Raw genomic sequence first — 105,916 nt, 5'->3', positions numbered from 1 at the left:
CCGGAGCGGCTCGATCGAGGAGCAGATGCCGTCGCGCGGGACCTCGGCGACCCGCTTCGGCGGGGTGCCGCGAACCTGAGCCCACAGGTCCGCGATGACGTACGGGTCGACGATCGGCTGCCAGGGCAGGATCAGGACGGTGGTGTAGATGCCGGTCCTGTCCAGCGGAACCCAGGCAGCGCGAGGCCCCGGCCCGACGCCCGTTCGGCCGAGCGCAGCCGTGAACTCCACAGGCGGCTGCCCGTGTTCGCCGACGATGCGAACGTACTCCTCGCGACGGACGTCGTCCGCGGCTTGCAGGCCGGCGACCTCCATGCGGAGCTGGAGGTTCTGCGCCTCCAGCTGGCTGACCTTCCGCTCCCAGTGGGCGGAGATGCTGCTGAGGGCGGATGGTGCAGGTGATGCAGGTGTGAAGTCCACTGTCCGTCCTCTACGTCTTCGTCGAGTTGGGCCAGTGACTCCTCGTGGCTCCCTATATCCACTCACATCACGCAGGAATCGAACAGGAATTCGCAGTCCGCGTTACACAAACGCAACGAAGCGGATCACGCTCTGCGGCGGTCGCTTTGCGAGTATCCGGCGCTCGATCCAGGCGGGTTCCGGAACAGGCGTACGCCGTGGATCGCCATCTGCCGCTCCGCCTCGGGTACCCCGTCGAACCGCCAGATCCACTCGAAGAACGGGTCGCCCTTCACGCCTTCCGGGAAGTCGATGGGGGCGGCCGCGGGCGGCGGCTCCTCAGCGATGCGGAGCGCGAGGATTCGCCTTAGCGTCTCTGCCGCTTCGAGGCGGTCGACGGCGATCAGGTCCTCGGGTGAGACCCCGACGACCGCTGCCATGTGGGCCAACGTCTTGTCGGGCGCGCGTTCCTTGCCCTCTTCAAGCTGGCGCCAGCGCCGCTCAGCAAGCTTCGTTCCGGCTCTTCGCGCGGCTTCTGCTTGCGTCAGGTTCACGGCGTCCCGGCTCCGGCGGATCAGGAGTGCTTCCGGAAACGGATCTTCACGTGACTCGTCTGGCGGCGGTTGGTCCGTCGTCATGGTCGTGGGTTCCCGTCTACGTGGCTCTGCCAAATCCTGCCAGATTCTGCCGCCACTGTACGGAAGTTCCCCGCCGGTAACCAGAACTTCGTTCACCTAGCCGTGAGACTGCCAAATACTGCCGGATCCTGCTTGCAAGAACCGGCAGTTTGCTGTTGTCTACTCCTGTGACGACTTCCACAGACGAGATCGCTCCCGGGCTCTTCGACCCGATGCGCATCGTCGTTGCGCGTACCGCGGCGGGGATGAGCCAGACCGAACTCGGCCTCAAGGCGGGCGTCAACCCGGCCAGCGTCACCAAGCTCGAAAAGGGCCAGGCAGGTCTCGACGTCCTGCACAAGGTCGTCTCGGCTCTCGGCCTGACGCTGAACGACGTGCTGCCGGAGGCCTACCGACAAGAGCCGGCGCGCCTCTACACGCCCGAGGAAACCGCGGAGCGGCTGGGCAACGCCTGGTCACCCACGACTCTGCGCCGCAAGGCCGGAGCTCAGGAGATCTCGCACACGAAGCTCGGCAAGGAGATCCGGTTCTCGGACCGGGACATTGCCGAGATCATCCAGGCCTTTCGGCGGCCTGCGCTTACGCACGCTCAGCGTGCCCACCGACGCCGTAGCAGGAAGACCACGGCCAAGGCCCCTTAAACGGCGAAGGCCCAGCGTGCTGTAACACGCCGGGCCTGATGCGGAGCGACGAGCGCCGCACGCCGCAAACCCTAGCAACCCCAGGAGCGACGATGAACCCCCGTACCAACCGTCCCCAGGACGCCGTCCCCCGGCTCGGCCCGTACCTCGCGCTGAAGGCCCGCCGCGACCTCGCGGTCTGGCTCGCCGACGAGGAAGGCGTCTCCGACGACGCCGTCCGCAAGGTCCTCGGCCGCATCGCCGACCATCTCCCCATCGACCAGGCCGTCGAGGCCTTCGCGAACTGGCGCGAGATTCGCGTCAAGGCCGACGCCCTGAACAGCGGCGACATGGACTGGTCCGAGGCCGCCCCCGACACCATCGGCACCGACCGCGACCTCCAGGTCGCCGAGTCCTCCACCCGCGACGCCGACGGCCTGCTCGCCAAGCTCCTCGGGGAGGCGGCGTGATCTTCGCCTACGCCCTCGCCCTCGCCGCGGCCGCGCTGATCGTCTTCGCCGACACCGCCGCCAGCCTCCACCACTTCCTCGGCCGGACCGCCGCCGCGTGCTGGATCGCGGCCGCCGCCCTCGTCCTCGCCGACGACGCCTTGCTCGCCGCGCTCGCCGCCCTGTTCGCCGCCGCCGTCACCTGGGCGTGGTGGGAGCAGCCCGACGGAGGCGCCCGCATCCGCGAGGTCCTCGCCGACCTGCTCACCGAACTCCAGCTCCTGCGCGGGGGTGCGGCCCGATGATCCGGAACCGGCTCGTTGCCGCCGTCGACCCGACCACGTCAGTCCTGGGCGAGGCTCCGGCCCTGCTGCTCGACCACGAATGCCGCGGCGTCCTGGCCCTCGTGATCAAGGGCAGCTCGATCGTGGACGCCGTCCGCGAGGCATACCGGCTGCGGCGCGCCCACTTCGTCGACGTCGCCGTACTGCCCACCCACCCGTTCCGGACCGAGGCATGGGCGTCCCTCTGCGACCTGTACTGCGGCCACCTCGGCACCGACTCCCCGCGCGCCCTCGAGCAGCTCGACGTGCTGTCCATGCACGTAGCGCACGGCGATGAGCACGAGGTCACCGCGGTGCTCGACTTTCTGACGGGGGTGCCCCAGTGAGCGCACTCCAGACCATCGGCAACGTCCCCGCCGAGCACCTGCGCTTCGGTGACCTCATCTCCGCGCACCCGAAGACCGGTGAGCCCGTCACCTGGCGTCTCGTCTCCGACCCCACCTGGATCGACAACAGCACCCGCTACGCGTTCGGCGTCGCGACGGACGGTGCCTACGGCGACCAGCTGGAGCCCAGGTTCGAGCGCGGCGACCTCGTCTCCGCCCAGGTGACCCCGGCCCGCGCCGCCGCCCTGACCCCCTACGTCGTGCGGAAGGCAGCCCCCACCGGGGCCGGAGTCACCGCACCGAGCCACCTCACGGAGGTGCCTTTGTCCGACGACCTCCCGGCCAACGCCCCCTGCCCCACCTGTGGAAAGCCCGACGTCCCGGTCAACAAGGACGGCGGGCTCCGCAAGCACGGCAGCCCCGTCCGCTGCACCGGCTCCGGCACGAAGATCGGCGCAGCCCGGATTCCCCGCCGCGCCCGCAACGGCTACTACACCTGCCCGATCACCGACGACCAGCTCCGCTCGGTCACCACGATCATCGGCCACGGCATGCCCAAGCCTGCGCTGACCTTCTGGGCCGGAAACCTCGTCGCCGAGACCGCGCTCGACAACCTGCCCAAGCTGAACCGCGCCAGCTTCGACCCCGACGCCCGCAAGGAGGCGTACGACTGGCTGCGCAAGGCCCACGTCCGGAAGAAGGACGAGCGCGGGCACATCGGCGACGCCGCCCACAAGATCATCGAGACGAAGATCCTCAAGCAGCCCATCCCCGAGGCCATCCGCAACGACCCGGAGATGCGGCCCTACCTGGAGCACTTCGAGCAGTTCGTGCAGGACTGGCAGGTCACCTTCACCGCCTCGGAGATGGTCGTCGCCGACTACGACGAACGGTTCGCCGGAACCCTGGACTACCTCCTCAAGAGCCCGCTCCTCGCCGCCGCCCTCGGCTGCCATCCCGACGAGGACATCCTCGGAGACACCAAGACCGGCGGCGAACTCGACGAGCGCACCTCCAGCGGCGACGTCTACGGCGTCTACCCCGAGGCCGGCGTCCAGATGTCCGCCTACCGCAAGGCCAAGTACGGGTGGCTCCGCGACGGCACCCGCGTCGTCATGCCCGCGCGGCACAGCGTCGGTGTCGTCCTGCACCTGCGTCCCGAGGGCTACCGCCTCTACCCCGTGAACTGCGGCGACGAGGTGTTCGAGGCCTTCAAGTTCATCCGCGGTGTCGCCGACTGGGCCACCGGCCCCTCCAAGGGCGTCGTCGGCAACGCCCTCCAGCTCCCCACCGTGCGAAAGGCGGCCTGACCATGTCCATCATCGGTCTGCAGATGCGGATGCGGCAGCTCGGCGAGATCCGGATCGGCCACACCGTCGACACCGGCCGGACCTCCGCGAAGACAGGCAAGGCGATCCTCCGGCCCGAGAAGCTCCAGCAGTTTCGCCTCACCGCCGCGTCCCGCGCCACCCTCGAGCCCATCGCCGCCCTGTATGGCGGGACGGTCCAGCCCTGGACGCCGCCGAACGGCGGACCTCAGGAGTGGGAGGTCTACACCGACACCGACCGCATCCCCGTCATCATCCCGCCGCGCAACGCCGTCACCCAGTACTTCGAGCTGTACCGGGGCAGCCGCTGCGAGCGCCGCTGTGACGGCCAGATCGAGCAGAAGTCCGACAAGCCGTGTATGTGCGACCCGGAGAACCGGGCGTGCCAGATCACCACCCGCCTCAACGTGATGCTCCGCGACGTGCCGGGCCTCGGCGTGTGGCTGCTCACCACCCACGGCTACTACGCCGCGGTCGAGCTGCCGATGGTCGCGGATTTCCTCGCCCAGACCAGCGGCTATGTCGACGCCTGGCTGACGATGGAGCTCAAGCGCGTCACCCGCGCCGACGGCAAGGTCGCCGAGTTCATGGTCCCGAAGATCGACGTGGCCGTCTCTCCCGCCCAGCTCCTCGCGGGCGAGGGCGCGATCTCCACGAAGGCGATCGAGGCCGACCGTGCGCGCGCCGTCGCCACCGGGGAGAAGCCCGCGATCGAGTCCCCGACCTCGTCGGACTTCCCGGCGATGATCGCCCGCGCCGAATCCCGCGCGGAGATCAAGGTGCTGTGGGAGCGGGCGAAGGCCGCTGGCGTCCCCAGCGCCCCGGTCGAGCAGGCGGCCCGCGAGCGGTCCCAGGAGCTGGTCAAGCCGCACCTCATGGCCGCGATGTCGGCCAAGACGCTGGAGGAGTTGTCGGTGGCGCTCACCGCGGCGCGTGCCGCCGGGTTCGCCGAGAACTTGGAGGACGGGTCCGACGTCTCCGGGGCGTTCACCGGCCGCCGCACCTTCCTGTCCGCGCCCTCGACGCCGGTCTCGTCCGAGCCCATGCAGCCCGCCCGGCCGCCCGTTACCGCGAGCCCGCAGGAGCTGTGGCAGCAGATCGTCCCGGCGTGGCCGGGCGACCGCACCAGCGACTGCGAGAAGGCCTTCACCGGCAGGTACGGAGTTCCGCCGCACCAGGCCACTGCGCTCGACCTCGCCGAGTTCCTCGACGCCATTCGCTCCGGTGAGTACTCCGCCCCGGCCGTCGACGAGGTGCCGCTGCCGCCCGCCCCGGCGCACGACGAGCCGCCCTTCTAGGCCGTTGACGTTCCCCCGCACGCTCCCCGCCGGGCTCACCACGAGCCCGGCCCGGGGAGCCACCCCCGACCACGAGCAGGCCCCCACCCTGCAGGAGGACCGATGAGCTGGATCGCCGAGACGATGTTCGGCTTCGACACCGAAACCACGTCTGTCGACGTCGAGACCGCGCGGATCGTGCAGATCGCCCAGGTCATGGCCGACGCCCGCAACCGCACCACCACCCAGGACGTCCAGCTCATCAACGCCGGAGTCGACATCCCCGAGGGTGCCTCCGCCATCCACGGCATCACCACCGAGCGGATGCGTGCCGAAGGCCTCGACCCGAAGAAGGTCCTGGAGCACTACGCCGACGAGCTGTCCTCGGCCATGGCCGGCGGCACCCCCATCGTCGGCATGAACCTCGCCTACGACTTCACCCTGTTCGACCGCGAGCTGCGCCGCCACGGGCTCCGCACACTCGACGCCCGTCTCGGCCGCGCGATCGGCCCCGTCGTCGACGTCTACGTCCTCGACAAGCTGTGCGATCCGTGGCGGCCGACTAAGAACAGCGGAGGCAGGAAGCTCGGCGCGATGGCCAAGCACTACGGTGTCCGGCTCGACAACGCGCACGACGCCGGTGCCGATGCCCTCGCGTCCTGCCGGATCGCCTGGCAGATGGTCACGTGGGGAAGCAAGCCCGTCGAGTTCTTCCTCCAGTTCCCGCACGTCCAGAACAGCAAGAAGCAAACCTCGGACCAAGCGGCGCGGGACCTGCACCGCAACTACCAGCGGCTCACCGAGATCGACTTGGTCCAGCTGCACCAGGCCCAGATCAAGGCCAAGCGCAAGCAGGACGCCGAACTCCGCGACCACTTCGCGAAGCAGGGCAAGCCCTGCGACGCCGACGGCCTGTGGCCGATGCGCCCCTACAAGCCCGCCGCGGTGAAGGCATGAGCGCCACCGAGCTCGGGCCCTGGGCTGTCGTCGTCCCCGGAGGGGAGACCGGCTACGCCTACGGGCGCTTCGTCGAACGGGAGATCGCCGACCGGTTCGCCGCGTTCGTCGCCGCCAAGTTCGACACCACGGCGGTCGTCGTCCCCGACACCGAGGTGTCCGCCGACGCGGTCCGGCTCGACGCGGCCCGCGAACTTCTCAACTGGTGGGACACGCAGCCCGCCGCGACGGTTGCCCCCGCCGTGAACGGCTGCGGCTGGTGCGGCTACGCGCAGACCGGGCACGGCATCCGCTACTCGGCGATCCCCGGGCTGCACGCCTGGACGGCCCCGACCGACCGGCAGCGCCTCAACCGGATGAGCGCCCGCCGCGCCGCCCGCACCACCCCCACAACGCCAAAAGGCCCGGCGATTGCGCCCGCCAGGCCCCGGCTCCCCTGAAGAAGGGATCACGAACATGACCATGGTAGACCCCGCCGTCAGCGTCACCGCTGAGCAGATCGCCTACTTCCGCAGCGAGCACGCCGCGATCGCGACGACCCAGGACTCCGTCCAGCGCGCGACCCGTGACGTCCCCCTGCTGAAAGCGCAGATCGACCAGTTGCAGAAGCAGCTCGCCGACGCCGAGAACTGCCTCGCGCTCAACGCCGTCGCCCTGCCGCTCCGAATCCGCGCCCTCCAGCTCCTCGCCTCGGAGATGAACTTCGAGCTTCCGCCGCTCACCTGCGGAGACGTCCCCGCCACGGTCTCGCTTCCTCCTGCACCGACTGCCACGCTCGGAGGAGAAAGCGTCTCGGGCAATCCCGCCTGCTCCGTGTGCGGGCACCTGATCGAGCAGATCGGCAGCGCCTTGTTCCACGCCGGGACCGGCCTGGTCGAGTGCGCCGAGGAGCACATCGCCGAGTTCCGCAAAGCCCAGACCGGGAACAAGGCCCCGGGCCTCGACTGCGGCACCACGACCGAAACGCTGCCCCGCCCCATCAAGGCCAGCGACATCCGCACCAACGACGTCGTGACGGACGAGAACAACACCGAGTGGCGGTGCACCGCGCCGAACACCCTGATCAACCCTGACGGCGAGAACTGGCCGACCGGCGACGCCGAGGAAATCCACGGCCAGTTCACCCTCATCGCGCGGAACGGAGCTGGCAAGTGACCGCAGCCACGAACGCTGCGGTCTGCCGCTGCGCCGAGCCCGACATGACCGACGACGACATGTACCAGTGCGAGGCCGACGACTGCGTCGCCCACGACTACCTCGCCGGCGGCGGAGCCAGCGGTGCCGCGGCCTGGCCCCGCGTCGCCACGAGCGGACCCGCGCCGTTCCACACCAGCCGCTTCCCCGCCCCGGGGAGCTTCGCGATCGAGCGGGCTGAGCGTTACGTCCGTGGCGAACTGCCCGGTGCGGAGGACGAGGGCCAGGACCTCGACTTCGAGCAGCCGACCCTGCGCATGCGGAAGATCGTCAACGCCGCACTGACGGCCCCGGCCGGACAGGTGTCCGTCGAACACCAGCAGATCCTCAACGGCTACTACGACGTGACCTGCGGCGACTGCGAGACCGGCCGCTGCCACGGATCCGGCCCGTGCGGCTGCGACCGCCACGACGTCAGCGTCCGGTGGCGAGTCCGGGGCGGTGACCGATGAAGCACGCCTTCCGGATCGACCAGCTCGTCGACGTCTACGCCGTCAAGGCTCGCATCAGCTACGTCGGCGACCCCGCCGACAACGAGGTATCCCTCACCATCACCCGCGGCGACCGCACCTACACCCACATCCTGCCCCTCGACGCCGACACCGTCAGCATCATCGACCACGACGACGCCCAGCAGCAGACCGACCCCGCGAAGGCCGGGCACTACCGCGTCCTCGCCCGCCGTGCCAGCAACCGAGTCCGCAACCTACGACGGAAGCTTCGGGACCTCCAGAACAAGACCGACCGGTTGCAGCGAGACCTCAACGCCGAACGCCAGAAGACGGCCGCCTTCCGGGCCGAAAACGACCGGCTCACCCGCGAGCTCAACGCCGCCCGTCTCACGAAGGTCGCCACCGCGCACGGAGGCAGCCGATGACCCCCTCTGACCTCCGCGCCGTCGCCGCCCTCCTCCGGGAGGGCGGCGGCCCCTCCGTCACCCTCTTCACGACCACCTTCGACGACGGCACCCAGTCCAACCACATCATCGCTGTCTGCACCGGAGACCACTCCGGCCAGTACATCGACCGGTGGGGCTGCTGCCAGAACTGCCGGTTCATCGGCGGCTACGACCAGGCCCTCACCGCCAACGTCGCCGGCCTCCTGCGCGCCCAGCCCGCCCTCGCCGACTGGCTCGACGAGGCCGCCGACCAGATCGAGCAGATCCACTCGAAGGCCCGCAGCGAGATCGAGGCACGCTCGCGACACGCCGTCGCCGTGGCCACCCCGCTCCGCACCTACCAGCAGCTCACCGCATCGAGCGAAGACCCGCAGATCACCGCGCTCCGCGCCGAGAACCAGCGGCTCCGCGACGAGCTGGAGAAGCGCGCGCAGCAGCTCGTCGACGCCGAGCGCCGCGCCAGCTCGAACGGAGGCAACCGGTGATCAAGCCCATCTCCGAGAAGCAGCTCACCGACACCCGCGACTGGATCCAGGACTGCCGCATCCGCGGCGACCTGACCGTCGGCGACATCTACGCCCGCGACCTCCTCGACGAGGTCGACCGGCTCCGCCAGATCCTCGCCGCACTCGCAGCACCATCCGACGAACTCGTCACCACCGCCGCCCAGGCCTGGCGCGCCCAGCGCGCCAACGCCGGGCTCCTGTCGGAGAACGCGCCGCTCCGCCCCACCAGCAGCATGATCACCCTCACCCGCGACGTGCTGACCTCCACGCTGCCCGCCCTCCTGGCCGCTCTCGGCGAGACCGAGACGCGCTCCACGGAGAAGGTCGTGGCGGACCGCCTGTCGGCGTTCTTCCGCGAAGTCGTCGCAGCGGCCAAGAGCTACACCGACGACGAGAGCTGCGTCATCGCCGAACTGCCCTTCATGGCGGAACTCGACCAGATCGCCGACGTGAAGTACGGCATCGCCTTGGACGGAGGCGGCCGATGAGCACCACCTCTATCCACCGCATCCACTGCAACGCTCCGTCCTGCACGTCCTCCGAAGTGACCGGCAAGCCAGGCGACTCCCCCTCCGGCTGGATCGAACTCCGCTCCACCTCTCACCTCGTTGCGCCTCCGCCTGTGTTCCGAGGCCGAGACCTGTACAGCCAGGCGTTCTCGGAACGAACCAGCGGCAGCTTCAGTCTTGACCTGTGCCCTGGCCACACCACCGTGTTCGACGGGCACCTCCCCCGCACCGAAGGGCAGGTCAGGATCCGCACCAGCGGCCCCCACCGCATCACAGTGTCCTGCGAGTGCGGTGCATCCCTCGGCTGGACATGGATCGAGAACACCACCCCGAACCAGCCGGGACCGAAGAACACCCGTGAGCGCCTGTGGTGGGAGCACCTCCCCGCCGATCTCCGCGCCTATCACCGGGAGATCGGAACGCCTTCAGTCGACGGGCAGGTCGCCGAGATCTGTGAGCGGTGGCGACACGTGAAGACCAACGAGCGGCCGACCATCTCACTTACGAACTCGTCCTCCCCCGGCCTCCTCCTGAACGCCCTGTCGCACGCCCTCACGGATGTGCCCGCCCTGCTGTCCGAGGTCGAACGGCTCGAAGGCCTGGTCAACGTCGCACGGAACGCCCTCACCTGCGTCCCGACCTGCTGCGAGCACTACGCCGACCACGGCCCGGATGAGGCCCCCCACTGCAAGAAGTGCCGGAACGGCGCCGCAGTTCAGGAAGCCCTCGACCTCCTCTCTGGAGGTGAGCCGCAGTGACCGGGAGGATCAAGATTCGACGTGCGGTTGCCCTGGAGCTTCTGGAGGTTGCCGGGTCCGAACCCGTAGACGGGTTCGTCTTCGAGGCCGTCCAGAAGGGCGAGGGCCGCCGCTGGAACCGAACGGACCTGCTCGTCATCCGCCGCGAAGTCGACGGACTGCTGTTCGCCTCCTCCTTCAGCGTTGGCCTGACCGAGAACCAGCCGGACGACTACTGGGGCTCCGCCAGCTGGGACTACGAAGGCGGCCAGGAACACGCCGAGTTCCACCCCGTACGCAAGGTCGAAGTCATCACCTACGCCTACCGGGCGGTGAGGTGATGTGCGTGTTCTGCGGAGCGTTCGAGGTCCTCTACAACGCGCCCGTCGAGGTGATCGGCAAAGGACGCGACAAGGAATACAGCGCCGTCGTCACCGGAAGCGGCGGGCGCTGGAAGCCGAAAAGCGACAAGCCCCCGCTCGTGCTCACCGCGGCACCAGTGCCCGATGACGTCCCCCTCAGCCAGGAGGACATCGCGATCCTCGCCCTCCTGGCCACCGGCAAGACCATCGACACCCTCTCCCGCCAACTCAAGATCAGGCGCCCCAGCGCGCACGCACGAGTCCGCGCGATCTGCGCCCAGATCAACGTCCGCAACCCGATCGCAGCCGTCGCCTGGGCCGCCCGGCGAAACCTCATCTAGGACCACCGATGACCGACAAGCAGAGCAAGGCCCGCGAGTACGTCCTCGCCGACCTCGTCGACGCCACCAACGAGGTCGACGACGCCATGAACCTCCTCACCGAAGCCCGGTACCCGGTACCCGCAGCGCTCACCGCTCACCTGCAGGCCGCCCGCGAACAGCTCGCCGCCGCCCTCACCATCGCCAAGCAGGGCGACGCCTACCGGCCCCGCTGCGCACACCAGTGCCCCAACCACGCCCACACCTGCGACCGCACCCCGACCCACCTCAGTGACCACCGCGACCAGCAGCAGAAGGGCACCCACACCTGCTCCTGGCCCAACGAGCCCGACCACATCACCATCCGGATCTCCGGCGGCAGCGACGACCTCGTCGAAGTCGAAGGCTGCGAAGGCGCCGACGAGTTCAACTGCTGGGGCATCGGCCTCACCGGCTGGCGCGGCGACCTCATCGGCGGCACCGACACCGAGACCCTCCGTATCTATGCCATCTACAACGGCATCTGGACCTTCGCCGCCACCGCCAGCGACGAATCCCTGCCGATGCCGGACTGGCCCATCCGCATCACCGACCACCCCGACGTCGGCCACAGCGCCCTGGTGGAGATCGACGCGCCTGCCGGCACCCGACTCACCAACGTCACCGCCCTCGGCGGTGACCGGTGAACATCCCCGCCATCCTCGACCGCGCCGCCACCGTCATCGAGAAGAACGGCCACCACAAGGGCGACTACTTCGACGAGAAGCAGGCCGGTGACCTGGTCATCTACACCAGCGAGTGCCGCGTCTGCGCCCTCGGCGCCATCATCGTCGGCGCCGGAGGCAACCCACTCAACGGGCTGCTCGGCACGGACTCCGAGCCCGCCGCGCGAGATGCCGCCCGCGCCTTCGCCCTCCACCTCCACAACGTCGAAGCCACCGCCAGCGACAGCATCAAGCTCGTCGGCGACTGGAACGACGCCCCCGAACGCACCGCCGAAGACGTCACCACCCGCCTCCGCGCCTGCGCCGCATCCCTCCGGGCGGCGGCATGAACACCGCGCCCTCGATCAGCGACGCCGTCACCCTCATCAGCCACCTCAGCGAGCGCATCGGTCACCGGCCCATCACCACCGACAGCCCCCCAGGACCCCACGACCGGTCCACCGGCGCCGGCTGGCGCATCAACGGCCAGGACGTCGGCCTCAGCATCGGCCTCGACCCCCACCTCACCGAATGGGAACTCCACGCCTGGCAGGCCGACCCCGCCTGGGACGCCGAACTCCACGTCTCCACCCAGCTCGCCCTCACCGACGCCATCACCCCCATCCTCCCGCCCCTCCTCCGCACCACCAGGACCACCACCGTGACCGCCTCCCACCTCCTCACCGCCGCCATCACCGCCTTCTGCACCAGCGGCCCCATCGGCATCGGCATCCTCCACCTCGCCACTCGCCTCAAGCGAGCCCGCCGATGACGCACCTCGACATCGCACTCGCGCTCTTCTTCAGCATCGGGGCGCCCCTCGCCATCGTCCACAGCCACCGCGGCGGCCGCCGATGACCAACCACGCCACCACCTTCCGCCAGGCCGCAGCAATCCTTCGCACCGCCAACAACCACCTGCCGACCGGCCCGTGGAACCTGGCCACCACCGCGTCCAGCATCACCATCACCTCACCCGACCGCCACCGCCGCGGCCGCCCCGACAACATCGTCGTCGCACAACGCCCGAACAGGCCCGGGTCCGCCGCAGTCCTGGCCTACCTCGCCATCTTCGACACGATCTTCACCAGCCACCTCGCCGACGCCTTCGACGACCAGGCCGCCGACGACGAAGCCGGACCCTGCGACGCCGAGCCCGAACCCTGCAGCCACTGCACCACCCCGAACACGCTGTACCTGCCGCTCCTGGCCATGGCCGAAGCCATCGTCGCCCGCGCCGAGGAGCAGCCAGCATGACCAACGCGCTCTTCGACCTCGACGACCCGACCAGCAACAACCTCACCGAGCCGAAGCTGTCCGCCCAACGCCGCATGACCCTGCGCAAGCAGGCAGCCCTCGAGCGCGGCCAGCACCCCCTGTCCGTCCTCTTCGGCCACCTCCCCCTCCACAAGGACGCCGCTCCCGCCAACGACCGAACCGCGGCCGGCCTCCGCTGCGGCAGCTGCGCCCACCGCGGACCCGGCTTCTACGGCTACCCCAAATGCCTCATCGCCAATGGCGCCCGCATCAGCAACAGCGCCAACAGCGAATGCCGCGCCTGGTGGCCCGCCTGCCACGACTACACGCCGCGGAGGGACGCATGAACGCCCCCTCCACCGACAAATGCCCCCGCTGCAAGAACGAGCCCATCGCTGTCCGCGGCCTCGGCCAGTCCTGCTACGACCGATGGAAGCGCCTCGACCGCCGCGGCGACCCCCGCGCCGAAGCACTCACCCCGCCGCTCACACGCAAAGCGTCGACCCCAGAGAAAGCCGCGAAGATGCGCGCCGCCAGGTCCGCCAAGGCAGCCGAACGCCGCGCGGCCTACTGCGAACTCCGCCGTGTCGGGCACTCCAAGTGGGTCGCCTCCCACGTCCTCGGCGTCACCAAGGCCTCGATGTACAAGAACTACGAACCCGCCTACCAGGCAACCCTGAAGGCGAGGGCCGCATGAGCACGAGCCTGCCCCGCGTCGTTGGCATCGACCTATCCCTCACCGGCACCGGCCTCGCCCTCCCCGACGGCACCCTCCACACCATCACCACCGGACCCGGCGACCACATCTGGGACCAGCACTCGCGACTCGCCTACATCGTCGAGCAGGTCATCGAACTGGCTGAGGCCGGCACCTACCCCGGCCTCGTCCTCGCCGTCGTCGAAGGCCCCTCCTACAGCTCCAAGGGCGCCGGAACCTGGGACCGCGCCGGGCTCTGGTGGCTCGCCATCGACCGGCTCATCGAGAACGCCGTCCCCCTCGCGATCGTCCCGCCCTCCAACCTCAAGCTGTACGGCCACGGCAAGGGCACCGCCAACAAGGCCGACATGCGCATGGCCCTCTACCAGCGCACCGGCGCCGACGTACGCGACGACAACCGCGTCGACGCCGCCTGGCTCCGCCTCATGGGCCTCGACAAACTCGGCCACCCCCAAGTCGACATGCCCAAGAACCACCGCCAAGCCCTCGACAAAGTCACCTGGCCCACCCGCCTGGAGGCATCGTGACCACCCCGACGCCCCGCGGCCAGAGCCGCACCATCACCTGCAAGCACTGCCGCAAGCCCGCCGAGAACGCCGGCCACGGCTACTGCAGCGCCGACTACCAGCGCTGGACCGACGCCGGACAACCCCCCGAAGGACCCGCCCCCGCCCGCCACGGCCGAGACGCACGCCGCAACGCCTACCTCGCCGCCCGACTCCGCGGCCTCAACGTCCACGACGCCGCCGCCGCCGTGAACATCTCCACCCGCACCGGCTACCGCTACGAACACGCCCTCGCCACCCAACTCAAGGCCACAGCATGACCCGCCCCCACGGCCACGCCCGTTTCCGGAAGGGCCCCAACCAAGACGGCGTCGAAGGCAAGGGCTGCCGCTGCGCCATCTGCCGGGCCCATCGAGGACGGGTGGAGAAGCGGTACAAACTCCGTGCCCTGCGTGGCACCCTCATGCTCACCGACGCTGCTCCAGTCCGCGCCCACGTGCAGAGGCTCATCGCCAGCGGGCTCACCACCCGACAGATAGTCGAAGCCGCCAACATCTCCAGAGGTGCGCTCCGACGTCTCCTATGGGGCAGCGACGGATTCGCGCCGAGCAGCCGCATCAGCACCGATAACGCGCACGCCATCCTCGCGATCCCAGTCGAGACGATGCCCACCAGCGGACTCGTCTCCGCCCTCGGCAGCCGCCGCAGGCTCCAAGCCCTCTCCGCACTCGGGTGGGCACGCACCTCCCTCGCGCAACGCACCGGCCTTTCCCACACCACCATCACCTTGATCCGCACTCCCAACGGCACCAAGAAGGTCGCCCCGAGAACCGCCCACGCCATCAAGGCGGTTTACGAACGACTCGCGGACACGCTCCCAACCACAGACGACCAGCCACTCGCCTCCACCACCCGCACGCGCAACTACGCCCGCCGTGCCGGCTGGCTCCCGCCCGGCGAATGGGACGACGACCAGATCGACCACCCCGAAACCACACCCCCAGCGGCAAACCCGGAACCCCGCTACCTCGCCCTCGCCTTCGACGCCCACGAACTCATCAACGAACAGCGCCACAGCCTCACCCAAGCGGCCGAACGACTGAGCGTCAGCCCCAAATACCTCCAGAAATGCATCGAACGCGCCCGCAACCACAACACCGACAGGAAAACCGCATGACCGATCCGCGCCCCTTCGCCTCCGTCCTCGCCGACATCAACTACGGCGAATTCGCCGACCAGCTCGCCGAGGAGACAGCCGAACTCGTCAGGGCCGTCACCACCAACAACCGCAAGGGCAGCATCACCGTCACCCTCGAAATCGCCCCCCGCAAGGGAGGCCGCGGCCTCAACGTCACCGGCCGACACAACCTCAAGCTCCCGCAGGCCGAGCCCGTCGAATCCGTCTTCTTCCCCGACGCCGACGGCAACCTCCACCGCGACGACCCCCGCCAGACCTCCATCGGCGAACTCGTCGACCTCAACAGCGGCACCACCCGCGACCCCATCAAGCTCCGCGAAGCCTGACAACCCCATCCATCAGGAGAAACACACCGATGAGCTACCCCGACTACGACCGGCGTCCCGACGCCAACGGCACCAAGGTCATCGTCGACACCGCCACCCGCGCCGCCGGCATCGTCGCCCTCGAAACCGGCAAGTACCACGCCTGGGCCTCCACCGACGGCACCATCAAGACCCTCGACCTCACCGGCGACCAGTTCCGCGAGTTCCCCGCCGCCAAGACCGGCAGCACCACCGTCCTCGACCTGCCGTCCTTCGTCCATTACTGGCAGCGGCACCACGACGACGACTCCGAGCTGTTCCTCAACACCGACAAGCTCACGATCACTGCCGTCCTCGACGCCCACATGGGCTACGAGCCCGTCAACGAGGGCGCCCGCTGGGGCAGGCACCGGCTCACCCTGAAGGCCATGCACACGCCCGAGTTCCTCGGGTGGATCGGGCTGAACCGGCAGGGCATGGGGCAGCGGACGTTCGCCGAGCACATCGAGGACCACCTCAAGACGATCCTCGAGCCCGACGCCGCGACGATGCTCGAGATCGCCGAGACGTTCCAGGCCTCGACGAAGGTGAAGTTCTCCTCCCGGACCCGCCTGTCCAACGGCGACCGGCGCCTGGAGTGGGAGGAGACCACCGACGCCCGCGCCGGCGAAGGCGGGAAGCTGACCGTCCCGTCGACCTTCACCCTCGGCCTGAAGCCGTTCGAGTGGTCGGAGCCGTACAAGGTCACCGCGCGGCTGCGCTACCTGATCACCGGCGGCGAGCTGCGGATCACCTACCTGCTCGACGACCCGGCGCGGATCGTCGAGGCCGCGATGCGGAAGCTCGCCGCCGACCTGCAGGAGGCCATCAACCCCGGCTGGACGCAGCCCAGCGAGGAGCACCCGGACGGCTCGGGCGACCTGAAGTTCCGGGTCATGCACGGCGCCTTCTCCTCCTGACGTTCTGCGGCGGTGCGGGCACCACGCCCCACCCGCACCGCCCCTCCTCCGCTCCCTCGAAGGACGTTGATGCCCGACCTCGACGACCGCGCACACCACTGCGCCAGGCCGAACTGTCCGCGCACCACCTGGATCGCCGACCTCGTCCACACCATCCGGGAAACCACCCCGGACCTCACGGACGAACGCCGCGCCCAGATCGTGCACGACCTCGCCATGACGTACGTGCCGACCGACGAGACCACCGCGCAACTCCTGCTCCGCGCTGCCGCCGACCTCGCGAACTCCCGCGAGGAGCCCGGCAGTGACTGATAAGGCCCGAGCCCTGTCCTGCAAGTACTGCTCCCGCGGAGCCGTCGTCATCCTGTCGGCCCACAACCCCCAAGGCCCCATCGTCCGCTCCGCATGCGGCGCCTGCCCCACCCACGAAACCCAAGCCCGCCGATGGGTCGCACAGACATGGCCCGCCCGCGCCGGGCCGATCGCCGAAGAGCGCCTCACCACCGCCGAGGACGACGACGACCTCACGCTCTTCTAACCAGCACGTAGGGACCAGGGTGACCAACCGCGCAGATCTCGACGCCGCACGCGAGTGGCTCGCCACCGTGTACGGCGACACACCTGGTCTGATCAACATCGTCTGCACCGGCAACTGGGCCGGAGCTTTCTACCCCACCGACGAGGCCGGGCTGTCCGGCGCCGTCGACTACATCCGCCGCCTGGACGACGCCGGGAAAGCCGGCATCTACGCCCGCGTCACGACCGTGAAGGAGCAGCCGCCGGAGGGCCGCCGCGGCTCAGCGGACCTTTCGCTGAGCTTTCCCGGGTTCTGGGCGGACATCGACATCGCTGGGCCCGGTCATAAGACGGACAAGCCGCTGCCGCCCGACACGGCAGCGGCCTTCAAGATCGTGGAGACGTCCGGTCTGCCGGAGCCCACCTTGTGGGTGCATTCCGGCGGAGGCGTCTACCCGTGGTGGATGCTCCGTCAGCCGCTGATCATCGACGACACCAACCGGGACTCCCTCGCCGCTCTGTCGGCGCGCTGGCAGAAGATCCTCGGCGCTGCCTCGGAGCGGCTCGGCTACCACTACGGCACCGGCGTCGGCGACCTCACGCGCGTCCTTCGGATCCCGGGCACGGTGAACCGGAAGGAAGGCCTCGCCCGGCCCTGCCAGATCCATTCGACCAGCGGCGAGACGTACGAGTTGCGGACGCTCGCCGACCTGGTCACGGGGATCGAGCTGCCCGCCGCCCCGACACTGCCCTCGGTTGCGGTTGCTCCTCCGCCCCGCCGCCCGATCAGGTCAGGGTTCGGCAGCGTTGGCCCGTTCGACGCCCTCGCCGAAGCCGCCTCCTGGCGCGACTTCTTCGAGCCCCTCGGCTGGGCATTCGCCGGAACCGAACGCGACGGCGCAGAGCTATGGCGCCGCCCGGGCGGCACCTCCGCCTACTCCGTCCGCTGCGGATACAACGGCGTCCCCGTCGCCGTCGTCCACTCCGAAGAGACCGGGCTCCCCTCGGGCGCCGGCCACAAGCTGACCATGGGCCGCCTCCTCGCCCACCTCCACTACGCAGGAGATGAGCACGCCGCGGCGGCGGACCTGCGTGCCGCGGCCGCCGGGTCTCCGACGGCGGGTGCGGCGCGGCGGCTGCGCGCGACGGTCCTGGACCATGTGCGGCGCCGGTGCGACATCCCGGCCTGGACGCAGGCGCGCGGGCTGCCCGTCCCGGACGAGCCTCTGCCGCCCCCGCCGCCCGGCCCGGACGGGTGGGAGCCGCCCCCCGTTGACGAGCCGCCCTCGTTCGTTGACGAGGACACCCCGGAGCCGGGAGGTGATGACCCCTTCGCTATCGGCGAAGGGGCTACCGGTCCGGACGTCCGGCAGCTCCTGGCCGGTACTGACGAAGCCGTGCTCCTCGCGGGCCGGTTTCCCGACCGAGAAACACTCGCCGGACTCCGCTGGACCGCGCCCGGATCCGAAGCCCGTGACCGGCCGCTGCCCGTCTTCCCCGTCGACGCGCTGCCCGGCAGGGTCGGCGAGTTCGCCACGGCCGTCGCGACCTACACGCAGGTCCCCGTCGACCTCGTGGCGTTCGCGATCCTCGGCGCGCTCGCCCTGGTCGTCGGAGGCCACGCCACCATCAACGGCCAGTGGCGCGAGAACGCCCTCAACCTCTACCTCGTCAGCATCCTCGACTCCGGTGAAGGCAAGTCCCCGGCGTTCGACGCCGTCACCCCGCCCGTCCGCGACCTCGAGCGGCGCCTGCGCGCGGAGTGGAAGGCCGCCTATGAGGACAAGGCCGAGGCCTACGACATCGCGCTGAAGACCCGGGACCAGCTCGTCACGAAGCTGTCCCAGGCCGCTGACAAGCGCAAGCGCCAGGACCTGCGCGCCGACCTCGACGCGCTGAACAACGAGATCAAGGAGCTGAAGCCTCCGCCCAAGCCGCAGCTGTTCGTCGGCGACATCTTGCCCGAGGCGCTCGCCCGGTTGATGCACCGCGTCGGTGGCCACGCCGGCGTCATGTCCGCCGAGGGCAACTTCCTCGGCAACATCAGCGGCCGGTACAACAACGGCCGGCCGAACCTCGAGCTGGTCCTCGTCTCCTACGACACGTCGGAGCCGTACCGGGTGGAGAGGATCGGACGGGACCCGTTCGAGATCGACCGGCCCTCCCTGAGCATCAGCCTCGCGGTCCAGCCCGTCGTCATCGCAGACCTCACCAGCAGCCCGGCGGTCACCGACCGCGGCTTCCTCAACCGGTTCCTCCTCACCCAGCCCCAGAGCCTCGCCGGACGACGCGACCCCAAGCCCCCGCGCATCCCCGCCGAGCTCATCGCCGAGTGGCACCGCGTCCTGACGCGCGCTTATTACGCCGTCCTGCCGGGCGGTGAGAAGTTCGACCCTGAGACCGGCGAACCACGGCCGCCCGCCGCCATGCAGGTCACCCCGACCGCCGAGGACGAGCACCTCGCATGGCGGTCCGCCCTCGAGTGGCGCCTCGACCCCGACGATGGCGACCTCGCCCCCATCAAGGGGTGGGCGCGCAAGCTCACCGGCACTGCCTACCGACTGTCCGGAATCCTTCACCTCGCGGCCGGGCTGCCGACCGGCCAGCCGGTCGACTCGGGCACGATGCGGGACGCGCTGACGATCGCGGACTACTGCATCCCGCACGCCCAGGTCGTGCTCACCGACCCGGCGGTCGCGGGTGGGGTGCAGCTGAACGAGCCCGCGCAGCATGTCCTCGGCTGGATCCGCCGCAAGCGCCCGGAGACGGTGACGGTGGAGGCCGTTCGGGTGGGGCTGCGCGGCCGGCGGTGGGTGAAGGAGCTCGGGGCCGATGGGGTCCGGGCGACGCTCGTGTACCTGGCGAAGCGGGGGTGGCTGGCGTCGGTGGTCCGTTCGGATGCGGCGGGCCGGCGGCTGGGTGACGGGGCGTTCGTGCCGCATCCGGATCTGTTGCAGGGGGCGCTGTGATCGAGCTGCTTGCGGGGGACATCCGGTACATCCGGTATGTGCCCGGTATCGATGTACCGGATGTCTTTGGGCCTGTGACCTGCGGGAACACCGACGTTCGGTACATCCGGTACATCCGGTATGCGGTACACCCCCAGATCTGGGTGGGGCAGGGTCAGCGGACCCCTCGTTGTGCACGCTGTGTGATGTACCGGATGAGGGCCAGGGGATACCGGATGTCTCTCAGAAATACCGGATGTCTCGGTGGTCATGTTTCGTCCGGTATGCCCCTATATATAGTAGTAAACAAGATCATTATTACTACTACTATAGATATAACTACTCTAAGTAGAAGTTTTGAGGCCCCTGGGGCCCCATCCCCAGATCTGAGCCCTACCCGGTACCGGATGTACCGGATGTACCGGACGACCCCCGAAACTCACACAGCGTCACGAACGCGCGGGCGTCGACCCCACCACACCCACACCACCCGGAAGGGCCGCTCCGCCATGCCCACAAACGACCCATGGGCACCCCTCCCGGCCGCCGCCCGCCCCGCCCACACCGAGATCCACATCTGCCACACCGACCCCCCAGAAGCCCTCTCAGCCCCTCCCGTGACCCTCCCTGAGGAACAGCCCCTCCCCGCCTGGAAAGAAGCCCCCGCCCCCTTCTGCAGCCCCCGCAGCCTCCACTGCACCAACCCCGAATGCCCCTGCCCCTCCCTCTGCCTCCACACCGCCGAACGCCACACCACCAACGTCTGCATCACCACCCTCCGCACCACCGCCCACCTACGCACCAGCCCCACCGGAACGACCCTCTACGTCGTCCGCTGCCCCCACTGCCGCGCCCACCACACCCACACCACCCACCCGAACGCACACCCCTACCGCCGCGCCATCTGCGGCGGCACCTACGTCCTGGACCCCGCATGAGCCTCACCCGCACCCTCCGCCGACTCCTCCGCCTGACCCGAGGCCACGCACCCGCACCCGACGCCGTCACCGACCCGACGCCCGTCCCCCAGCCCGAACCGATCGAGCAGGCACCACCGCCTCCCCCGGCCCCGGCCCCGGCCCCGGCCCCGGCCATCGAGTGCACCACCAAGCCGCGCATCCGCCCCGCCATCGCCGCCCGCCTCGCCGACCCGAACTTCCGCCGCCCCCGCGCCGACGAGATCGGCCCGCCCAGCAACGAAGAGGACAGCATCACCCCCTGGGAGTACGGCTGGCTCAACCTCCGCGCTGATGAGCGGAACTGGAGCAGCCGGTGAAAGACACCTGCGACCGCTGCGACCAGCCCCACCCGCGCTGCAACGCCCACGCCGAAGGGGGCACCCGCCCCTGCATGCGCTGGCCCCGCAAGGGCTCCGCCGTCTGCCCCCGCCACGGAGGCAAAGCCCCCCAGACCGTCGCCGCCGCCACCAAGCGCCGCGAAGCCGCCGAGCTCGAGGAAGCCGTCACCACTTACGGCCTGCCCCGCAAGGTCGGCGCGGCCGAGGCACTCCTCGAGGAGCTGTACCGCACGGCCGGCGTCGTCTCGTACCTGGAGGCCGAGATCCGGGAGCTCGGCGGCGAGGGACTCATCTGGGGAAAGGTCGAGGAGACCGACGCTCCTCTGACCGAGTACGGCGGCGGCACCCAGACCAAGTACGCCGCGGTCCCGCATGTCCTCGTGCAGCTCTACCAGCGCGAGCGCGCCCACTACGCGAAGGTCGCCAAGGACTGCCTCACCGCAGGCGTCGACAAGTCCATCATCGACGTCTACGAGCAGGTCGGCGCCTCCTACGTCGCCATGTTCGCCCGCGTCCTGGACCAGCTCGGCCTCACACCCGAGCAGCGGTCCAAGGTCCGGCCGGTCCTCCTCGCAGAACTGCAGGCCATCCGCGCAGGGGCGGAGGCCCAGTGACCGACCAGCTCCGCCTCGGCAAGACCGTCCTGCAGCTCCTCGACGGGCAGCCGTTCCCCTACACCCCGGGCCGGTTCGGATTCGGGTTCACGATCCTGCGCCCGGAGCCCGCGCTCCGCTGGATCATCGTCCGCCCCTCCCGCGCCTGCGACGGCACCGGCTCCGTCCTCGCCTCGATGCGCGCCCAGGTCCTCGACGAGATCGAGCAGCGGCTCGCAGCCGCCGGCTACGCGTGCGCGCCCTGGCCGCCGCGGGCGCCGATCCTCCTGGCCGTCGCCGAAGACAGCGACGACGCGGCCGACGCCCTCACCTACCTCAACGAACGGAACCGAACCCATGGGTAGCAGCCCGATCGCGATCCTCGCCTACGGATACGACCTCGGCCTGTCCGCGCGGCAGATCAAGGAAGCCGACAGGTGGGGCAACCTCACGGTGCCCTGGGTGGAGACCGCCCCGGCGCTGGACGAAGACGACGAGTGTCTGAGCTTCGTCGATCAGTGCAAGCGTCGCCTGCTTCATCCGCCGGCCGGGCTCACTCTGGTCGAGGCTGCGCAGTGGTCGGAGACGTTCACCGAGAACATCGGCTGGTTCGGTGTCGACGAGGCCTCTGTCACCGCCTCCGGCGTTGAGTTCGTGGCGTGGGGAGACGACACCGAGCCGTCCTTCGCGCTGGTCGCCCACTGCGAGCGGAACGACTGGGAGACGTCGAAGGCGCTCGATCTCGCTGCCCTGGAGCGGCGCCGCGCGGATCCGAAGCTCGGCTGGGACGCCCTCCTTGACCAGGCGCTCAAGCGACTCCAGATAACGCCTCTCCAAACCTCGCCGTCGTGGCTCCTGCTCGCCCAGTACTCCTGACCCCCCTCCTTTCTTGGACCAGGTGAATCCGATGACCAAGCTGTCTCCGAACCCTCCCAGCCCCTACGCCACCGCCAACCCCGAGTTCCGGCACCTCATCCCGTCCTTCCTCGGTGTCTCGGCCGTGCCCGGGATGCTGGCGTTCACGACGTGTGACCGGATGGCCGTCGTCCCCGACAGCGAGCCCGGCGACGCGACGGACATCCTCATCGCGGGCCAGCTCGCCGACCTTCCCGAAGGGCTCTGCCCGGACTGCATCGCCGTCGCCACCGGCCAGGCCGTCACCGGCACGACCCGCATGACGGGTGAGTGCAGCGAGTGCCGCGGCGGCCCGCAGGGTGTCCTGTGCTCGCTGTGCCGCCAGAGCCTGCACTCCGAATGGCAGCGGCAGACCCGCATCCACGCCCAGATCCGCGCCGAGCGGGACCTGCAGGACGCCAAGTTCGGGGAGCAGAACCACCGCGACGGCACGGGCCTGCCGATCTACCGGCACGCCGCCAACCGGTACCGCGACCAGGCCAAGCGGAACGCCGAAGACGGGGCGCTGGCCTGGCGGGATGTGCTGCTGGAGGAGGTTTACGAGGCGCTCGCGGAGAAGGAACCCGAAGCCCTCCGCGCCGAACTCGTCCAGGTCGCCGCGGTCGCCACCGCGTGGGTCGAGGCGATTGACCGGCGGAGTGAGCTGTGAGCCCCGAGGGCAAGCCGCCGCCGTTTGCCCGGCATGCCGCGCGGCGGCGCCGCTCCAGGGTCGGGCTGATCGGCTCCGCCATGTTCTGGGGCAGTGGCTTCTCCGCGATGGTCGCGACCGGCCGCGAGGTGTGGGCTGCCGGGCAGAGCGGCGAGGCGCTGCTGTGGTGGACGTACGCGGCGGCCTCGCTGCTCATGGCCCTGTCCCGGCTGGTCTTCCTCTACGAGGAGATGAGAGCCCGGTGACCCTCGCCCCCGATGCCCGCGAAGACCTCTGGGAGAGCGGCAACACCATCACCATCCCCGCCGCGGGTCGGTACGAGATCCGCGCGACGTGGCGGCCGAGCCCCGCTTCGGGCGAGACGTTCGTGGGGTTCATGCGGCGCACCCGCCCACGAGCCATGCAGCGCGCAGCCCGTCGACGGCGCCTCGCCATCCTCCGCGCGGCCTCCCCTCCCCCTGCGCCGCACACCTCCGATTACCACCGCAAGACCCGACGAAGGAACCGCCGATGAGCACTGACACCCCGTCTCCCGCCCGGCCCACGCTGGACGACAGCAAGGTCTCCGATATCGCCGACCAGCTCGCCGCGGTGTTCCTCGCGAACAGGTGGATCTGGATGAGCGACATCACCGGCAGCAGCCAGCCGCTCCTGTACGTGCCGGACGTCGTCGACATTGGCCGCTCGATCCGTGAGTCGGTCGCAGCGCTGACCGAGCCCGGATGCAACGTCTCCTCCGGCCGTATCTCCGTCACCTGGGAGTACGACGAGGCCCGTCCGGAGGACCAGCAGTTCCGGGTCTCCCTCGACCTCGGCTCGATCACCCTCTCGGAGCTGAATTGAGCCACGAGACCCCCGCGGTTAAGCCTGGCCAGGTGTGGGCCGACAACGACCCCCGCAGCGTTGGCCGGACCTTGCGGATCGAGCGGGTCGAAGGCGAGCGGGCCGTGTGCTCGATCCTCACCAACGCCGATGGCTCCCCAAGCGACCGGCGCGGCACCACCACCCGCATCGGGCTGCGCCGGTTCGTGCCGACATCGACGGGCTACCGCTTCCTCCACGAGCCGCCGCCCATCCATGAGAAGGCCTGCCCTGACGCCGAAGACCACTCCGAGCACGAGTGGGACGACGCCTTCGGCGACACCTTCTACTGCCCGGGAGAGTGGCTGTGAGCGAGGTCCTCGCCTCCATCGGCGCCGCCATCCGCACCCACCGCAAGAACCGGAAGCTCACGCAGGACGGGCTGGCGGCCGCTGCCGGCCTGTCCCGCCAGTCCGTGTCGAACATCGAGGTCGGCCGCCAGGACCTCTCCCTCACCACGTTCCTCGCGATCGCCGACGCCCTCGACCTCGCGCCGTCACTTCTCCTCCCGCACCGCATCACCGCGGTCGTCTCCTCCGCCGAGCTGGACGAACGAGTCCACCGCGCCATCGACGTCCTGACCGGAGCCCCGTGAACGCCATCTACGACAAGCACACCAGCGGCTGGCTCGCCTACGAAGCCCAGGGCCGCATCCTCCGCCTCGCCACCGGGCTGATCGTCGTCCCCTTCAAGTGGCACGGCGGCTCCTGGGACTGCGTCGTGGCCGAAGGCAACCAGACCTACCCGCGCGGCGGCTACAACATCGTCGTCCCCGACCAGCAGCTCCTGGCCGCCGAGGAACTCCTGCCCACCTCCGCTGAGCCCGAGCAGCAGCCCGCTGCCTGGCCGGACCTCGAGCGCCTGAACGACCGGATCGTCCAGGTACTCGCGCAGGGCTTCAAGCCCGGCAAGGACGACGTCGACCCGGCCGACGCCCACATGTACGTCTACCGGGCGGACCACTTCCCCGGCGCTGGGATGCACTGCCCGCCTACCCCGCGCGAGGCCGGCGCCGTCGTCATGGCCGAGCTCGGGCCGGTCTGGGAGGGTCTCACGAACCGCGCGGAGGCCGCCGAGCAGCGGGCCGCCAGCTACGAAGACGCCCTCAACTGGGGCACTTCCTGCCTCGGTTGCGCGAAGGGCGCCAACAAGCACTACGCCGAGTACGTCCGTGCGGATAAGGCCGAGGCCGCCCTGAAGCAGGTGCGCCCGGGGATAGAACGGCTCCTCGCGGCGAAGGCCGAGCTCATCGACAACTACGCGGGCATCCCTCTGGCCAAGCGAGCAGAGCTGTGGGAGGCCGTGCACGCCAGCGCGGAAAGCCTCCTCGCCGTCCTCGACTCTCCTGCCGAGCCCGAGGATCGGGCGCAGGAACGCCAGTGTGCTGTGGACGCCGAATCCGAAGTCGCGCGGCTGCGCGCCGGTATTGCGAAGCACCGCCGTTTCCTCGACGAGGACTACCGCCAGTGGTGCAGCCCAGACGGCGTCGCCGCGCACTACGCGCAGCGGCTGATCGAGCACCTCGACGAGGTCATCAGCGCCGCAGCCGTGTGCGGGGTGACGGACTCTGGCATGTTCGGCAAGGTCCTCGGTCCCTGCGTCGCCACGGGGGACCACGAGTTCCACGACGACGGACGCGGCTGCACCTGGACCAACCTCGTCATCGACCACCAGGCTGAGGCCGACCCGGACGACGTCGACCAGTTCATCGCCGAGCAGATGGCCCGGCCCGCCTTCGCCGCCGCCTACCGCCGCGCCGAAGTTCACGCCGCCGTTCGCAAGCACCTCCCGACCAGCCTGCACGGCGAATGCGCCGACGCGATCACGGACGACGTGACGGCGTTGCAGGGCCCCGCAACGCACCCTGACCTCGACTCCCTGCGCGCTCGCATCGCCGAGAACGAGCCCGCGGAGTGCCCGGAGGACGACCCGGTCCTCATCGACCTGTGCCGCAAGATCACCGAGCGGCTCTGCTGGACCGTCACCTACGCCTCCCGCGTCGGCGACATCACCCACTCCGTGCTGCCCTGGCTGACCAACGAGCGTGCCATCTCCCGCGGCCTCGAGCGGGAGCGTGACGACCTGCAGGCCCGCTACGACCGGCTCCGCACCGCGTGGGCCTCCGCCCGCATCGGCCGCGCCGCCACGCGGAAGCGGCTCCGGTACGCCGAGAGCGTGAGCCGGACCCTCGGCGATGAGAAGCGGGCCTACCGGGCGCGTGCCACCGCGCTGACCGAGCAGGTCGAGGCCGAGCGGATCGAACGGGAACGGCTCCGTGTCTCCCATCAGAAGGCATGGGACCTCGCGAAGCGGTGGATCGAGAGGAAGCCGGGCGAGCTGCCGGAACCCATCGCGACTGCTCTGGCCGAGGCTGGCGCCGAACTCCTCGCTGCGCTCACCCTCCCGGACGGCCGCCCTGGCTGTTCCGACCCGATCGAGTGCGGCCACGAGGCAGCGCTTGGCCAAGCTGAGGAGGAGCTGGAGCGGCTGCGGGCGGACGTCCGCAACGCCCGCGCTGCAGCCAGTACGTCCGATGCCGCCTGCAACGCCGCGAAGGCCGAGAGGGCGGCGCTCGCCACAAACCTGCTCGCTGTCAAGGCCACAGCCACCAAATGGATGGTGACGCCTGGCCGCGAGGCCATCGCTGGTGAGCTGCTCGGCATCGCCGAGATCGTCGACGGCGTCCTGGCCAGAAGCACGGACCCCGCCGGGGCACCGCTCATCCGGGCGGAGACAGAGAACGCGGCTCTGCACGTAGCGATCGCACGGCTCCGGCACATAGTGAAACGCCCCCGCAGCAGCGTCGGCCGCAGCGTCCTCGACTACGTCCGCGCCGACGACCTGCGCGGAATCCTCGCCGACCTCGACCAGGCGGAGGCGAAGTCATGAGCAGCCGCCAACACCTCGCCACCGAGTGGTACAGCGCTGCGGAACACCGCAGCTACCTGCGCTGCAAGTGCGGCATGTGGCGGTCCGACATCACCCAGACCATGCAGGAGCAGCGGATCGCGCACCGGGCTCACCGGGTCGCCATGGGCGAGACCGTCAAGCCCCTCACACCGAAGCCAAGCGAACGCCTGGCCGCCGCCGAAGCTGCCGTCGAACGCGTGCGCGCCCTTGTCGAGTCCTACCCTCCCGGTTCTGAATTCGCCCGGTCCGGCCTGCAGGACCTCTTCCGCATCACCCTCGACCCGCCGTCCGCTTCGACCACGCAGGACACCGCATGATCACCGCCGTCATCGTCGTCGGCACCCTCATCGCCACCGGCCTGCTCTTCATCGGCAAAGCAATCGCCCGCCTTCGTGACCCGTGCGTCTGCGGTCACCAGGACAAAGCCAAGGCCGAGGCCGAACGGCGCCGCGCCCTCAACCTCATCTTCAAACGCCACCTCGACACCCACACGTGCACACCGAAAGCAAGCCGCCAGTGAACCGACTGATCCGGCTTCGCTGGCAGGCCTCCACCCGCTACGAGCAGTTCATCGACGCGTTCTACCGGCGCACCGACCCGCTCGGCCCGTTCCACGTCCTGCTCGCACTCATCGCCGTCGCTCTCGTGGCGGTCATCGACATCACCTTCAACCTCCGCTGGGACCGATGAAAGGACCCCTGTTGTTCGAGTTCCTCTTCCGCATCCTCCTGAGCGCGCTCGGCATGGCTGTCTCCGCCTGGACCCTGATGCTCGCAGTCGGCGCCGTGCACGCCTGGTGGCCGATGGTCCCGACGATGTCGTTCGAGACCGCCATCCCCATCGCCTTCATCGTGTCCACGGGACTCGGCATCGTCTACGGGATCAGCGCCGTCACCAAGGAACTCCGGTGAAGGTCCGCCGCGCCTTCGCCCGCCTCCGCGCCATCGCCCAGGACCTCATCCTCCTTCGGCGGGCGGCGAACGAGCTCAAGGCCCTCTGCCGCGACGGCCGCGGCCCGGTACTGCGCGTCTCCCTGCGCATCGTCCGCGACAACGAGGGCTGGGACCTGGCGCCCGGCCTGACCGGCATCTCCTACGACACCCGCCTCGACCACACCACAGGCCGCCGCCTCCGCAAGAACGCGGGCGCGCTCATGGCCACCTGCGTCCAGCACCTCGCCATGCAGAACCGCACCCCCTGAAAGGAACCCCCACCATGCCGCTGCCCACCCTGTCCGGCACCGCCCGGCTCACCCGCGACATCGACCTCCGCTTCACCACGAGCGGCGTCCCCGTCGCCACCATCGGCCTCGCGTTCAACAACCGTCGGCTGAACGAGCAGACGAAGCAGTGGGAGGACACCGACGTGTTCTTCGTCGACGCCACGATCTGGAAGGCCAAGGCCGAGGCCTGCGCCGAGCAGCTCCGCACGGGCGTCGAGGTCGTCGTCTCCGGCCGGATGAAGTCCCGCCAGTGGGAGACCAGGGAGGGCGAGAAGCGGTGGGCGCAGGAGCTGATCCTCGACTCCATCGGCCTCGCCGTCCGTCCGCCGCGCAACGAGGGCGGCGGCGCCCAGGGCGGCTACGCCCAGCGGTCGGACAACGGCCCGCGCCCGCAGAGCGGCCCCCAGGACGACCCGTGGGCGACCCCCGCCGCGGCCGGTGGCCACTCGGGTGGCTACTCGGATGAGCCTCCCTTCTAACCCGCCTGAGGTCGGGTGCCGCTGGTACGTCAACGGCCAGCCGTGCGGCCGCGCCAGCGGCACCCGCCTCTACCTCCCCGGACCCCGCTGCCCAGACCACACTCCTTCCCGGCTGCAAGGCCGGCCCGAACCAGGAGAGCCCCCTGACAACCCAGGCCCTCGACCCGACACCGGCCCCGGCCGGTGAAGGCCCCGACGGCGACGACGACCCGTTCGACCACTCCGTCTGCTGCGACTGGAACACCGCCCTGTGCGGCGCCGACGTCACCAGCGTGACCGAGGTCGTCACCACCTTCTCCGAGGTCGACAACCCCTGCCCCATGTGCCTGATGCTCATCGAAACCCAGACCCGATGCGGAGACGACTGCCCCCGATGACGAAACCGCGTAGAGACCCGAGCGGCCGCGTCGCGGTCACCCTCACCTTCGCCACCGACGACCCCGCCAGCATGCTCCAGCAGGACCTCCTGCACCGGCTGGACGGCTTCCTGCCCGGCCTGGTCGGAGTGTCCTCGTTCGCCTTCGACGAGACCATGGAGCCGGAGCCCGACGCGGCGGTGTACGAGGTCGTCGCCCCCATCCACGGCACCGACCGAGCCATGATGATGGGCCGGTTCTTCGACCCGCAGCACGCCGAGGACCACGCGCGCAAGGTCGGCGGGATCGTCATCCCGCTCCACGCGGTCGCCGACTACCGGCCCCAGCCCGGCGGCGAGGTGAGCGTGTGAGCACCCCGGAGTTCATCGACTGGCGCGGCAACCGCGTCGAGGTCGGCGACACCGTCCTTTACCCGAGCAGCGCGGGCCGGTCCTGCCAGATCACCGAAGGCACCGTGCTGGACATCTGGCAGGCCTACCGCTCGGAATACGAGTGGAAGCGGTACGTCGAGGGCGCCGTGCTGCCTACAGAGTCCGTGTCCGAAGTCGTGGTGGACGCAGACGGAAGCGTCCTGCTGAACGAGCGGGGCTACGCGATCCGGGAGGAGGTGGAGCGGTCTGTCCCGCTGGAGTGGCGGATCCGGATTCAGCCGACTCGTGATTCCCGCGCGTTCCATCGCAAGGAGCAGGGCCCTCCGTCGAAGGCTGTCACGATCCTGATCTGTGAGAACGTGACGTTCCTGCACCGCCCCGAGCCCGTCGCCGTGGTGCTGCGATCCCCGGAGGAGCAGGAAGCCTACGTCCGCCAGGCCGTGGCGGAGGGGCGGGTCTCGGCTAGTGTCGCCGAGCTCGTGCGCGCGGCCTCCCCTGCGGGCGAGCCGCTGCTCGATCCGGACTGCCGCGACGGCAAGTGCAGCTCGTGCGTCGGCGGGCCCTGCGAGCACGAATGCCATCGCGAGCCGGACACATCGGCGCGGTTCTCTCCTCAGCACCCCACGGCCGTCCACGCCGAGCGTCACGCATTCGACACCACCAGCCTGGTGATCCTGGTCGCCGCGCTGGCTGAGCGTCGGAAGGGGCGGGACTGGTCGGACATGGCGCTGTTCCTCGCCGAGGTCGACGACCTGTACGCCCCGGCCACGCCCGCCGAACGCGAGCAGCTCGACAAGAGCGTCCCGGTGGTCGTCCCCATCGCCTATGCCGGCGGCCCCCCGCCCTGCCGCAAGGTGCCGACCATCGCCCTCGACGGCCTCGCAGCAATGGCCGACCTCCTGACGCTGCCGGACCTGATCCGCCACCTCGGCTCCCACGCGTGGAACGTCGGAACCTCCAGGTGGGAGCGCGTCCGACCCACGCCTCAGGGCGATGCGTGATGGGCACGAACCCCAGCTTCCTACGCGGCCCGAACGACGACACCGCTTTCGAGGCCGACGGCCTCGACTTCTACGACGCCCCCTTCACCTGAGGAGCACCATGCCCAACCAGCCCGCCCCCGGCATCCTGTCCTGGGCCAGCGACATCGAACCCGGCACCATCGAGCAGGCCGCCCGCGCCGCCCGCCTCCCCTTCGTCCCGTCCCATGTCGCGCTCATGCCCGACGCGCACGTCGGCATCGGCGCCACCGTCGGCTCCGTCATCCCGACCCAGGGCGCGATCATCCCCGCCGCAGTCGGCGTCGATATCGGCTGCGGAATGATCGCCACCGAGACGACCCTCACCGCCTCCGACCTCCCCGACACCCTCGCCCACCTCATGCCCCTCGTGGAGGAGCGGATCCCCGCCGGCGTCGGCAAGGGCCACGCCGCGGAGGACCAGGCCCTCGCCGGGATGGCCGACCTCGGCCTGCCGCACACCGACCTGACCATGAAGCAGCTCCGCACGACCACCACGCAGTTCGGCACGCTCGGCTCCGGCAACCACTTCGTCGAGGTCTGCCTCGACGAGCACAGCACGGTCTGGACCGTCCTGCACTCCGGCTCCCGCGGCATCGGCAACCAGCTCGCCAAGCGCCACATCGGCGAGGCGAAGGGGCTGATGAAGCGGTACTTCATCGAGCTGGAGGACCCTGACCTCGCCTACCTCGTCCAAGGCGACGAGGTGTTCAACGCCTACATCGCCGACATGCTGTGGGCCCAGCAGTACGCCATGGCCTCCCGTGAGGCGATGGCGATCCAGCTGAACGCCGCCCTGTTCGAGGTCGTCGGCGGGGGCCGCGTTGTCCAGGTGATCAACTGCCACCACAACTTCACCCAGCAGGAGAACCACCACGGCCGGAACCTGTGGATCACCCGCAAAGGCGCCATCAAGGCCGCCCAGGGCGATCTCGGGGTGATCCCCGGCTCGATGGGTACCCGCTCCTACATCGTCCGCGGCCGCGGCAACCCCGCCTCCTACAACTCCTGCTCGCACGGGGCCGGCCGCCGCATGTCCCGCACCCACGCCCGGATCAGCCTCGGCGCGTCCTCGCTCCGCCACGTCATGGGCGCCCGGGTGTGGAACGACGACCGGGCCGAGCAGCTCGTCGACGAGCACCCCGCCGCGTACAAGGACATTGACCAGGTCATGGCCGACCAGCGCGACCTCGTCGAGGTGCTGCACACCCTCCACCAAATCTTCAACTACAAGGGCTGACCATGACCGCGAACACCTGCGCGCACTGCGGCCGCCAGTGCGGAGACCCTGCCGGAGGGTGGGGAAGGCTCGGCCAGGGACAGCCCGTCTGCCACCCCAACTCACCCGACCGTCCCGACTGCTTCGTCCTCGTCACCCGGGGAGAGGAGACTCTCGGTTCCCGGCTCACTGAGGTGCGCAGCGACAGTGTCCTGCTGTCCGGGATTGTCGGCTCCACCGCCTACGGCCTCGCCCTCCCCGGCAGCGACGTCGACCAGCTCGGCGTCTACGCCACCCCCACCATCGCCTTCCACGGGCTGAACCCTCCCGTCGGGAAGAACGCCTCCCGCGTCACCACCGGCGCGACCGAGGACATCACGCTGCACGAGGCCGGCAAGTACGCCGCCCTCGTCCTCCAGATGAACCCGACCGTCACCGAACTCCTCTGGCTCGATGACTACGAGACCCGCACGCCGCTCGGCGACCAACTCCTGGAGCTGCGCGGCGCGTTCCTGTCCGCGAAGGCCGTCCGTAGCGCCTACCTCGGCTACGCCGCCAGCCAGTTCCACCGCCTCGAAGCGCGTGGCGACGGCAGCTTCAGCGCCGATACCCGAAAGCGGACCGCCAAGCACGCCCGCCACCTGGCGCGCCTCATCCACCAAGGCCTGGAGCTGTACCGAACCGGCAGCCTGACGATCAGGCTTGCGGACCCGGACTGGTACCACGCCTTCGGGGAGCAGGTCGCCAACGGTGATCTCGGCGCCACTCAGACCCTCCTCGTCCGGGCCGAAGCAGACTTCGACGCCACCCGCACCCCGCTGCCCGATCATCCCGACCGGGCCGCAGTCGAGGCCTGGCTGCACGACGTCCGCGCCGCCCACTACACCCCGCCCCGCCCCACCGTAGAGACGAGGACGTCATGATGTCGGCGCCGAAGCCCCGCCCGCCCATGCACTCCAACGATCTGATCGACGCGGTCGCCGCGGAGATCCGCCAGCACTTCCGTGTCCGACCCGGGCCGAACGCGGTTGCATCGCTCCTCGCCTCCGACGAGATCATGTTGTCCGGCGGCGAGGCCGACGTGATCGCCCGCCTGGCGCTCCGCGCGCTCGGCCCGGCCGGATACCGCCTCACCGCCGCCAACACGCCGGGACTGCCCGACTGGGCCCGGGAGCTGAACACCCGGGTGACGGACCTACGCGCCGCCGCTGGCATCCGCCCCGAGGCGCTGACCGGGTACCTCACCCAGCTCGGATGGCGGAAGTCCGCGGACCACCCGCGGCACCGCGCGGAGTTCTGGGCGCCACACGCCGACCGGCACATGACCCGGGAGGTGTGCGTTCTTCTAGATGCCACCTACGAGGACTATCCGGAGCGGACGCTCGACATCACCCGGACGATCGCCAAGATCGAGAGCCTGCCGCACCTCGTCGTCCTGGACGAGCTCCACCGGATCGAGGTGCCGCGTGACGTCTGAACCGACAAGGATCGTGGTGGCCGGCGACTGGCACGGCAACACCGCCTGGGCCCTCAACCTGATTCGCCGCCTGCCGGAACTCCTGCCCGGCGAGGAGACCCCTCTCGTGCTCCAGCTCGGCGACTTCGGCGTCTGGCCCGGACCCCGCGGCGACAAGTACCTGCGGAAGCTCGACCGCATCTTGGGCGACGTCGGCGGTGTGCTCGGGTTCGTCGACGGCAACCACGAATGGTTCCCCGCGCTCGAGCAGATCCCGACGGTGGCCGGGAAGGGCTGGCTGCGGGACCGGATCTGGCACCTGCGCCGCGGCCACCGCTGGACGTGGCACGACCGGACCTGGTGCGCGCTCGGCGGCGCCGTCTCCCTCGACAAGGCCATGCGGACCGAGGGCCTGGACTGGTGGCCTCAGGAGGAGATCACCCCCGCGCAGGTGCACCATGTCGCGCACGACGGGCCGGTGGACGTGCTCGTCACCCACGAGTGCCCGGCCGCCGTCCTGCACGAATTCCCGGCTCCGCCGAGTTGGTGGGCGGCTGAGGACCTCGTGCGGAACACCCAGCACCGCGTCCGGCTTCAGACCGTCGTTGACGAGGTCCGGCCGGGGTGGCTGTTCCACGGCCATCTGCACCGCGGCTACCACCGGCACCTGCCCACGCCGCGCGAAGGCGGCCTGCACGTTCACGGGCTGGACGCCGACCGGGCCGCGGCCGGGGCCTGGCTCGTCCTCAACGTCCAAACGATGGAGGTCGAACAGATCCACGGCGCAGGCAGCGTCCGTGAGTAACCGCAAGGACATCGACGCCCTCATCCGGCAGGCCCGCAAGGCAGGTTTCTCGGCCGAGCAGTGCGGCAAGGGCGGAGCCCTATGGAAGATCACCAGCCCCGCCGGCGAACACGTCACCATCGGCCGGAACACCAACGGCGACCTCTCCAACGAACGGCGCATCCTCCGCTCGATCGGCTACGACCCCAACACCCCGCCCCGACGACCTCGCAGCCCAGCCACGGCCAGCGCAGAGGAGCCGCCCATGCCATCCGTCCCCGCGAAGACCGCCCCGCCCGCCCCGCCGGACGACCTCGACCCCGCCGCTGACCCGGACACCGCGGCATGGTGGCTCTGGTCCGTCATCATCGAGACCGGACCGTTGAGCAGCCGTGAGCGAGACGGCCGGCCCGGATGGCTGTGGCTCGGAGCGCTGCCGACCAAGACGAGCGGGGTGTTCCCCGGGATCTCCCAGCAGGTCCGTAGGGACGTCATCCGCACGTTGCTCGGCTCCGGGAATGCGGTCTGCCTGACGCCGGACAGCAGCCCTCCCTCGTGGTGGCTGTCCTGTGAATGGGAGGACACCGCGCCGCGTGCCGCTGAGCCGCCGTCTCCGGAGCTGCCGGACCATGCCGCGGAGTCTCCGCCCGAACCCGACCTACGCGCGGAGATCCGCGCCGCCTTGGAGGCCGCAGCGGACGCCGTTGTACGTCGTGCCGACCGCGACCGCGCCACCCTGGAGGCCGAGAACAAACGCCTGTCCGCGCAGCTGGCCAAGGCCGACGCTGAGAACGCCCGGCTCCGCGAGCAGCTCGGTGCGCTGGAGCAGGTGAAAGCGGCGATGAGGGTCCTGACCGGGTAGCCGCGGGGAACAGAAGCCCCACTCGTCACGTTTGCCGCATCAGCAAAGAAAACGGGGCGGCGAGTCCTGCACGACCCACCGCCCCGGGGTGAAGCCCTCAAAGCGTCCGAAACGCACTCTACCTCCGCACCTGTGGAAACGGGAGGACGAACCCCTTTGCCCAGCAGTACCGTCTGTCCCGGCGCCTGCAACAAGATCGCCCGCGACCTCCACGACACTTACGTCCAGGCCGTCGCCGACTACAACGAGGCCGGTGTCCGCGCCGCCTCCGCGCTGAACCGCGCGATCGAGGACGGCAACGACGAGGCCGCCGCGGCGGCCCAGCTCGAACTCGACGACCTCACCCACCCCGACACCCCTGAGGTCGTCTGGACGGCCGGAGACCCGATCTGGTGCGGCCGCTGCAAGACCCGCATCCGCGCCGCATGGGCCGACGTCGACCAGCTCGCCAGCCTGCTCGGCTCCTGGGCCGACGGCCACCGGGTCCGCGTCGCCGGCACCGGCGAACGCGTCGTTCGCAGTGCCTCCCCCGCATCGCCGTCGCCGATCACCGACCTGCTCGACGAGCTGTACGGCACCGTCACCCGCGTCGAAGACGAGTGGCGCGACAGCCTCGGCCACCTGCCCGTCCGGCGCGGGACCCGCCGCGGCGCCCACAACCGGTCCACCGCGATCGCGTTCATCGTCGAGCACCTCGACACGATCCTCGGCGTCCCCGAGTACGCCGACCTCGGCCACACCGCGCTGCGCTGGCAGCGTCTCCTGCAGGCCCAGACCCGCACCGACCCCGTCGTGCGCCCTCGGCCGGGCCGGTGCCCGTCCTGCGGCATGATCGCCACGCTGCAGACCGAGGCCGACGGCATCACCAAGTGCAAGAACTGCAACCGGTGGCTTCACGAGGACGAGTACGCCGACCTCGTCCTCGCGGCCGCAGACACGGCGGTCATCTCCGAGAGCCGCGCGGCACGGGGAGGCCGGCGGTGAAGCCGACGTTCATCCTCATCGACGACCCGGTGCCCGAGCCGGAGAGGACCGCGGCGCCCGAGGCGCGGGAGCGGATGACGACATGGTGGTCCGAGGTAGGGAGCGAGCTTGTCCAGGACGTGAACCGGAGGAACCTGCGGTGATCCCGAACATCGACGACCTCGTCCGCACCGTCGACGACAAGATCGGCGAGGTGCCCGCCGCAGATCTCGTCGTATCGGGTGGCCTCACTGGCGGCGGCTCGATCTCCTCCCGGCCGCGGCGGCTGGAACGGGTCGAGACCATTGCGTACTACGACGATGGCACGCGGGAGGAAGTCACCTTCGTTCACCCGAGGTGCGTCGAGCTCGAGTACGGCATGGAGGAGGACTTCTACGACATGAGCAGCATCGGCTCCGTTTACGGGGAGCCGATCCGGATGCGCCAGTCCATGGCCGTTCTCCGAGTCGAAGGCTACGTCGGCGGCTACACGTCCCACCGCTCCGGGCGGTGGCGGTGACCGGAAGAAGTAGGTACGCGGTGGTGGGGCCGGGAGAGCTCCCTTGGCCTTAGCCTCGATCCCGGCCCGAACCACCGCTCTGGCGGTGCGGGTCGGGCCATCCCGCTGCCAGTGCCGGATGGTGCGCCTGGGGGCTAGGGGCGCATTGGAGGCCATCCGGTGTCGGGGACGGACTCACCCGACATTTGGTTCATCGGCTGCTGGATCGGGTTTGTTTCACCCATGTTAAGACGAATCTTTCTTACTTGTTCACGGTCCAAGATGCAGAACGGTTACTAGGAGCACTCGGCACCGATGATCTCCAAGCACGAAGCATCAGATGACGGTCCTGCGGTGCGAGAACCGCGCGACGCGCATCTGACGATCGAGGCATTCCTCGCCGCCCGCCTCAACGAGGCGGAGCGCCTTGCCTTGGCCGCCGCGCAGGAATGCGGAGGGGCCTGGGACGGAGACACGGACTCCGTTCGGGAAGCCGACGCAGCCGGCTCCGGCTACATCGCCGTCGGCCCATGGGGCAGCGGCGTCGGCGCGTTCGGCCCGCACGCTGCCCTGCATGACCCCGCCCACGTGCTGCGTGAGGTGGAGGCATGGCGGGCGATCCTGGAGATGTACACGCCCGAGCCCCTCAAGCCCGTGCCCGACGCTGAACTACACGCCCGCGGCCGTCATCCCGAGTGGGAGTACCGGAGCACGGCAGGACAGCGGAAGGCGTTCCACGACTACAACGTCCCGCCCGAGGGTGAGGGCTGGGTACGGAACGTCGAGCAGGGCCGGGACGGCTGGGAACGCTTCGACTACACCGAGGAGTCCTACTGGCGACGGAGACGCCCCGCCGACCAGGTGCGCCAGCCCGAACCACCACAGATCCTCAAGGTTCTCGCCGCGGTGCACGCCGGTCACCCCGGTTACCGGAGAGAGTGGGCCCCATGACGCACGAGATCGAGATCCTGGCCTATCTCAAAGACCGGTACGCCGAAGAGGAGCGACTCGCGCACGCGGCTGGCGAGGACGAGGGCATCGACGTGTACATCCTGGACGACGACTACCAGCACAACACCATCGCCATCCCATCGGGGCGACTCCTCGCCGACGTGCAAGCACGCCGGCGGGTGGTTGATGAGGTCTGGACGGGGCTGGAGGACTTCGCGGTCAACATCGAGGGCTCCCGCGGTGACGACTGCGGCGCACGTGAGCTCCGCGGCGAGCTGCTGCGGATCCTCGCGTCGCCGTATGCGGGCCGGCTGGACTTCCGTCGCGAGTGGCTCACTGAAACATGAACTGCTTTCACTTTGCCATTTTCCACGTGAGTTTGTGAGTCGCATCATCTCCACCGAAATGGGAATGCGATACCCCCACCACCCCCATATAGTCGGAGACAGAGCGGTTCCGGCAAGCCGGTCCACGGGGTGCCGGAATTGCTCGACAACTTCATGTGCCTGCTGCGCAGGCCGCGGTTACTTCTCACTGTTAATGAGGGAGTTGCGGGTTCGAATCCCGCCTGGCCAATATTTTGCGGCCAGTAGCTCAATTGGCAGAGCGCCTACGTACACCGCAGCCGACCTTGAACTCAGGCACATGAGCAGGACCCCCTGCCGACTCGGCGTCAAATCCTGTCGGGCAGGGGGCCCTGCTAAACCACAAATTCATAACTCCTCCCGCTGCGCCGACGACGGATACTTCACAATCCGAGCTCACACCTCGGACCACAAAGCCCCGCCGTCACCCTTGAACTCGGGAGGAAGCACACGCGAGAAGGGGCGCCCGCTGCGCTAGGCGACGGGTACTTCTCTTGGGGAGACGAGGTCCCGGGTTCAAATCCCGGCTCCGGCCAACGGTCGGAGTAGCTCAGCGGTTAGAGCGCGTACAGTCCCCCGCCGCCGACTCCTGAACTCGGGCGCCCCTCCGTGACATCCCGTGCCTTCCTCCCCCACTCCCGAGGAAGGCACTTTTACGTTGGGCAAGTACAACACCGCCGGCCTCCGCCCGGCCGCCAGCTCCCCCATCACCACCACCGGCCCCGCCCTCACCCACGAAGGCGGCCCCGGCTTCGAACGCGACGCCAAGGGCGAACTGTTCCTCCTCGCCGCCGCCTCCCTCACCGACGAGAAGTCCTTCTACGAGCCGAAGGGCGACCGCGCCGACCGGTTCCGCAAGCTCGTCCACATGGTCGCCCTCGACGACGGCGCATGGATGCTCGACTTCGTGACCTGGCTCCGCGGCGACGGCAACATCCGCTCCGCCGCCCTCGTCGCCGCCCTCGAAGCGATCCGAGCCCGAGTCACCGCGGGCATCCGTGAGGGCAACCGGCAGCTCATCGACGCCGCGATCCAGCGTGGCGACGAGCCCGGCGAGGCCATCGCCTACTGGCAGTCCCGCTACGGCCGCAGCATGCCCATCCCGGTCAAGCGCGGCATCAGCGACGCCATCCGCCGCGTCTACACCGAACGGTCCCTCATCAAGTGGGACTCCCGCGACAACAAGGTCCGGTTCGCCGACGTCCTGGAGCTCGTGCACGCCCGCCCGACCCCGCGCCCGGACCTGCTCGATCGGCTGCCCGCCGAGCAGCTCGCCGCGATGAGCGAAGACGACGTCCTCGCCTACATCGCCGAGGAGACCGCGCACCGGGCCGCCCTGTTCTCCCACGCGATCGACCGCCGCCAGAACCCGCACGAGCCGATCTCCGAGCGGCTCGGGATGCTGCGTGCCCGCGCCGAGTTCCTCGCCGTGCCGCACAAGAAGCGGCGCAAGCTCCTCCTGAAGGCCGACGGATCTCAGCGACTGGCGGCCGCGGGCATCACCTGGGAGGCGCTCGCCGGGTGGCTTGAGGGGCCGATGGACGCCGCCGCGTGGGAGGCCGTCATCCCGTCCATGGGCGTCATGGCGCTCGCGAGGAACCTGCGGAACTTCGACCAGGTCGGCGTGTCCGACGAGGTCGCCGAGCAGGTGTGCGCGAAGTTCGCCGACCCGGACGTCATCGCCAGCTCGCGGATGTTCCCGTTCCGCTGGTGGCAGGCATACCAGGCTGCCCCGTCGCTGCGGTGGGGGCATGCGCTCGACAAGGCGCTCAGCTTCTCCACCCAACACATCCCGAGCCTGCCCGGCCGGACCCTGGTCCTGGTCGACACGTCATCGTCGATGGAATACCGGGTGTCGGAGCGCTCGGAGATGAACTACGTCCAGGCGGCCGCGCTGTTCGGCGTGGCGCTGACGATGCGGGGCGCTTCGGTGGACCTGCACGGGTTCGCTGACGGCGTCTTCAGGCACGAGGTCCGCCGCGGCGGCTCGGTTCTGTCGGAGGTCGACCGGTTCGTCCGCAGGGTCGGCGAGGTCGGGCACGGCACCCAGATCGCCAGCGCGGTCCGGAGCACCTACCGAGGTCACGACCGGATCGTGATCTTCTCGGACATGCAGACCTTCAACGGCGGCTTCGCCGGGAACGCCAGCGACGCCGCCCCGGCGCACGTCCCGATGTACGGCTTCAACCTGGTCGGCTACCGGTACGGGGCGATCCCGTCCGGCACCGGTACCCGGCACGAGCTCGGCGGCCTGACGGACGCGACGTTCCGGGCGCTGCCGCTTCTGGAGGCAGGTAGGAACGCCTCCTGGCCGTGGGAGACCCTGGCCACCGCGTGAACCCCCTGCGGGCCCGTCCGCTCGATTGGGCGGGCCCGCACCCTGACAATGCAGATCATCAAATCCCAGAGGAGAAACCCATGGCCCGCGTCCCCGTGACCGTCCTGCTGAACTTCGGCGACCAGTCCGAGCTCGTCATCCCCGACTTCAAGATCACCGACCAGAACCCGATCCGTGTCCCGGCCGCCGAGGTCGCCGCGGCTATCGGGCTGGCGACCGGCGAGCTGCCCGGCAAGCACCTCACCGCCGAGGTCACCGAGACGCCGGAGACCGGCGTGGTCGTCACCGGCTACGAACTCGCCTGACCCCTGGTCACCGGAAGGGCCGTCCTGCGCTGCAGGGCGGTCCTTCGGCGTTCTCAGGCGTCCGCGCGCTTCGGCCTGCCCGGCTTGCCCGGCGTCCAGCTATTCACGAACCGCTCGACGGCCACCCGGTGGTAGAGCTTCGCGCGGCCCTCGGAGCGCAGCGCCTTGGGGAACCGCGAGTTCTGCCCACCGCTGGCCATCTTCTCCGCCCGCTGCCGGGACACGCCGAGCATCTCGGCGACCTCGCTGATCCCGATGAGGTCGGGCTCCTGCGGGTGCATGAGCTCTTCCCAGTAGTCGGCGGTGGTGTCGATCCGTGCGCCGACCAGGTCCGCCGTGCCGAGCGTGCTCTTGAGGACGGCGCGGGCCAGGGCGTAGGCGTCGCTGGTCGCCTCGACGAGGTTGTCGGCGTCGGCGATCTCGAAGCTGAGGATGGTGCGGTCGGTGTCGCCGAGCTGCTGCGCGGTCGCCCCGGGTGGGAGGCCCGCGGCGATGGTCTCGGTCTGGTCGGTGGTGAGCGTGCCGGTGACGGCGATGATGCGGGCGGTCCAGGCGGTCATGGTGGTTCCTCTTCTGTCGCTCAATCGGGTGACGTATGCTGTGAGCGTCTTCCTCCAGGGCGCCGGCCAGGCTCCTCGGGAGTGTCGATTTGCGGTTGAGCCCGGCGGCTTCTGACGTTTTACCTCCCGCCGGGCTCTTTCCTTTTCCCGGCGGTGGTGCGTGGGGCCCTGCCCCGGGCTGGCTGCCCGGGGCGAGGGGTTCAGACTGCTCCTTGTGGGGGCTCGGTGCAGGGGAAGGTTCCTGCGATCAGTTCGATGTAGCCCTCGACGGTGTCGATGAGCGCGTCGACGCTGTCGACTCGCCATGAGGTCGCGCCGTGCTGGCCGATGCCGTCCGTGATTTCCGCGCCGGAGAGCCAGCTGAGGAGCATGTCGTTGAACATGTCCCGGTGGCGTTCGGTGAGCGGCTCCTCTTTGAGGAGGTGCCGGGCCCGTTCGACGTGGCGGATGGCGGTGGTGAGGTTCGATGCGGGCCGGGCCTTGAAGGCTCCGGGCTCGTACCCCGGGATCCCGATCGCGATCGGGAGGTGCCAGCGCAGCATGTGCGCGATCTCGGCGAGTACCGAGAGGAGTTCGGTGGCGAACTCCAGGTAGAGGTTCTTGTCCTCGTCCATGTGTCCCTCTGTGGAGTTTTCAATCTGCGGGTGCCGGTTTGGGCTTCTGACTTCCCTTGCCGACACCCCAAGCATACCGCAGAATCGGGGACTAGCGCAACCTTTGTGGAAGTGGGCCAAGGGGCCCGCCCCGACCGGATGCCGGGGCGGACCATCGCGCTACGCGTCGGACTCGTGCCCTGCGCAGGGGTCTTCGTCCAGGTAGGCGCTCAAGAGGGTGAAGACGATCTGCAGGAGATCGTCAACGAGCATGACCCGCCAGGGGGCGGGCCCCGCTTCCCCCATGAGCGACGTGACGTCGGCCGCCTGCTGCCAGGCCACGATCGCCTGCTCCAGCAGCTCCCGGTAGAGGGCGGAGAGGCCGACCATGGTCGGCAGCAGCTCCTCCCGCGTGCGGGTGAGGGCGTTGAGCGCCTCGCGCAGGGACCACACCGGCTCCGGCCCGGAGGGGGTCGGAACCTCGATCGCGATCGGCAGGTGCCGCCGCAGGATGTGGGCCAGCGTCTCGTAGGCGTCCAGGCACTCGATCATGGCCTCGCGGAACGCGTCCTTGGACTCGTCTTCCACTTGGGTTCCTCTCTTGAGTTGTCAATCTGCGGTTTGTCGGCCGGGCTTCTGACTTCCCTTCCGACACCTCAAACTCTACGGCATATCGGGGACTAGTGCAACCCATTTAGCCGAGATCTTGGGGTGGATTTTCGTTGCACTAATCCCCGAAAACGTGGTACTGTTGTCCTGTTGGCGAGGGGAAGTCAGAAGCCCCGGACCGGCACCGCACATTGACAAATCCACAGAGGAGAGAAGATGGACGACCAGTCCATTGAGAAGCTGGTGGGCTACCTCGTGCTGCTGTTCGACAGCATCCGGCACGCGCTCACGAAGCACCTGCCCCTCCCGATCGAGATCGACGACGTCCAGCAGGGCGACACGGTCCAGGTGATGGCCTCGCTCAACCGGGCGCGGACCCTCATGGTCGAGATGGGCACGCCGGACCTGCCCGGCAAGGTGCTCGGCGGGTGCATCGTCCGCTGGATCGCCGCCATGGAGGCGGTCGCCCTCGCGGACATGGCGGGCGATGACGGGTTCCGGCTCGACATCGCCGAAGCCCTGATCAACGAGGTGGCCTCGGGCCTCGCGGTGTTCATGCAGATGATGCCCTGCGAGAACGAGGACGACGAGGACGGCAGCTAGCTCTCACGGCCCCGCCCGGCATCCGGTCGGGCGGGACCCCCTCTCCAATCTGTTGCACTAGTCCCCGGTTTGCGGTATAGTTAGAGACGTCGGCAAGGGGAAGTCAGAAGCCCCCGCCGACACCGCACATTGACAAGTCCACAGAGGAGAATCGGGTGGAAGACAACCCGAAGCGACAGCGCGACATGGCGCGGTTGCTCGTCGGCACCCTGGCCCTGATCGCCAAGATCCTGGAAGCGCTGCCCCTGCGCATCGGCTTCCCGGAGATCGGCCCCAGCCTCACCGCCACCGAGACGATGAAGCGCCTGGAAAGGGTCCGCCTGGACCTGATCGACTCACAGCCGATCAGCAACCACGCGAAGGAACTGCTCAAGGTGATGATCCTGGAGTGGTACGGCCTCGCAGACATCTGCGGACAAGCCGTACACGCCGGAGCCTCCCAACGGAGGCTGGACACGGCCGAACACCAGGCAGAACTCATCGGCTCAGCCTCCGACCACCTGGCGGAGGAACTGGGCTTCCCGCCATTCCTAGAGTGACCACCCACCGCCCCCGGCAACCAGCCCGGGGCGGCCCCCCTCTCCTCACGGACCATGTGCACGCAACACCAAAGGGCCGGCCCCAGCGCACTCGCGCGAGGCCGGCCCTTCGCGTTACCGGTGTCAGGCCGCCGCGGGCTCCAGCCCACTGCCTGCGAGCGCGGCCTTCGCCGCCTTCTCAACAGCCTCCCGCGCCGAGACGGCGTCCTTCTGCTCCCCGAACCAGGGGTGCCCCGACAGCTCCACCGCCAGGACGAGCCGGGCCTTGCGCGCCTCGCCGAGCGCCCGATTCCTCTCATCGAGGTCCTCGCGGCTGATCTCGTATCCCTCCCGGAGCTGCGCGTTGGTCGGCATGGCGGCGGAGAGCTCCTCGCAACGCGCTTGGGCGGCGAGGAAGTCGAGGCGGAGCCGCAGCAGCTCAGGAGGGATTTCCACGGGATCCGATTCTACGGCCGGACCCGCGCCGCCCCGCCCGGGCAACATCAGAACGAACTGATCTGCAACTACCAGCCGGTTTTGTCACCAGTGCAGAGCAGAATCGACCACATGATCGTGCTGTTCGACGCCAGCCCCCTGATCGCAACCGAACTCACGCGCACCTCGTGGCGCATCCTCGGCCTCATGGGCAGGCAGTGGGGCGTCCATATCAAGATCCCTCGCGTCGTCGCTGCCGAGGCGGTCGGCAAGCTGGGGAGAGACCTCGCGGAGGAAGAGCTAAGCCCGCTACGGAAAGTTGCGAGAAAGTACAAGGACAGCGCTGCTTTCGCCGCGGCCCTCCGAGAGGTGGAGGACAAGATCAGCCGAGAGAAAGAGCAGTTCATGGAGGACGCTCGATCTCTCGGCGCTGAGCTCATCGAGCCGGCTGCTGTGCCCGTGCTCGAAATGGTCCGGCGGCAGGTCGAACGGCGAAGGCCGTGTGACAGCAAGGGCGACGGATACCGGGACACTCTGAACTGGCTGACCGTCCTCGACGTGGCCGAGCGGAACCCTGACGAGGAGATCGTCTGGGTGACGAGCGACACCGACTTCGGGAACCCGCAAGCCCGCAAGCTCCACGAGGAGCTTCTCGCAGAAGCCGCTGAGCGGGGCGTCGCGGACCGTCTTCGAGTGGCCAGCTCGATCAGGATGGTCGTCGATGACCTGATCAAGCTGTACAAGTTGCCCGAGCGCGAGCACGATGCGCGACTCGAGCTCTCGGAGAAGGCGATCCGCACCTTCATCCTGGAGAGCCTCCTCCCCGGGCTGAAAGACGGCTATGAGGAGACGAAGAGCGCCACCGCGATCAATATGCCCGGGGCAGATGAGATCGAGCTGGGCGAGATGGCCGGCCTCGAAGCTGGGGGAGTCGTGTGCTCGTTCTCGACCGCTGTCGAGGTCGAGTACGGCGACTTCACCCCGGTCATGAGTTACACCCTCCTCGTGAGCGGGGTGGTCACGACCGACAAGTTCGACCAGCCGCGTGAAGGTGACATCAACGAGGTCGAGCCAGAGGACGGCGTGCTGTCCGCTGAGGACCTGCTTCGAGGTCTTCACCTGCCAGCGGTCTCTGGCCTCTCCGAATACCTGCGCCACAGCAACAGCGACGTCCTCGCCGGACTTCATGGGATCTCCGAAGTCCCCAGCATGATGGACGGCCTCAGGGAGCACATCGCGGCGTACGAGAGCACCTTGAGCGAGCACGCCAAGGCGGCGGCGCGGCTTGGGATCGAGCCGAGCCTCCTGTCAGCCATCAACAAGATCGATCCGCTGCAGGAGGTGAGGGAGTCTGTGAATCAGATACAGAAAGCCATGCTCGGGCCGCAGCTCCTGACCGCGCACATGCAGGAAGCCATATTCGGGTCGCAGAGCCTGGCGGCGCAGATCGGGTCGATGATGGGCTCGAACCCCGTGCTCGCCGGGCTGGCCCTTCCGAAGGCGGTTCCCGCGGCGGTTCCGAAGCCGCGCGGCAAGCGGAGGAGGAAGAGGAAGCCGAAGAGCCCTCCGGGCGGGGGCTCGGAGGGCTCGAAGGGTAGCGGCAGGGCCTAGTCCTGCTCGCCGACCGCGAGCAGGACACGGCGTCGCCATTCGGCGTAGCCCGGCATGCCGGAGTCCGGTGCGGGGGTGCCGGTCGCGGCTGCTCGGTCGCGGGCGTCCTCGACGATGGCCTGCTTGCGCTGCAGCTCGGCGACGGTGGGGGGCTCTTCGACCACGCGGATGCTGTCGCTGTAGACGGTGATGGGGCCGTGGTCGGTGATGAGCGTGGTGGAGCGCGGGTTCACCGGCCAGCAGCGCTTCACCCGGCGCCTGATCGTTCGCGGCTTCGTGCTGGCGATGGTGGCCTCGATGAGCGCGCCGGGCTTGATCTTCGTGCTGACGAGCATGCTGGCGAGCGTGGTCTCGATGGCGGCTTCGGCGAGGTTGCCGAGCGTGGCGATCGTCTTGCCGTTGCGCTGGATCTCGATGGCCCAGGCGTCGGCGAAAGCGTAGTCGGGCATGATCTCGACGCGCAGGTGGCCGATGGTGCGGGTTTCGTGGTTCGGGCGGGTCATGGGGTTCCGTTCGTTGGGGCCGGGGTCGGGGTCGGGCGGACGGTCCGGGGCTGGCGTGGAGTCCAGCCCCGGACGGCTCGTCAGACCTGGAGGTCGGCGAGGCGGGTGCGGAGGGCGGCGGCTTGGTCGGCGGTGAGGTTCACCGTGTCGCCGCTTCGGCTGAATCCGGCGAGGACCACGGGGCCGTAGTAGTCCTGGTGGACGAATCCGAAGGACTTGGCCAGCGCGGTCGCCGTGCGGTTCGGCTCGGAGGTGAAGACGCCCTCGTCGTCGATCCACATGTCGATCTGGGTGGTGAGCTGGACGACGTCGACGAGGCGGCCGCCGGTCGCCTTGACGAGGACGTCGAGGTTGTCGTTCTTGGGGAGGTCGAGTTCGGAGACGGTGCCGTCGAGGGCGATGAGCAGCGCGTGCATGAGGGGTCCTTTCGGTGGGGGTGGGTGTGGGGCCTGGGGCCGGAAGCGAGTCGGTGCGCCGTGGCGCGGGTCGCGTGTCCGGCCCCAGGGGTCTGGAGCGGCCGCCGAAGCGGTCAGTAGAAGACGTCGACGGGGCAGTCCTGCATGGGCTGCTGAACGCTGACGGGGTCCCAGTCGTCCGGGGCCGGGGGGCACATGTTCGGCGCGTGGAAGTCGGCGCAGATCCGGCAGGGAACGGGCTCGTAGTCGGCCATGGGGGCTCCTTGAGGTGAGGGGTTGGGGTGGGGTCAGGCAGCGAGGAGGACGGCAGCGACGCGGTGGTAGCAGGTGTGCTTGGCCTTGAGCCCGGCCGGGCAGTTGCAGGCATGGGGGGCGGTGAGGTAGCGGTCGACGCCGTTGGAGGCGATGACGGCGAAGACGCGGCGGCCGCGGAGGGGAACGATGGCGCGCTGCTCGATGAGCTCGCGGGCCTTCTCGACCTGGGCGGGCTTGAAGGCGAGGGTGGCGGCTTCCTGGCGGCGGATGCGGGCGCAGTGGCGTCCGATGCCGAGGGCGGCGCGCTTGGGGTCGGTGAGGGGGCGGTGGCAGCGCTCGCACTTGACCGTGGTGGTCGTGGTGGTGGTCATGCCCGCCCCTCTCGTTGTTGTGTAGCTACAGATTAACAAGAAACGTGTAGCTACACAACTCTTTTCGAGGGGGAAGTTCGAAGACACCACCCCACAGCGCGCTACTCCACCTCCACCAAGCGCGTGACCTGCCGATACGTCCCATCCCGGTACGAGCCCTCGCCGTACGTCCGCTCCGCGACCTTCACCGCGACACGCTCGCCATCGGCAACCACCCACACGGTCCGCCGCCCCTCCGCCGCCGACCACACCTGCCCGGACACCGACACCAGCGATCCGTCATCGGCGTGCCGAGACCAGATGACAGCCGCGCCGACCTCCAGCCCTGACGGGTCGAACGGCTTGCGCGAGCGGCCCGGCGCACGCCACAGCGTCGAACTGGCGGACGGCGTGCTCATCGCGCGCTCCCACCCATCCCGGCCCGCTGGCCTCACGCCGGTACCGTCCGAGGTCGCCTCCAGTCCGACCGGGTAGTCCTCCAGCGGCAGCGTCGCCAGGCGGTAGGTGATCGAGCCGCAGGAGATGCCGAGCCCTCGCGCCCCCTCGCTCAGCAGAACGGGATCACTCGGCAGGTTGCGGGAGATCCTGGCCAGCATGAGGCCGTTCACCAGCACCCGGCCCGGCGCTTCGACGTCCGCGTCCAGGGCGATGCGCGCGGTCTCCTGCCCGTGGGTGGCCATGACCTCGACGCCGTCGGCGGTCGCGGTGAGCAGCATGCCGCGCATCGCGTAGATGCCGCGGGCGTCGGGGTCGGGCAGGAAGCGGGCGGCGCGACCGATCGCGGCGGCGAACTCGGCGGACGGCACGGTGAGTGCGAGGGCGAGGGCGGTGGGCACGGGGCGAAACCTCTTTCGGGTGGTGCTGTGGATCCGCCCCGGGTGATGGCCCGGGGAGGGGCGCCGTCCCTGGGGTCAGCCCCAGTAGATGACGTCCTCCCCGTGCCGGGTGGCCCAGGTGGCGACCTCCTCCAGTTCGGCGAGCCGGTCGGCGAGGTAGCCGGGCCGCTGGCCTCCGAAGAAGAACCGGCCGTCGGTGACGTCCGGTCGCCCGTGCTCGTCGTCGGTGGCGACGTCGAGCAGCGCCTGAGCGATGAGGATCCGTCCGAGGAAGTCCTCGGCGGTGGCCTCACCTCCCATCTCCCACTCCCCGCAGGGGAGGCCCAGGAGGTGGAGGACCCGGGCGGCATTGCCGTTGGCCAGGTTGACCTCCTCCGGGGCGTCCTCACCGGGGGTGAAGAAAGAGATGGACATGGGGACCTCCTTTGGTAGGGAGCGAGGACCCGGCTGCGAGCCGGTCCGGGGAGGTCCCGATGTCCACCCGGGGGCGGATCCACTGTGGAGTTGTTGTGTAGCTACATATTAACAGAAGATGTGTAGCTACACAACACCACGGGGAAGGTTGTAGCTACACAAAATCCATGCGACCATGCCCCACAACCGAACCCATCCCGAACGGACCACCATGACCGACCCCACAACCCCACCCGGCAGCACCACCAAACCCCGCCAGTTCCGCGTCAGCGACCCCATCTGGACCGCCTACGAACGTGTCTGCCAGCGCCTCGGAGCCACCCGCGCCGAAGACCTCAACGCCCACATCGCCGCCATGATCCGCGAACACGGCGACCCCCAAGACATCGCCGACCTCGAAGCCGGCCTCTCCGAAACCGCCCACCGCCGGAGCCGCATGCACCCGGGCCGGCCGCCGAAGGCAAAGCCGGACAGCTGACCGCCGCAACCGAGGTCATCGGCAAGCACAGCCACGCCAAGTTCTCCGGCTCTCCGCAGACACCCTGATCGCCGGAGCGGACCGGTTCCACGTGCAGCACGACCCGCGGCCGCATCCTCGGAAGCAAAATCCCCAGGTCAGCGAAGGGTGCGGCGGCCGACGCTCTTAGGTGCCTTCACGCAGAGAGCGTGTCAAGGCGCACGAAATCACGTCGAATTACATCCAGTGATGATGTCGATTACGAAACTGGCTGCAAATCCGCGCCTTGTCCTGGACACGCTGAGGATGATTGGACTTGCCCCCGGGCCTGCCAGCCCAGGGGCGAAGCCAACAACCCGCCGGTCCTGCAGGTCACCAGACAGCCAGGACCGGCGCTCAAGAAAGGGCGTCGATCATGCAATCGAGCAACCATTCCCTGCCCAGCCACGGTACCCGTTTGCCGGTGCTCTCGGCAGGCGGCCTCATCGCCTTCGGCCTGATCGGCGCGATGCTGCTGTTCCCCTCCGTGGCGCCGCTCCTCGCGAACTGCGCCACGGCGGTTGCCGCGGTCTGCGCCGTCCTGGCTCTCTTGCTCGGCATCCGGATCGAGCGGCGTAGCACCAACCGGCCTTCCGCGGCGGCGCGTTGCCGGGCCCAGCGCGTGGCTAGAGAGGTCACCACCTCCACCACGGTCCGCCGCGGCGACTGGGAGGTGACGACCTCACGCATCGAGGTCGTCGAATCCGTCTCGTGTGGTTGCCCCCGCAGGTAGCCCTTCGCCCCGCAGGCCGCCCCCGGCTCCGAGAGATCGGAAGCGGTGGCGGCCTTTGTCGTCCTCCGCCGGTCACACTGGCCTCATGCTGCTCGACCCCAAAGACCCGCTCAGCGAGGTCATCCCTCTCAAGACCGCGGCCGCCGCCGCGAACGTCTCCGAACGCACCATCCGCCGCTGGGTCGAGGCCGGCCACCTCGAGCTCCTGACGGCTCCCGGGCTCGCAGGTAGCTGGGTCACCCGCCGTGCTGTCCTGGAGTGCGAGCGGGACCGCCACCAGGCCGCCCGCCGAGGCCGTCCCGGCGCGCGGGTTGACAGCTTGACCTAGGGTGTCCGAAACTAAGTCCACAGTCGATGACTTATATCGTCGGCCGGAGCAGGGTGGAGCAGCTCGGTAGCTCGTCGGGCTCATAACCCGAAGGCCGCGGGTTCAAATCCCGCCCCTGCCACCTCGGCACCCCCACCACCGCGAAAGCCCCAGGACCCTGTGACCTGGGGCTTTTCGCATGCACAAGGACCATTCGGGAGGCGCGGGTGGTCGCGCTCGACGCCCTCCGCGGAGTCACCGACGCCCTCCTGCGCCACTACGACCCGCCCGAGCCCGACGACATCCCCCAGTGGACCAGCCCCGGCGCTCTCGCTGCAGCAGTCGACCCGAGCACGATCCAGACCAGCGCGCTCGACCTCATCGACGCCGCGCTCATCGACGTCGCCGAAGGCCGCTGCGACCGGCTGATCATCACGATGCCTCCGCAGGAAGGGAAGTCCACCCGGGTCACGACGATCGGGCCGCTGTGGATGCTGACCCGCAACCCGAAGCTCCGCATCGCGATCGCGTCCTACGCGCAGGACCTGGCGGACGAGTTCGGGCGGAACATCCGCAACCACATCACCACCAACGACGGCACGGACGGCACGCTCGACCTCAGGCTCAGGATCGCCCCCGACAATGGCGCCGCGCGCAGGTGGCGGCTCGATGGCCACATCGGCGGTGTCCGGTCCGTCGGCATCACGTCCGGCCTGACCGGCAAGCCGGCCGACATCATCTTCATCGACGACCCGATCAAGGACGAGAACGACGCGAACTCGCAGGCCTGGCGCGACCGCGTCTGGTCGTTCTGGACCGCCGTCGCGAATACCCGCCTTGCCCCGGGGGCGCCGGTCATCGTCATCCTTACGCGTTGGCATGAGGACGACATCGTCGGTCGGCTCCTGGCGGCCGAGGACGCGCACCGGTGGAGGGTCCTGAACATCCCGGCCCTCGCAGACCACGACCCGAAGAAGGGCCAGGTAGATCCGCTCGGGCGGGAGCCCGGCGAGTTCCTCGTCTCCTCCCGGCAGCGGACCGTCGCCCAGTGGGAGCAGATCCGTGTTGCGGTCGGGTCGCGCGTGTGGAACGCCCTTTACCAGGGACGCCCCACCCCACCCGAAGGCGACACCTTCAACCGGGATTGGTGGCGCGAGTACGACTCCCCGCGCTGGGTGGTCCGGCCGGACGGCACACACATCGCCCTCAACGCCGACGAGGTCGCCATGTCGTGGGACATGACCTTCAAGGACAAGAAGGACTCCGACTTCGTCGTCGGCCAGGTCTGGGGCCGGTGGGGCATGGACCTGTTCTTGCTCGACCAGGTGTGCGCCCGGATGTCGTTCGTGCAGACCCTCAAGGCATTCCGGCAACTCACCGCCAAGTGGCCGCAGGCCTCCCGGAAATACGTCGAAGACAAGGCCAACGGCACCGCGGTCATCAACAGCCTCTCCAAGCGGATCCCCGGGATCATTCCCGTCGAGCCCGACGGGTCGAAGCTCGCCCGCGCCTCAGCCGTCACCCCGTTCATCGAGGCCGGCAACGTTCATCTGCCATCCCCGGAGCTCGCGCCGTGGATTGGCGCCTACATCGACGAGCACGCGGCCTTCCCGAACGCCGCGCACGACGACCAGGTCGACGGCACCACCCAGGCCATCAACCGGATGCTGCTGTCCCCGATCCTCACCGGTGCGCTCGTGCTCGGCACTGAGGACCTGGACGACGAGCTCGGCGACGACTACGACATCTCCCCCTACTGACCGAGGAGGCAGCGATGGGCATCCGAAGCCGCCTCTACGAGCAGTGGTACCGGGTCACCGGCCAGACCGAACTCGCCGAGCAGCTCCGCGCCTCTCAGGCGATGACGAGCCAGCTTGCTGAGGGCATGGCCGACCTTGAGCGGCGCATGTACGACCCCGGCTGGCAGCGGATGCTCGGAACCGCCGAGCAGGAGTTCACCCGCGAAGGCCTCCGCCAGATCGCCTCCGTCAGCAGGCTGATGGCGATCAAGAACCCGCTCATCCGCCGCGGCCTGGCCCTGCGCTACGGCTACGTGTGGGGGCAGGGCGTCGAGGTCACGGCCCGCGCCACCGGGAACGACGAGGGCGAGCAGGACGTCAACGCGACCGTCGCCCGGTTCCTCACCGACCCGTCGAACCTGCGGACCTTCAGCGGCGCCCAGGCCCGCGAGACGAATGAGCGGGCGCTCGGCACGGACGGCAGCGTCTTCTACGCCCTGTTCACCTCGCCGAAGACGGGCAGGGTCCAGGTCCGGACGCTGCCCTACGACGAGATCGTTGACATCATCACGAACCCCGACGACGTGTCGGAGCCGTGGTTCTACCGGCGCGAATGGACGACCGCCACCGGCACCTCCTCGACCACGAACGTTGTGCTCTATCCGGCGCTCGGGCACCGGCCGAACTACCGGCCGCATTGGGAAGAGGACCAGTTCGGGCAGACAGTCCGGGTGCGGTGGGACGCGCCGGTCTACCACCTGCGCGTCAACGCCCAGCTCGGCTGGAAGTACGGGCTCGGCGACGCCTACGCAGCGATCGACTGGGCGTATGCGTATAGGGACTTCCTGACGGACTGGGCCAGGTTGGTGAAGAGCCTCAGCCGCTTCGCGTGGCGGCTCACGAGCAAGGGCTCCAAGCAGGCCGCCGCCCGATCCGCCCTGTCGGCCCTGCCGTCCCGCACCGCCAGCGGCGAATCGAACTGGGCGGGCGCTACCGCCTCGCTCCCGACCGACATGTCTCTGGAGGCCGTGCCGAAGAGCGGGGCGACCATTGATTCGGAGTCCGGCCGGCCTCTCGCCGCGATGGTCGCCGCCGCCATGGACGTCCCCGTCACCATGCTCCTCGGTGACCCCGGGACGGTCGGTGCCCGCGCCACCGCCGAGACCCTCGACGAGCCCACCCGCCTCGCCATGGAAGGCCGCCGCGCCATCCATACCGCGGCGCTCATGGAGATCCTGCAGTACGTCATCACCGAGGCCGTCCGCGCCCCGGCCGGGCAGTTGCACGGCTCCATCGTCGTCGACGCCGACGGGATCGAGCGGCTCTCCCTCGACGGTGACACTGACACCACCATCGACGTGGTGTGGCCGAGCCTCACCAAGATCGACCCGACCTCGCTGGTCACGGCGATCGTCGAGGCCGACACCACCGGCTACCTGCCGCCCCTCGTCGTCGTCCGGCTCCTGCTGCAGGCGCTCGGCGTCCGGGACATCGACTCGATCATCACCGCCGTCACCGGAGACGACGGCGAGTGGGAGCCGCCCGGCGGCGAAGACGGCGCCATCGGCCAGGCGCTGATGGCCCGGTTCCGGAAGGGCGGCGACCCCGCCGCGCTGCTCAACCCCGACGCCGAAACCGAGCCGGAAGCTGCCTGATGGCGGTCACCAGGCAGACACTCCAGCTGACCTCGACGCTCCGCACGTACCTCGATCGGATCATCGACCGCGCAACCCGCATGATCGTTCGCGGCTGGTCGGTCGCATGGGACGGCCTGGTCGAGCGTCTCCGCGGTGCCGTTGCCGCGCTCCTCGATCGGGCTACGAAGTGGCCAGGCCGCCGCGCGGTCACCTCCTCGCCGCGGTGGCGTGCCGCGATGACCGCGGTCGAGCAGGCGATGACGACCCTGCAGAGGATCGTCCGCGGCCAAGGGAACGACGCGATCCAGGACGCCGTGTCGGCAACGCTGACAGCGCATCAGCACATGGTCGCCTCGCAGTACCCGCCCCGGGAGCTGCCGACCGTTCCGACGCTCAACGATGCTGCGGTCGGCCGGATCGTCCGGGACGCCGACCGCGACGTCCACCGGCACACCAGAGAGCTTCCGGTCACGGTGACCCGGGAGATGGTCCAGGCGATGCTCAAGGGCGTCCGGGTCAGCAGCGACCCCGACACCACGATCCGGCGCGTCATGGAACGGCTCGAGAAGACGTACGGCCAGGGCCTGTCCAAGGCGTTGACCGTCGTGCGGACCGAGGTGATGGACGCGCACCGTGAGGCCGCCCGGCAGGTTCAGGACGAGTCCGCGGACGTGCTCGCCGGGTGGGTGTGGCTGTCGCGTGCGGACGGGTCGACGTGTGCGTCCTGCTGGGCGCTGCACGGCGAGGTGTTCGAACTCGTGCAGGCTGGCCCGTACGACCACGCCAACGGCCGGTGCATGCGGGTGCCGAAGGCGAAGACGTGGGAGGAGCTCGGCTTCTCCGGGATGAGCGAGCCCGAGGACGAGATCCCGGACGGCGAGACGCTGTTCTGGGCGCTGCCCGAGGCCACCCAGAGGCAGATCATGGGTGACCGCAGGCTCGCCCTACTCCGGTCCGGCAAGGTCCGGTGGGCGGACCTGACGAGACTCCGCCGGAACCCGGGGTGGAGAGACTCCTATCAGGTGGTCCCGCTCCGCGACCTACGGCCGACTACCTAACTCGCCGCGGCGGACGTCCAGGGATCGGCACAGGATGCGCTTCACCGGACCCATCCCAGCAAAGCAGCAACTCGCCGGGAACCTGCTGTGAAGCAGACCGTCCGAAGTTCACCTCGCAACCGACCGACTGGCCGGAAGGCAAGGTCACCGGTTCCCTCGGGACATCAAGTGACCCGGCCTGCTCTGGGTCGAACGTGACATTGACGGCCGTGCCCGTTCCGATGTTGCGCACCGCAAGTCTCGCAAACCCCTGCCAGGTGATCACCCACTCCACTGGCTTCGGTTGAGCCGCGGCGTGCTGAGCCCGCTGGATTGCCAGCGCTTCCTCTGCGGTCTTTGCCGACTCCTCCGCTGCCTTGGCGGAGCGAGCCCCTGCTGCAGCGCTCTCCTGCGCCGCCCACGCCCCGTCCTCCGTCGCTTTCCGCGCTGCCCGTGACTCTCGGGCCGCCCACACCGCGACGGCCAGCGCAAGTCCCGCGACGACGACCGCCGCCCAGTCCGCGATGTCTTCCATCCGGCCAACGTACCGATCCCCGCCTGGAGCTGCCCTTGCTTCGCCCAGGCCGCCCCTCGAGGAGGACCATGTGCCCGAATCACAGGAGCTGAGCGAGGCCTTCGGCTCCCTGGCCGACGTGCAGCGCGGCCCCACCGACAAGCGCCGATTCAAGACCCTCCTCATCAAGGAGGGCTGGGGATCGAGCGGCTACTACTCCGCCGCAGTCCTCAAGCGCGACGGCCCCAGCTGCTGGCCCAAGGGCACCTTCCAGTTCCTCGACCACCCGACAGTCGAGGAGCAGGCGGTCCGTCCCGAAGGGTCGGTGCGGAACCTCGCCTCCGTCACCGTGTCCCACCCGGTGTGGGACGACGTCGAGCGCGGCCTGGTCGCTGAGGTCGAGGTCTTCCCCCAGTGGGCCGACCTCCTCAACGAGGAGTACGCCAAGGCCATCGGCCTGTCGATCCGGGCGACCGGCACCGTCGAGTACGGCGAGGCCGAAGGCCGCAAGGGCCCGATCGTCACCGAGCTCGGTGAGGGCATCAGCGTCGACTGGGTGACCCGGGCCGGGGCTGGCGGCAAGGTCCTCGCGCTGATCGAGTCGATCAGCGGGCCGCCGGCCGTGGAGAAGACGGCCGAGCTGAAGGAAGGCGCCGCGGCGCTGCTGCAGGAGCGCGCGACTGCCGGGGTGCACCTCGAAGCGCGCCTCCACTCGATCTTCACCGGCATCGCCGACGAGATGTACGGCAACGGCTACCTCACCCGCCCCGAGCGCATCGGCCTGTCGTCCGCGCTCGGCGACGCCCTCTCCGTCTTCGTGCGCCGGGTCGAGGCCGACCACCCGCAGCTCTACGCCCGCGGCCGGTGGCAGTCGCCCGAGGACTCCACCGAGGTCTCTGAGGCCACCCCCGCGAAGCCCGACCTGATCCCCGACACCAAGCCGGAGCCGCCCGTGCCTGCTCCGGTCACCGAGAACGCCCCGGGCACCCCGCCCGCTACCGAGAAGGAGGGCCGCGTGCCCGAGCTGTCCGAAGCCCAGATCGCGACGATGAACGCCGAGCGGGACGCCGCGCTCGCCGAGGCCGCCGCCGCCCGCCAGGCCGCCGAGGAGGCGACCGCCGCGCAGGCCGCCACCAACGAGCGGCTCGCCCGCTTCGAGGCGACCGAGGCCGCCCGGCCGATCGCCGCGACCCTGCTCTCCGAGTCCGACCTGCCCGCCCCGTCCCGGACCCGCCTGCAGGCGGCCCTCACGGAGTCCACCAGCATCCCGCTGCGCGACGGCGCCCTGGACGAGTCGATCTACCGGGCCCGCGTCGCCGGGGCCATCGCGACCGAGCGCGCCTACGTCGCCGAGCTCGCCGAGCAGACCGGCGTCGGCCGCCCGTCCGACCTCGGAGAGTCCGGCCAGCCTGCCGCCCCGGACGCCTCCGTCGCGACGGCCTCGCTGCGCGAGTCCTACATCGCCCGCGGCATGTCGCCCGAGGCCGCCGAGCTCGCCGCCACCGGCCGCCCCTTCTGAGAGAGGTCTGAGCACTCATGGCTCGAAACATCGTGCACGAAGCGGGCGACGCCCTCTACGTGGCCGTGACCGCCCCGGCGACCCCCGTCTCCGGTGACCCGGTCCTGATCGGTCAGATCCCCGGCGTCGCCATCACCGACGAGCAGTCCGACGGCAAGACCTCGGTCCTGTGCACCGGGGTGGCGAACCTGCTGGTCAAGGGCGAGACGACCGTGAACGCCGCGATCACGGCGGGCGACATCGTCTACTACGACGCTGCCGCCAGCCCGCACAAGATCAACAAGGACAACACGAACGGCGTCCGCTACGGCTACGCCCTCGCCGACGTCGGCTCCGGCGTCACCGCCACCATCCCCGTCAAGATCGGATACTGAGGACCCGCCCGTGAAGACCTTCAGCTCCAGCGTCGAGCGGATCAACCAGGAATCCGCCACCATCCACGGCCAGTTCGGCGGCCAGCGCAAGACCAGCGGCTACCACCGCAACCCGGAATGGCAGGTCAAGGTCGCCGAGGCCGAGCGGTTCATGGACGAGATCCGCGTCGGTCGCCGCCGCCACACCGACTTCGCCGAGGCCATGTCGACCTCGGACTTCCCGAAGTTGTTCGCTGACTCGCTCGACCGGCAGCTGTACGGCGCCTACATGGCCACCGTGCCGACCTGGATGAACTACGCCCGCGCGGCCACGGTGAACGACTTCCGCGAGGTGAAGAGGTTCGCGACCTCCGGCGTGCGCGGGCTGCTCACCAAGGTCGGCGAGGGCGCGCCGCACGAGCGCCGGGCCCAGACCGAGACGGAGTACAAGTACTCCGTCGACAAGTACGAGGCGGGCTTCGGCCTGACCTGGGAGACGATGATCAACGACGACCTGGGCGCGTTCTTCCGCATGCCCCAGGACCTCGCCGACAGCGTCAGGGACTCCGAGGAGGAGTTCGTCACCCGCCTGTACTGCGACACCTCCGGCCCGCACGCCACCAACTACACCGCCCTCAAGGGCAACCTGCTGACCGGGAACCCGGCCCTCACCCGCGACAGCCTCCAGGCCGCGATCACGGTCCTCATGAAGCGCAAGGACGAGCGCGGCAACCCGATCGTCGTCAACGGCGTCCGGCTCGTCGTCGGCACCGGCCTGTCCCTGGTCGCCCAGGAGATCATCAACACCACCGAATACCGCGTCGTCGACCCCAACGGCAACGTCCGCATCATCAAGGGCAACGGCGTCTCGGCCAACCTCGGCGTCGACACCAACTACTGGATCGACTCCGTCGCCACCACCGCCAACGCCAACACCTCCTGGTGGGTCTTCGCCGCCCCCAACGGCGTCCGCCCGGCCCTGGAGTTCGGCCGGCTCCGCGGCTTCGAAGCCCCGGCGCTCTACGAGCGGATCCCGGACATGCGCCGCATGGGCGGGGGCGACGAGGGCGTGTCCTTCGAGACCGAGACCGCGGAGAAGAAGGTCAAGCACGTCTACGGCGGCACCTTCGTCGACGAGAAGATGTCGGTCGCCTCCAACGGCACCGGCGTCTGATGACCGACCTGCCGGAGATCCCGCGCACCCCCGACCAGCAGTACCTGGCCGGGGTGTGCGCGCGGCTCGACCGCCAGGCCGAGCTCCTCACCCAGCTCCTTCAGCAGGGTGGCGGGCCGCGGGAGATCCCCGTCGCGCCGTCCTTCTCCGAGCCAGCTCCGGAGCCGGCCACCACGGAGTCCACAGAGCTGCTCACCGAGCCCGCGACGAAGCCCGCGCGCAAGCCCGCTGCCCGTGCCCAGCGCAAGCCCCGCCAGTCCAGCAAGGAGGCCTGACCCATGCCCGCTTCCAAGGCCGCGTACTACGGCACCAAGCCCAGGGCCACAGCCGTCGCCAACGTGCCCGCGCTCACCTCCGCGCAGATCACCGGCGGCGAAAGCCCCACCGAGGCCGAGTACAACGCGCTCCAGGCGGACCTCGCCGCGACGCGCACCGCCCTCAACAACGCGCTCGCCGCCCTCCGGACCGCAGGCCTGATGGCCCCCTGACATGCCCATCGACTACAGCACCGCAGCCGGGCAGGTCCGGCTTCTCATCCCGGACACCAACGAGACCTACCCGCTCCTCACCGACGAGCAGGTCGACGCGTTCCTCGGGATCGAGGGCGGGACGGTCAAGCGGGCCGCGGCCGCCGCGCTGGAGTCGATCGCCACCAACGAGGCCCTCGTCAGCAAGGTCATCAAGTCCCAGGACCTCAGCACGGACGGCGCGAAGGTCTCCGCCGAGCTCCGCGCCCGTGCCCGCGAGCTCCGCCGCCAGGCTGACGAGGACGACGCGACCACCGCTGGCGAACTCCAGATCGTCGACTTCGTCGACCCGTTCACCAGGAGTAGGTGTCTCTGATGCTGAACGGGCCGCCCCGCACGATCCACCCGCTGTGGAGCGAGCACCACCGGTCCACAGCGTCCGGCACCCTCACCTCCCACTGCACCCTCACCCGCGCCAGCGGTGCGGGAACCACCGGCCCTGACGGCACCTGGACGCCCGCGAGCAGGACGACGGTCTACGACGGGCCCTGCCGGGTCATCGTCGCGCAGACGATCTCCGGCGAGAAGGTCCAGCCGGCCGCGGCCGCGCAGCAGACCTCCCGCCGCTACATGGTGTCCCTCCTGTGGGACAGCGCACCGGTCCAGGTCGACGACATCGTCGAGATCACCCAGTCCCACGACGCGAACCTCATCGGCCGGCGCCTGCGCGTCTCCTCGATCGACTACGCGTCCGAGCAGTGGCAGCGCGACCTCGTCTGCTGGGAGGTGGAGGCGATCACATGATCAGCGTGGACATCGACGCGTTCGACCTCGGGGACCTGGCCGAAGACCTCCGCCGTGCCCCGGACCGGGTCGACGAGAAGGTCCGGCGCGCGGTCAAGGCAAACGAACGGGACGTTGTGCGGACCGCCAAGCGCGACGCCCCGGTCAGGACTCCCCCGCCGACCGATCCGCGCAAGCCGCCCGGCGGCCATTTGCGCAAGAGCATCAGCGCCGACAGGGACAGCGACGGCATGGGCTACGAGGCCGGGCCGACCGCTGACTACGGCAGGCACGTCGAGTTCGGCACACGGCCGCACGAGATCAGCATGAAGCCCGGCGGGCCGATGCTGTACTTCCCCGACGTCCACGACGTTTGGCACCTCCGGGAGAGAGTGTGGCACCCGGGCACATCGCCGCAGCCGTACATGCTCCCGTCCTTCGACCGGCATCTGCCCGAGTTCGTCGACGAGCTCGGCGACATCGTCGAGCGCATCCTGTGACCGGCGTCCCGGTCGCACCAACCGGCCCGCACACCGCCGCGGTCAAGGCCGCGATCGAGGCGCGCGGTGTGCTGGTCGGCCGCGGTGAGATCCCGCCCGGCGGCGGCTGGCAGAGCGAGCCCGGCGCGTCAGCGTACGTGCCCTACGTGGTGCTGTGGCCGTCGCCGGGCGACTCCAGCGAGGCCTCGCTCGCCGAGCCGTACGGGTACCTCGACTACAAGTTCCAGGTCACCGCCTACGCCTCGACCCAAGAGGGTGTCGAGACCGTGATGGACCAGGTCCGGGCCGCGCTCGTCGGCGTTCGGCTCACCGTGCCGAACCGCTCCACCTACCCGGTTCAGCTCACCCTCGGCCGCCCGACAGATCGGGTCGACACCGTGACCCCAGCTCTGCACGTCGGGGTCGCGCAGTTCGAGATGCGGTCCGAAGCCGCTTAGTCCCGCCCTTCCCTGACCCAGCCCGCCGGCGCCGCCGTGCGGGCTCTTCGGCATGCCCTGAAGGAGAGCCCACGTGGCCGACTACCTGCCCGAGTCGATCTCGCACGCCGGGATCGCCGCGACCTCGAGGTCCGCCGCCGCCGGCGACAAGCTCGTCGACCCCGGTGATGGCCGCTTCCTGCGGGTCAACAACGCCTCCGTGAGCTCGATAACGCTCACGATCACCCCGCCCGGCACCACCGGCTACGGCGTCGCGAACCCCGCCAAGGTCTTCACGATCGCCGCCGGGGCCACCCGCTACCTGAAGGTCCTGCGCGCCTACGGCGATCCCTCCGACGCCTACAAGGTCGCCCTCGCCTGGTCGGCAACGGCGTCGGTCACCTTCGACTACCTGCGGGCCTGACATGGCGATCCGCATGATCCCGTGCCGGAACACCAAGACCGGCGCCTTCGCGGAGCTGCCCGAAACGGCGCTCAAGCACTTCGCGGACTACGAGCCGCTCCCCGCCGAGTCTCCCGCCGACGAGCCGTCGGCCGAGGCCTCCGCGACCTCCCCCGAGCTACCGGCCGAGGCCCCTGCGCCCGCGGTGCCGGACAAGCCCGCCAAGCCCACCCAGGCCGCCAGCCCGGCCAAGAAGGACAAGGAGTAAGCCCATGGCCGACCTGCTGGCCGATGGCAACGTCAAGGCGATCTGGGTCCCCGCGATCGCCGACATCAGCGCCCCCACCGTTGCCGAGCTGACCGGCGGTTCCGCCGTCGACCTCTCGTGCCTCATCACCGCCGACGGCCTCGGCATCGAAGGCGAGACCGCGGCCGTCGACAACGCCGCCCTGTGCAGCGTGGCCGACACCGAGGACGCGGGCCGAATCAAGCGCGACATCAACATCACCGCAAAGAGGAAGGACTCCCCCGCCGAGGACCTCGCCTGGGAGACCCTCACCTACCGGGCGGAAGGTCACCTCGTCGTGCGCCGGAACCTGCCGGTCGCCACTGCGTGGGCCGCCGCCCAGCCCGTCGAGGTCTACCCGGCGCGATGCGGTGATCCGATCATGGCCGCGCCCGAGCGCAACAGCGTGCAGAAGTTCGCCGTCAAACTCTTCAACCACATCCCCGCCGACACCCGCGCGGTGGTGGCTGCCTGATGCAGGACATCGAGGACATTCTCTCTGAGGCCAAGCTGCCGGAGAAGTCCGTGCAGCTGTGCCTGCGCGGTGACCTGCAGGCTGAATGGGAGCGGCTCGAGGCCGAGCTGGCGGCGGTGCGCAAGGCGGAGGCGGCCGAAGCGGACGCTGATTCTCTGGCTGGTCCTGACCGGTCGGCCGGTCAGGAGATCGCCGATCAGATCGTCGCGATCGAGGAGCAGATGCAGGCCTCGACCCGCACCTTCGTCTTCCGCGGGCTCGGCAAGCGCGCCTACAGCAACCTCACCGCCCAGCACCCGCCGACCGAGGATCAGCGCAAGGGGGGCGCCGACTCGAACTGGGAGTCGCTCGAGCCCGAACTCCTGGCTGCGTGCGCGGTCAACCCGCCGATGAGCATCGAGCAGGTCGGCAAGCTGGAGAACGCCCTCACTCCGATCCAGTGGGCGAAGCTGGTGGCCGCTGCGTTCGAGCTGTGCCGGAGGGACGTGTCCGTCCCTTTCTCCTTGAGCGCCTCCGCGATTCGCGCGAGCACCGGCAGGAAGTAGAGCTCGCCCGCGCCTGGGGCGTCCCGCGCTCCCGCTGGCTCGGCCGCGAGCCCCGCACCGTCACCACGTACGAGTACGACGATGGCGGCCGGCTCCTGCGCTCCGTCACGGAGACGGAGCCGCTGTGGACCGATGAGGACCGCGGCTGGGCCGAAGCCCTCGCCCACTTTGAGGCGGACGAGTGCAAGGGGTGCGGGCAGCCTCTGTCCGAATCGACGGAGGCCTCCGCCGAGGGCGCCTACGACGCGCCGCTCCCCTTGCGCTGCCACGCCTGCACCGCGGTGTCGATCCAGCAGGACGCCGCCTCCAAGAACGCCCATCCAACGGCCCTCTTGTACGAGGTCCACCGCAAGTAGGCAGGTCGAGGGGGTGAGTTCGTGGCCCCCACCGCGGACCGGTCCGTCCGGGTCGTCCTTCGGGCGGAGACTGCGCAGTTCCGGCGGGAGATCCGGGCTGCCGGTGATGAGGTCGACCGGCTTGAGCGGAAGCTCCGTGACCTGCCAGACCCGCGGGTGCGGGTCACCGTCGATGTCGATGACAAGTCGTCGGACGAGTTGCGGACGCTGCAGCAGCGGCTGCGGGCGTGGGAGACCCAGCACGGCAAGATCAAGATCAAGGTTGAGCTTGAGGACCAGATCGACCGGACGCTGGGCCGGGTTGAGGCGAAGCTCGAGCGGCTGCGCGCCATGGGCGCGACTACGATCAAGGTCGACCTCGACAACCAGACCGAGCCCGAGCTCAGCGAGATCGTCGCGAAGGTCCAGTACCTGCGTCGGCAGACGCGCATCCGCATCCGCGTCGACCGGGCGCCGCACGGTGATCTGGACGCGGCGAGCCGCCAGCTGGCGGACTGGACGTCGGCCATGGAGCGGCGGCTCCAGATCCGGCCCCGGCTGGGCTCGTCCTTCGGAGACGGCAACAGCGGCGGAGGGTTCAGCGGAGGGGGCGGCGGTCAGGCCGCCCAGATTGCGGCTGCTGTAGCTGTCGCCTATCCGGCGATTTCAACAGCGGTCGCCGGGCTGGTCACGTTCGCTTTTGGTGCTGCACTTGCCGCAATTCCGACGCTGGCTTGGAAAGGGTCGGATGGGGTCCGCGAGGCATATTCGGACCTGTGGCGCGACATCCGTGGTGGTATTCGCGAGATCACTCCCATGTGGGAGGCGGAGGTCGCTGGCTGGACCTCGATCGTCCGGCACATGGGTAGCTTGTGGAAGCCGGAGCTCGCGAGCATTTTCGAGTCCATCCGGCCCGCCACATCGTCTTTCCTGCAGGATTTTGGAACGGCGACGGTGGCTCTCAAGCCGATGTTCCGGGATCTCGCGGATGGGTTCGTGGCGTTGCTGGGTGACCTGTCTCAGCAGATGCCGGCCATCCTCGCGACCTGGGGTGAGGCGATCGGCGCTCTGGGTCGGGCCATACGTGACAACCCCGCGATGTTTGGTGCGCTCCTGCAGGATCTGGGTGATGTGGTCCAGTCGATCACGCTGCTCGGCGCGGCTGCTGTGGAGGCGTATCCGGCCTTCAAGATGTGGTTTGACCTGCTGTCGGTCTTCAACACGGTTCTCGGGTCTTCTCTCGGCCCGCTGGGGACTTTCGCGAGCTTGTTCGGCAACCTGGGGCGAGAGCTACTTGCCTTTTCGACAGGTCCGATCGGGACTGTCTTCAATGCTTTCCTCCGCCTCGGAGAATCGCTTGATTCTTCCTCGGTATCATCGGGCCAAGCAGCAACGACGATCCACGACCTGGGTATGGAGATGCTCAATCTCCCCCAGGCGACGGACCCGCTTATCACTTCCCTGGAGCTGGCATCTTTGTCGGCTGCGGATCTGAAGAAGCGTCTCGATGACCTCGTGTCCGGGCCTATCAGCGAAAAGGAATCGCTGATCGCTTTCCAGCGGGCCATCGACGCGATGTCGGAATCGCTGAAGAAGAACGGCAAGGCACACGACTATTCAGTCAAGGGCATGGCCAACTGGGATGGCCTCCTCAAGATCGCCAAGACGGCTCATGAGGCTACTCTCGCACTGTCAGCTAATAAGGCCACTACGGCGGAACTGGCTGCACATTTCAGAGCAGCGCGCAAGGCGATCATTGACGCCGCCATGGGGATGGACTACAGCCGGAAGCAGGCCAACGAGCTCGCGGACGAGCTCATTGGCGTCTCGGCTGCCATCAACAAGATCGACAAGAACGTCGACATCAAGGTCACCGCCGACACCTCCGGCGTGATCGCCGAGGGCCAGGCGGCGCTCGACTACCTCAACAACCTGTACGCCACCATCCCCGTCGCCCCGGCCAAGCCGAACGCCGACGGGAACATCTACGGCTACGCAAACGGCGGCGAACACCACGTCGCCCAGATCGCCCAAGCGGGCGCGATGAGGCTGTGGGCAGAGCCGGAAACCGGGGGTGAGGCGTACATCCCTCTGTCCCCGGCCAAGCGCAGCCGCTCCACCTCCATCCTCGCGACCGTCGCCGACCGGTTCGGTCTCGACCTCGTCCGGCCCATGGCTCAAGGCGGGCTGCTCACCGCTTACGCCGCCGGCGGCCTGACCCAGACCGACATCTCCCTTGCAAGCCTGCTCGGAGACTGGCGGGGCGTCGTCAACCCGTCCACCGCCGACGAGCTCGAGCAGGCGCTGGAGAACCGCAAGAGCAGGCAGGAAGCCGTCTCGGACTCCATCGGTGGTCTGGCGGAGGCGCAGAAGGCGCGCCAGCAGGAGATCCGGGACGCTTCCCGCAACCTCACCGAGGTGCGCAAGGACCGCCGGGACACGATGCGCGATGCCCGGCAGCGGGTTGCCGACGCGGAGCGGGACCTGAAGAGGACCCGGCAGGACCAGGCCGACGCGATCAAGGACGCCGAGACGGCCCTCAAGCGGGCGAAGAAGGAGAAGGACAAGCAGGCGATCAAGGACGCTGAGAAGGATCTCAAGCGGACGAAGCGCGACGCCAAGGAGGCCATCGCTGACGCCAAGCGGGGTGTCTCCGAGGCCAAGCGGGACCGGACCACCGCGAACGAGGAATCCCTCGCCCGGCTCGAGGCCGCCGAGCAGCGGCTCCGTGACTCCCGCTCCAAGGCCTCCTATGAGCAGGTCCGCGAGGCCGAAGAGCGGATTCGGGACGCTCGGGTCGACCTCGCGGAGGCGACCGCGGCGCTCCTGGACGTGGAGGACCGCCGGAAGTTCGACTTGATGAGGCCGACGGACCAGCTGTCCGCAGCGCTCGCCATGGGCATCACCAACACCGGCGCCTTCATCGCCAACCTGACCACCCTGGCTGACCGCGGCTTCGGCAACCTCGCTCAGCAGCTCCTCGCGACGGGTGGTGCGGAGGCCGAGAAGATGGCCGCCGACGCCGTCACCCTCTCGAACGGGCAGCTCGGCGCCCTGCAGGGGCAGATCGAGCAGCGCCAGCAGCAGCAGGCTCAGCTCAGCCTGATGCCGGAGTCTCTGCCCGTCCGGGCCGCGATCCGGTCCGGTCAGGGCGGCTCGTGGATGCAGCTTCTGGAGTCCACCGGTCTGGACCCCGGCACCCTCGCCGAGGTCCTGCACGCGATGCCCGACGTCGCCGGACCGAACCTGATGGCCGACATGGCCGCGCACGGATATGCCCGCGGCGGCTGGGTGGCCGGCCCCGACGGCATCGACCGAGTCCCGGCGATGCTCACCCGGAAAGAGTTCGTCGTCAACGCCGGGGCCGCGTCTCGCCACGCCCCGTACCTGGAGGCCATCAACTCCGGCATGCCGGCGCCGAAGCGGTACGTGACCGGCGGTTGGGCTGGGGGCGTTCGGGGCAGCGACGGCGCTGCGGCGCTGCCTTCGACGACGGTCGAGCAGCACTTCCACGAGATCCCGTTCTCGCCGTCGGCGATGGCGCGCGAGGCCGCCCGCCAGGCCGCATGGGAACTGCGCTGACCTGCGCTAAGACCACATCACCTCTTCCTCTTTCCCGTTCGACCCGACCCAGAGAGGAGGGGCGATGGCGCGCGTCTACGACAGGGCGTTCCGGGCCGAAGGCCGCTACGGCACCCCCATCCCCGCTGCCCAGGTCAGTCTGTGGACGGCGCGGACCGGTGGCAGCCAGATCGTCACCGGCCTCACCGACCTCGACGGCAACACCCTGTCCCCGCCGCTGACCTGCGACCAGTGGGGTTACCTGCCGCCGTTCATCGACACCGACGATCGCGACGTCTACGCCATCGGCGACCCGTCCGGGATCGTGACCGGCGTTGAGCGCGTCCGCCTGGAGCCCGTCGACGCGCTCCTCGAAGGCGGCACCGTCGACGGCGATCTCCAGATCAACGGCGTGCTCACCTTCCCCAGCACCGCGGCACCAGCGGTGCCCGCCTCCGGCGCGTTCGCGCTGTTCAGCGACTCCGGCGCGCCGACCCTCATGGACTCCGCGGGCAACACCGTGGTGATCGGAGCGGGCGCGGCAGCGGCGCTCGGCTACATCTCGGTGAAGGACCACGGCGCGGTCGGCGATGGCGTCGCGGACGACACCCTCGCTATCCAGGCGGCGATCGACGCGCTCCCCTCAGCGGGTGGTGTCGTGTGGGTGCCGCCTGGCACCTACAAGATCACTGCTGCGCTGGAGTTGAGGCCGTACCTCGCCCTCATCGGCACCGGCGTGAACAGCTCGATCATCAAGCAGGCGACGGGCAGCGCGGACTGCCTGGCGGGTGTCGACGTCCACCACCTCACGATCAAGGACCTGCAACTGCAAGGCCCCGGATCTGGGTCCGGGGACGGCCTGGTCCTGACGCGCAGCGTCGAGGGCAACGTCCGCTACGTCCGGCTCGACTCGGTGTACGTCCGCCTGTTCGGTGGGGACGGCGTCGCGATCTCCAACTGCATCGTCAGCTCCTTCGACCAGGTGGTCGCAGAGAACTGCGGCCGCGGCTGGTGGCTGCACGGCGTCGTCGCCGGTGCCGCAGGAACGAGCGTCAGCCTCAACAGCTGCTACGCCAACACCAACACCGGCGCCGGGTTCCACATCCTGAACATGGCCTACCTGGCGCTCAACGCGTGCGCGTCGGAGGGCCACCCGAAGAACTTCCTGTTCGAGGACTGCCAGGGCATCGCGGTCAACGCCTGTGGCTCGGAGGTCATGACCTCCGGCGGCATCGGCTTCGAGATCGACGGCGGCTTCGGCATCACGCTCACGTCGTGCTGGGACCTCACCAACCGCGGCGTCGCCTACCAGGTCGGCGGCGGCGCCACGAACATCAACCTGATCGGCATCGTCGAGAACACGCCCGGCGTCGGCGCGACGGCCTCGCTGAAGGTCCTCGCGGGCTGCACCGGCATCAACCTGCACGGCATCACAGCCACGACGGCCCTGTCGTTGGCAGCCGGGACCTGCAACATCCTCAACGACGGCGCCAACGGGCTGGTCGTGCACGGCTACCTGTACACCGACGCCGCTTCGGAGTTCAACGGCTCGGTCCTCTTGGACCAGGGCGCTACCGCCTACGGCGCGATCGTCCTTCCGGGGAACCCCAGCACCGCACTCCAGGCGGCCCCGAAGCAATACGTCGACCTCCGTGCTCTGGCCTCCCGCATCATCGCTGCGGGAACGGGACTCACCGGTGGGGGTGACCTGTCCGCCGACCGGACCCTCACCGTCGCCTACGGCACGTCGGCCACGACGGCGTGCGTCGGTAACGACAGCAGGCTCAGCAACGCGCGGACCCCTACCGACCACGACCACTCGGTGGCCACCACTCAGGGTGGGTTCATCGCCGTACCCAGGGCGAAGATCCGCCGGATCGCCACCACGTTCACCGCGGCGACCGGCGTATCCCAGACCTTCAACTGGGACACGCAGGACTTCAGCAGTGGAAGCGGACCGACCTGGACAACGGGTGCGAACCTCACCTGCCCGGCCATCAACGCCGACTGGCTCATCACCCTCAAGGCCGTCTTCCAGAACGCCGGCGTCAACGGCGGCTCCCGGATCGTCCAGCTCTACCGCACGTCCGACAACCAGCTCGTGATGGAGGCGTACGGCGTCGGCCCCGGCGGCTCGTCCGGCGACTGGGTCACGGTCCAGGCCGTGGATGTCTGGCGCGGCCTGGCTGGCGAGCAGTTCTACGGGATCGTCAAGCAGACCAGCGGTGCCACCGCGACCGTCGCCGAGGTCGCGGTCAACTTCGCGCTCCTCGCCAGGCGCTGAGGAGGGCCCGTTGACGATCCCCGCAATCGAGCCCGTCAACCCGACCAGCGGCCTGCTGCCGGGTGCCGTGTCTCGGCTCACCGCCACGCTCGAAGCCCCCGCGGCGAACCTGGTCATCCCCTTCAACCGCACCGACTCCCACGGGGTCGCCTGGGCGCTCGGCGGGATGGAGGGCTGGGACTCGCCCGACATGGACGAGGGCGCCTCGAAGAGGTCCGGCAGCGACGGCTTGTGGGACACCGAGCCGTGGTTCGGCGGACGCATCGTGACCCTGTCCGGGCTGATCACCGCGCCTACGTACGAGGCGCGTGAGGCGGCCGAGTACCGGCTGCGTGCCGCTGTCCCCCGCGATAAGTACGTGACGCTGCGGGTCGAGGAGACGACCCCGAAGTTCGTCACCTGCCGCCGGTCTGGCCGCCCCCTCATCAAGGCGACCACCGACGTCCACTCGACGTTCAGCGTGGCGCTGCTGTGCCCCGATCCGCGCAAGTACAGCATCACGCCGGCGTCCGCGACGATCGCCGTCCTGCCCTCTACGGGCGGGCTCGCCCCGCCCTGGACACCGCCGGTCCTGCTGCCGGAGATCCCCGTCGGCCCCTCCCAGGCGCTCCTGACGAACCTCGGTGACTACTACTCGCCGCCGGTCATCACCCTGCGCGGGCCCGGCTCCGACCTGTCCATCCACAACCTGACCACCGGCCAGTACCTGGCATTCGAGCAGGTCCTCGGCTCATCCGACTGGCTCCAGATCGACACCGCGTCCGGGACGGTCCTGCTCAATGGCACCGCCGTGCGCGCGCCGAAGACGGGATCGACCGTCGTCGCCCGGTTCCTCGCCGACCCCGGAGACAACCTCTATCGGCTGTTCGGCACCCTCACCGCCCCCACGCCGCCCAGCGCGGACATCGCCCTGTATTCCGCCTGGATCTAAGGAGCCCCCACCGTGGCCACCGCCGTGACCTGCCGCGCCCCCGCATGGGTCGACGGCGTCCAGATCAGCGGCGCCGAGATGCGCGCCGCCGTCTTCTACGGCATCTGGCAGACCCCCGGCCTCGTCCGCGGGCTGCGCGCCACCCAGATCCCGACACCGGGCATGGCGATCCGTGTCCCGGCCGGGCAGTGCGTCATCAGCGACGGCCAGAACGGCTTCATCCCGCTGGAGCTGGCCGCGACGACGGACCTGGACATCGACCCGGCATCGCTGACGAACCCGCGGATCGACAGCCTGATCGGCGAGTTCGTCGACGGCGGGGCGGGCAGCATCCGCCGCCTGCGGATCATCACCGGCACCCCGGCCGGGTCACCGTCCGAGCCTGCCCTGCCTCCGGCCGACCAGCCGACCGCGCGGTGGCTACGGATCGCGAACATCGCGGTCGGTGCGGGTGTCTCGTCGATCCTCACCTCGAACATCTCCACGGTCGCGGACAACGCCCGCCACCACGGGCACCTGTTCATCCGCAAGTCGTCGAACCAGTCGCTGCCGTCGTCGACGACGATGCAGAACGACTCGGCGCTGCGGCTGACGATTGAGCCCCAGACCCGCTACCGGTTCCACCTGATGCTCGCCTACGGGGTGCGGTCTGACACCGACGGCAAGGTCAAGTTCGCGGTCCCTGCCAACGCCACGATGGACTGGGTCATCAGCTCCAAGGCCGGCGCGGGCCAGGCCGACGGGAACTCCGGCACACCCGCCTGGGACCTCCTCGACCAGGGCTCAGAGCCCCGCATCGGCGGATGGACCACCAACAACACCAGCAAGATGGGCGCGATCCTGCAGGGCAGCATCTGGTCGGGTGACGGCGGTGACGTCATCCTCCAGTGGGCGCAGGACACCAGCAACGCCACCCCCATGATCGTCTACGCCGGGTCAACGTTCGAGGCTTGGCGAGCCGCATGACCGAGTGGCGGTACGCGCTCCACGACCTGCGCACCAGTCGCCTCCTCGTCGACCACATGCCGTTCGACATCTCCGAGTACACCATCATGCTGATGGAGTCCGGCGTCCTGAACGCCACGCTCCCGCTCGGCGACGCTGGGATCCGCATCAAGCAGCCGCGCGAGGTCATCGTCCCCCGCCGCACGGTCTTGGCGCTGTACCGGGACGAGCAGGTGATGTGGGACGGGATCATCTGGACTCGGCGGCGGCGCCGCGCGGGCGGGGAGAACAACCTCGTCGTCTCTGCGAAGGAGACGCGCTCCTACTGGGATCGCCGGTTCCTCCGGCCCGAACTCGGCTACGGCAGCGCGAAGACCCTCGCGTTCACCGACACCGACATGTTCACCGTCTTCCGGGCGCTGCTCGCTGACGGCCAGAACCTCACCCGCAACGGCTCCCAGCCGGGAAACCTCGGGATCGAGCCGGGCAATAACCTGTCCGGCACGCTGATCAGCAGAATCGACATCGGGACCGAGCTGGCGGCCTACCGCGGCTACCTGTGGGCCACCTACGGGCAGCTGTTCGACGACCTCGCCGCCTCCGACCCCGGGCTGGAGTGGAGGATCGAGGCCTACCTCGGTGCCAGCCACGAGCTGAAGCGGCGGCTGCTGCTCGGATCGCCGCGACTCGGCACCCCCGCCGACCACCCCGGCATCGTCACCTTCGAGTACCCGGGCATCATCGTCGACTACGAGTGGCCCGAGGATGGCGAATCGTCGGCGAACTACGTGGCGGCGCTCGGCACTGGCGAGGGCGACGCGATGATCTGGGCGGACTGCTACCACGACCAGGAGCTCGACAATGGGTTCCCGCTCCTCGAGGCCGCGGTCTCTCACAAGGCCGACTCGAACCTGCAGATCCTCAAGGGCCGGACGGCCACGGACATGGGGCTGCGCAAGGGCGACAAGGTCGTGCCGTCGATCACGATCGAGGGGTACCCGATCGGGGTGTCGCCGGGCGACCACGTGCGCGTCCGGATCGAGGACGAGGACTGGTGGCCCGGCTCCTCCCAGGTCCCGTTCGAGGCGATCGTCCGCGTCGTCGGGCTCCGTGTCGTACCGGGTCCGCATGAGACGACCCAGCTGCTGATCGAGGAGCCACGAGCGGCGGTGGCCGTCGCATGAGCACGCAGAACGCGCCGCGTGACGAGCGGACCTCGATCCGGGAGATGCTCGAGGTCCAGCGCCGGATCATGGCGCTGGAGAACACGCCGAAGGTCGGGCCCGTCACCACCTCCGCGCTGAACGGCACCGGAAACGGGGCAATCGCCGGCGACTTCGAGGTCGGCGGCTTCCTTGCCGCCACCGCGATCGCCGTCGACGGGGACGTCGCCGCGGACGCACTCACCGCCGACAGCCTTGCAGCGACCCTCATCACCGTCGGCGGCCAGGACCTGACCGGCGCCGACATCGCGCTGCTCCTCAACCCGCCCTACGGGCTGGGGGTCAAGGGCGCCACCCAGGTCGTGACCGACCAGACCGCGACGGCCGTGATGGCGTTCACCGCGCCCGCGAACGGGATCTACCAGTTGAGCGGAGCCGTCCCGTGGAGCAACGACAACGTCGGTCGCCGGGAGGCGAACTGGCGGGTCAACGGCACGACTTACCAGGGCAGCTCGATCCACGTCTCGTCGAACACGCTGGTCATCAACAGCCTTGCGCTCGCGGTCGCGATGAACGCCGGGCAGGTCGCGGAGATCGTCGTGTGGCAGAACAGCGGCGGCGCGCTCAACGTCCTGGCCTCGACCCGCATGGAAGCCCTGTGGAGGCGACCGCTGTGACCAACGAACAGCCGAACGTCGAAGCTCGGCTCTCTGACCTGCACCGACTCTTGGAGGTGGGCATCGAGCGTCTGGCCGGGCAGATCGGTCTCCTTGGCCAGCGTCTGGATCAGCAGGATGTCCGGCACCTCGACCACGGGCAGCGCCTCGACCGGCATGACGAGCGTCTCGATGTGCTGGACCGCACTGCCGTTACCCGGGAGGACCTGAACGAGAAGAGCCGCCGCACCATCGCGACCCTCGGACTCATCACGTCGGTCCTGGGCATCGCGGTCGGTGCGCTGACTTCCATCATCATCGCGATCGTCCAGTAGGGGGCCGCTCGTGCAACTCGTCACCCGCAAGCAGTGGGGCGCCCGGACACCGAAAGCCGCGGCGTCCTACCTGGCCAGCACGAAGGGCGTGAAGGTCCACTACACGGGCAGCCGGGTGGATCCGAAGATCGTCGATGACCATGACCTCTGCGCGGCGCTGGTCCGTCAGATCCAGAACGGCCACATGGACGGCAACGGCTGGAACGACATCGGATACAGCTTCGCGGTCTGTCCGCACCGGTACGTGTTCGAGGGCCGCGGCCTGCACAAGCTGCCCGCCGCGAATGGCGCCGGGCTGAACAGCGACCACTACGCCGTGCTCGGGCTCGTCGGGAACAGCGGCCTCACCGTTCCGCCGGACCTGATGTTGCACGGCATCCGCGACGCCATCGACCACGTCCGCGCCCAGGGCGGCGCCGGGACCGAGGTCAAGGGCCACCGCGACGGCTACGCGACGGACTGCCCGGGTCCTCAGCTCTACAAGTGGGTGCAGGACGGAGCGCCTCGCCCCAAGACCAAGGAGGAAGACGTGGCACTTTCGGACGCCGACATCGCGAAGATCGCCGACAAGGTCGCCGAGCGGGTGTGGAAGAGGGACGGCATCATCCCCGCCGCGGACGGCAACCCCGACAACGCGTACTGGACCGGCGCGACGACCGTCGGCTACGTCGCCAAGCAGGTCCGCGGCCTGGCCGCTGCGGTCGCCGCCCTCCCGGCCCCGGTCCCGGCGGCTGTGGACGAGGCCGCGATCGTCCAGGGCGTCCTCGCAGGGCTCAGCGTCGACGCCATCGCCGAGCGTGTCATCGCAAGCGTCGGCGAGTCGTTCGCCGAGCAGCTCCTCCAGGCGCTCGCTCTGCGTCTCGGCCGCTGATGGCCTCACCTCCTAAGCCGGTGCTGCTGCCGGTGCATGTCCTGGGCCACACGGTGAGCACCGGACACTGGTGCCGCGCCTGTGCACTGCCGTCCGTCGCCGAGGTCCGCGTCGAGGTGGCGGACGGTCAGGGCGTCCAGACGTCGACGTCGTCCGCGTGTTCAACGTGCCCCGCCACGCCGATGCAGTGAACCCAATTCACGGGGCGAGCGCGGTCTCTTCCTGGAGTCCGACGGAGACCGCGGCCATCTGCCGGTAGATCCGCACCAGGAGCTCATGGCCGTACGGCTTCGTGGCCTCGAGCCCGACCTCGGTGAGCCGGTAGAGGTGACGCCTCGGTCGTTTCTCGGTGACGGGGTCGATGTCCTCCCATGTGGAGGTCACCCAGCCATGTGTCTTGAGCCTCGCGAGGATCGGGCTGATCGAGCCGCTGCTCAGGCGGACCTCACGCCCGATCTCGAGGCCGTACCTCGGAGTCTGCGGGTCCGCGAGCAGGCTTCCGAGGACGAGCTGCATGGCCAAGGTCATGTGCGGCTTCCACTCACTCATGCATGGATTCTACCTAGGTGCGACCTGGTCGCACCTTCCTCTTCGGCCCTCGGCGCCCTGGCTCCGGGGGCTTCGTCGTCCCCGGAGGTCCCGTGCCCCACCCCGCCTTCAAGCTCGGCCGGCGCGTCGACCACGACGTGCGCAGCCGCCGATACCCCGCCCGCGCCGCCGACCCGAGCACCCTCACCTCCGTCCGGCATGCCCGGTTCGTGCCGGTCCTCGACCAGGGCACTCTCGGCTCGTGCACCGGCAACGCCGCGATCGGCGCGATCGGCTCCGGTCACCTGTTCCTCGCCCTCCCCGACTCCGCCCGCGAACTCCTCGGCCGCACCGCCGACGAGGTCGAGACCACCGCGGTGTCCGTCTACGCCACCGCGACGACGATGGACGACTGGGAGGGCGAGTACCCGCCGACCGACACCGGCTCGTCCGGCCTGGCGGTCGCCAAGGTCCTGAAGTCGGTGGGCTGGATCAGCGGCTACCGGCACGCGTTCTCCCTCGCCGCGGCGCTCACCGCGCTCGCTGAGGCGCCCGTCATCACCGGCCTGCCCTGGTACAGCTCGATGTTCGAGCCCGACCTCGACGGCCGTCTCCGCGTGCACCGCGGCACCGGCCCGGATGGTGGCCATGAAGTCGTCCTCGACGAGCTCGACGTGGCCAACCGCCGGGTGTGGCTGACGAACTCCTGGGGCCCGAACTGGGGCGTCGGCGGGCGAGCGTGGCTGTCGTGGGACGACTTCGGCCAGCTCCTCGCCGAGCAGGGCGACGTCACCGTCCTCCTGGCGGCCACCGAGCCGCCGCCCGTCCCGACTCCACTGCCAGGGATCCCCTACCCAGAGGACGAGAAGCCGCGGTGCAACTGGATGCACCGCGTCGGAGACGCCATCCGCAGCCTTCTGTCCGGCCGGTGATGAGCATGCGACAGCCCCAGCTCGGCGACATCGTCCGGTACGTCGGCCGGTTCGGAATCCACGCGACGCGCGCCGCGATCGTGTCCTGCACGACCGCGGACGTGGTGCCGGGCGGCGACCTCGTGCCGCTCGACGACGAGACGCACGTCCACCTGGCGGTGTTCACGCCCTCGCCGGCGAACAGCTTCCCGGAGATGAACGTGCCCTACGACCCGGCCCGCGCACCGGGCACCTGGCACTGGCCAGACCTTCCCAACCCCCACCCCGACGCCCGTCGGGACGTCCCAGGGAGTTCGTCGTGATCAAGTTCTTCAGCCTGCGGTTCGAGACCGCCCGAGCCCTCTACGCCCTCAACGCGCTCCTGGCGCTCCTCGTCTCGTTCGGTCTGCCCCTGTCGGACGCGAAGGCGACGGCCATCACCGCGATCGTGACCGGAGGCCTGTCGATCATCGTGGTGATCCAGACTCGGCCGATCGTCGTGTCCGGCATCGCCTCGGCGACGACCACGATCCTCACCTCCGTCGCCGCGTTCGGCTACGAGCTGACCGCCGACCAGGTCGGTGGGCTGGTGACGGTGCTGTCGCTGCTCCTTGCCGCGGTCCTCGGCCCGGAGGTCGCCTCGAAGGCGAAGCTCGCCCAGCGCGACTGACGCGCCTACCCGTCGCGCCCTGTTCCCTTCGGGGAGCAGGGCGCGTTTTGTCGTACCCGGACCAGATGATGGACGGATGGACTTCGTCACCGGCGCAGTGGCTTCGGGCCCTGAGGTCGTCGCTGCGTTGATCGGCATAGCCGGTGTGCTCATGGCTGGCCTCATCGCGAACTTGGGCCAGGCCCGGATCAGCACGAAGCAGCAGAAGCGCCGCGAACTCCTGGAAGACCAGGACCAGTGGGACCGGCAGCTCGCCGAGATGCTCGCAGCCGCAGTCAGCGCGGGCGGAGCGATCGCGCTGATTCGAGGCGGTTGGATCGAGGACACCCTGTGGGACAGGCTTCGCACTCGGCGCCGCGTGGCCCGGGACTTTCATGAAGTTCTGCTCCCGCGGCTCGACCGGCTGACGCTGGCCCTCCTACGGGTCACCACTTGGCGAGGCGGCGAGGTCGCGATCGTCGAGCAGGCTAAGGCTCTGGCTTTCGCCCTTGAGCCCCTGCAGGATTCACTGATCAGAGACAGGGCGGTGTTCGATGAGAAGGCTGAGGCCTTCCGGCAGGAGCTGGCGGAGCTTCGGGGGCGCGTTGATCGCCGACGGGGCCTCATCGAGAAGCCTTCACTGATGCGCCGCCTCCTGCGGCGAGAGAGCAAGCCTGATTAGGAAAGGAGCGTGCACGACAGTGGATCGCGATTGGGTGGGTGCACAGCTTCAGGCGTTCGTTGACCTTGTCGACCGGTACATGCCGACGAAGCGCCCTGGCGAGATCTTCGGGGATCGGAGCATTCGGGAGAAGCTTCTTCAGGCTGAGCCGACTGTGAAGCAGATCCTGGACAGGCTGCAGCCCGGCCTCGGCAGTGAGGTCAACCTCGACCTGATGGCCGGTGAAACCACCGCCCGCGGCCAGTGCCAGCGGGGCCTCGGAATCCTGCGGGATATGGACGACGTGGAGTCCAAGCTGGGCCCGCAGGCCCCGGCTCTCTCGGCCGATCAGCTTCACCCGTGGGTGTGGGGAGGTGCGGCGGCTCTTTGGGACGCGGGGGCACGTCAAGACGCTGTGCTGGCGGCTGCCCGGACGGTCAACGCGCGTATCCAGCAGAAGCTGGAACGCCACGACATTGGCGAGACGGACCTGTGCATGCAGTCCTTCGACACGAAGGATGCGGTTGCAGGGAAGCCTCGGCTCCGTTTCCCCGGCGACCGGCTGTTGCCGACCTGGAAGGCAAAGCAGGAGGGCGCGAAGTACGTGGCGGCGGGCGCGTTCCTCGCGATCAGGAACATTGCGGCCCACCAGGAGCAGGTGGCCTGGTCGGAGCAGGAGGCCCTTGAATACTTGGCGACCTTGAGCGTGGTGGCCCGCTGGGTGGAGGAGTGCGAGGTCGAGCAGCCCGAGTAGCGTGGCTTGACGGCTCCTAAGATTCGAGCTGCAGAAGGGATCTCGTGAAGCACGTTGAGCCGGAGGTCTTCCTCCTCGCCAAGCCGCAGCTGGACTACGACGAGGTGGCCCGCTACCTCAAGGAGGTCGGCGGCGAGTCCTGGCTGGAGCGGCTGGACCGCGGCGACCTCGACACCCATCTGAACGACCCCCAGAATCTCGCCGAGTTCGCGGGCCGCCTGTGCTACCGCTCCTGGGAGCCCGGCCTGAACCCGAACGTCACCCGGGTCCGCACCGACCAGACCGCCTACCTCCAGAACATCCTGGCGAGCCTGCACGGCTCGGTCCTGGAGCACGTGAGCTTCAGCTTCGCGCTGCACAACTGCTCGCGCGTGACGACGCATGAGCTGATTCGGCATCGTCCGGGTGTGGCGATCTCGCAGGAGTCGCTCCGGTTCGTCCGGCTGGATGAGCTGCCGTTCTGGTTCCCCGAGTGGGCGCAGGAGGATGCGGAGCTGATGGAGAAGGCGACGGCGCTGCTGGAGCAGATGGAGCAGTTCCAGGGCTGGATGGCCGGGCACTTCGGCCTCGACGCCGAGGGCGTGCCCTTCAAGGAGAAGAAGCACCGCACCTCCTTCATGCGCCGCTTCGCCCCCGAGGGCGTCGCCACCGGCCTGGTCTGGACGGCGAACGTGCGGACGCTCCGGCACACGCTGGAGGCTCGGACGGCTGAGGGTGCTGAGGAGGAGATCCGGCTGCTGTTCGGCAAGATCGGTGAGGTGCTGGTGGCTGAGGCGCCTGCGTTGTTCGGTGACTATGAGGTCGTCGACGGGGCGTGGGTGCCGCGGTGGCGCAAGGTGTAGGTCTGGCGGGGTTCCGGATCTCGGCGTAGCTTGGTGAAGTCGCGCGGGGCAAACGCGACGGCCCGTCTCCCTTCGGGGAGGCGGGCCGTTCTCGTGCGTGAGTGGCACGGCAGTTCTAGACTTGCGGCTTCCGTCGCGTCCGGTCTGCGACCAGAGAAGCGCCTCGCCTGCCTGGCGGGGCGCTTTCGCGTGTCCGGGTCAGGGCTGGTTGGCCGGGTGGGTGGCGTAGGCGGCCAGGCCGCGCTCCAGCTCCAGGCAGTACTCTTCCTGGCTGAAGGGCGCGGTCGTGTAGTCGTCCGGGGGCGTCCAGGCGGCGGCCGGGCGGGGCTCCTTGTCCCGGGTGAGACGGGCCATGGCCGCGGCGACCACGTCCTCGGGCAGCGCGAGGAGGTCGACGGGCAGGACCTCGAAACGGTCGCCGCCTTTGGTCGTGTCGGTGGTGGGGATGTAGCCCCAGCCGTCGGTCTCGCTCCACGCCACGTGCCGCTCCTCGTAGGGGGCAGGGACGGCCAGCTCGATCGCGCCGTTGCGGGGGTCGTCGGGGTTCGCCCAGTGCGAGGCAACGGAGACCCCGGCACGGTCGAGCGCGTCGGCGACGGCGGCCATGTACAGCTCCGGCAGCGAGTAGTAGTCCTTCCCCGCGGCCTTGGTGATCGCGTCGACCTGGTCCTCGATGCTCTGGCCGGCGGAGCCGGTGAAGAGCTTCCCGCCCGCGCCGCGGATGCGGGCGGAGGCCGTCTCCGCCTCCAGGTGCAGCTCGGTGATGTAGCCCTGTCCGCTCCGTCCGTCGGGGAGCGTGAAGGTGAGGATGTCGGCATCGGCCAGGCGCCGCGCGCCGTCCTGCGGAAGGTCGGTGGCGTGGCCGCTCCAGGACGGGACGGGCAGGCCGGTATGGTCCCGGATGTCCAGGGCGACGTTGATCGTGGTGCCGTCCGGGGTGGTGATTGTCGCGGGGCCAGCGTAGTCGCTCATGCTGCTCCTCGGGTTGGGGCCTGAGCTGATGATGGCCCAGGCCAGATGGGGTGCGGCATTCGTTTCGGCCCTTTCCTGTGGAAGGAATGGAATTCCACAGGAAAGGGCCTGCGCTGTCGGGGAGAGGTGTTCGGCTCAGGTGTGACCATGAGCCCGCTCAGCCAGGCGGGCGGCGGCGTCGCGGAGCCACGGCCTTGCGCCAGGGTCGGTCTCTGCCATCTGCAGGGCCAGATCCTCCAGGCTGCCGAGAGCGCCGGCATGCATGGACAGGTGGGGCGGGTTCTCGCCGAGGACCAGGCTCTTGATGATGATGCCGAGGCTGTAGACGTCGGGCCCGGAGTCGATGGATGTGCCTTGGGGCCAGAGCTCGGGTGCTTCTCCCTGCCACCAGCCCGCGACGTTCCGGTCCAGCAGTAGGACGGTGCCGTCGTCGGCCAGGACGATGGTGTCGGGCGTGAGGGCGTAGCGCAGGTGCACCTCGGTGTGGAGGGCCACGAGCTGGGTGGCGATCTGTGAGGCGATGGCGGCGGCCTGCTGGGTGGGGAACGGGCCGGAGGCGATTACCTGGTCGAGAGTTCGAGCGGTCATGGTCCGGGTCCTCTTGTTGGGATCAGTGGGGCGTTTCGTCAGCTGGGGGTCTTCGGAATGATCGTTCTCCTTGGCGGGCGCATCCGTGACGACGGTACGGACTTGCCCCGCTACGCGTAGGGGTTCGGGAGGGCCCGCCCCGGAGGGCGGACCCGAAGGCCTAGCAGGCGGGGCAGACCAGGTGGCCGGTGCCGGCGCAGATGGTGCAGTTCTGGTCGCCGTCGACGATCCCGCCGTCGCACTCGCAGGCGACGTCCTTGTTGTCGTCGCAGTTCAGGCAGGTCGGGCAGTCCTTGCCGCCGGTGCAGTTGGTGACGAGGCAGCGGGCGCAGCGGGTGTAGAAGCCGGTGTTCGCGCAGGCGGGGCAGACCGCGCCGTGGCGGCGGATGCTCCAGCGGACCATGCGGTGGTCCTTGCTGTGGTGGGTGCCGCCGCACTCGACGGTCTCGAGGCGGGGGGCGGGGGCGGTCTGCGTCGTCGTCACGCCCTTAAGTATGCTCAGACCGTCTGAACATGTCAAGTCGGTCTGAGCAAAAAAGTGGTAGCCTCTGGACCATGATGAGCGACAAGGAGATCCGCGACGTCCAGGGCGCGTACGAGCGCGACCTCGCAGCCATGACAGAGGAGCTGCGCAAGCGCCGCGCCGCCGACCTGAACAGGGCACTCACCTCGGGAAGGACCAGGGCGCAGCTGATGCAGGTACTGGGCGTGAGCCGGAACGGGCTGCACCAGATGCTGGACCCCGAGGCCGCGCGCACCGCGGCGGAGAAGAAGCGCGCCTCCAGGGAGCGGCTGGCCTCGAAAGGATCCGACCCGAGGAATGCTCAGACCGACTTGACATAGGCAGACGGTCTGAGCATAATTGGGGGCAGAACACCGCAGCAGCCAGCCGCTGGGTCATCGCGACCGCGAGCCTGCTGCGCCGCATCGAGATCGGAGCCCAAGTGACCCAGACCCCCGACGCCGTCGACCTCGGCGCGACCCTCACCTACACCGACGAGGTCGGGACGACCCACACCGTCCAGGTCCAGGTTCGCGACCGGGTCCGGAGCGGCCTGCGGCTCATCTCCGTCAGCGGCCTGGCCGCACTCCTGCCGGACGAGCTCGCCGCGATCGACCCCACCCTCCGCGCCCAGGCCGTCTTCGAACTCGGCCAGACCCGCATCGTCCTGTGCGCCGAGCCCCGCGACCTCCTCGCCGGCGGGTTCGCCATCGGCTCCCGGGACGGCCGGGTTACCATCGCGAACCCGCCACGCCGCATCCCCCAGGCCGCGCTCATCGCCCTCGGTGAGCGCCTCCACGACCAGCTCCTGTGAGCTGGCCGGGCCAGGCGAAGTACCCGCCGAGGACCGGCCCGGCGTCCTACGCTGCTGGATGAGCCCACCGGGGCCTAGCCGGTGGGCTCTGTGACCCCCGCGCGAGCGGGGAGCAGAGTCCCAAGATACCCACCTCCCGCAAAGGAGCAGCATGAGCAGCATGAGCAGCATTCCGACGGTCATGCCCCCCGAAGAGATCCCCGTGCACGGCAGCGGATTCGGCTACGAGCACGAGCCCTACGCGGTCATATGCATGACCCCGGCCGAGGGCCACCCCAGGACGATCCAAGGCCGCATCGACGGCGAGATCGTGGTGACCATGCCCGCCGAGCCCGGCCGGTGGGACAGTCCCGAGAACGAGTACCTGATCCGGCTCATGCAGGTCAGGGTGGCCGCATCCGTCGCCTCCCAGCCCGCCGCCGCGGCCTGGCGCCGAATCAGGGCCCTGGACTCCGGCTGGGCAGGAACCCGCCTGGCCACCTCCGAGCTGCCCGAGAGCGAGCAGTACGACCAGGCGGCCCTCGACCGGCACGAGGCGATGCGGGAGCGGTGGCTGCTCAACCCGGGCGGGACACACGGCAGGTTCCCGGACTGGACCGGGCTCGGCATGATCGCCAGCGGTCGGCACCAGTACTGGCAGGAGTTGCTGCCCGGCGAGGACCGGCGCATGCTCGACCTCGTCCGCGAGCAGAAGGCCGAGGCCGAGCGGCTCCGCGCCATCGCAGAACCCACCGACCGGGCAGTGCGCGACTACCTCCGCCAGCACAGCGCCCCCGCCACGAGGCCCGCATGACCGACACCCCCGCCCGATACAAGGTCGAGAAGACCCAGGTCCAGAGCCTCGGCCGCCTCTCCGACCGCTGGGCCGTCGTCCGCACCGACGGCACCCCGACCGGCTGGGGCCCCGGCAAGGACTACCGCGCCCACAACCACCTCTACAGTGACCGGGGTCTCGCCGAGATCGTGGCCGCGTTCCTCAACGGCACTCCCGACGACTACCGCATCGAGCGCAACCTCCACAAGGGCCGCCACTTCTGGCTGATCACCGGAGCCGCCCCCGGCGACCCCGGTGAGCTCAAGTCCCGCACCTTCGAGGACGACCAGAAGCCGGCCGACACCGTCAGCGCCGCCCTCATCCGGAAGGTCACCGACCACGTCGCCGGGATCGACCGCCGCGTCGCCGCCCAGGCCGACGCCGATGCCAAGGCGGCCGAGCAGGAGGCGGAGGCCGACCGCCGCCGGGCCCTGGAAGCCGAGAAAGGGCCCCTCGCAACGCCCCGCCAGGTCGACTTCATCATGGAGCTCCTCGCCGACCGCCAGCGCACCGGCGACGGCGGCGGCTTCTACTTCGGCGGCCCGACCACCCGCAAGGGCGTCGCGGAGATGTCCAAGCGCGAGGCCAGCATGTACATCACCTCCCTCAAGGGCGACTACTAACGGTGGCTTCGGGCACCTGACAGGCCGCCACTGGTGCCGTAGCATCGGCACCACGCCCCGTGAGAGCGGGGGTGGACCGTCTTGGGTTTTCGGCCCTGCGGTCGAAGCAAGACCGCCCTGCGAGAGCGGGGATGCCTCACATGGCAATTGGCCCCGCGTGCGCGGGGATGGCCCGCCTCCGGCTCCCCGGGCTAGGGCTGACGCAACCTGCCCCGCACAGGCGGGGATACATCACGTGTCGGTGTCGTGAGGAACAGCATGCCCATCACCGCGAACTCCCGCTGGCGCAAAGGCGACCGCGACGCCGGCGCTCGCGAAGGCCATAACGAGCAGACCCGCGAGATGCGCCGCGCGTGGGCGGTGGCGGCCCTTGCTCCGGTGGAGGAGCAGATCCTCGCCGCGCTTGCCGCGGGAGGCAGGATCGCCGAAGTGGCTGAGGCGCACGGCGTCACCTCCGTGGCCCTCCACGGGCGCGCAAGCTGGGATGTCGACTGGTCCCGCCGCCTGGATGCGGCGCTGATGGAGGGCCGTGACGAGACGCTTGACCACGGGCGGCGGGGAACCTACCGGCATCAGGGATGCCGCTGCCCCGAGTGCCGTGCCGCGCAGCACTCCTAACTGAGATGGCGCTGCGCCCGGGTGGGTCGCACACCTCAGATCGAACCGGTGTTCTAGCATCGAGACGTGCTCTCCGACCCGAACGCGATCCCGCCCGCCGACCGGATCATGTCCGCGTGGATCGCGGGCGTCGCCGCCCGCTGGGCGCCCCACACCTGCCCTGAAGACGACGCGCTGAAGGCGGCGATCGCCGAGCTGCACGAGGTCGCGACCGATAGGACCGAGACGCTGCGGACGGACCTGCTCGGCAAGGCTGCTGGCCTCAACCGCGGACATGCGCAGTATCGGCTGGAGGCGGGCGGCGTGGAGATGGGGCACGCGGCCCGCGCGGACCTGCTGATGAAGGCGGGCGGGGACCCGGCGGTCGCGGAGCTGTGGATGGAGGAAGGGCGCCGCCGCGCTCGGCCGGTCATGCCTCCCCAGCACTGACCTCACCCTCGCCGAGGAAGGCTTTGCGAGCCGCTTTGATGGTGTGCTCGGGCGGCGGGTCGATGAGGGCGTAAGCCTCCGCGACTTCGTCGAGGAGTTGCTCGTCGCGGTCCTTGGTCATGACGGGGAGCCTGCCGGGTGGCGGGCTCCCCGCGCATTGATCTTGATCGGCTTTTGATCAGGCCATGCCCTCTTGCGGTGCCGCGGCCGCGGACAGCTCCTCGCGGAGCTTCGCCGCCTCGTCCCGCGCGGCGTCGCGTTCGACGATCAGGCTGCCGATCTCGGCTTCGACCTTGTCGAGGAACTCGTCGACCTCGCTCTGCACGTATCCAGGGGCGAGCCGCGTCGATACGAACTTCACCCGCCGGATGTCCATCGGGGTGATCCGGTGCGCGTCGACGGCGTGCCGGGCCTTGGCCGGGATGGCGAAGGACTCGACGAGTTCTGTGAGGCGGTCGACCTTGGTGTTGAGGCTCTGGACGGCCTCCTCGGCGTTGAAAGTTTCCATGGTGGCTTCCTAACACGCGGGTCGGGGTCAGGCGGGGAGTTCGGGGGATCCGTCCTGGTCGGGGGTTTCGTCGCGGAGTTCGAGGTGCGCGAGGTAGAAACCGGTCGGCCCGTAGCTGCCTGCGGAGCGGAGCTTCCAGGGGCTGCTTTCAAGGAGGGTGTGCAGTTCGGTGGCCGACAGCATGAGCCGCCCGAACCAGTCGCTGGCCAGGGATCCGTAGCGGACCCGCATGAGGACCTGGCCCGGGAGCCGCCCCGCCCGCCGGTTCTCGGCGTGGTAGCTGGAGTGTTCCTCGGCCTGGGTGTAGGGGTCGTGGCCGTTGGCGAGGATTTGCGCGCCGGGCCGGGCGACACGCGCGAGGCTGCGGAGGACAGCGGAGGCCGTGTCCAGCGAGCCGAGGAGACCGAGGTTTCCGCCGAGCAGCAGGATCGTGTCGAACGTTCCGAGGTCGTCGCCGGGCTCCTGGACGCTGCCGAGGCGGACGTCCAGGCCCTGGGCGCACGCGACGTCGACGGCGCCCGCCGACGGGTCGATGCCGATGATGTCGGTGTGTCCGCGCTGCCGGGCTTCGAGCATGTGGCGGCCGGCGGCGCAGCCGACGTCGAGGATCCGGCCGCGGAGCTTGGTCATGGCGACCTGTTCGGCCTCGACCCATTCCTCGTAGTGCGAGAAGTAACGATAGGCGTCCTCAACGCTGACGTAGCCGTCGGACCGCTCGATGACCTGCCGGTGGGATCCGCGGCGCGGGCCGGCCGCGAAGGCGTCGACCAGCATCTGGCCGTATCCGTCGCCGACCGTGACGCGGGAGATCCGCCCGGAGGGCGGGTAGAAGGCGGTGCTCACAGGTGACTCCTATCTGGGGGTTAGCGCAGATCGAGCGGGGTGAGGCGGGTGGTCGTTTCGGCCTTGATCGGCGCTGACATGACCAGCTCGTAAGCGTGCGCGGCGAGGTTCGTCTTATCGGCCTCGGACAGGGCCACGACGTGCTCGATGCCTCGTTCGTGGGCGAGCTGGTGGACGACGCGCCTCAGCGCAGCCTCGGCTGAAGCTGCTGCTTCGGCCACGCCGGCGGGCTTGATGAAGAGGTGTTCCAGTTCTCCGCGCCGGATGCCGTTGGCGGCCAGCAGGATGTGGAAGTTCATGGTCTCTTTTGCCGCGTGATGGACGGCGGCGTCGAGCTCGGCGCTCACCGTACGGCGTCGGCGAGTTCGGGGGCGGGGGTCTGTGTTTCCGGGGCGTCACGCAGGGGCTGCCGGAGCTGGACCTGTGTGAGCCCGTTGCCGGTGCCGATCACCAGAGCCCGCACCAGCAGGCGAGCCGTCTCGATGCCGTCGCCGGGGGTGAAGGGGGTGCCGCCACGGTCGATGACGTCGACCACGAGCTCATCCCCGTTCGAGTGCACATGGACGACGTACGGCGGCGCCCCGTGGCACAACGCGTTAGTGACGGCCTCGTTGGCGGCGGCTATCAGGGTGTGCCGGAGCCTGGCCTGCATCTGCGCTTTGGTGGCCTGGAGCGAGAGGAAGCCGCGGAAGACGGCAAGCTGCCCTGTGTCCCGGACGATCATGCTGGCCTTCGGCGGTTCCTCGGCGCGCGGCGGCGTTTCGGATGCGTCCAGGAGGGCGCCCCTGCTCATGATGCCGCTGCGGTTGTGGCGGGCACCCTGCGACGCAACTGGAGGATGTTCTCCGCCACCACGGCGAGCCACTCGGGGTCCGTCGCGTCCGAAGTCGCCACGGCGTGGTCGTCGTTGACCAGGAGGCGATGAGTGCCGTCCGGGTCCGTGCGGACGGTGACGACGAGCGTCACCCCGACCCGCAGGGCGCGCCCCTGCTCGAGGTCGGATTGCACAGCGTGCTCGGTCAGCAGGTACTGCGCGAGGGTCTGGAGGAGGCGTGCCTGAGCAACGCACTCGAAGCCCGACTGCTCGTTGAGCGAGTTCACAAGGCTGTCGGCGGTGTCTTCGATCAGGGTCATCGCGAGCCCGATCGATATCTCGACGTCGGTGAGCGTCCGCCGCCGTGTTGCTTTGTAGAGGCCGGTGCCGTCGGGACTGGTCCGGCCCAAGATCCAGTCGGGCCAGTCCGCCTCATCCCACGGCAGTTCCTTCGACGCGTACACCATGAGCGCCTCCGTCAGTAGCGATTCGGTCGCGTCCAGTTAATTGCCGCCTGGGCGACGACGCCATGGGGATACTGGGGGGACAGACGTAGACGTGCATAGACGCCAAGATCTATGCACGTCTACGCATCGCGAAAGGTGTGCGCGATGGACAACGGTGCAACGCTTCCTGCATGGGCGAAGCGACTAACGGAAATGCGCGAAGCGCGCGGCTGGGGTCGGTCCGACCTTGCCCGCGAGATGAAGCGGTTCAGCACAGACCTGCCATCTGTCAGATCGCTGGCGCACTCGATCCGCAGTGACTGGGAGACTGGCGCCCACAAGCCTGGGCCACGGAATCGCTCTTTGCTCGCGCAAGCCCTCGGCGTCGCCGAAGTCGAGCTGTTCGGCAGTGCCGAGGCTCCTGCGCCGCAGCCGCTCGAGGACGACGAGGTGAACCGGCGCAGGCTCCTGGGACTGCTCGGGGCCGCTGCAGCGGCGGGGGCAGCTCAGCAGTTTGAACCAGTCCGGGCTCGGCTCAACGACTCCTTTTCGAGTGCACCGACCATGTCGGATGCCGACGACTGGGAACGCGTGGCTTTCGACTACTCCTTCGAGGTCGGCGCGCTCGCCCCTGAACGACTGCTCCCTGAGCTACTCACGGACGTCGAGGAGTTGCACAGCGTTCTGAACGTCGCTCAGGGCACGGTGCGCCAGCACCTCCTGCGTGCGTCTGCCAACATGGCGGCGCTTACTGCCATCGCACTCTTGAACGCCGAGGAGACCCGAGCGGCGGGCCGCTGGTGGCGCACGGCCGCGCGGGCAGCGAGCGAGTGCGGCGATCATGCGCTTGCCGCCCGAGTCCGTGGCCGCCAGGCGGTCTTCTCTGTCTACGGCCCAAGCCCCGGCCCGCGCACCCTCAGCCTGGCGGACGACGCGCTCGCCGCCGGGGGCAGCATCCCGTGCGGTGGCGTCGCGAGCGCGCACGCAGCGAAGGCACAGGCGTACGCCTACCTCGGCCGGTTTGACGATGCCGAAGACGCGCTCCGCGATCTGGAGCGGACGTTCGAGCTGCTGCCCGAAGACGTCCGTGTGGACCGGCGCTCCCAGTGGGGCTGGTCGGAGCAACGGCTCTACCACGTCCGCAGCTACGTCCACACCTACGCAGGCGACACCGATCGTGCGTTCGCCGCACAGGACCGCGCCCTGGAGTTCTACTCTCCGCGGCCGTCTCAGGGCCGGGTACAGGTCGAGTTGCACCGCGCTGGGTGTCTCATCCGCGCCGGCGACATCGACGAGGGTGCCCGCCACGCTGTTCGGGTGCTGGAGTCGGTGCCGCCGCGGCTTCGCCATGATGGTCTCCTCAAAACGACTGCGGTGAGCACCCTCGGCCTCGCTACCCCGGCGCAGGCCCGATCCGCGCCAATCCGCGCAGCGTTCGAAGCGCTGGCCCTGGAACCGGGAGGACGCCGATGACCGAAATGACCTTCACTCGCCTCGACCCTGTGGAGGCGCGTGAGCTCGTCGACGAGCTCATCGTTCCGCTCTACGTCGACACCCACACCGAGGTCGCGGGCAACCCTTTCTACTCCGCCGAACGCGCCGCGGAGAGGATCCGCGGTTACGCGGCGGCGCCGACCTTCGAGATTGTGATCGCCCGCATCGATGGCGTGCCGATCGGGCAGGCCTTCGGCTACGGGCTAATCACGGGCCGTTGGTGGGAAGGGCTGACGCCGACCGTTGAGCTGCCCGAGGACTTCACCGACGAGCGCGGCGGCGGCAGGACCTTCGCGTTCACCGAGTTGATGGTCTTGCCCGAACGGCAAGGGCAGGGCCTGGCGCACGCGCTCCACGACGAGTTGCTGCGTGGCCGGGCGGAGGAGCGGGCGACGGTCCTGACGCGCGAGGACAACAGGTCGGCGCAGGCCGCCTACGCGCGATGGGGATGGAGGAAGGTCGGCAAGCTGCAGCCGTATCCGGATTCTCCGCATTTTGATGCGTTCGTTTTGCCGCTTCCGCTCCCGAGCTGACCCGGGACCTTAGGCTGGTCCTGCGTACACCAACGCCAGTACCCCGCCCCGCTGAACTGGGCGGGGTACTGCTCGGGGTACCGGAAGGTGATTGAGGAGCCGCGTTGAGCCGCGTGAGGGGCCTGGTCCGCGAGGTCGTCGACGCCGGCAGGCTGATGCACCTGGGGGTGGGCAGCAGTCCCCTGCAGGTGTTTCCGGTCTGGTACCAGGCGGGTTGGAAGCCTGACGTCCTGCGGTGGATCTCGCGGGTGGACCGGGCGCATAGCCGGACGGTACGTCTCCGAGGAAACGTGGCCGGTTCCATCGTGGCCGCCGAGCCGGATGGGCTGGGCGATGCCGTGCGCGGCGTACGATTCGCCGGCTTCGCTCGAGAACTACCGACCTCGGGGATCGACCAGCAACTCGATGCGTTCGTCGCGCGCTGGCCGAAGGCTGCCGGGCCACTCGACCGCCAGGCGCTCGCTGACGGCACGTCAGCGATGCGGCTTTACGAAGTATCGGTCGAGCGGTGGATCCTGTTCGACGAGGAGGCGTTCCCCGCAGACCCGCGGCAGGAGATCCTCGCGGAGATCGAGCCCCACTACCGGTAGAGGGGCTCCGGGCCTGGAACTGATGCCGTCAGGAACCCAGGCCCGGAGCGTTCATGGCTGCGCGTGCGTGTCGCGTAGCAGCCGCCCAAGCTAGCAGCTCAAGGCCAGTTCGGATCCTAGGATCCTAGGGTTTGAGGGACTTAGGCTCTTAGGGCCCTTACGTTCGCGCCATGGTCAACCCCCTATCCGCGCGTCCTCAATACCGGCAGGTGGCCGACGAGCTGAGGCGGCAGATCAAGCGGGGCAGACTCCGGCGGGGCGAGCCGCTGCCGAGTGAACTGCAGCTCGAGGAGGAATTCGGGGTCGGGGCGGGCACGATCCGCCGGGCTCTACCGATCTTGGTCGCGGAGGGCCTTGTGGTCCCGGCCGGGCGAGGTCTTCCTTACCGGGTCGCCGATCGCCTGGAGCCTGAGGTCATCAGGGTCGGGCCTGCGACGAGGGTGGCGAGTCGGATCGCGAGCGAGGCCGACAGTGACCGGTTCAGGGTTGCGGAGGGGGCGTTCATCACGGTGGTCGAGCGTGCCGACGGTGACGTTCGCTGCTACGCCGCGGGGCGGGTCATCATCGAGTTCCGGATCGACGGGGACGACCCAGTCAGCGCTGACTAGCAGCTCGACGACGTCGTCGTCTTCATACATGCGCCACGGTTCAGGCAGCAGCGGAAGTTCGCTGGCGATTGCGGCGGCCTGCCGGGTCATCGACTCGCTGTCCCGATAGCGGACCGGCTCGGCGCTGCCCGCGGCGAGGTCGGCAAGCGCGGCGAATGCCTCGGCCCGGAAAGCTCGCTGCGCTGCGCGGTGCTCGGCTGGCATCCACTCATCCTCGGCCTGCGGGTCGGTACGGAGCCACCGGCCGTAGCGGCGCACTGCGGCGGTGGCGAGCCGCTCCAGCTCGGCCAGGAGCGGGTTGAGCGCGGCAGCGAACTGGGCGACGCGGGCGGGGTCGCCGCCGATGTCGATCGCTCGACGGTCCCAGAGCGGGCGCCCGTAGTCGGGCGAGTAGTAGTCGTCGACGAAGCCTCGGTTGATCGAGTATGCCTCGACGTTGTAGAGGCGGGCGAGCGATCGAGCGGCCGCGCACCGCTCGATCGCTCGTCCTCCAACGTTGGTGAAGCGGATGCGCGCGGACGCTCGATCAGTGGCGCCGGACCGGGTGATGGTCAGGTGCTCGACGGTGATGTAGCGGTGGGTGGGCATGGGCGTTCCGATCGAGTGGCGGTGCTGGTCAGGCGGTGGCGATAGCCGGTTGAGCGCTCTGCTCGTCCGGCTCGGTGGGCTCGTCGAGCGTGTGGCTGGCGAGGATGGGCGTGAGGTACTCGGGGTGTTTGTTGAGGACTGCGGCGCAGATTTTGCGGGCGGTCGACACGGCGGGCGGGTCCTCGATCTCAGCGTCGGCGAGCGCGGCGGCCAGGTCGTCGCCGGACGGCCGCTTGCGCAGCTCGATGATCAGCTCCTTCACGTAAGGCTTCGCGACCTCGATCCACTCGTCCATGTACCGGCCGCGCGAAGGCCTGCGCGTGGTCCTCTCCGCCGCCGGCGGCGGAGGTGCGGCTGGCGGAGCGACCTCTACGGCGAGGGGTTCGGGTGCGGATTCACTGGCCGCGGTTGGTGCGGGTGGCTCGTCAACGCCGCCGCGGCTGATCCATGCGGCGAGTTCGCCGCTGAGCGCGTACCAGCGGCCGGTCAGGTGCTCGTCTGCGAATCGAGCGCCGATCGACCGTTCGAGCGCTGGGCCTCCGTGGAGGGCAAGCGCTACATCGGTGGGACGTAGCCAATGGTCGGCGAGCGCTCGTCTGAGGTTCTGGGTCGAGCCGAGCGCTACACGGTCGCCGTGGGTGGCGAGGTAGACGATCGGATGGTGTAGCCCGTTGAGCAGAGCGCTCAGGTCTGCTCGATCGCCCTCGCGTCCGGCGAGTGCTCCGGTCGGTCGGGCGGTCGGGCGGTGCGGGAGGATCGGGCCCCCGTGGTGGCAGATCACCGGCCGCGCGGCGGTGGTGCTCTGCCGGAGGTTGGCCATGTCCTGGACGGCCTGCAGGATCCAGGCGCGGACCGCGGTGGGCCGGTCCATGGCGTGCAGGACCGAGGTGGGGATGTCGCCTTCGGCGAGCTGGTGCAGGAGGGCCAGGGGGACGTGCTTGCGGGTGCTCCTCCAGGTCTTCTTGCCGTGCCAGGCGATGAGGACGGTGCGTGCGTAGAGCACGACGGCTTCGCGGGCGAGTGCCTCGCGGTAGGAGGTGGTCTCCCAGGCGACCATGCGAGAGCGGATGCGGGCGGTGCGGATCGGGGCGACAAGGTAGCGGGCCCAGCGGATCCGGTCCATGAGGGCGCCGTCGTCGGGCAGGACGTGGCGGCGGGCGGCCTCGAAGAAGACCGCGGAGATGGCGGGGAGGACGGCGTGTAGGGCGCGAGCCCAGGGGTCGTCGCCGGGGGTAACGGCCCAGTTAGCGGCGACGGTGCCAGCGGTGATGCACCAGGCCGTCGAGCGCAGGAACAGGGACGGGCGGAGCGAGTCGAGGAGCAGCAGGGCCGGGATGGCGAGGTCGAGCCCGAGGGGCAGGACGATGCCGGGCGTGAAGAAGTGGAGTTCGGCCCAACGGGAGAGGTTGGAGAAGGAGCTGAAGAAGCCGATACCGGCGACCGCGGTGCCGAGGGCGACGGCGATGAAGTACCGGACGTTGAGGCGGCGGAGGCGGAGTTTCACTGGTCGTCTCCGTCTTCGTAGCGGCCGGTGCCGATCGAGCTGGTGAGGTGGGGGGCGAGCAGGACGAGGAGCGAGGCGCCGGTGGGCGCGCTGAGCAGGAGGAGTGTGGTCATCGGTTCTCCTGGCGGGGGCAGGCGTGTGCCGGGCCGCTGCCTCGGCGGACGCGCCCCGCGTAGTTGTGGTGGTCGGTGAGTAGGGCGGTGGTGGTGCAGCCGCAGGGACTGACGGCGACGAGGGTGGACAGCAGCACGCGGAGGGTGTGGGCGTTCATGACGGGGGTTCCGCCGGGCAGGTGTGCGGGGGGTCGACCTCGGTGATGATGCGGCCGGCCTTGGTGGGGTCGTCGGTGAGCCAGGCCCGGGTGATGCAGGTGCAGTCACGGGCGATGGCGATGACGACGCCGATGCTGGGGGTGAGGAGCTGCTCGGCGAACTCGGCGATGGCGTCGAGGTGCCCGGCCGCGGTGGTGGTGGTGATGCCGCGCCTGGTGACGGATTGGCAGGCGTTGGGGGTGATGCCGAGGACGTGGCTGAGCAGGACGGGCAGGACGTTGGGCATGGCGGACCTCCCTGGGACGGGCGTTTTCCCTGGTGGGCGGGGGTGCTGCCTGATCGTTTTCAGCGGGGGCCTTGCGGACAGCAGCGCCTAATGGGTTATTGTGCAGACAGCATAAGCAAAGTGTTCAGACACTTTCAAGCCTGGAGGAGCCAGATGACCAACCACGTGCTCACGTGGGAGCATGAGCGCATGCCGAGACCAGCGACCGGAGAGACGCCCCGCCGCGGGCCCTTCCGCATCGAGGACTCGGTCTGGAAGCCCGCCGTCGAACGGGCCACCGGCGATGGCCTGACGATGACCGACGTCGTCAAGGCGCACCTCGCCCTCTACGGACGCGAACTCCCCGAGGGCGCTCCCGAGGCAGACCCCTGGACCGTGATCAACTTCGTGGTCCAGCACACCGGCCTGCAGCTGCGGCCCGGCCTGGACCTCGACGCCGCGGCCGACGCCTGCGCCGAGTTCCTCCGAGCGCTCGGCGTCCGCGCAACGGTCGACGAGGCCGGCAAGTCCTCGTAGCGCTCCCGCGCCTTCTCCCCCATCTGCACAGCAGCAGGAGCTTCTCTTTCCGCCCCGCGATCACCAGGGGTTTCTCAGCATGCCCGCATTCCTCCGCCCCATCGGCGCTGCCTGATGGGCTACGAACTTCGCCGCTGGCTGGCGGACCGGCTCCCCCCGGAGACGTCCTCCGGCGAGCGCCTTCTCGCGCTCGAGATCGCCGACCTGGCGAACGACCACACCCGGCGCGCGTTCGGCGTCGAGACCCTGTCCAAGCTCGTGCACCGCACGGGGTTCGCGGACATGAAGCAGGTCGGCAAGGTGCTCGGCAAGCTCGCGGCCCGCGGGATCGAGCTGCGCGCTCCGATCCTCGGCAAGGACGGCCAGGCCGTACGCGACAAGGCCGGCCGCCTGCTGTTCGCCGCAAAGGGTCACGGTCTTGAGTTCGTCGTGCCGACGGCGGAGTCTTGCCCTGCCCTCGTTAGGTCCCCTGCCTGGGGAAGCTTCGAAGGTCCCCGAACCGGGGGAGCTGACGAAAGGTCCCCCGACTGGGGGGGCTTTGGCGAGCAGAGGGATTCTTCTGACCTCGATAGCTCCCCTGTCGAGGGGAGCTATGACGGGGAAGGTCCCCCTGCGGGGGATCAAAGGTCCCCCGCAGGGTCCCAAAGCTCCCCCGCCTGGTCCTCAAAGGTCCCCCGTCAAGGGGACCCTTCTCCTCAGTCTCCTCAGGTCACCTCATCTCTCTCGCGAGACACTCACGTCCCGCACGAGGAGGCCGAGAGAGACGATCTTGAGGACCGACCCCTCAGCCCAGACCGGCTCACCACACGGCTCATGTCCGAGCACAGCGGCACCGCCGAGGAGGTGACTGCGGTCCTGGCCCTCGCCCGGCGCGACGGCATCCGCAATCTCGTCGCCTGGATGAGCACCCCTGCAGGGCAGGAGGACTTCCCCCGCCGCCTCGCCGAGCTGCGTGCCCGGCCTCTCGTCCGCGAGCGGCCTTCATGCGGACACCGTGACTCCGTCGATCCGGTTGGCGGAGGCTGCCTGCTCTGCGGGATCAAGACCGCCAGGGCGCAGCCCAGCCCCTCCGTCGCCGCCGATCACGATGCCGACGACGCTGCGGGCCGGGCGCTCCTGGAGCAGTACTTGGCCCGGGGCCGCACAGAGCGGGAGCGCAAGAACCAGCAGAGCAGCGCCCGCACGCGCAGGCCCTCAGCCCTTGGCGAGGTCCTCGCTTTCTCCCCTGAGGTCTGGCAGGAACGCGAGGCCTCCCTCGCCGCCGAGGACGGGTGCCGCCCGCTCCCCTACACCGATCCCGCCGCCCAGTGCGAAGGTCAGGAGACCGCGTGAAGGGAGTCCAGTGCCCAGCTCAGGCCTTCACCCAGTAGCCGCAGCCCTCGGAGGTGAACCCTCCATCGCTGGCCAGGACCGTCACCGTCACCCCGCCCGGCGCGTTCGTCACGAAGTCGTTCGCCAGCCGACCGCCACTCGAGGTCGACCGCTCCCAGTAGCAGTCCGAAGCCTTGCCGACGGTCCGGTAGGTGCCGGGCCGGATCGTGGTGCGGAAGCTCCCGATCTCGTCGTCAGGCTGCTCTGCGGTGACCTCGTACTGGCCGTCGTCGAAGCCGCCAAGTGCCTTCATCAGCATCTTGCTGTACTTCGGGCACAGCACCTCGACCGCGGTTTGGCCCAGGCCATCGGGCGGGTCTTCGATCCAGCCTTCGAGGGTCGGCCGCCTGGAGTCGAGGTCGGATTCGCCTTCGGTAAGCGCGCTGTCGACATAGCGCGGCTGGCCGCAAACCTCCCGGCCTTCGTTGGCGAGGCTGAGGTCTCCGACGGGACCGTCCGTACCGAGGTATGCCTCGTAGATCTCGTCGTCACCGGCGGCTCGCACGGCATCGACGAACGCTCTTTCCTTTTCAGGGAGGGTAACTGGCTCGCTAGCGGGGTCGAGGAGCGCGTCCAGCTCACGCGTGGGGCTGGGTGGGGTGGTGGGGGTGTCGCTCGTCGCGGAGGCTTGGTAGAAGATCGCGCCGATCCCGACTATGCCGAGCAGGGCAACGCCGACGATGGCCGGGAGGGCGGTCGGCCGGCGTTGACGTGGCTTGGTGGGGTGCTGCTGGGGGCTCTCCTGCACGAGCTGCTCCTGGCCGCCGGGCGGGTCGGCTGGGGGGCATCTGGACCCGCGCTGTGGCTGCATCTTGGCAGGGGCTGGCAGGCTACGTCTTGCGGATCAACCGTGCATGCACGATCGTGCTGGCCGGAATGTGGCTCTGGAGAGGGTTTGGCCTGGTCACCACGCGTGCATGTACGGCGTGTTTGGGACGCATGGCCCTACCAGGACAGGCAGGCGCCTTCGGTGAGAATCTCCCAGGGAGTAGAGTTCCCGGCAGACGCGGCGAGCCTCTCGGGCCACGAGGAGTCCCTGGTGAAGGGGCCTGGCTCGCCGCGTCTTTCCCGGATTTCCGGCGGATCTCCGAATCCTGACGGCATGCCCTACTATGCACCGCAGCTGAAAATCTGTCTAGGGACAGATCCGGCTACTTCTGGTGAAACGAGCGATACATGCCGACACGTAACATGAGACGGAGACGCCTCGGCAAAGCCCTTGAGGAGCTCCGACAAGCGACCGGACGAACTCCCGAGGACGTGGCCGAGGCCTGCGGCTGGCACCCCAAGAAGATCATCCGCTGGGAGGCCGGCGACGTCATCAAGCCGATGCTCAGCGGGGCAAGCGGCGGCATCCTGGACCTGCTCGATGAGCTCGGTGTTCACGACCAGGCCGAGCGGGACCGCATCGCCCAGCTCGTCGCCGACGCCCGCCAGCCCGACTGGTGGGACCGCGACGAATACCAGCCAGCCCTGACACCCGGCTTCATCACCCATTTGCGAAGCGAAGACGAGGCCGCAGAGATCCGCACATGGGAGCCCCGGCTCATCCCCGGCCTCCTGCAATGCCGTTCATATATGGAAGCCCAGATTGATGTCTACGAGGACACTGCGCCCGAGAAACGGGAAGCTCTCATCGCGCTCCGCCTTGAACGCCAGCGTCGCCTATTGCGCGGAGAGCACAAGCTAGAGAGCCTGTGGGCGATCATTGACGAGGCTGCGATCAGGCGTCTTGTCGGCGGAGTCCCCGTGATGAGGGAGCAGATAGCCCACCTGATCGAATGCTCTTGGCTCCCTAACGTGCAAGTTCTGGTGAGCCCGTTCAAGTCGGGGGCGATGCGCGCCTCGGAGCCGTTTACGATCTTCTCATCTCGCGTTCCGACCGATCCCGAGACTGTCAATGTCGAACTTCTCACGCAGACCAATGCCTGGTTCGATGATCCACAGCAAGTAGCCTCTTACTCTAATCTCTTCATCGCTACCACGAGGGCTGCGCTTGATCGGGAAAAGACAAGAGAACTACTCAAAGGATGGATGGGTGAGCTAGGGGGATGAGCGCAATTTTCACTGGATGGCGGAAGGCTTCCGCGAGCGGCGAAGGCAATTGCGTTGAGGTCGGGGCGATCGTCGATGCCCCTCGCAGGGCCCGCGACGTGCTGATCCGCGATTCGAAGAACCCAAGCGGCGGGAAGCTCTGTGTTGCTCCCGCCGCCTGGGGTCGCTTCTTGGGCAGCCTCAGGACTTGATGGCCACTGCGCCGAGCACCGGGAGGCTCCGCTCCTCCACCGCCGGCGCGTGGTCGGGCCGCCAGTGCTGAGGCGGCACCAGGCCAGGGTCTAGTACCTCCAGGCCGTCGAGGAAGCCGCGGATCTCCCCTCCGGTCCGCGGCCAAATCCCCCCAGCGAACGTCCCGGCGAAGACCGCGTTGAGCCCGTCCAGGAGCTCCGGGTCAAGGCCGTCGAGGCAGGCATGCGCGAGGACGAGGGAGCTTCCTGAGGGCACGGCGTCCATGTAGGCCTTCGTCGCCTGCAGGGGCTCGTCTCCGGGCACGTAGTGCCAGAGGTTGGACGCCAGGACGCATACGGGCCGGGTGAGGTCGAGGATCCGCTGAGCCTCCGGTGAGCCGAGGATGACGTCGACGTCGCGGCTGTCGGCCTCCAGGTAGGCGGTGGTGGCGCTGTTGAACAGGGCGCCGCCGACAGCGCGGATCTCAGGGTCCGCATCGGTGTGCAGCCACTGCCCGGGGAACAGGTCGTGAAGGTTCTTGCCCTCCTTCAGCGGCTTGCCCGCGCCCAGGTTCAAGAACTGGTCGACGCCGGTCTGACTGACGATGTGGCTGACAGACCTGAACGGGAACTCCTCGTCATCGGGCGCCGCGCCGGGGACTTTGGGCCAGCGCCGTGCGAACTCGGCGACGGTCTGGTGGTCTCGGCTGCGGTTGCGGCCGCCGCGGGCTGCGTCGGTCATGCCGGCGACGCTGTTGAGGCTGGTGTCGATTTCGTGCGGGGGGTACGGGTCGTCCATGCAGTGACCCTAGGCAAGGTGAGCCAAGTCACACAATGCTGGCCCCTGTGTTGTCCGTGTTGTCCGATTCCCCGGGGACGAGTGGGGACGGAGTGGGGACGAAAGACGTCGGGAATCCGACAGGAATGCAACAGGAATCCGCAAAGGATGGCATGAGAAAGCCCCCGGGGCCGTAGCGTTTCCGCTGGTCACGGCCCTCGGGGGCTTCTTTACCTCAGGTGGAGATGAGGGGATTCGAACCCCTGACCCCTTCGATGCGAACTTTGCGGGAGACCTCGATGCGTTCCGCTCCGCCGCAGGTCAGACCACACGAAGATGCCCCCGATCACGCCGTCCCCGCCGAACTGGGGACGGATTGGGGACGGACTCAACGATGGGCTCCGGGGTCGGAGCTTCCCGCAAGTCAGGCGTTCGAGCCGCGATCCTTTCCCGGATGGCCGCGTTGATGAGCCTCACCCGGGAGCCCGGCCGTCGCCCCGCGACCTCGTCCATCCGGATCCGCTCGTCGATCGCCTTCCACCACAGGCTCTCCAGGACCTCGCGGAGCTCGGCCCGCATCTCCTCGGTGATGTGGGTGTAGTGCTCCGACATGCCGCGCTTCTCATGACCGAGACGCTCCTTGATGAGGACGGGGTCGATACGGGCCGCGCGGAGCCAGGTCTGCTGAGAGTGCCGCAGCCCGTGCGGCGTCAACCCGACCTTGAGCGGCCGCCACGACACCGGCGCGTAGTACATGTCGAGGTCGACCGCCATGCGCCGCCGCGCCGAGTGCTGCGGGATCTTCCCGCCCGTCGCCGACCTGCAGCCCGCACCCGGCGCCGCTTCGCACGTCGGGCAGCCCACGCCGCTCACGTAGGGCGCGTCCCACCGCGGCCGGCCCCCGCCCCGCGGCGGCTCGTAGGAGGCCGAGGGGTCGTCGATGTCTGCGTACGGCCAGGCCGGGCGCAGCAGCAGGCCGCTGCGGGCATCCTCGAGGACCGGCATCTTCGGCCGGGGCTGGGCTCCGCCGATCTCCGGGGTCGCGCCATCGGCTGCTGGGTGCCAGACGCGTTCGCCGAAGTCGGAGCGGCTGGGGTGGGCGGCGTTGCGCGTCAGGAACAGGTAGTCGGTGGCACCGCACTTCCCTGAGCAGGTGCTGCAGACCTTGCCGCGTGTGCGGTCGGCCTGCTGCTCGGTGAGCGCGAGTAGGAACGGCGGGAGGTCGACGATGCGGGTGGAGTCGTCCTTCGGCGGGACGAGGTTGAACCCGTCGAGCTCTTGGAGCTGCTCCAGCAGCCGGTACCGGCTCTTACCCGGCTGAAGGTAGCTGCGGCGGGCGCCAATCGCCTCGCCCCACCGCATGCCCGTCCAGGCCGTCGAGATGAGCAGCCAGCACTCGTCGTCCCGGCCGGTCAGAATCCCGGCCCGCTCCGCGATGAGAAGCGCTTCGATCGGAGTCGCGAACTTCTCCTCCTGCAGCTCTGCGGAGACCACCGCCTGCTTCCGATCGCGCTTGCGGCCGCGGCCTTTCTGCCGGGCGGCGGCGTTCACGTCGATCCGCTCAGGAACCGCGTCGCCGAGGATGACCGACAGCAGGTTCCGTGCATCCTTCGCGGTGCGTTTGGCGTAGGTGCCCTTTCCTACCGCCTTCACGAGCTTAGGGATCGAGCGCTCCCATTCGTCGACCTCTTTGCGGTCGATGATGCTGTTCAGGGGGCGTTCCCCCCACCGCGGGAGGATGTGGTACTCGATCAGGTACCTGGTGTTGCGGTCGGTGGCGGGTTCGACATCGACACCCCGCCACCATTTGTCCGGCTCGAGCCATTCCCGGACGGTGATGTCGCCCTTCTTCGGGTCCCTCCAGCCGGGTCCAGCCCGTTTGATCTCCTCTTCTTTCAGGATGGCGGCGTTGAGCGCGTCCTGCTCCCGCGCGAACGGCTGGTCGAACTCATCCCGTGAGATGGTGCCTTTCTTCGGCTTCTTCGGGTCGTTCCACAGATGCTTGGGGAGTTCGTAGCGGCCGCGCCAGTACAGGCCGCGTTTCTCTGCGCTGGCCATTGCGCTCCTTTCGTTCAGCCGGTCTTGAGTGCGCGGTTGTGGCGCTCCCACATATCGCGCAGGCACAGAACGGCGAACTTGCGTGCGTCCGGCTCGATCTCGCAGTCGACGACGACGTGTGGGAGCGGGGCGATCAGGTGGGTGTAGGCCATCAGCGGCTGCGGCAACCGGAGCGGCTCGATCGAGGAGCAGATGCCGTCGCGCGGGACCTCGGCGACCCGCTTCGGCGGGGTGCCGCGAACCTGAGCCCACAGGTCCGCGATGACGTACGGGTCGACGATCGGCTGCCAGGGCAGGATCAGGACGGTGGTGTAGATGCCGGTCCTGTCCAGCGGAACCCAGGCAGCGCGAGGCCCCGGCCCGACGCCCGTTCGGCCGAGCGCAGCCGTGAACTCCACAGGCGGCTGCCCGTGTTCGCCGACGATGCGAACGTACTCCTCGCGACGGACGTCGTCCGCGGCTTGCAGGCCGGCGACCTCCATGCGGAGCTGGAGGTTCTGCGCCTCCAGCTGGCTGACCTTCCGCTCCCAGTGGGCGGAGATGCTGCTGAGGGCGGATGGTGCAGGTGATGCAGGTGTGAAGTCCACTGTCCGTCCTCTACGTCTTCGTCGAGTTGGGCCAGTGACTCCTCGTGGCTCCCTATATCCACTCACATCACGCAGGAATCGAACAGGAATTCGCAGTCCGCGTTACACAAACGCAACGAAGCGGATCACGCTCTGCGGCGGTCGCTTTGCGAGTATCCGGCGCTCGATCCAGGCGGGTTCCGGAACAGGCGTACGCCGTGGATCGCCATCTGCCGCTCCGCCTCGGGTACCCCGTCGAACCGCCAGATCCACTCGAAGAACGGGTCGCCCTTCACGCCTTCCGGGAAGTCGATGGGGGCGGCCGCGGGCGGCGGCTCCTCAGCGATGCGGAGCGCGAGGATTCGCCTTAGCGTCTCTGCCGCTTCGAGGCGGTCGACGGCGATCAGGTCCTCGGGTGAGACCCCGACGACCGCTGCCATGTGGGCCAACGTCTTGTCGGGCGCGCGTTCCTTGCCCTCTTCAAGCTGGCGCCAGCGCCGCTCAGCAAGCTTCGTTCCGGCTCTTCGCGCGGCTTCTGCTTGCGTCAGGTTCACGGCGTCCCGGCTCCGGCGGATCAGGAGTGCTTCCGGAAACGGATCTTCACGTGACTCGTCTGGCGGCGGTTGGTCCGTCGTCATGGTCGTGGGTTCCCGTCTACGTGGCTCTGCCAAATCCTGCCAGATTCTGCCGCCACTGTACGGAAGTTCCCCGCCGGTAACCAGAACTTCGTTCACCTAGCCGTGAGACTGCCAAATACTGCCGGATCCTGCTTGCAAGAACCGGCAGTTTGCTGTTGTCTACTCCTGTGACGACTTCCACAGACGAGATCGCTCCCGGGCTCTTCGACCCGATGCGCATCGTCGTTGCGCGTACCGCGGCGGGGATGAGCCAGACCGAACTCGGCCTCAAGGCGGGCGTCAACCCGGCCAGCGTCACCAAGCTCGAAAAGGGCCAGGCAGGTCTCGACGTCCTGCACAAGGTCGTCTCGGCTCTCGGCCTGACGCTGAACGACGTGCTGCCGGAGGCCTACCGACAAGAGCCGGCGCGCCTCTACACGCCCGAGGAAACCGCGGAGCGGCTGGGCAACGCCTGGTCACCCACGACTCTGCGCCGCAAGGCCGGAGCTCAGGAGATCTCGCACACGAAGCTCGGCAAGGAGATCCGGTTCTCGGACCGGGACATTGCCGAGATCATCCAGGCCTTTCGGCGGCCTGCGCTTACGCACGCTCAGCGTGCCCACCGACGCCGTAGCAGGAAGACCACGGCCAAGGCCCCTTAAACGGCGAAGGCCCAGCGTGCTGTAACACGCCGGGCCTGATGCGGAGCGACGAGCGCCGCACGCCGCAAACCCTAGCAACCCCAGGAGCGACGATGAACCCCCGTACCAACCGTCCCCAGGACGCCGTCCCCCGGCTCGGCCCGTACCTCGCGCTGAAGGCCCGCCGCGACCTCGCGGTCTGGCTCGCCGACGAGGAAGGCGTCTCCGACGACGCCGTCCGCAAGGTCCTCGGCCGCATCGCCGACCATCTCCCCATCGACCAGGCCGTCGAGGCCTTCGCGAACTGGCGCGAGATTCGCGTCAAGGCCGACGCCCTGAACAGCGGCGACATGGACTGGTCCGAGGCCGCCCCCGACACCATCGGCACCGACCGCGACCTCCAGGTCGCCGAGTCCTCCACCCGCGACGCCGACGGCCTGCTCGCCAAGCTCCTCGGGGAGGCGGCGTGATCTTCGCCTACGCCCTCGCCCTCGCCGCGGCCGCGCTGATCGTCTTCGCCGACACCGCCGCCAGCCTCCACCACTTCCTCGGCCGGACCGCCGCCGCGTGCTGGATCGCGGCCGCCGCCCTCGTCCTCGCCGACGACGCCTTGCTCGCCGCGCTCGCCGCCCTGTTCGCCGCCGCCGTCACCTGGGCGTGGTGGGAGCAGCCCGACGGAGGCGCCCGCATCCGCGAGGTCCTCGCCGACCTGCTCACCGAACTCCAGCTCCTGCGCGGGGGTGCGGCCCGATGATCCGGAACCGGCTCGTTGCCGCCGTCGACCCGACCACGTCAGTCCTGGGCGAGGCTCCGGCCCTGCTGCTCGACCACGAATGCCGCGGCGTCCTGGCCCTCGTGATCAAGGGCAGCTCGATCGTGGACGCCGTCCGCGAGGCATACCGGCTGCGGCGCGCCCACTTCGTCGACGTCGCCGTACTGCCCACCCACCCGTTCCGGACCGAGGCATGGGCGTCCCTCTGCGACCTGTACTGCGGCCACCTCGGCACCGACTCCCCGCGCGCCCTCGAGCAGCTCGACGTGCTGTCCATGCACGTAGCGCACGGCGATGAGCACGAGGTCACCGCGGTGCTCGACTTTCTGACGGGGGTGCCCCAGTGAGCGCACTCCAGACCATCGGCAACGTCCCCGCCGAGCACCTGCGCTTCGGTGACCTCATCTCCGCGCACCCGAAGACCGGTGAGCCCGTCACCTGGCGTCTCGTCTCCGACCCCACCTGGATCGACAACAGCACCCGCTACGCGTTCGGCGTCGCGACGGACGGTGCCTACGGCGACCAGCTGGAGCCCAGGTTCGAGCGCGGCGACCTCGTCTCCGCCCAGGTGACCCCGGCCCGCGCCGCCGCCCTGACCCCCTACGTCGTGCGGAAGGCAGCCCCCACCGGGGCCGGAGTCACCGCACCGAGCCACCTCACGGAGGTGCCTTTGTCCGACGACCTCCCGGCCAACGCCCCCTGCCCCACCTGTGGAAAGCCCGACGTCCCGGTCAACAAGGACGGCGGGCTCCGCAAGCACGGCAGCCCCGTCCGCTGCACCGGCTCCGGCACGAAGATCGGCGCAGCCCGGATTCCCCGCCGCGCCCGCAACGGCTACTACACCTGCCCGATCACCGACGACCAGCTCCGCTCGGTCACCACGATCATCGGCCACGGCATGCCCAAGCCTGCGCTGACCTTCTGGGCCGGAAACCTCGTCGCCGAGACCGCGCTCGACAACCTGCCCAAGCTGAACCGCGCCAGCTTCGACCCCGACGCCCGCAAGGAGGCGTACGACTGGCTGCGCAAGGCCCACGTCCGGAAGAAGGACGAGCGCGGGCACATCGGCGACGCCGCCCACAAGATCATCGAGACGAAGATCCTCAAGCAGCCCATCCCCGAGGCCATCCGCAACGACCCGGAGATGCGGCCCTACCTGGAGCACTTCGAGCAGTTCGTGCAGGACTGGCAGGTCACCTTCACCGCCTCGGAGATGGTCGTCGCCGACTACGACGAACGGTTCGCCGGAACCCTGGACTACCTCCTCAAGAGCCCGCTCCTCGCCGCCGCCCTCGGCTGCCATCCCGACGAGGACATCCTCGGAGACACCAAGACCGGCGGCGAACTCGACGAGCGCACCTCCAGCGGCGACGTCTACGGCGTCTACCCCGAGGCCGGCGTCCAGATGTCCGCCTACCGCAAGGCCAAGTACGGGTGGCTCCGCGACGGCACCCGCGTCGTCATGCCCGCGCGGCACAGCGTCGGTGTCGTCCTGCACCTGCGTCCCGAGGGCTACCGCCTCTACCCCGTGAACTGCGGCGACGAGGTGTTCGAGGCCTTCAAGTTCATCCGCGGTGTCGCCGACTGGGCCACCGGCCCCTCCAAGGGCGTCGTCGGCAACGCCCTCCAGCTCCCCACCGTGCGAAAGGCGGCCTGACCATGTCCATCATCGGTCTGCAGATGCGGATGCGGCAGCTCGGCGAGATCCGGATCGGCCACACCGTCGACACCGGCCGGACCTCCGCGAAGACAGGCAAGGCGATCCTCCGGCCCGAGAAGCTCCAGCAGTTTCGCCTCACCGCCGCGTCCCGCGCCACCCTCGAGCCCATCGCCGCCCTGTATGGCGGGACGGTCCAGCCCTGGACGCCGCCGAACGGCGGACCTCAGGAGTGGGAGGTCTACACCGACACCGACCGCATCCCCGTCATCATCCCGCCGCGCAACGCCGTCACCCAGTACTTCGAGCTGTACCGGGGCAGCCGCTGCGAGCGCCGCTGTGACGGCCAGATCGAGCAGAAGTCCGACAAGCCGTGTATGTGCGACCCGGAGAACCGGGCGTGCCAGATCACCACCCGCCTCAACGTGATGCTCCGCGACGTGCCGGGCCTCGGCGTGTGGCTGCTCACCACCCACGGCTACTACGCCGCGGTCGAGCTGCCGATGGTCGCGGATTTCCTCGCCCAGACCAGCGGCTATGTCGACGCCTGGCTGACGATGGAGCTCAAGCGCGTCACCCGCGCCGACGGCAAGGTCGCCGAGTTCATGGTCCCGAAGATCGACGTGGCCGTCTCTCCCGCCCAGCTCCTCGCGGGCGAGGGCGCGATCTCCACGAAGGCGATCGAGGCCGACCGTGCGCGCGCCGTCGCCACCGGGGAGAAGCCCGCGATCGAGTCCCCGACCTCGTCGGACTTCCCGGCGATGATCGCCCGCGCCGAATCCCGCGCGGAGATCAAGGTGCTGTGGGAGCGGGCGAAGGCCGCTGGCGTCCCCAGCGCCCCGGTCGAGCAGGCGGCCCGCGAGCGGTCCCAGGAGCTGGTCAAGCCGCACCTCATGGCCGCGATGTCGGCCAAGACGCTGGAGGAGTTGTCGGTGGCGCTCACCGCGGCGCGTGCCGCCGGGTTCGCCGAGAACTTGGAGGACGGGTCCGACGTCTCCGGGGCGTTCACCGGCCGCCGCACCTTCCTGTCCGCGCCCTCGACGCCGGTCTCGTCCGAGCCCATGCAGCCCGCCCGGCCGCCCGTTACCGCGAGCCCGCAGGAGCTGTGGCAGCAGATCGTCCCGGCGTGGCCGGGCGACCGCACCAGCGACTGCGAGAAGGCCTTCACCGGCAGGTACGGAGTTCCGCCGCACCAGGCCACTGCGCTCGACCTCGCCGAGTTCCTCGACGCCATTCGCTCCGGTGAGTACTCCGCCCCGGCCGTCGACGAGGTGCCGCTGCCGCCCGCCCCGGCGCACGACGAGCCGCCCTTCTAGGCCGTTGACGTTCCCCCGCACGCTCCCGCCGGGCTCACCACGAGCCCGGCCCGGGGAGCCACCCCCGACCACGAGCAGGCCCCCACCCTGCAGGAGGACCGATGAGCTGGATCGCCGAGACGATGTTCGGCTTCGACACCGAAACCACGTCTGTCGACGTCGAGACCGCGCGGATCGTGCAGATCGCCCAGGTCATGGCCGACGCCCGCAACCGCACCACCACCCAGGACGTCCAGCTCATCAACGCCGGAGTCGACATCCCCGAGGGTGCCTCCGCCATCCACGGCATCACCACCGAGCGGATGCGTGCCGAAGGCCTCGACCCGAAGAAGGTCCTGGAGCACTACGCCGACGAGCTGTCCTCGGCCATGGCCGGCGGCACCCCCATCGTCGGCATGAACCTCGCCTACGACTTCACCCTGTTCGACCGCGAGCTGCGCCGCCACGGGCTCCGCACACTCGACGCCCGTCTCGGCCGCGCGATCGGCCCCGTCGTCGACGTCTACGTCCTCGACAAGCTGTGCGATCCGTGGCGGCCGACTAAGAACAGCGGAGGCAGGAAGCTCGGCGCGATGGCCAAGCACTACGGTGTCCGGCTCGACAACGCGCACGACGCCGGTGCCGATGCCCTCGCGTCCTGCCGGATCGCCTGGCAGATGGTCACGTGGGGAAGCAAGCCCGTCGAGTTCTTCCTCCAGTTCCCGCACGTCCAGAACAGCAAGAAGCAAACCTCGGACCAAGCGGCGCGGGACCTGCACCGCAACTACCAGCGGCTCACCGAGATCGACTTGGTCCAGCTGCACCAGGCCCAGATCAAGGCCAAGCGCAAGCAGGACGCCGAACTCCGCGACCACTTCGCGAAGCAGGGCAAGCCCTGCGACGCCGACGGCCTGTGGCCGATGCGCCCCTACAAGCCCGCCGCGGTGAAGGCATGAGCGCCACCGAGCTCGGGCCCTGGGCTGTCGTCGTCCCCGGAGGGGAGACCGGCTACGCCTACGGGCGCTTCGTCGAACGGGAGATCGCCGACCGGTTCGCCGCGTTCGTCGCCGCCAAGTTCGACACCACGGCGGTCGTCGTCCCCGACACCGAGGTGTCCGCCGACGCGGTCCGGCTCGACGCGGCCCGCGAACTTCTCAACTGGTGGGACACGCAGCCCGCCGCGACGGTTGCCCCCGCCGTGAACGGCTGCGGCTGGTGCGGCTACGCGCAGACCGGGCACGGCATCCGCTACTCGGCGATCCCCGGGCTGCACGCCTGGACGGCCCCGACCGACCGGCAGCGCCCTCAACCGGATGAGCGCCCGCCGCGCCGCCCGCACCACCCCCACAACGCCAAAAGGCCCGGCGATTGCGCCCGCCAGGCCCCGGCTCCCCTGAAGAAGGGATCACGAACATGACCATGGTAGACCCCGCCGTCAGCGTCACCGCTGAGCAGATCGCCTACTTCCGCAGCGAGCACGCCGCGATCGCGACGACCCAGGACTCCGTCCAGCGCGCGACCCGTGACGTCCCCCTGCTGAAAGCGCAGATCGACCAGTTGCAGAAGCAGCTCGCCGACGCCGAGAACTGCCTCGCGCTCAACGCCGTCGCCCTGCCGCTCCGAATCCGCGCCCTCCAGCTCCTCGCCTCGGAGATGAACTTCGAGCTTCCGCCGCTCACCTGCGGAGACGTCCCCGCCACGGTCTCGCTTCCTCCTGCACCGACTGCCACGCTCGGAGGAGAAAGCGTCTCGGGCAATCCCGCCTGCTCCGTGTGCGGGCACCTGATCGAGCAGATCGGCAGCGCCTTGTTCCACGCCGGGACCGGCCTGGTCGAGTGCGCCGAGGAGCACATCGCCGAGTTCCGCAAAGCCCAGACCGGGAACAAGGCCCCGGGCCTCGACTGCGGCACCACGACCGAAACGCTGCCCCGCCCCATCAAGGCCAGCGACATCCGCACCAACGACGTCGTGACGGACGAGAACAACACCGAGTGGCGGTGCACCGCGCCGAACACCCTGATCAACCCTGACGGCGAGAACTGGCCGACCCGGCGACGCCGAGGAAATCCACGGCCAGTTCACCCTCATCGCGCGGAACGGAGCTGGCAAGTGACCGCAGCCACGAACGCTGCGGTCTGCCGCTGCGCCGAGCCCGACATGACCGACGACGACATGTACCAGTGCGAGGCCGACGACTGCGTCGCCCACGACTACCTCGCCCGGCGGCGGAGCCAGCGTTGCCCGCGGCCTGGCCCCGCGTCGCCACGAGGCGGAACCCGCGCCGTTCCACACCAGCCGCTTCCCGCCCCGGGAGCTTCGCGATCGAGCGGGGCTGAGCGTTACGTCCGTGTGCGGAACTGGCCCGGTGCAGGAGGGAACCGAGGGCCAGGACCTCGAATTTCCGGAGCAAGGCCGGACCCTGCGCATGCGGAAGATCGTCAACGCCGCACTGACGCGGACCCCGGCCGGAACAGGTGTCCGTCGTTAAACCACCAAAGCAAGATCCTCCAAACGGCTACTACGACGTGACCTGCGGCGACTGCGAGGACCGGCCGCTGCCACGGATCCGGCCCGTGCGGCTGCGACCGCCACGACGTCAGCGTCCGGTGGCGAGTCCGGGGCGGTGACCGA

General features: G+C 69.3%; 153 protein-coding genes, 3 tRNA genes and 1 pseudogene (1 of these 157 cut by a window edge). 123 read left to right on the top strand and 34 right to left on the bottom strand.

Going from position 1 to position 105,916, the window contains the following annotated elements:
- Positions 1–420: the 5' portion of a hypothetical protein gene (locus EDD29_RS00740; protein ID WP_148085814.1), read on the bottom strand. 153 nt of this gene lie to the left of the window's left edge; the window shows 420 of its 573 coding nt (coding positions 1–420); it begins with the start codon at positions 418–420; the stop codon falls past the left edge of the window.
- A 125-nt stretch (positions 421–545) separates the two neighbouring features.
- Complete coding sequence (locus EDD29_RS00735; RefSeq protein ID WP_148085813.1) at positions 546–1,133, bottom strand: helix-turn-helix domain-containing protein; 588 nt, start codon at positions 1,131–1,133, stop codon at positions 546–548.
- Between the two features lie 71 nt (positions 1,134–1,204).
- On the opposite strand from EDD29_RS00735, the gene EDD29_RS45200 reads away from it, so the two are divergent.
- From EDD29_RS45200 to EDD29_RS00435, 62 genes are all read left to right on the top strand, one after another.
- Positions 1,205–1,678 (top strand): helix-turn-helix domain-containing protein, encoded by a 474-nt coding sequence (locus tag EDD29_RS45200; protein WP_170201225.1) that lies wholly within the window; start codon positions 1,205–1,207, stop codon positions 1,676–1,678.
- A gap of 92 nt (positions 1,679–1,770) precedes the next feature.
- On the top strand, positions 1,771–2,127 hold the full coding sequence (locus tag EDD29_RS00725) for a hypothetical protein (protein WP_123661544.1): 357 nt from the start codon (positions 1,771–1,773) through the stop codon (positions 2,125–2,127).
- Positions 2,124–2,411, top strand: coding sequence for a hypothetical protein (locus EDD29_RS00720; RefSeq protein ID WP_123661543.1), 288 nt, complete (start codon positions 2,124–2,126; stop codon positions 2,409–2,411). The genes EDD29_RS00725 and EDD29_RS00720 overlap by 4 nt, the downstream gene beginning before the upstream one ends.
- Complete coding sequence (locus EDD29_RS00715) at positions 2,408–2,776, top strand: hypothetical protein (RefSeq protein ID WP_123661542.1); 369 nt, start codon at positions 2,408–2,410, stop codon at positions 2,774–2,776. Before EDD29_RS00720 ends, EDD29_RS00715 begins: the two co-directional genes overlap by 4 nt.
- Complete coding sequence (locus EDD29_RS46145) at positions 2,773–4,086, top strand: hypothetical protein (protein ID WP_211359507.1); 1,314 nt, start codon at positions 2,773–2,775, stop codon at positions 4,084–4,086. The genes EDD29_RS00715 and EDD29_RS46145 overlap by 4 nt, the downstream gene beginning before the upstream one ends.
- A gap of 2 nt (positions 4,087–4,088) precedes the next feature.
- Entirely contained in the window at positions 4,089–5,402 is a 1,314-nt protein-coding gene (locus EDD29_RS00705; protein WP_123661541.1) for a recombination directionality factor, read from the top strand.
- Positions 5,403–5,504: 102 nt separating this feature from the next.
- Complete coding sequence (locus tag EDD29_RS00700; RefSeq protein WP_123661540.1) at positions 5,505–6,338, top strand: exonuclease domain-containing protein; 834 nt, start codon at positions 5,505–5,507, stop codon at positions 6,336–6,338.
- The gene (locus EDD29_RS46140; RefSeq protein ID WP_211359514.1) at positions 6,335–6,778 is read left to right on the top strand and encodes a hypothetical protein; all 444 of its coding nucleotides are present in this window, start codon (positions 6,335–6,337) and stop codon (positions 6,776–6,778) included. Before EDD29_RS00700 ends, EDD29_RS46140 begins: the two co-directional genes overlap by 4 nt.
- A gap of 16 nt (positions 6,779–6,794) precedes the next feature.
- Positions 6,795–7,493, top strand: coding sequence for a hypothetical protein (locus EDD29_RS00690; protein ID WP_123661665.1), 699 nt, complete (start codon positions 6,795–6,797; stop codon positions 7,491–7,493).
- On the top strand, positions 7,490–7,984 hold the full coding sequence (locus tag EDD29_RS00685; RefSeq protein WP_123661664.1) for a hypothetical protein: 495 nt from the start codon (positions 7,490–7,492) through the stop codon (positions 7,982–7,984). Before EDD29_RS00690 ends, EDD29_RS00685 begins: the two co-directional genes overlap by 4 nt.
- The gene (locus EDD29_RS00680) at positions 7,981–8,409 is read left to right on the top strand and encodes a hypothetical protein (RefSeq protein WP_123661663.1); all 429 of its coding nucleotides are present in this window, start codon (positions 7,981–7,983) and stop codon (positions 8,407–8,409) included. The genes EDD29_RS00685 and EDD29_RS00680 overlap by 4 nt, the downstream gene beginning before the upstream one ends.
- Positions 8,406–8,915 (top strand): hypothetical protein, encoded by a 510-nt coding sequence (locus EDD29_RS00675; RefSeq protein WP_123661662.1) that lies wholly within the window; start codon positions 8,406–8,408, stop codon positions 8,913–8,915. Before EDD29_RS00680 ends, EDD29_RS00675 begins: the two co-directional genes overlap by 4 nt.
- The gene (locus EDD29_RS00670; protein WP_123661661.1) at positions 8,912–9,424 is read left to right on the top strand and encodes a hypothetical protein; all 513 of its coding nucleotides are present in this window, start codon (positions 8,912–8,914) and stop codon (positions 9,422–9,424) included. Before EDD29_RS00675 ends, EDD29_RS00670 begins: the two co-directional genes overlap by 4 nt.
- Complete coding sequence (locus EDD29_RS00665; RefSeq protein ID WP_123661660.1) at positions 9,421–10,203, top strand: hypothetical protein; 783 nt, start codon at positions 9,421–9,423, stop codon at positions 10,201–10,203. Before EDD29_RS00670 ends, EDD29_RS00665 begins: the two co-directional genes overlap by 4 nt.
- Positions 10,200–10,523 (top strand): hypothetical protein, encoded by a 324-nt coding sequence (locus tag EDD29_RS00660; protein ID WP_123661659.1) that lies wholly within the window; start codon positions 10,200–10,202, stop codon positions 10,521–10,523. Before EDD29_RS00665 ends, EDD29_RS00660 begins: the two co-directional genes overlap by 4 nt.
- A gap of 5 nt (positions 10,524–10,528) precedes the next feature.
- Positions 10,529–10,885, top strand: a complete 357-nt coding sequence (locus tag EDD29_RS00655; protein WP_148085829.1) for a helix-turn-helix transcriptional regulator — start codon at positions 10,529–10,531, stop codon at positions 10,883–10,885.
- Between the two features lie 8 nt (positions 10,886–10,893).
- Positions 10,894–11,550, top strand: coding sequence for a hypothetical protein (locus EDD29_RS00650; RefSeq protein WP_123661657.1), 657 nt, complete (start codon positions 10,894–10,896; stop codon positions 11,548–11,550).
- Entirely contained in the window at positions 11,547–11,918 is a 372-nt protein-coding gene (locus tag EDD29_RS00645) for a DUF6197 family protein (RefSeq protein ID WP_123661656.1), read from the top strand. Before EDD29_RS00650 ends, EDD29_RS00645 begins: the two co-directional genes overlap by 4 nt.
- Complete coding sequence (locus EDD29_RS00640; RefSeq protein ID WP_123661655.1) at positions 11,915–12,340, top strand: hypothetical protein; 426 nt, start codon at positions 11,915–11,917, stop codon at positions 12,338–12,340. Before EDD29_RS00645 ends, EDD29_RS00640 begins: the two co-directional genes overlap by 4 nt.
- A gap of 82 nt (positions 12,341–12,422) precedes the next feature.
- Positions 12,423–12,824 (top strand): hypothetical protein, encoded by a 402-nt coding sequence (locus EDD29_RS00635; RefSeq protein WP_123661654.1) that lies wholly within the window; start codon positions 12,423–12,425, stop codon positions 12,822–12,824.
- On the top strand, positions 12,821–13,171 hold the full coding sequence (locus EDD29_RS00630; RefSeq protein WP_123661653.1) for a hypothetical protein: 351 nt from the start codon (positions 12,821–12,823) through the stop codon (positions 13,169–13,171). Before EDD29_RS00635 ends, EDD29_RS00630 begins: the two co-directional genes overlap by 4 nt.
- Positions 13,168–13,521 carry a hypothetical protein gene (locus EDD29_RS00625; protein ID WP_123661652.1) on the top strand — a complete coding sequence of 118 codons (354 nt, stop codon included), beginning with the start codon at positions 13,168–13,170 and terminating at the stop codon, positions 13,519–13,521. The genes EDD29_RS00630 and EDD29_RS00625 overlap by 4 nt, the downstream gene beginning before the upstream one ends.
- Positions 13,518–14,069, top strand: a complete 552-nt coding sequence (locus EDD29_RS00620; RefSeq protein WP_123661651.1) for a Holliday junction endonuclease — start codon at positions 13,518–13,520, stop codon at positions 14,067–14,069. Before EDD29_RS00625 ends, EDD29_RS00620 begins: the two co-directional genes overlap by 4 nt.
- On the top strand, positions 14,066–14,368 hold the full coding sequence (locus EDD29_RS00615) for a hypothetical protein (RefSeq protein ID WP_123661650.1): 303 nt from the start codon (positions 14,066–14,068) through the stop codon (positions 14,366–14,368). Before EDD29_RS00620 ends, EDD29_RS00615 begins: the two co-directional genes overlap by 4 nt.
- 101 nt (positions 14,369–14,469) lie before the next feature.
- Positions 14,470–15,225, top strand: a complete 756-nt coding sequence (locus EDD29_RS00610) for a hypothetical protein (RefSeq protein ID WP_123661649.1) — start codon at positions 14,470–14,472, stop codon at positions 15,223–15,225.
- Positions 15,222–15,572, top strand: coding sequence for a hypothetical protein (locus EDD29_RS00605; protein WP_123661648.1), 351 nt, complete (start codon positions 15,222–15,224; stop codon positions 15,570–15,572). The genes EDD29_RS00610 and EDD29_RS00605 overlap by 4 nt, the downstream gene beginning before the upstream one ends.
- A gap of 29 nt (positions 15,573–15,601) precedes the next feature.
- Positions 15,602–16,510: a DUF2303 family protein gene (locus EDD29_RS00600; RefSeq protein WP_123661647.1), complete on the top strand. Its 909-nt coding sequence runs from the start codon at positions 15,602–15,604 to the stop codon at positions 16,508–16,510.
- 69 nt (positions 16,511–16,579) lie between these two features.
- Positions 16,580–16,822 (top strand): hypothetical protein, encoded by a 243-nt coding sequence (locus tag EDD29_RS00595; RefSeq protein WP_123661646.1) that lies wholly within the window; start codon positions 16,580–16,582, stop codon positions 16,820–16,822.
- Entirely contained in the window at positions 16,815–17,048 is a 234-nt protein-coding gene (locus EDD29_RS00590; RefSeq protein WP_123661645.1) for a hypothetical protein, read from the top strand. Before EDD29_RS00595 ends, EDD29_RS00590 begins: the two co-directional genes overlap by 8 nt.
- 19 nt (positions 17,049–17,067) lie before the next feature.
- Positions 17,068–19,995, top strand: a complete 2,928-nt coding sequence (locus tag EDD29_RS00585) for a YfjI family protein (protein ID WP_123661644.1) — start codon at positions 17,068–17,070, stop codon at positions 19,993–19,995.
- A gap of 596 nt (positions 19,996–20,591) precedes the next feature.
- Positions 20,592–20,912 carry a hypothetical protein gene (locus EDD29_RS00580; RefSeq protein WP_123661643.1) on the top strand — a complete coding sequence of 107 codons (321 nt, stop codon included), beginning with the start codon at positions 20,592–20,594 and terminating at the stop codon, positions 20,910–20,912.
- Positions 20,909–21,250 (top strand): hypothetical protein, encoded by a 342-nt coding sequence (locus EDD29_RS00575; protein ID WP_123661642.1) that lies wholly within the window; start codon positions 20,909–20,911, stop codon positions 21,248–21,250. Before EDD29_RS00580 ends, EDD29_RS00575 begins: the two co-directional genes overlap by 4 nt.
- Positions 21,247–21,885, top strand: coding sequence for a hypothetical protein (locus EDD29_RS00570; protein WP_123661641.1), 639 nt, complete (start codon positions 21,247–21,249; stop codon positions 21,883–21,885). The genes EDD29_RS00575 and EDD29_RS00570 overlap by 4 nt, the downstream gene beginning before the upstream one ends.
- Positions 21,882–22,229 (top strand): hypothetical protein, encoded by a 348-nt coding sequence (locus EDD29_RS00565; protein WP_123661640.1) that lies wholly within the window; start codon positions 21,882–21,884, stop codon positions 22,227–22,229. Before EDD29_RS00570 ends, EDD29_RS00565 begins: the two co-directional genes overlap by 4 nt.
- On the top strand, positions 22,222–22,740 hold the full coding sequence (locus tag EDD29_RS00560; protein ID WP_123661639.1) for a hypothetical protein: 519 nt from the start codon (positions 22,222–22,224) through the stop codon (positions 22,738–22,740). The genes EDD29_RS00565 and EDD29_RS00560 overlap by 8 nt, the downstream gene beginning before the upstream one ends.
- Positions 22,741–22,771: 31 nt before the next feature.
- Positions 22,772–23,428, top strand: coding sequence for a hypothetical protein (locus tag EDD29_RS46135; protein WP_211359513.1), 657 nt, complete (start codon positions 22,772–22,774; stop codon positions 23,426–23,428).
- Positions 23,425–23,673 carry a hypothetical protein gene (locus EDD29_RS00550; RefSeq protein WP_123661638.1) on the top strand — a complete coding sequence of 83 codons (249 nt, stop codon included), beginning with the start codon at positions 23,425–23,427 and terminating at the stop codon, positions 23,671–23,673. The genes EDD29_RS46135 and EDD29_RS00550 overlap by 4 nt, the downstream gene beginning before the upstream one ends.
- A gap of 265 nt (positions 23,674–23,938) precedes the next feature.
- The gene (locus tag EDD29_RS00545) at positions 23,939–24,271 is read left to right on the top strand and encodes a hypothetical protein (protein WP_123661637.1); all 333 of its coding nucleotides are present in this window, start codon (positions 23,939–23,941) and stop codon (positions 24,269–24,271) included.
- A gap of 32 nt (positions 24,272–24,303) precedes the next feature.
- The gene (locus EDD29_RS00540) at positions 24,304–24,600 is read left to right on the top strand and encodes a hypothetical protein (protein ID WP_123661636.1); all 297 of its coding nucleotides are present in this window, start codon (positions 24,304–24,306) and stop codon (positions 24,598–24,600) included.
- Positions 24,597–24,884 carry a helix-turn-helix domain-containing protein gene (locus EDD29_RS00535; RefSeq protein WP_170201236.1) on the top strand — a complete coding sequence of 96 codons (288 nt, stop codon included), beginning with the start codon at positions 24,597–24,599 and terminating at the stop codon, positions 24,882–24,884. Before EDD29_RS00540 ends, EDD29_RS00535 begins: the two co-directional genes overlap by 4 nt.
- The gene (locus EDD29_RS00530; RefSeq protein ID WP_123661634.1) at positions 24,881–27,178 is read left to right on the top strand and encodes a hypothetical protein; all 2,298 of its coding nucleotides are present in this window, start codon (positions 24,881–24,883) and stop codon (positions 27,176–27,178) included. The genes EDD29_RS00535 and EDD29_RS00530 overlap by 4 nt, the downstream gene beginning before the upstream one ends.
- Complete coding sequence (locus tag EDD29_RS00525) at positions 27,175–27,516, top strand: hypothetical protein (protein ID WP_123661633.1); 342 nt, start codon at positions 27,175–27,177, stop codon at positions 27,514–27,516. The genes EDD29_RS00530 and EDD29_RS00525 overlap by 4 nt, the downstream gene beginning before the upstream one ends.
- Complete coding sequence (locus tag EDD29_RS00520; RefSeq protein WP_123661632.1) at positions 27,513–27,719, top strand: hypothetical protein; 207 nt, start codon at positions 27,513–27,515, stop codon at positions 27,717–27,719. Before EDD29_RS00525 ends, EDD29_RS00520 begins: the two co-directional genes overlap by 4 nt.
- The gene (locus EDD29_RS45195) at positions 27,716–27,889 is read left to right on the top strand and encodes a hypothetical protein (RefSeq protein ID WP_170201235.1); all 174 of its coding nucleotides are present in this window, start codon (positions 27,716–27,718) and stop codon (positions 27,887–27,889) included. The genes EDD29_RS00520 and EDD29_RS45195 overlap by 4 nt, the downstream gene beginning before the upstream one ends.
- A gap of 11 nt (positions 27,890–27,900) precedes the next feature.
- Complete coding sequence (locus EDD29_RS00515; protein ID WP_123661631.1) at positions 27,901–28,110, top strand: hypothetical protein; 210 nt, start codon at positions 27,901–27,903, stop codon at positions 28,108–28,110.
- Entirely contained in the window at positions 28,107–28,400 is a 294-nt protein-coding gene (locus tag EDD29_RS00510) for a hypothetical protein (RefSeq protein WP_123661630.1), read from the top strand. Before EDD29_RS00515 ends, EDD29_RS00510 begins: the two co-directional genes overlap by 4 nt.
- A gap of 14 nt (positions 28,401–28,414) precedes the next feature.
- Positions 28,415–28,900, top strand: coding sequence for a single-stranded DNA-binding protein (gene ssb / locus EDD29_RS00505; protein ID WP_123661629.1), 486 nt, complete (start codon positions 28,415–28,417; stop codon positions 28,898–28,900).
- A gap of 373 nt (positions 28,901–29,273) precedes the next feature.
- A complete protein-coding gene (locus EDD29_RS00500; RefSeq protein WP_123661628.1) occupies positions 29,274–29,627 on the top strand; it encodes a hypothetical protein in 354 nt (117 codons plus the stop codon).
- The gene (locus EDD29_RS00495) at positions 29,624–30,649 is read left to right on the top strand and encodes a hypothetical protein (RefSeq protein ID WP_123661627.1); all 1,026 of its coding nucleotides are present in this window, start codon (positions 29,624–29,626) and stop codon (positions 30,647–30,649) included. The genes EDD29_RS00500 and EDD29_RS00495 overlap by 4 nt, the downstream gene beginning before the upstream one ends.
- A gap of 100 nt (positions 30,650–30,749) precedes the next feature.
- Positions 30,750–31,907, top strand: a complete 1,158-nt coding sequence (locus EDD29_RS00490) for an RtcB family protein (RefSeq protein WP_123661626.1) — start codon at positions 30,750–30,752, stop codon at positions 31,905–31,907.
- Positions 31,908–31,909: 2 nt separating this feature from the next.
- A complete protein-coding gene (locus EDD29_RS00485; RefSeq protein ID WP_123661625.1) occupies positions 31,910–32,809 on the top strand; it encodes a nucleotidyltransferase domain-containing protein in 900 nt (299 codons plus the stop codon).
- On the top strand, positions 32,806–33,363 hold the full coding sequence (locus EDD29_RS00480) for a hypothetical protein (protein ID WP_123661624.1): 558 nt from the start codon (positions 32,806–32,808) through the stop codon (positions 33,361–33,363). Before EDD29_RS00485 ends, EDD29_RS00480 begins: the two co-directional genes overlap by 4 nt.
- Entirely contained in the window at positions 33,353–34,147 is a 795-nt protein-coding gene (locus EDD29_RS00475) for a metallophosphoesterase family protein (RefSeq protein ID WP_148085827.1), read from the top strand. Before EDD29_RS00480 ends, EDD29_RS00475 begins: the two co-directional genes overlap by 11 nt.
- On the top strand, positions 34,140–34,988 hold the full coding sequence (locus EDD29_RS00470) for a hypothetical protein (RefSeq protein WP_123661622.1): 849 nt from the start codon (positions 34,140–34,142) through the stop codon (positions 34,986–34,988). Before EDD29_RS00475 ends, EDD29_RS00470 begins: the two co-directional genes overlap by 8 nt.
- Before the next feature lie 156 nt (positions 34,989–35,144).
- Positions 35,145–35,972, top strand: a complete 828-nt coding sequence (locus tag EDD29_RS00465) for a hypothetical protein (RefSeq protein ID WP_123661621.1) — start codon at positions 35,145–35,147, stop codon at positions 35,970–35,972.
- A complete protein-coding gene (locus tag EDD29_RS45190) occupies positions 35,969–36,115 on the top strand; it encodes a hypothetical protein (protein WP_170201234.1) in 147 nt (48 codons plus the stop codon). The genes EDD29_RS00465 and EDD29_RS45190 overlap by 4 nt, the downstream gene beginning before the upstream one ends.
- A complete protein-coding gene (locus EDD29_RS00460) occupies positions 36,112–36,471 on the top strand; it encodes a hypothetical protein (RefSeq protein ID WP_123661620.1) in 360 nt (119 codons plus the stop codon). The genes EDD29_RS45190 and EDD29_RS00460 overlap by 4 nt, the downstream gene beginning before the upstream one ends.
- A 333-nt stretch (positions 36,472–36,804) precedes the next feature.
- On the top strand, positions 36,805–37,401 hold the full coding sequence (locus tag EDD29_RS00455; protein WP_123661619.1) for a DUF6221 family protein: 597 nt from the start codon (positions 36,805–36,807) through the stop codon (positions 37,399–37,401).
- Positions 37,398–37,748 carry a DUF6221 family protein gene (locus EDD29_RS00450; protein WP_148085826.1) on the top strand — a complete coding sequence of 117 codons (351 nt, stop codon included), beginning with the start codon at positions 37,398–37,400 and terminating at the stop codon, positions 37,746–37,748. The genes EDD29_RS00455 and EDD29_RS00450 overlap by 4 nt, the downstream gene beginning before the upstream one ends.
- Positions 37,749–37,917: 169 nt before the next feature.
- Positions 37,918–37,976 (top strand) — tRNA-Ser (locus tag EDD29_RS00445).
- Between the two features lie 448 nt (positions 37,977–38,424).
- A complete protein-coding gene (locus EDD29_RS00440) occupies positions 38,425–40,104 on the top strand; it encodes a TROVE domain-containing protein (RefSeq protein ID WP_123661617.1) in 1,680 nt (559 codons plus the stop codon).
- A gap of 80 nt (positions 40,105–40,184) precedes the next feature.
- A complete protein-coding gene (locus tag EDD29_RS00435; RefSeq protein WP_123661616.1) occupies positions 40,185–40,409 on the top strand; it encodes a hypothetical protein in 225 nt (74 codons plus the stop codon).
- 53 nt (positions 40,410–40,462) lie between these two features.
- Here the strand turns inward: EDD29_RS00435 and EDD29_RS00430 are convergent, their stop codons facing one another.
- From EDD29_RS00430 to EDD29_RS00420, 3 genes are all read right to left on the bottom strand, one after another.
- Positions 40,463–40,969 (bottom strand): helix-turn-helix transcriptional regulator, encoded by a 507-nt coding sequence (locus tag EDD29_RS00430; protein ID WP_123661615.1) that lies wholly within the window; start codon positions 40,967–40,969, stop codon positions 40,463–40,465.
- Positions 40,970–41,169: 200 nt separating this feature from the next.
- Complete coding sequence (locus tag EDD29_RS00425) at positions 41,170–41,583, bottom strand: hypothetical protein (RefSeq protein ID WP_123661614.1); 414 nt, start codon at positions 41,581–41,583, stop codon at positions 41,170–41,172.
- A 159-nt stretch (positions 41,584–41,742) separates the two neighbouring features.
- Positions 41,743–42,150 (bottom strand): hypothetical protein, encoded by a 408-nt coding sequence (locus tag EDD29_RS00420; protein WP_123661613.1) that lies wholly within the window; start codon positions 42,148–42,150, stop codon positions 41,743–41,745.
- A gap of 237 nt (positions 42,151–42,387) precedes the next feature.
- On the opposite strand from EDD29_RS00420, the gene EDD29_RS00415 reads away from it, so the two are divergent.
- Positions 42,388–42,774, top strand: a complete 387-nt coding sequence (locus EDD29_RS00415; protein WP_123661612.1) for a hypothetical protein — start codon at positions 42,388–42,390, stop codon at positions 42,772–42,774.
- 155 nt (positions 42,775–42,929) lie between these two features.
- Entirely contained in the window at positions 42,930–43,313 is a 384-nt protein-coding gene (locus EDD29_RS00410) for a hypothetical protein (protein WP_123661611.1), read from the top strand.
- Between the two features lie 123 nt (positions 43,314–43,436).
- On the opposite strand, the gene EDD29_RS00405 is transcribed toward EDD29_RS00410, so the two are convergent.
- On the bottom strand, positions 43,437–43,748 hold the full coding sequence (locus EDD29_RS00405; RefSeq protein WP_123661610.1) for a Link domain-containing protein: 312 nt from the start codon (positions 43,746–43,748) through the stop codon (positions 43,437–43,439).
- Between the two features lie 111 nt (positions 43,749–43,859).
- Here EDD29_RS00405 and EDD29_RS00400 point away from each other — a divergent pair, with 111 nt between their 5' ends.
- Positions 43,860–45,338 (top strand): PIN domain-containing protein, encoded by a 1,479-nt coding sequence (locus EDD29_RS00400; RefSeq protein ID WP_148085825.1) that lies wholly within the window; start codon positions 43,860–43,862, stop codon positions 45,336–45,338.
- Here the strand turns inward: EDD29_RS00400 and EDD29_RS00395 are convergent.
- From EDD29_RS00395 to EDD29_RS00375, 6 genes are all read right to left on the bottom strand, one after another.
- A complete protein-coding gene (locus EDD29_RS00395) occupies positions 45,335–45,841 on the bottom strand; it encodes a hypothetical protein (protein WP_123661608.1) in 507 nt (168 codons plus the stop codon). The genes EDD29_RS00400 and EDD29_RS00395 overlap by 4 nt on opposite strands.
- An 80-nt stretch (positions 45,842–45,921) precedes the next feature.
- Positions 45,922–46,257 (bottom strand): DUF3846 domain-containing protein, encoded by a 336-nt coding sequence (locus tag EDD29_RS00390; protein ID WP_123661607.1) that lies wholly within the window; start codon positions 46,255–46,257, stop codon positions 45,922–45,924.
- Positions 46,258–46,370: 113 nt separating this feature from the next.
- Positions 46,371–46,511 (bottom strand): hypothetical protein, encoded by a 141-nt coding sequence (locus tag EDD29_RS45185; protein ID WP_170201233.1) that lies wholly within the window; start codon positions 46,509–46,511, stop codon positions 46,371–46,373.
- A 33-nt stretch (positions 46,512–46,544) separates the two neighbouring features.
- Positions 46,545–46,883: a DUF6011 domain-containing protein gene (locus EDD29_RS00385; RefSeq protein WP_123661606.1), complete on the bottom strand. Its 339-nt coding sequence runs from the start codon at positions 46,881–46,883 to the stop codon at positions 46,545–46,547.
- Positions 46,884–46,984: 101 nt separating this feature from the next.
- Positions 46,985–47,719 (bottom strand): hypothetical protein, encoded by a 735-nt coding sequence (locus EDD29_RS00380; protein ID WP_170201232.1) that lies wholly within the window; start codon positions 47,717–47,719, stop codon positions 46,985–46,987.
- Between the two features lie 75 nt (positions 47,720–47,794).
- Positions 47,795–48,133 (bottom strand): hypothetical protein, encoded by a 339-nt coding sequence (locus EDD29_RS00375; RefSeq protein WP_123661604.1) that lies wholly within the window; start codon positions 48,131–48,133, stop codon positions 47,795–47,797.
- A gap of 211 nt (positions 48,134–48,344) precedes the next feature.
- On the opposite strand from EDD29_RS00375, the gene EDD29_RS00370 reads away from it, so the two are divergent.
- From EDD29_RS00370 to EDD29_RS00340, 7 genes are all read left to right on the top strand, one after another.
- Entirely contained in the window at positions 48,345–48,611 is a 267-nt protein-coding gene (locus tag EDD29_RS00370; RefSeq protein WP_148085824.1) for a hypothetical protein, read from the top strand.
- 442 nt (positions 48,612–49,053) lie between these two features.
- Entirely contained in the window at positions 49,054–49,362 is a 309-nt protein-coding gene (locus EDD29_RS00365; protein WP_148085823.1) for a hypothetical protein, read from the top strand.
- Positions 49,363–49,447: 85 nt separating this feature from the next.
- Positions 49,448–49,690, top strand: a complete 243-nt coding sequence (locus tag EDD29_RS00360) for a hypothetical protein (protein ID WP_123661601.1) — start codon at positions 49,448–49,450, stop codon at positions 49,688–49,690.
- 47 nt (positions 49,691–49,737) lie between these two features.
- Positions 49,738–49,811 (top strand) — tRNA-Met (locus EDD29_RS00355).
- Positions 49,812–49,896: 85 nt separating this feature from the next.
- The gene (terL, locus tag EDD29_RS00350) at positions 49,897–51,429 is read left to right on the top strand and encodes a phage terminase large subunit (protein ID WP_211359512.1); all 1,533 of its coding nucleotides are present in this window, start codon (positions 49,897–49,899) and stop codon (positions 51,427–51,429) included.
- 14 nt (positions 51,430–51,443) lie between these two features.
- Complete coding sequence (locus EDD29_RS00345; protein WP_123661600.1) at positions 51,444–53,063, top strand: hypothetical protein; 1,620 nt, start codon at positions 51,444–51,446, stop codon at positions 53,061–53,063.
- The gene (locus tag EDD29_RS00340) at positions 53,063–54,103 is read left to right on the top strand and encodes a structural protein (RefSeq protein ID WP_123661599.1); all 1,041 of its coding nucleotides are present in this window, start codon (positions 53,063–53,065) and stop codon (positions 54,101–54,103) included. The genes EDD29_RS00345 and EDD29_RS00340 overlap by 1 nt, the downstream gene beginning before the upstream one ends.
- Here EDD29_RS00340 and EDD29_RS44850 read toward each other — a convergent pair.
- Entirely contained in the window at positions 54,096–54,617 is a 522-nt protein-coding gene (locus EDD29_RS44850) for a hypothetical protein (RefSeq protein ID WP_148085822.1), read from the bottom strand. The genes EDD29_RS00340 and EDD29_RS44850 overlap by 8 nt on opposite strands.
- Before the next feature lie 70 nt (positions 54,618–54,687).
- Here EDD29_RS44850 and EDD29_RS00335 point away from each other — a divergent pair, with 70 nt between their 5' ends.
- The 22 genes from EDD29_RS00335 to EDD29_RS46125 all read left to right on the top strand — a co-directional run bounded on the left by EDD29_RS00335 (position 54,688) and on the right by EDD29_RS46125 (position 72,598).
- Positions 54,688–56,115: a hypothetical protein gene (locus EDD29_RS00335; RefSeq protein ID WP_123661598.1), complete on the top strand. Its 1,428-nt coding sequence runs from the start codon at positions 54,688–54,690 to the stop codon at positions 56,113–56,115.
- Between the two features lie 17 nt (positions 56,116–56,132).
- Positions 56,133–56,489 (top strand): DUF2190 family protein, encoded by a 357-nt coding sequence (locus tag EDD29_RS00330; RefSeq protein WP_123661597.1) that lies wholly within the window; start codon positions 56,133–56,135, stop codon positions 56,487–56,489.
- Between the two features lie 10 nt (positions 56,490–56,499).
- A complete protein-coding gene (locus tag EDD29_RS00325) occupies positions 56,500–57,642 on the top strand; it encodes a phage major capsid protein (protein WP_123661596.1) in 1,143 nt (380 codons plus the stop codon).
- Positions 57,642–57,917, top strand: a complete 276-nt coding sequence (locus tag EDD29_RS00320) for a hypothetical protein (RefSeq protein WP_123661595.1) — start codon at positions 57,642–57,644, stop codon at positions 57,915–57,917. The genes EDD29_RS00325 and EDD29_RS00320 overlap by 1 nt, the downstream gene beginning before the upstream one ends.
- A gap of 3 nt (positions 57,918–57,920) precedes the next feature.
- Positions 57,921–58,130, top strand: coding sequence for a hypothetical protein (locus EDD29_RS00315; protein ID WP_123661594.1), 210 nt, complete (start codon positions 57,921–57,923; stop codon positions 58,128–58,130).
- A gap of 1 nt (position 58,131) precedes the next feature.
- The gene (locus tag EDD29_RS00310) at positions 58,132–58,485 is read left to right on the top strand and encodes a hypothetical protein (protein WP_123661593.1); all 354 of its coding nucleotides are present in this window, start codon (positions 58,132–58,134) and stop codon (positions 58,483–58,485) included.
- The gene (locus EDD29_RS00305; RefSeq protein WP_123661592.1) at positions 58,485–58,913 is read left to right on the top strand and encodes a DUF6093 family protein; all 429 of its coding nucleotides are present in this window, start codon (positions 58,485–58,487) and stop codon (positions 58,911–58,913) included. Before EDD29_RS00310 ends, EDD29_RS00305 begins: the two co-directional genes overlap by 1 nt.
- Positions 58,910–59,392 carry an HK97 gp10 family phage protein gene (locus tag EDD29_RS00300; RefSeq protein WP_123661591.1) on the top strand — a complete coding sequence of 161 codons (483 nt, stop codon included), beginning with the start codon at positions 58,910–58,912 and terminating at the stop codon, positions 59,390–59,392. The genes EDD29_RS00305 and EDD29_RS00300 overlap by 4 nt, the downstream gene beginning before the upstream one ends.
- On the top strand, positions 59,389–59,829 hold the full coding sequence (gp17, locus tag EDD29_RS00295; protein WP_170201231.1) for a tail completion protein gp17: 441 nt from the start codon (positions 59,389–59,391) through the stop codon (positions 59,827–59,829). Before EDD29_RS00300 ends, gp17 begins: the two co-directional genes overlap by 4 nt.
- 73 nt (positions 59,830–59,902) lie before the next feature.
- Positions 59,903–60,232, top strand: a complete 330-nt coding sequence (locus EDD29_RS00290; protein ID WP_123661589.1) for a hypothetical protein — start codon at positions 59,903–59,905, stop codon at positions 60,230–60,232.
- A 1-nt stretch (position 60,233) separates the two neighbouring features.
- Entirely contained in the window at positions 60,234–60,479 is a 246-nt protein-coding gene (locus EDD29_RS00285) for a hypothetical protein (protein WP_123661588.1), read from the top strand.
- Between the two features lie 4 nt (positions 60,480–60,483).
- Positions 60,484–60,972 carry a phage tail tube protein gene (locus EDD29_RS00280; protein ID WP_123661587.1) on the top strand — a complete coding sequence of 163 codons (489 nt, stop codon included), beginning with the start codon at positions 60,484–60,486 and terminating at the stop codon, positions 60,970–60,972.
- Positions 60,972–61,517, top strand: a complete 546-nt coding sequence (locus EDD29_RS00275) for a hypothetical protein (protein WP_123661586.1) — start codon at positions 60,972–60,974, stop codon at positions 61,515–61,517. Before EDD29_RS00280 ends, EDD29_RS00275 begins: the two co-directional genes overlap by 1 nt.
- Positions 61,445–61,873: a hypothetical protein gene (locus EDD29_RS00270; RefSeq protein WP_123661585.1), complete on the top strand. Its 429-nt coding sequence runs from the start codon at positions 61,445–61,447 to the stop codon at positions 61,871–61,873. Before EDD29_RS00275 ends, EDD29_RS00270 begins: the two co-directional genes overlap by 73 nt.
- Positions 61,874–61,894: 21 nt before the next feature.
- Entirely contained in the window at positions 61,895–65,434 is a 3,540-nt protein-coding gene (locus EDD29_RS00265; protein ID WP_123661584.1) for a coiled-coil domain-containing protein, read from the top strand.
- A 64-nt stretch (positions 65,435–65,498) separates the two neighbouring features.
- Positions 65,499–67,697 carry a glycosyl hydrolase family 28-related protein gene (locus EDD29_RS46130; protein ID WP_211359511.1) on the top strand — a complete coding sequence of 733 codons (2,199 nt, stop codon included), beginning with the start codon at positions 65,499–65,501 and terminating at the stop codon, positions 67,695–67,697.
- 10 nt (positions 67,698–67,707) lie between these two features.
- Entirely contained in the window at positions 67,708–68,628 is a 921-nt protein-coding gene (locus EDD29_RS00255) for a phage distal tail protein (RefSeq protein WP_170201230.1), read from the top strand.
- Between the two features lie 12 nt (positions 68,629–68,640).
- The gene (locus EDD29_RS00250) at positions 68,641–69,594 is read left to right on the top strand and encodes a hypothetical protein (RefSeq protein ID WP_123661582.1); all 954 of its coding nucleotides are present in this window, start codon (positions 68,641–68,643) and stop codon (positions 69,592–69,594) included.
- Positions 69,591–70,757, top strand: a complete 1,167-nt coding sequence (locus EDD29_RS00245; protein WP_148085821.1) for a hypothetical protein — start codon at positions 69,591–69,593, stop codon at positions 70,755–70,757. Before EDD29_RS00250 ends, EDD29_RS00245 begins: the two co-directional genes overlap by 4 nt.
- Entirely contained in the window at positions 70,754–71,413 is a 660-nt protein-coding gene (locus EDD29_RS00240; RefSeq protein WP_123661580.1) for a hypothetical protein, read from the top strand. Before EDD29_RS00245 ends, EDD29_RS00240 begins: the two co-directional genes overlap by 4 nt.
- A complete protein-coding gene (locus EDD29_RS00235) occupies positions 71,410–71,727 on the top strand; it encodes a hypothetical protein (protein WP_148085820.1) in 318 nt (105 codons plus the stop codon). Before EDD29_RS00240 ends, EDD29_RS00235 begins: the two co-directional genes overlap by 4 nt.
- Positions 71,728–71,737: 10 nt before the next feature.
- Positions 71,738–72,598: a peptidoglycan recognition protein family protein gene (locus tag EDD29_RS46125; protein WP_211359510.1), complete on the top strand. Its 861-nt coding sequence runs from the start codon at positions 71,738–71,740 to the stop codon at positions 72,596–72,598.
- 198 nt (positions 72,599–72,796) lie between these two features.
- On the opposite strand, the gene EDD29_RS00225 is transcribed toward EDD29_RS46125, so the two are convergent.
- Positions 72,797–73,147: a PadR family transcriptional regulator gene (locus EDD29_RS00225; RefSeq protein WP_123661578.1), complete on the bottom strand. Its 351-nt coding sequence runs from the start codon at positions 73,145–73,147 to the stop codon at positions 72,797–72,799.
- Between the two features lie 92 nt (positions 73,148–73,239).
- Between EDD29_RS00225 and EDD29_RS00220 the strand changes: the two genes are divergently transcribed.
- From EDD29_RS00220 to thyX, 6 genes are all read left to right on the top strand, one after another.
- Positions 73,240–74,058, top strand: a complete 819-nt coding sequence (locus EDD29_RS00220) for a C1 family peptidase (protein ID WP_123661577.1) — start codon at positions 73,240–73,242, stop codon at positions 74,056–74,058.
- Positions 74,058–74,360, top strand: coding sequence for a hypothetical protein (locus EDD29_RS00215; RefSeq protein WP_123661576.1), 303 nt, complete (start codon positions 74,058–74,060; stop codon positions 74,358–74,360). The genes EDD29_RS00220 and EDD29_RS00215 overlap by 1 nt, the downstream gene beginning before the upstream one ends.
- Complete coding sequence (locus EDD29_RS00210) at positions 74,357–74,707, top strand: hypothetical protein (protein ID WP_123661575.1); 351 nt, start codon at positions 74,357–74,359, stop codon at positions 74,705–74,707. Before EDD29_RS00215 ends, EDD29_RS00210 begins: the two co-directional genes overlap by 4 nt.
- A gap of 76 nt (positions 74,708–74,783) precedes the next feature.
- Complete coding sequence (locus EDD29_RS00205; RefSeq protein ID WP_123661574.1) at positions 74,784–75,368, top strand: hypothetical protein; 585 nt, start codon at positions 74,784–74,786, stop codon at positions 75,366–75,368.
- A 19-nt stretch (positions 75,369–75,387) separates the two neighbouring features.
- The gene (locus EDD29_RS00200) at positions 75,388–76,101 is read left to right on the top strand and encodes a TIGR02391 family protein (RefSeq protein ID WP_211359509.1); all 714 of its coding nucleotides are present in this window, start codon (positions 75,388–75,390) and stop codon (positions 76,099–76,101) included.
- Positions 76,102–76,145: 44 nt separating this feature from the next.
- Positions 76,146–76,943 (top strand): FAD-dependent thymidylate synthase, encoded by a 798-nt coding sequence (thyX, locus tag EDD29_RS00195; RefSeq protein WP_123661573.1) that lies wholly within the window; start codon positions 76,146–76,148, stop codon positions 76,941–76,943.
- Positions 76,944–77,141: 198 nt separating this feature from the next.
- On the opposite strand, the gene EDD29_RS00190 is transcribed toward thyX, so the two are convergent.
- The 3 genes from EDD29_RS00190 to EDD29_RS00180 all read right to left on the bottom strand — a co-directional run bounded on the left by EDD29_RS00190 (position 77,142) and on the right by EDD29_RS00180 (position 78,987).
- Positions 77,142–77,915, bottom strand: coding sequence for a DUF6292 family protein (locus tag EDD29_RS00190; RefSeq protein ID WP_123661572.1), 774 nt, complete (start codon positions 77,913–77,915; stop codon positions 77,142–77,144).
- Between the two features lie 135 nt (positions 77,916–78,050).
- Positions 78,051–78,503, bottom strand: a complete 453-nt coding sequence (locus EDD29_RS00185) for a protein kinase family protein (RefSeq protein ID WP_123661571.1) — start codon at positions 78,501–78,503, stop codon at positions 78,051–78,053.
- Positions 78,504–78,663: 160 nt separating this feature from the next.
- The gene (locus EDD29_RS00180; protein ID WP_123661570.1) at positions 78,664–78,987 is read right to left on the bottom strand and encodes a hypothetical protein; all 324 of its coding nucleotides are present in this window, start codon (positions 78,985–78,987) and stop codon (positions 78,664–78,666) included.
- Positions 78,988–79,058: 71 nt separating this feature from the next.
- Between EDD29_RS00180 and EDD29_RS00175 the strand changes: the two genes are divergently transcribed.
- From EDD29_RS00175 to EDD29_RS45180, 6 genes are all read left to right on the top strand, one after another.
- A complete protein-coding gene (locus EDD29_RS00175) occupies positions 79,059–79,346 on the top strand; it encodes a hypothetical protein (RefSeq protein ID WP_123661569.1) in 288 nt (95 codons plus the stop codon).
- 101 nt (positions 79,347–79,447) lie between these two features.
- Positions 79,448–79,819, top strand: coding sequence for a hypothetical protein (locus EDD29_RS00170; RefSeq protein ID WP_123661568.1), 372 nt, complete (start codon positions 79,448–79,450; stop codon positions 79,817–79,819).
- 160 nt (positions 79,820–79,979) lie between these two features.
- Positions 79,980–80,612, top strand: coding sequence for a hypothetical protein (locus EDD29_RS00165; RefSeq protein ID WP_148085819.1), 633 nt, complete (start codon positions 79,980–79,982; stop codon positions 80,610–80,612).
- Positions 80,609–81,256 (top strand): hypothetical protein, encoded by a 648-nt coding sequence (locus EDD29_RS00160; protein WP_123661566.1) that lies wholly within the window; start codon positions 80,609–80,611, stop codon positions 81,254–81,256. Before EDD29_RS00165 ends, EDD29_RS00160 begins: the two co-directional genes overlap by 4 nt.
- Positions 81,257–81,514: 258 nt before the next feature.
- A complete protein-coding gene (locus EDD29_RS00155) occupies positions 81,515–81,874 on the top strand; it encodes a hypothetical protein (protein ID WP_123661565.1) in 360 nt (119 codons plus the stop codon).
- Positions 81,875–81,940: 66 nt separating this feature from the next.
- A complete protein-coding gene (locus EDD29_RS45180) occupies positions 81,941–82,303 on the top strand; it encodes a hypothetical protein (RefSeq protein WP_170201229.1) in 363 nt (120 codons plus the stop codon).
- On the opposite strand, the gene EDD29_RS45175 is transcribed toward EDD29_RS45180, so the two are convergent.
- From EDD29_RS45175 to EDD29_RS00125, 6 genes are read right to left on the bottom strand one after another with little or no spacing between them, the layout of a single operon-like run.
- Positions 82,284–82,424: a hypothetical protein gene (locus tag EDD29_RS45175; RefSeq protein ID WP_170201228.1), complete on the bottom strand. Its 141-nt coding sequence runs from the start codon at positions 82,422–82,424 to the stop codon at positions 82,284–82,286. The genes EDD29_RS45180 and EDD29_RS45175 overlap by 20 nt on opposite strands.
- Positions 82,425–82,481: 57 nt before the next feature.
- Positions 82,482–82,811, bottom strand: a complete 330-nt coding sequence (locus EDD29_RS00145) for a DivIVA domain-containing protein (protein ID WP_123661564.1) — start codon at positions 82,809–82,811, stop codon at positions 82,482–82,484.
- A gap of 27 nt (positions 82,812–82,838) precedes the next feature.
- The gene (locus EDD29_RS00140; RefSeq protein WP_123661563.1) at positions 82,839–83,654 is read right to left on the bottom strand and encodes a class I SAM-dependent methyltransferase; all 816 of its coding nucleotides are present in this window, start codon (positions 83,652–83,654) and stop codon (positions 82,839–82,841) included.
- 20 nt (positions 83,655–83,674) lie between these two features.
- Positions 83,675–84,001, bottom strand: a complete 327-nt coding sequence (locus EDD29_RS00135) for a hypothetical protein (protein ID WP_123661562.1) — start codon at positions 83,999–84,001, stop codon at positions 83,675–83,677.
- Positions 83,998–84,447, bottom strand: a complete 450-nt coding sequence (locus EDD29_RS00130; protein WP_148085818.1) for an ATP-binding protein — start codon at positions 84,445–84,447, stop codon at positions 83,998–84,000. Before EDD29_RS00130 ends, EDD29_RS00135 begins: the two co-directional genes overlap by 4 nt.
- Entirely contained in the window at positions 84,444–84,935 is a 492-nt protein-coding gene (locus EDD29_RS00125) for a hypothetical protein (RefSeq protein WP_123661560.1), read from the bottom strand. Before EDD29_RS00125 ends, EDD29_RS00130 begins: the two co-directional genes overlap by 4 nt.
- Positions 84,936–85,079: 144 nt before the next feature.
- On the opposite strand from EDD29_RS00125, the gene EDD29_RS45170 reads away from it, so the two are divergent.
- The 4 genes and pseudogenes from EDD29_RS45170 to EDD29_RS48040 all read left to right on the top strand — a co-directional run.
- The gene (locus EDD29_RS45170; protein WP_170201227.1) at positions 85,080–86,387 is read left to right on the top strand and encodes a helix-turn-helix domain-containing protein; all 1,308 of its coding nucleotides are present in this window, start codon (positions 85,080–85,082) and stop codon (positions 86,385–86,387) included.
- Positions 86,384–86,941 (top strand): GNAT family N-acetyltransferase, encoded by a 558-nt coding sequence (locus tag EDD29_RS00115; protein WP_123661558.1) that lies wholly within the window; start codon positions 86,384–86,386, stop codon positions 86,939–86,941. The genes EDD29_RS45170 and EDD29_RS00115 overlap by 4 nt, the downstream gene beginning before the upstream one ends.
- Before the next feature lie 104 nt (positions 86,942–87,045).
- Complete coding sequence (locus tag EDD29_RS00110) at positions 87,046–87,531, top strand: pyridoxamine 5'-phosphate oxidase family protein (protein ID WP_123661557.1); 486 nt, start codon at positions 87,046–87,048, stop codon at positions 87,529–87,531.
- A gap of 170 nt (positions 87,532–87,701) precedes the next feature.
- A pseudogene (locus EDD29_RS48040) lies at positions 87,702–87,833 on the top strand (GntR family transcriptional regulator); the annotation flags it as partial.
- A gap of 27 nt (positions 87,834–87,860) precedes the next feature.
- Here the strand turns inward: EDD29_RS48040 and EDD29_RS46630 are convergent.
- From EDD29_RS46630 to EDD29_RS00095, 4 genes are all read right to left on the bottom strand, one after another.
- Positions 87,861–88,727 (bottom strand): hypothetical protein, encoded by an 867-nt coding sequence (locus EDD29_RS46630; RefSeq protein ID WP_246052435.1) that lies wholly within the window; start codon positions 88,725–88,727, stop codon positions 87,861–87,863.
- A gap of 28 nt (positions 88,728–88,755) precedes the next feature.
- The gene (locus tag EDD29_RS00100) at positions 88,756–90,231 is read right to left on the bottom strand and encodes a DUF2637 domain-containing protein (RefSeq protein ID WP_123661555.1); all 1,476 of its coding nucleotides are present in this window, start codon (positions 90,229–90,231) and stop codon (positions 88,756–88,758) included.
- Positions 90,232–90,340: 109 nt separating this feature from the next.
- Positions 90,341–90,502, bottom strand: a complete 162-nt coding sequence (locus tag EDD29_RS45165) for a hypothetical protein (protein ID WP_170201226.1) — start codon at positions 90,500–90,502, stop codon at positions 90,341–90,343.
- Positions 90,499–90,789 (bottom strand): vWA domain-containing protein, encoded by a 291-nt coding sequence (locus EDD29_RS00095; protein ID WP_123661554.1) that lies wholly within the window; start codon positions 90,787–90,789, stop codon positions 90,499–90,501. Before EDD29_RS00095 ends, EDD29_RS45165 begins: the two co-directional genes overlap by 4 nt.
- 189 nt (positions 90,790–90,978) lie before the next feature.
- Here EDD29_RS00095 and EDD29_RS00090 point away from each other — a divergent pair, with 189 nt between their 5' ends.
- Positions 90,979–91,305 carry a hypothetical protein gene (locus EDD29_RS00090; RefSeq protein WP_148085817.1) on the top strand — a complete coding sequence of 109 codons (327 nt, stop codon included), beginning with the start codon at positions 90,979–90,981 and terminating at the stop codon, positions 91,303–91,305.
- A gap of 60 nt (positions 91,306–91,365) precedes the next feature.
- Here EDD29_RS00090 and EDD29_RS44845 read toward each other — a convergent pair whose 3' ends face one another.
- Positions 91,366–91,719, bottom strand: coding sequence for a hypothetical protein (locus EDD29_RS44845; RefSeq protein ID WP_148085816.1), 354 nt, complete (start codon positions 91,717–91,719; stop codon positions 91,366–91,368).
- A 399-nt stretch (positions 91,720–92,118) separates the two neighbouring features.
- Between EDD29_RS44845 and EDD29_RS44840 the strand changes: the two genes are divergently transcribed.
- A complete protein-coding gene (locus tag EDD29_RS44840; protein ID WP_148085815.1) occupies positions 92,119–92,637 on the top strand; it encodes a hypothetical protein in 519 nt (172 codons plus the stop codon).
- Positions 92,638–92,656: 19 nt separating this feature from the next.
- On the opposite strand, the gene EDD29_RS00080 is transcribed toward EDD29_RS44840, so the two are convergent.
- Positions 92,657–93,424, bottom strand: a complete 768-nt coding sequence (locus tag EDD29_RS00080; RefSeq protein WP_123661551.1) for an Rv1352/Rv1906c domain-containing protein — start codon at positions 93,422–93,424, stop codon at positions 92,657–92,659.
- A 428-nt stretch (positions 93,425–93,852) separates the two neighbouring features.
- On the opposite strand from EDD29_RS00080, the gene EDD29_RS00075 reads away from it, so the two are divergent.
- Together EDD29_RS00075 and EDD29_RS00070 are read left to right on the top strand one after the other, a co-directional pair.
- On the top strand, positions 93,853–94,731 hold the full coding sequence (locus EDD29_RS00075; RefSeq protein ID WP_123661550.1) for a helix-turn-helix domain-containing protein: 879 nt from the start codon (positions 93,853–93,855) through the stop codon (positions 94,729–94,731).
- Positions 94,728–94,922 carry a DUF397 domain-containing protein gene (locus EDD29_RS00070; RefSeq protein ID WP_123661549.1) on the top strand — a complete coding sequence of 65 codons (195 nt, stop codon included), beginning with the start codon at positions 94,728–94,730 and terminating at the stop codon, positions 94,920–94,922. Before EDD29_RS00075 ends, EDD29_RS00070 begins: the two co-directional genes overlap by 4 nt.
- On the opposite strand, the gene EDD29_RS00065 is transcribed toward EDD29_RS00070, so the two are convergent.
- From EDD29_RS00065 to EDD29_RS00050, 5 genes are all read right to left on the bottom strand, one after another.
- On the bottom strand, positions 94,912–95,700 hold the full coding sequence (locus tag EDD29_RS00065; protein ID WP_123661548.1) for an SAM-dependent methyltransferase: 789 nt from the start codon (positions 95,698–95,700) through the stop codon (positions 94,912–94,914). The two genes, EDD29_RS00070 and EDD29_RS00065, sit on opposite strands and share 11 nt — an antisense overlap.
- 219 nt (positions 95,701–95,919) lie before the next feature.
- Positions 95,920–95,995: transfer RNA gene (locus EDD29_RS45160), tRNA-OTHER, on the bottom strand.
- 5 nt (positions 95,996–96,000) lie between these two features.
- A complete protein-coding gene (locus EDD29_RS00060) occupies positions 96,001–97,737 on the bottom strand; it encodes a tyrosine-type recombinase/integrase (protein WP_123661547.1) in 1,737 nt (578 codons plus the stop codon).
- A gap of 14 nt (positions 97,738–97,751) precedes the next feature.
- Complete coding sequence (locus tag EDD29_RS00055) at positions 97,752–98,324, bottom strand: hypothetical protein (protein ID WP_148085814.1); 573 nt, start codon at positions 98,322–98,324, stop codon at positions 97,752–97,754.
- 125 nt (positions 98,325–98,449) lie between these two features.
- Positions 98,450–99,037, bottom strand: coding sequence for a helix-turn-helix domain-containing protein (locus tag EDD29_RS00050; RefSeq protein WP_148085813.1), 588 nt, complete (start codon positions 99,035–99,037; stop codon positions 98,450–98,452).
- A 71-nt stretch (positions 99,038–99,108) separates the two neighbouring features.
- Between EDD29_RS00050 and EDD29_RS45155 the strand changes: the two genes are divergently transcribed.
- From EDD29_RS45155 to EDD29_RS44835, 9 genes are all read left to right on the top strand, one after another.
- Entirely contained in the window at positions 99,109–99,582 is a 474-nt protein-coding gene (locus tag EDD29_RS45155; RefSeq protein WP_170201225.1) for a helix-turn-helix domain-containing protein, read from the top strand.
- Between the two features lie 92 nt (positions 99,583–99,674).
- The gene (locus EDD29_RS00040; RefSeq protein ID WP_123661544.1) at positions 99,675–100,031 is read left to right on the top strand and encodes a hypothetical protein; all 357 of its coding nucleotides are present in this window, start codon (positions 99,675–99,677) and stop codon (positions 100,029–100,031) included.
- Positions 100,028–100,315, top strand: coding sequence for a hypothetical protein (locus tag EDD29_RS00035; protein WP_123661543.1), 288 nt, complete (start codon positions 100,028–100,030; stop codon positions 100,313–100,315). Before EDD29_RS00040 ends, EDD29_RS00035 begins: the two co-directional genes overlap by 4 nt.
- Positions 100,312–100,680: a hypothetical protein gene (locus EDD29_RS00030; protein ID WP_123661542.1), complete on the top strand. Its 369-nt coding sequence runs from the start codon at positions 100,312–100,314 to the stop codon at positions 100,678–100,680. The genes EDD29_RS00035 and EDD29_RS00030 overlap by 4 nt, the downstream gene beginning before the upstream one ends.
- Positions 100,677–101,990 (top strand): hypothetical protein, encoded by a 1,314-nt coding sequence (locus tag EDD29_RS46120; protein WP_211359507.1) that lies wholly within the window; start codon positions 100,677–100,679, stop codon positions 101,988–101,990. The genes EDD29_RS00030 and EDD29_RS46120 overlap by 4 nt, the downstream gene beginning before the upstream one ends.
- 2 nt (positions 101,991–101,992) lie before the next feature.
- On the top strand, positions 101,993–103,306 hold the full coding sequence (locus tag EDD29_RS00020; RefSeq protein ID WP_123661541.1) for a recombination directionality factor: 1,314 nt from the start codon (positions 101,993–101,995) through the stop codon (positions 103,304–103,306).
- Positions 103,307–103,407: 101 nt separating this feature from the next.
- Positions 103,408–104,241, top strand: coding sequence for an exonuclease domain-containing protein (locus tag EDD29_RS00015; protein ID WP_123661540.1), 834 nt, complete (start codon positions 103,408–103,410; stop codon positions 104,239–104,241).
- A complete protein-coding gene (locus tag EDD29_RS00010) occupies positions 104,238–104,702 on the top strand; it encodes a hypothetical protein (RefSeq protein ID WP_123661539.1) in 465 nt (154 codons plus the stop codon). Before EDD29_RS00015 ends, EDD29_RS00010 begins: the two co-directional genes overlap by 4 nt.
- The gene (locus EDD29_RS44835) at positions 104,699–105,814 is read left to right on the top strand and encodes a hypothetical protein (RefSeq protein ID WP_148085812.1); all 1,116 of its coding nucleotides are present in this window, start codon (positions 104,699–104,701) and stop codon (positions 105,812–105,814) included. Before EDD29_RS00010 ends, EDD29_RS44835 begins: the two co-directional genes overlap by 4 nt.
- Positions 105,815–105,916: the final 102 nt, after the last annotated feature.

The sequence above is a fragment of the Actinocorallia herbida genome, from assembly GCF_003751225.1.
Classification (GTDB): Bacteria; Actinomycetota; Actinomycetes; order Streptosporangiales; family Streptosporangiaceae; genus Actinocorallia; species Actinocorallia herbida.
Note: the sequence above shows the minus strand (reverse complement) of the source record. Positions and strands in the feature narration are given on the sequence as shown.

Bases quoted from the DNA above. Each gene is read 5' to 3' on its own strand.
- EDD29_RS00725 (WP_123661544.1), top strand. From the start codon at position 1,771: ATGAACCCCCGTACCAACCGTCCCCAGGACGCCGTCCCCCGGCTCGGC.
- EDD29_RS00715 (WP_123661542.1), top strand. From the start codon at position 2,408: ATGATCCGGAACCGGCTCGTTGCCGCCGTCGACCCGACCACGTCAGTC.
- EDD29_RS00705 (WP_123661541.1), top strand. From the start codon at position 4,089: ATGTCCATCATCGGTCTGCAGATGCGGATGCGGCAGCTCGGCGAGATC.
- EDD29_RS00700 (WP_123661540.1), top strand. From the start codon at position 5,505: ATGAGCTGGATCGCCGAGACGATGTTCGGCTTCGACACCGAAACCACG.
- EDD29_RS46140 (WP_211359514.1), top strand. From the start codon at position 6,335: ATGAGCGCCACCGAGCTCGGGCCCTGGGCTGTCGTCGTCCCCGGAGGG.
- EDD29_RS00690 (WP_123661665.1), top strand. From the start codon at position 6,795: ATGACCATGGTAGACCCCGCCGTCAGCGTCACCGCTGAGCAGATCGCC.
- EDD29_RS00680 (WP_123661663.1), top strand. From the start codon at position 7,981: ATGAAGCACGCCTTCCGGATCGACCAGCTCGTCGACGTCTACGCCGTC.
- EDD29_RS00675 (WP_123661662.1), top strand. From the start codon at position 8,406: ATGACCCCCTCTGACCTCCGCGCCGTCGCCGCCCTCCTCCGGGAGGGC.
- EDD29_RS00665 (WP_123661660.1), top strand. From the start codon at position 9,421: ATGAGCACCACCTCTATCCACCGCATCCACTGCAACGCTCCGTCCTGC.
- EDD29_RS00650 (WP_123661657.1), top strand. From the start codon at position 10,894: ATGACCGACAAGCAGAGCAAGGCCCGCGAGTACGTCCTCGCCGACCTC.
- EDD29_RS00640 (WP_123661655.1), top strand. From the start codon at position 11,915: ATGAACACCGCGCCCTCGATCAGCGACGCCGTCACCCTCATCAGCCAC.
- EDD29_RS00635 (WP_123661654.1), top strand. From the start codon at position 12,423: ATGACCAACCACGCCACCACCTTCCGCCAGGCCGCAGCAATCCTTCGC.
- EDD29_RS00630 (WP_123661653.1), top strand. From the start codon at position 12,821: ATGACCAACGCGCTCTTCGACCTCGACGACCCGACCAGCAACAACCTC.
- EDD29_RS00625 (WP_123661652.1), top strand. From the start codon at position 13,168: ATGAACGCCCCCTCCACCGACAAATGCCCCCGCTGCAAGAACGAGCCC.
- EDD29_RS00620 (WP_123661651.1), top strand. From the start codon at position 13,518: ATGAGCACGAGCCTGCCCCGCGTCGTTGGCATCGACCTATCCCTCACC.
- EDD29_RS00605 (WP_123661648.1), top strand. From the start codon at position 15,222: ATGACCGATCCGCGCCCCTTCGCCTCCGTCCTCGCCGACATCAACTAC.
- EDD29_RS00600 (WP_123661647.1), top strand. From the start codon at position 15,602: ATGAGCTACCCCGACTACGACCGGCGTCCCGACGCCAACGGCACCAAG.
- EDD29_RS00595 (WP_123661646.1), top strand. From the start codon at position 16,580: ATGCCCGACCTCGACGACCGCGCACACCACTGCGCCAGGCCGAACTGT.
- EDD29_RS00575 (WP_123661642.1), top strand. From the start codon at position 20,909: ATGAGCCTCACCCGCACCCTCCGCCGACTCCTCCGCCTGACCCGAGGC.
- EDD29_RS00560 (WP_123661639.1), top strand. From the start codon at position 22,222: ATGGGTAGCAGCCCGATCGCGATCCTCGCCTACGGATACGACCTCGGC.
- EDD29_RS46135 (WP_211359513.1), top strand. From the start codon at position 22,772: ATGACCAAGCTGTCTCCGAACCCTCCCAGCCCCTACGCCACCGCCAAC.
- EDD29_RS00545 (WP_123661637.1), top strand. From the start codon at position 23,939: ATGAGCACTGACACCCCGTCTCCCGCCCGGCCCACGCTGGACGACAGC.
- EDD29_RS00525 (WP_123661633.1), top strand. From the start codon at position 27,175: ATGAGCAGCCGCCAACACCTCGCCACCGAGTGGTACAGCGCTGCGGAA.
- EDD29_RS00520 (WP_123661632.1), top strand. From the start codon at position 27,513: ATGATCACCGCCGTCATCGTCGTCGGCACCCTCATCGCCACCGGCCTG.
- ssb (WP_123661629.1), top strand. From the start codon at position 28,415: ATGCCGCTGCCCACCCTGTCCGGCACCGCCCGGCTCACCCGCGACATC.
- EDD29_RS00500 (WP_123661628.1), top strand. From the start codon at position 29,274: ATGACGAAACCGCGTAGAGACCCGAGCGGCCGCGTCGCGGTCACCCTC.
- EDD29_RS00490 (WP_123661626.1), top strand. From the start codon at position 30,750: ATGCCCAACCAGCCCGCCCCCGGCATCCTGTCCTGGGCCAGCGACATC.
- EDD29_RS00485 (WP_123661625.1), top strand. From the start codon at position 31,910: ATGACCGCGAACACCTGCGCGCACTGCGGCCGCCAGTGCGGAGACCCT.
- EDD29_RS00480 (WP_123661624.1), top strand. From the start codon at position 32,806: ATGATGTCGGCGCCGAAGCCCCGCCCGCCCATGCACTCCAACGATCTG.
- EDD29_RS00450 (WP_148085826.1), top strand. From the start codon at position 37,398: ATGACGCACGAGATCGAGATCCTGGCCTATCTCAAAGACCGGTACGCC.
- EDD29_RS00435 (WP_123661616.1), top strand. From the start codon at position 40,185: ATGGCCCGCGTCCCCGTGACCGTCCTGCTGAACTTCGGCGACCAGTCC.
- EDD29_RS00430 (WP_123661615.1), bottom strand. From the start codon at position 40,969: ATGACCGCCTGGACCGCCCGCATCATCGCCGTCACCGGCACGCTCACC.
- EDD29_RS00425 (WP_123661614.1), bottom strand. From the start codon at position 41,583: ATGGACGAGGACAAGAACCTCTACCTGGAGTTCGCCACCGAACTCCTC.
- EDD29_RS00415 (WP_123661612.1), top strand. From the start codon at position 42,388: ATGGACGACCAGTCCATTGAGAAGCTGGTGGGCTACCTCGTGCTGCTG.
- EDD29_RS00400 (WP_148085825.1), top strand. From the start codon at position 43,860: ATGATCGTGCTGTTCGACGCCAGCCCCCTGATCGCAACCGAACTCACG.
- EDD29_RS00395 (WP_123661608.1), bottom strand. From the start codon at position 45,841: ATGACCCGCCCGAACCACGAAACCCGCACCATCGGCCACCTGCGCGTC.
- EDD29_RS00390 (WP_123661607.1), bottom strand. From the start codon at position 46,257: ATGCACGCGCTGCTCATCGCCCTCGACGGCACCGTCTCCGAACTCGAC.
- EDD29_RS45185 (WP_170201233.1), bottom strand. From the start codon at position 46,511: ATGGCCGACTACGAGCCCGTTCCCTGCCGGATCTGCGCCGACTTCCAC.
- EDD29_RS00385 (WP_123661606.1), bottom strand. From the start codon at position 46,883: ATGACCACCACCACGACCACCACGGTCAAGTGCGAGCGCTGCCACCGC.
- EDD29_RS00375 (WP_123661604.1), bottom strand. From the start codon at position 48,133: ATGTCCATCTCTTTCTTCACCCCCGGTGAGGACGCCCCGGAGGAGGTC.
- EDD29_RS00370 (WP_148085824.1), top strand. From the start codon at position 48,345: ATGACCGACCCCACAACCCCACCCGGCAGCACCACCAAACCCCGCCAG.
- EDD29_RS00360 (WP_123661601.1), top strand. From the start codon at position 49,448: ATGCTGCTCGACCCCAAAGACCCGCTCAGCGAGGTCATCCCTCTCAAG.
- EDD29_RS00345 (WP_123661600.1), top strand. From the start codon at position 51,444: ATGGGCATCCGAAGCCGCCTCTACGAGCAGTGGTACCGGGTCACCGGC.
- EDD29_RS00340 (WP_123661599.1), top strand. From the start codon at position 53,063: ATGGCGGTCACCAGGCAGACACTCCAGCTGACCTCGACGCTCCGCACG.
- EDD29_RS44850 (WP_148085822.1), bottom strand. From the start codon at position 54,617: ATGGAAGACATCGCGGACTGGGCGGCGGTCGTCGTCGCGGGACTTGCG.
- EDD29_RS00330 (WP_123661597.1), top strand. From the start codon at position 56,133: ATGGCTCGAAACATCGTGCACGAAGCGGGCGACGCCCTCTACGTGGCC.
- EDD29_RS00320 (WP_123661595.1), top strand. From the start codon at position 57,642: ATGACCGACCTGCCGGAGATCCCGCGCACCCCCGACCAGCAGTACCTG.
- EDD29_RS00315 (WP_123661594.1), top strand. From the start codon at position 57,921: ATGCCCGCTTCCAAGGCCGCGTACTACGGCACCAAGCCCAGGGCCACA.
- EDD29_RS00310 (WP_123661593.1), top strand. From the start codon at position 58,132: ATGCCCATCGACTACAGCACCGCAGCCGGGCAGGTCCGGCTTCTCATC.
- EDD29_RS00305 (WP_123661592.1), top strand. From the start codon at position 58,485: ATGCTGAACGGGCCGCCCCGCACGATCCACCCGCTGTGGAGCGAGCAC.
- EDD29_RS00300 (WP_123661591.1), top strand. From the start codon at position 58,910: ATGATCAGCGTGGACATCGACGCGTTCGACCTCGGGGACCTGGCCGAA.
- EDD29_RS00285 (WP_123661588.1), top strand. From the start codon at position 60,234: ATGGCGATCCGCATGATCCCGTGCCGGAACACCAAGACCGGCGCCTTC.
- EDD29_RS00280 (WP_123661587.1), top strand. From the start codon at position 60,484: ATGGCCGACCTGCTGGCCGATGGCAACGTCAAGGCGATCTGGGTCCCC.
- EDD29_RS00275 (WP_123661586.1), top strand. From the start codon at position 60,972: ATGCAGGACATCGAGGACATTCTCTCTGAGGCCAAGCTGCCGGAGAAG.
- EDD29_RS46130 (WP_211359511.1), top strand. From the start codon at position 65,499: ATGGCGCGCGTCTACGACAGGGCGTTCCGGGCCGAAGGCCGCTACGGC.
- EDD29_RS00245 (WP_148085821.1), top strand. From the start codon at position 69,591: ATGACCGAGTGGCGGTACGCGCTCCACGACCTGCGCACCAGTCGCCTC.
- EDD29_RS00240 (WP_123661580.1), top strand. From the start codon at position 70,754: ATGAGCACGCAGAACGCGCCGCGTGACGAGCGGACCTCGATCCGGGAG.
- EDD29_RS00225 (WP_123661578.1), bottom strand. From the start codon at position 73,147: ATGAGTGAGTGGAAGCCGCACATGACCTTGGCCATGCAGCTCGTCCTC.
- EDD29_RS00215 (WP_123661576.1), top strand. From the start codon at position 74,058: ATGAGCATGCGACAGCCCCAGCTCGGCGACATCGTCCGGTACGTCGGC.
- EDD29_RS00205 (WP_123661574.1), top strand. From the start codon at position 74,784: ATGGACTTCGTCACCGGCGCAGTGGCTTCGGGCCCTGAGGTCGTCGCT.
- EDD29_RS00190 (WP_123661572.1), bottom strand. From the start codon at position 77,915: ATGAGCGACTACGCTGGCCCCGCGACAATCACCACCCCGGACGGCACC.
- EDD29_RS00185 (WP_123661571.1), bottom strand. From the start codon at position 78,503: ATGACCGCTCGAACTCTCGACCAGGTAATCGCCTCCGGCCCGTTCCCC.
- EDD29_RS00175 (WP_123661569.1), top strand. From the start codon at position 79,059: ATGATGAGCGACAAGGAGATCCGCGACGTCCAGGGCGCGTACGAGCGC.
- EDD29_RS00165 (WP_148085819.1), top strand. From the start codon at position 79,980: ATGAGCAGCATTCCGACGGTCATGCCCCCCGAAGAGATCCCCGTGCAC.
- EDD29_RS00160 (WP_123661566.1), top strand. From the start codon at position 80,609: ATGACCGACACCCCCGCCCGATACAAGGTCGAGAAGACCCAGGTCCAG.
- EDD29_RS00155 (WP_123661565.1), top strand. From the start codon at position 81,515: ATGCCCATCACCGCGAACTCCCGCTGGCGCAAAGGCGACCGCGACGCC.
- EDD29_RS45175 (WP_170201228.1), bottom strand. From the start codon at position 82,424: ATGACCAAGGACCGCGACGAGCAACTCCTCGACGAAGTCGCGGAGGCT.
- EDD29_RS00145 (WP_123661564.1), bottom strand. From the start codon at position 82,811: ATGGAAACTTTCAACGCCGAGGAGGCCGTCCAGAGCCTCAACACCAAG.
- EDD29_RS00130 (WP_148085818.1), bottom strand. From the start codon at position 84,447: ATGAGCAGGGGCGCCCTCCTGGACGCATCCGAAACGCCGCCGCGCGCC.
- EDD29_RS00125 (WP_123661560.1), bottom strand. From the start codon at position 84,935: ATGGTGTACGCGTCGAAGGAACTGCCGTGGGATGAGGCGGACTGGCCC.
- EDD29_RS45170 (WP_170201227.1), top strand. From the start codon at position 85,080: ATGGACAACGGTGCAACGCTTCCTGCATGGGCGAAGCGACTAACGGAA.
- EDD29_RS00115 (WP_123661558.1), top strand. From the start codon at position 86,384: ATGACCGAAATGACCTTCACTCGCCTCGACCCTGTGGAGGCGCGTGAG.
- EDD29_RS46630 (WP_246052435.1), bottom strand. From the start codon at position 88,727: ATGCCCACCCACCGCTACATCACCGTCGAGCACCTGACCATCACCCGG.
- EDD29_RS45165 (WP_170201226.1), bottom strand. From the start codon at position 90,502: ATGAACGCCCACACCCTCCGCGTGCTGCTGTCCACCCTCGTCGCCGTC.
- EDD29_RS00095 (WP_123661554.1), bottom strand. From the start codon at position 90,789: ATGCCCAACGTCCTGCCCGTCCTGCTCAGCCACGTCCTCGGCATCACC.
- EDD29_RS00090 (WP_148085817.1), top strand. From the start codon at position 90,979: ATGCCGAGACCAGCGACCGGAGAGACGCCCCGCCGCGGGCCCTTCCGC.
- EDD29_RS44840 (WP_148085815.1), top strand. From the start codon at position 92,119: ATGTCCGAGCACAGCGGCACCGCCGAGGAGGTGACTGCGGTCCTGGCC.
- EDD29_RS00075 (WP_123661550.1), top strand. From the start codon at position 93,853: ATGCCGACACGTAACATGAGACGGAGACGCCTCGGCAAAGCCCTTGAG.
- EDD29_RS00070 (WP_123661549.1), top strand. From the start codon at position 94,728: ATGAGCGCAATTTTCACTGGATGGCGGAAGGCTTCCGCGAGCGGCGAA.
- EDD29_RS00065 (WP_123661548.1), bottom strand. From the start codon at position 95,700: ATGGACGACCCGTACCCCCCGCACGAAATCGACACCAGCCTCAACAGC.
- EDD29_RS00060 (WP_123661547.1), bottom strand. From the start codon at position 97,737: ATGGCCAGCGCAGAGAAACGCGGCCTGTACTGGCGCGGCCGCTACGAA.
- EDD29_RS00040 (WP_123661544.1), top strand. From the start codon at position 99,675: ATGAACCCCCGTACCAACCGTCCCCAGGACGCCGTCCCCCGGCTCGGC.
- EDD29_RS00030 (WP_123661542.1), top strand. From the start codon at position 100,312: ATGATCCGGAACCGGCTCGTTGCCGCCGTCGACCCGACCACGTCAGTC.
- EDD29_RS00020 (WP_123661541.1), top strand. From the start codon at position 101,993: ATGTCCATCATCGGTCTGCAGATGCGGATGCGGCAGCTCGGCGAGATC.
- EDD29_RS00015 (WP_123661540.1), top strand. From the start codon at position 103,408: ATGAGCTGGATCGCCGAGACGATGTTCGGCTTCGACACCGAAACCACG.
- EDD29_RS00010 (WP_123661539.1), top strand. From the start codon at position 104,238: ATGAGCGCCACCGAGCTCGGGCCCTGGGCTGTCGTCGTCCCCGGAGGG.
- EDD29_RS44835 (WP_148085812.1), top strand. From the start codon at position 104,699: ATGACCATGGTAGACCCCGCCGTCAGCGTCACCGCTGAGCAGATCGCC.